General features: G+C 72.7%; 111 protein-coding genes, 2 tRNA genes and 2 pseudogenes (2 of these 115 running past the window's edge). 75 read left to right on the top strand and 40 right to left on the bottom strand.

Annotation, left to right across the window (positions count from 1 at the left end):
• The 3 genes from ilvC to serA all read left to right on the top strand — a co-directional run.
• On the top strand, positions 1-569 hold the 3' portion of the coding sequence (gene ilvC / locus V1634_RS08570; protein ID WP_331207196.1) for a ketol-acid reductoisomerase. The gene continues 445 nt to the left of window position 1, outside the view; the window shows 569 of its 1,014 coding nt (coding positions 446-1,014); the start codon falls outside the window, past its left edge; it ends in the stop codon at positions 567-569.
• Between the two features lie 204 nt (positions 570-773).
• A complete protein-coding gene (mpgS, locus tag V1634_RS08565) occupies positions 774-2,018 on the top strand; it encodes a mannosyl-3-phosphoglycerate synthase (RefSeq protein ID WP_331207195.1) in 1,245 nt (414 codons plus the stop codon).
• Between the two features lie 257 nt (positions 2,019-2,275).
• On the top strand, positions 2,276-3,877 hold the full coding sequence (gene serA, locus V1634_RS08560) for a phosphoglycerate dehydrogenase (protein ID WP_331207194.1): 1,602 nt from the start codon (positions 2,276-2,278) through the stop codon (positions 3,875-3,877).
• A gap of 59 nt (positions 3,878-3,936) precedes the next feature.
• On the opposite strand, the gene V1634_RS08555 is transcribed toward serA, so the two are convergent.
• Positions 3,937-4,290 carry a hypothetical protein gene (locus V1634_RS08555; protein ID WP_331207193.1) on the bottom strand — a complete coding sequence of 118 codons (354 nt, stop codon included), beginning with the start codon at positions 4,288-4,290 and terminating at the stop codon, positions 3,937-3,939.
• Between the two features lie 453 nt (positions 4,291-4,743).
• Positions 4,744-5,601, bottom strand: a complete 858-nt coding sequence (locus V1634_RS08550) for an FAD:protein FMN transferase (protein WP_407951738.1) — start codon at positions 5,599-5,601, stop codon at positions 4,744-4,746.
• 254 nt (positions 5,602-5,855) lie between these two features.
• Between V1634_RS08550 and V1634_RS08545 the strand changes: the two genes are divergently transcribed.
• Positions 5,856-6,887 (top strand): 3-isopropylmalate dehydrogenase, encoded by a 1,032-nt coding sequence (locus V1634_RS08545; RefSeq protein ID WP_331207365.1) that lies wholly within the window; start codon positions 5,856-5,858, stop codon positions 6,885-6,887.
• Between the two features lie 187 nt (positions 6,888-7,074).
• Complete coding sequence (locus tag V1634_RS08540) at positions 7,075-8,172, top strand: branched-chain amino acid aminotransferase (RefSeq protein WP_331207191.1); 1,098 nt, start codon at positions 7,075-7,077, stop codon at positions 8,170-8,172.
• 22 nt (positions 8,173-8,194) lie between these two features.
• On the opposite strand, the gene V1634_RS08535 is transcribed toward V1634_RS08540, so the two are convergent.
• Both V1634_RS08535 and V1634_RS08530 read right to left on the bottom strand, forming a co-directional pair.
• The gene (locus V1634_RS08535; RefSeq protein ID WP_331207190.1) at positions 8,195-8,932 is read right to left on the bottom strand and encodes a tyrosine-protein phosphatase; all 738 of its coding nucleotides are present in this window, start codon (positions 8,930-8,932) and stop codon (positions 8,195-8,197) included.
• Positions 8,933-9,101: 169 nt separating this feature from the next.
• Complete coding sequence (locus tag V1634_RS08530) at positions 9,102-9,575, bottom strand: PRC-barrel domain-containing protein (RefSeq protein WP_407951737.1); 474 nt, start codon at positions 9,573-9,575, stop codon at positions 9,102-9,104.
• Between the two features lie 322 nt (positions 9,576-9,897).
• Here V1634_RS08530 and cimA point away from each other — a divergent pair, with 322 nt between their 5' ends.
• Both cimA and V1634_RS08520 read left to right on the top strand, forming a co-directional pair.
• Positions 9,898-11,487 (top strand): citramalate synthase, encoded by a 1,590-nt coding sequence (gene cimA / locus V1634_RS08525; RefSeq protein ID WP_331207189.1) that lies wholly within the window; start codon positions 9,898-9,900, stop codon positions 11,485-11,487.
• A 531-nt stretch (positions 11,488-12,018) separates the two neighbouring features.
• Positions 12,019-12,534 (top strand): hypothetical protein, encoded by a 516-nt coding sequence (locus V1634_RS08520; protein ID WP_331207188.1) that lies wholly within the window; start codon positions 12,019-12,021, stop codon positions 12,532-12,534.
• 139 nt (positions 12,535-12,673) lie between these two features.
• On the opposite strand, the gene V1634_RS08515 is transcribed toward V1634_RS08520, so the two are convergent.
• Together V1634_RS08515 and V1634_RS08510 are read right to left on the bottom strand one after the other, a co-directional pair.
• The gene (locus V1634_RS08515) at positions 12,674-13,612 is read right to left on the bottom strand and encodes an endonuclease/exonuclease/phosphatase family protein (protein ID WP_331207363.1); all 939 of its coding nucleotides are present in this window, start codon (positions 13,610-13,612) and stop codon (positions 12,674-12,676) included.
• Between the two features lie 125 nt (positions 13,613-13,737).
• Positions 13,738-14,874 (bottom strand): hypothetical protein, encoded by a 1,137-nt coding sequence (locus tag V1634_RS08510; protein ID WP_331207187.1) that lies wholly within the window; start codon positions 14,872-14,874, stop codon positions 13,738-13,740.
• A 171-nt stretch (positions 14,875-15,045) separates the two neighbouring features.
• Between V1634_RS08510 and V1634_RS08505 the strand changes: the two genes are divergently transcribed.
• The 5 genes from V1634_RS08505 (at position 15,046) to arfB (ending at position 19,550) form a co-directional block, all read left to right on the top strand.
• Complete coding sequence (locus tag V1634_RS08505) at positions 15,046-16,095, top strand: AAA family ATPase (protein WP_331207186.1); 1,050 nt, start codon at positions 15,046-15,048, stop codon at positions 16,093-16,095.
• 107 nt (positions 16,096-16,202) lie between these two features.
• On the top strand, positions 16,203-17,192 hold the full coding sequence (locus V1634_RS08500) for a DUF58 domain-containing protein (protein ID WP_331207362.1): 990 nt from the start codon (positions 16,203-16,205) through the stop codon (positions 17,190-17,192).
• Positions 17,189-18,148 (top strand): VWA domain-containing protein, encoded by a 960-nt coding sequence (locus tag V1634_RS08495; protein ID WP_331207185.1) that lies wholly within the window; start codon positions 17,189-17,191, stop codon positions 18,146-18,148. Before V1634_RS08500 ends, V1634_RS08495 begins: the two co-directional genes overlap by 4 nt.
• A gap of 86 nt (positions 18,149-18,234) precedes the next feature.
• Positions 18,235-19,110, top strand: a complete 876-nt coding sequence (locus V1634_RS08490; RefSeq protein WP_331207184.1) for a S1C family serine protease — start codon at positions 18,235-18,237, stop codon at positions 19,108-19,110.
• A 17-nt stretch (positions 19,111-19,127) separates the two neighbouring features.
• Positions 19,128-19,550 (top strand): alternative ribosome rescue aminoacyl-tRNA hydrolase ArfB, encoded by a 423-nt coding sequence (gene arfB / locus V1634_RS08485; RefSeq protein ID WP_331207183.1) that lies wholly within the window; start codon positions 19,128-19,130, stop codon positions 19,548-19,550.
• Between the two features lie 59 nt (positions 19,551-19,609).
• Here arfB and V1634_RS08480 read toward each other — a convergent pair whose 3' ends face one another.
• On the bottom strand, positions 19,610-20,647 hold the full coding sequence (locus V1634_RS08480; RefSeq protein WP_331207182.1) for an aminotransferase class V-fold PLP-dependent enzyme: 1,038 nt from the start codon (positions 20,645-20,647) through the stop codon (positions 19,610-19,612).
• A 93-nt stretch (positions 20,648-20,740) separates the two neighbouring features.
• Between V1634_RS08480 and V1634_RS08475 the strand changes: the two genes are divergently transcribed.
• Positions 20,741-21,457 carry a TetR/AcrR family transcriptional regulator gene (locus V1634_RS08475; RefSeq protein ID WP_331207181.1) on the top strand — a complete coding sequence of 239 codons (717 nt, stop codon included), beginning with the start codon at positions 20,741-20,743 and terminating at the stop codon, positions 21,455-21,457.
• 61 nt (positions 21,458-21,518) lie between these two features.
• Positions 21,519-22,277, top strand: coding sequence for an SDR family oxidoreductase (locus tag V1634_RS08470; RefSeq protein WP_331207180.1), 759 nt, complete (start codon positions 21,519-21,521; stop codon positions 22,275-22,277).
• Positions 22,278-22,296: 19 nt separating this feature from the next.
• On the opposite strand, the gene V1634_RS08465 is transcribed toward V1634_RS08470, so the two are convergent.
• Together V1634_RS08465 and V1634_RS08460 are read right to left on the bottom strand one after the other, a co-directional pair.
• Positions 22,297-23,178 (bottom strand): 3-methyladenine DNA glycosylase, encoded by an 882-nt coding sequence (locus tag V1634_RS08465; protein WP_331207179.1) that lies wholly within the window; start codon positions 23,176-23,178, stop codon positions 22,297-22,299.
• Between the two features lie 81 nt (positions 23,179-23,259).
• Complete coding sequence (locus V1634_RS08460; RefSeq protein WP_331207178.1) at positions 23,260-25,128, bottom strand: hypothetical protein; 1,869 nt, start codon at positions 25,126-25,128, stop codon at positions 23,260-23,262.
• Positions 25,129-25,294: 166 nt separating this feature from the next.
• Here V1634_RS08460 and V1634_RS08455 point away from each other — a divergent pair, with 166 nt between their 5' ends.
• The 3 genes from V1634_RS08455 to V1634_RS08445 all read left to right on the top strand — a co-directional run bounded on the left by V1634_RS08455 (position 25,295) and on the right by V1634_RS08445 (position 26,426).
• On the top strand, positions 25,295-26,092 hold the full coding sequence (locus tag V1634_RS08455) for a fumarylacetoacetate hydrolase family protein (protein ID WP_331207177.1): 798 nt from the start codon (positions 25,295-25,297) through the stop codon (positions 26,090-26,092).
• Between the two features lie 103 nt (positions 26,093-26,195).
• Positions 26,196-26,270: transfer RNA gene (locus V1634_RS08450), tRNA-Gln, on the top strand.
• An 83-nt stretch (positions 26,271-26,353) separates the two neighbouring features.
• Positions 26,354-26,426, top strand: a tRNA-Glu gene (locus V1634_RS08445).
• 303 nt (positions 26,427-26,729) lie between these two features.
• Here the strand turns inward: V1634_RS08445 and V1634_RS08440 are convergent.
• Complete coding sequence (locus V1634_RS08440) at positions 26,730-27,416, bottom strand: IclR family transcriptional regulator (protein ID WP_101370253.1); 687 nt, start codon at positions 27,414-27,416, stop codon at positions 26,730-26,732.
• Between the two features lie 49 nt (positions 27,417-27,465).
• On the opposite strand from V1634_RS08440, the gene leuC reads away from it, so the two are divergent.
• The 3 genes from leuC to V1634_RS08425 all read left to right on the top strand — a co-directional run bounded on the left by leuC (position 27,466) and on the right by V1634_RS08425 (position 30,273).
• The gene (leuC, locus tag V1634_RS08435; RefSeq protein ID WP_331207176.1) at positions 27,466-28,920 is read left to right on the top strand and encodes a 3-isopropylmalate dehydratase large subunit; all 1,455 of its coding nucleotides are present in this window, start codon (positions 27,466-27,468) and stop codon (positions 28,918-28,920) included.
• A gap of 15 nt (positions 28,921-28,935) precedes the next feature.
• Positions 28,936-29,523, top strand: coding sequence for a 3-isopropylmalate dehydratase small subunit (gene leuD / locus V1634_RS08430; RefSeq protein ID WP_331207175.1), 588 nt, complete (start codon positions 28,936-28,938; stop codon positions 29,521-29,523).
• 174 nt (positions 29,524-29,697) lie between these two features.
• Positions 29,698-30,273, top strand: a complete 576-nt coding sequence (locus V1634_RS08425) for an HU family DNA-binding protein (RefSeq protein WP_331207174.1) — start codon at positions 29,698-29,700, stop codon at positions 30,271-30,273.
• 224 nt (positions 30,274-30,497) lie between these two features.
• Here the strand turns inward: V1634_RS08425 and V1634_RS08420 are convergent, their stop codons facing one another.
• From V1634_RS08420 to cofC, 5 genes are all read right to left on the bottom strand, one after another.
• Positions 30,498-31,457: a bifunctional NUDIX hydrolase/histidine phosphatase family protein gene (locus V1634_RS08420; RefSeq protein ID WP_331207173.1), complete on the bottom strand. Its 960-nt coding sequence runs from the start codon at positions 31,455-31,457 to the stop codon at positions 30,498-30,500.
• Complete coding sequence (locus V1634_RS08415; protein ID WP_331207172.1) at positions 31,445-32,974, bottom strand: CYTH and CHAD domain-containing protein; 1,530 nt, start codon at positions 32,972-32,974, stop codon at positions 31,445-31,447. The genes V1634_RS08420 and V1634_RS08415 overlap by 13 nt, the downstream gene beginning before the upstream one ends.
• A gap of 68 nt (positions 32,975-33,042) precedes the next feature.
• Positions 33,043-35,331, bottom strand: a complete 2,289-nt coding sequence (locus tag V1634_RS08410; RefSeq protein ID WP_331207361.1) for an RNA degradosome polyphosphate kinase — start codon at positions 35,329-35,331, stop codon at positions 33,043-33,045.
• Between the two features lie 192 nt (positions 35,332-35,523).
• Positions 35,524-35,721 (bottom strand): cold-shock protein, encoded by a 198-nt coding sequence (locus V1634_RS08405; RefSeq protein ID WP_331207171.1) that lies wholly within the window; start codon positions 35,719-35,721, stop codon positions 35,524-35,526.
• A gap of 79 nt (positions 35,722-35,800) precedes the next feature.
• Complete coding sequence (gene cofC, locus V1634_RS08400) at positions 35,801-36,445, bottom strand: 2-phospho-L-lactate guanylyltransferase (RefSeq protein ID WP_331207170.1); 645 nt, start codon at positions 36,443-36,445, stop codon at positions 35,801-35,803.
• A gap of 94 nt (positions 36,446-36,539) precedes the next feature.
• Here cofC and V1634_RS08395 point away from each other — a divergent pair, with 94 nt between their 5' ends.
• The 6 genes from V1634_RS08395 to V1634_RS08370 all read left to right on the top strand — a co-directional run bounded on the left by V1634_RS08395 (position 36,540) and on the right by V1634_RS08370 (position 41,546).
• The gene (locus V1634_RS08395) at positions 36,540-36,695 is read left to right on the top strand and encodes a hypothetical protein (protein WP_331207169.1); all 156 of its coding nucleotides are present in this window, start codon (positions 36,540-36,542) and stop codon (positions 36,693-36,695) included.
• Positions 36,692-37,414 (top strand): lysophospholipid acyltransferase family protein, encoded by a 723-nt coding sequence (locus V1634_RS08390; RefSeq protein ID WP_331207168.1) that lies wholly within the window; start codon positions 36,692-36,694, stop codon positions 37,412-37,414. The genes V1634_RS08395 and V1634_RS08390 overlap by 4 nt, the downstream gene beginning before the upstream one ends.
• A complete protein-coding gene (locus V1634_RS08385) occupies positions 37,411-38,406 on the top strand; it encodes an NAD(P)H-dependent glycerol-3-phosphate dehydrogenase (RefSeq protein ID WP_331207167.1) in 996 nt (331 codons plus the stop codon). Before V1634_RS08390 ends, V1634_RS08385 begins: the two co-directional genes overlap by 4 nt.
• Before the next feature lie 26 nt (positions 38,407-38,432).
• Entirely contained in the window at positions 38,433-39,560 is a 1,128-nt protein-coding gene (locus V1634_RS08380; RefSeq protein WP_331207166.1) for a cystathionine gamma-lyase, read from the top strand.
• 133 nt (positions 39,561-39,693) lie between these two features.
• Positions 39,694-40,740, top strand: coding sequence for an ROK family protein (locus V1634_RS08375; protein ID WP_331207165.1), 1,047 nt, complete (start codon positions 39,694-39,696; stop codon positions 40,738-40,740).
• A 143-nt stretch (positions 40,741-40,883) separates the two neighbouring features.
• Positions 40,884-41,546, top strand: a complete 663-nt coding sequence (locus tag V1634_RS08370) for a DUF998 domain-containing protein (RefSeq protein WP_331207164.1) — start codon at positions 40,884-40,886, stop codon at positions 41,544-41,546.
• A 27-nt stretch (positions 41,547-41,573) separates the two neighbouring features.
• Here the strand turns inward: V1634_RS08370 and V1634_RS08365 are convergent, their stop codons facing one another.
• The 5 genes from V1634_RS08365 to V1634_RS08345 form a co-directional block, all read right to left on the bottom strand.
• Complete coding sequence (locus tag V1634_RS08365; RefSeq protein WP_331207163.1) at positions 41,574-42,020, bottom strand: hypothetical protein; 447 nt, start codon at positions 42,018-42,020, stop codon at positions 41,574-41,576.
• A gap of 126 nt (positions 42,021-42,146) precedes the next feature.
• Positions 42,147-44,369, bottom strand: a complete 2,223-nt coding sequence (locus tag V1634_RS08360; RefSeq protein ID WP_331207162.1) for an MMPL family transporter — start codon at positions 44,367-44,369, stop codon at positions 42,147-42,149.
• Positions 44,370-44,588: 219 nt separating this feature from the next.
• Positions 44,589-45,176 (bottom strand): HD domain-containing protein, encoded by a 588-nt coding sequence (locus tag V1634_RS08355; protein WP_331207161.1) that lies wholly within the window; start codon positions 45,174-45,176, stop codon positions 44,589-44,591.
• Between the two features lie 143 nt (positions 45,177-45,319).
• Positions 45,320-45,544 (bottom strand): DUF397 domain-containing protein, encoded by a 225-nt coding sequence (locus V1634_RS08350; RefSeq protein WP_331207160.1) that lies wholly within the window; start codon positions 45,542-45,544, stop codon positions 45,320-45,322.
• 1 nt (position 45,545) lies between these two features.
• Positions 45,546-46,391, bottom strand: coding sequence for a helix-turn-helix domain-containing protein (locus tag V1634_RS08345; protein WP_331207159.1), 846 nt, complete (start codon positions 46,389-46,391; stop codon positions 45,546-45,548).
• Positions 46,392-46,617: 226 nt separating this feature from the next.
• Between V1634_RS08345 and V1634_RS08340 the strand changes: the two genes are divergently transcribed.
• Both V1634_RS08340 and V1634_RS08335 read left to right on the top strand, forming a co-directional pair.
• A complete protein-coding gene (locus tag V1634_RS08340) occupies positions 46,618-46,794 on the top strand; it encodes a hypothetical protein (RefSeq protein ID WP_331207158.1) in 177 nt (58 codons plus the stop codon).
• A 45-nt stretch (positions 46,795-46,839) separates the two neighbouring features.
• Positions 46,840-47,103, top strand: coding sequence for a hypothetical protein (locus V1634_RS08335; protein ID WP_331207157.1), 264 nt, complete (start codon positions 46,840-46,842; stop codon positions 47,101-47,103).
• A 19-nt stretch (positions 47,104-47,122) separates the two neighbouring features.
• On the opposite strand, the gene V1634_RS08330 is transcribed toward V1634_RS08335, so the two are convergent.
• Both V1634_RS08330 and V1634_RS08325 read right to left on the bottom strand, forming a co-directional pair.
• Positions 47,123-48,289: a tetratricopeptide repeat protein gene (locus tag V1634_RS08330; protein ID WP_331207156.1), complete on the bottom strand. Its 1,167-nt coding sequence runs from the start codon at positions 48,287-48,289 to the stop codon at positions 47,123-47,125.
• The gene (locus V1634_RS08325; RefSeq protein WP_331207155.1) at positions 48,289-49,644 is read right to left on the bottom strand and encodes an ATP-binding protein; all 1,356 of its coding nucleotides are present in this window, start codon (positions 49,642-49,644) and stop codon (positions 48,289-48,291) included. Before V1634_RS08325 ends, V1634_RS08330 begins: the two co-directional genes overlap by 1 nt.
• Before the next feature lie 439 nt (positions 49,645-50,083).
• Between V1634_RS08325 and V1634_RS08320 the strand changes: the two genes are divergently transcribed.
• Positions 50,084-51,178: a D-alanine--D-alanine ligase family protein gene (locus V1634_RS08320; protein ID WP_331207154.1), complete on the top strand. Its 1,095-nt coding sequence runs from the start codon at positions 50,084-50,086 to the stop codon at positions 51,176-51,178.
• 49 nt (positions 51,179-51,227) lie between these two features.
• On the opposite strand, the gene V1634_RS08315 is transcribed toward V1634_RS08320, so the two are convergent.
• Together V1634_RS08315 and V1634_RS08310 are read right to left on the bottom strand one after the other, a co-directional pair.
• A complete protein-coding gene (locus tag V1634_RS08315) occupies positions 51,228-51,866 on the bottom strand; it encodes a DUF3515 family protein (RefSeq protein ID WP_331207153.1) in 639 nt (212 codons plus the stop codon).
• On the bottom strand, positions 51,867-52,100 hold the full coding sequence (locus V1634_RS08310; RefSeq protein ID WP_101370271.1) for an Lrp/AsnC ligand binding domain-containing protein: 234 nt from the start codon (positions 52,098-52,100) through the stop codon (positions 51,867-51,869).
• Positions 52,101-52,315: 215 nt separating this feature from the next.
• Between V1634_RS08310 and V1634_RS08305 the strand changes: the two genes are divergently transcribed.
• Both V1634_RS08305 and V1634_RS08300 read left to right on the top strand, forming a co-directional pair.
• Positions 52,316-53,254: a thiamine-phosphate kinase gene (locus V1634_RS08305; protein WP_331207152.1), complete on the top strand. Its 939-nt coding sequence runs from the start codon at positions 52,316-52,318 to the stop codon at positions 53,252-53,254.
• Positions 53,255-53,407: 153 nt separating this feature from the next.
• Positions 53,408-53,821 carry a GNAT family N-acetyltransferase gene (locus V1634_RS08300; RefSeq protein ID WP_331207360.1) on the top strand — a complete coding sequence of 138 codons (414 nt, stop codon included), beginning with the start codon at positions 53,408-53,410 and terminating at the stop codon, positions 53,819-53,821.
• 154 nt (positions 53,822-53,975) lie between these two features.
• Here the strand turns inward: V1634_RS08300 and rpmB are convergent, their stop codons facing one another.
• Entirely contained in the window at positions 53,976-54,167 is a 192-nt protein-coding gene (rpmB, locus tag V1634_RS08295; protein ID WP_101370273.1) for a 50S ribosomal protein L28, read from the bottom strand.
• Positions 54,168-54,397: 230 nt separating this feature from the next.
• Here rpmB and V1634_RS08290 point away from each other — a divergent pair, with 230 nt between their 5' ends.
• Both V1634_RS08290 and recG read left to right on the top strand, forming a co-directional pair.
• Complete coding sequence (locus V1634_RS08290) at positions 54,398-56,032, top strand: DAK2 domain-containing protein (protein WP_331207151.1); 1,635 nt, start codon at positions 54,398-54,400, stop codon at positions 56,030-56,032.
• Positions 56,033-56,118: 86 nt separating this feature from the next.
• Positions 56,119-58,362 (top strand): ATP-dependent DNA helicase RecG, encoded by a 2,244-nt coding sequence (recG, locus tag V1634_RS08285; RefSeq protein WP_331207150.1) that lies wholly within the window; start codon positions 56,119-56,121, stop codon positions 58,360-58,362.
• Positions 58,363-58,482: 120 nt separating this feature from the next.
• On the opposite strand, the gene V1634_RS08280 is transcribed toward recG, so the two are convergent.
• A complete protein-coding gene (locus tag V1634_RS08280) occupies positions 58,483-58,674 on the bottom strand; it encodes a DUF397 domain-containing protein (RefSeq protein ID WP_331207149.1) in 192 nt (63 codons plus the stop codon).
• Positions 58,665-59,431 (bottom strand): annotated as a pseudogene (locus V1634_RS08275) (DUF5753 domain-containing protein). Before V1634_RS08275 ends, V1634_RS08280 begins: the two are co-directional and overlap by 10 nt.
• A 529-nt stretch (positions 59,432-59,960) precedes the next feature.
• On the opposite strand from V1634_RS08275, the gene V1634_RS08270 reads away from it, so the two are divergent.
• Positions 59,961-60,236, top strand: coding sequence for a flavin reductase (locus tag V1634_RS08270; protein WP_331207148.1), 276 nt, complete (start codon positions 59,961-59,963; stop codon positions 60,234-60,236).
• Between the two features lie 114 nt (positions 60,237-60,350).
• Here V1634_RS08270 and V1634_RS08265 read toward each other — a convergent pair whose 3' ends face one another.
• Positions 60,351-61,292 (bottom strand): cell wall anchor protein, encoded by a 942-nt coding sequence (locus V1634_RS08265; RefSeq protein WP_331207147.1) that lies wholly within the window; start codon positions 61,290-61,292, stop codon positions 60,351-60,353.
• A gap of 374 nt (positions 61,293-61,666) precedes the next feature.
• On the opposite strand from V1634_RS08265, the pseudogene rsmD reads away from it, so the two are divergent.
• The 9 genes and pseudogenes from rsmD to mutM all read left to right on the top strand — a co-directional run.
• Positions 61,667-62,251: pseudogene (gene rsmD, locus V1634_RS08260) on the top strand (16S rRNA (guanine(966)-N(2))-methyltransferase RsmD); the annotation flags it as partial.
• Complete coding sequence (coaD, locus tag V1634_RS08255; protein WP_331207146.1) at positions 62,248-62,733, top strand: pantetheine-phosphate adenylyltransferase; 486 nt, start codon at positions 62,248-62,250, stop codon at positions 62,731-62,733. The pseudogene rsmD and the gene coaD, both read left to right, overlap by 4 nt.
• Before the next feature lie 231 nt (positions 62,734-62,964).
• Positions 62,965-63,462, top strand: a complete 498-nt coding sequence (locus V1634_RS08250) for an ATP synthase subunit B family protein (protein ID WP_107258419.1) — start codon at positions 62,965-62,967, stop codon at positions 63,460-63,462.
• Between the two features lie 128 nt (positions 63,463-63,590).
• Positions 63,591-64,154 (top strand): YceD family protein, encoded by a 564-nt coding sequence (locus tag V1634_RS08245; RefSeq protein ID WP_331207145.1) that lies wholly within the window; start codon positions 63,591-63,593, stop codon positions 64,152-64,154.
• 9 nt (positions 64,155-64,163) lie between these two features.
• Positions 64,164-64,337 (top strand): 50S ribosomal protein L32, encoded by a 174-nt coding sequence (rpmF, locus tag V1634_RS08240; protein ID WP_089254967.1) that lies wholly within the window; start codon positions 64,164-64,166, stop codon positions 64,335-64,337.
• 117 nt (positions 64,338-64,454) lie between these two features.
• Positions 64,455-65,432 carry a phosphate acyltransferase PlsX gene (locus V1634_RS08235; RefSeq protein ID WP_331207144.1) on the top strand — a complete coding sequence of 326 codons (978 nt, stop codon included), beginning with the start codon at positions 64,455-64,457 and terminating at the stop codon, positions 65,430-65,432.
• Positions 65,429-65,605, top strand: coding sequence for a hypothetical protein (locus V1634_RS08230; RefSeq protein ID WP_331207143.1), 177 nt, complete (start codon positions 65,429-65,431; stop codon positions 65,603-65,605). Before V1634_RS08235 ends, V1634_RS08230 begins: the two co-directional genes overlap by 4 nt.
• On the top strand, positions 65,602-66,528 hold the full coding sequence (gene rnc, locus V1634_RS08225) for a ribonuclease III (protein WP_407951736.1): 927 nt from the start codon (positions 65,602-65,604) through the stop codon (positions 66,526-66,528). Before V1634_RS08230 ends, rnc begins: the two co-directional genes overlap by 4 nt.
• 11 nt (positions 66,529-66,539) lie before the next feature.
• Positions 66,540-67,403: a bifunctional DNA-formamidopyrimidine glycosylase/DNA-(apurinic or apyrimidinic site) lyase gene (gene mutM / locus V1634_RS08220; protein ID WP_331207142.1), complete on the top strand. Its 864-nt coding sequence runs from the start codon at positions 66,540-66,542 to the stop codon at positions 67,401-67,403.
• Positions 67,404-67,455: 52 nt separating this feature from the next.
• Here mutM and V1634_RS08215 read toward each other — a convergent pair whose 3' ends face one another.
• Both V1634_RS08215 and V1634_RS08210 read right to left on the bottom strand, forming a co-directional pair.
• Complete coding sequence (locus V1634_RS08215; protein ID WP_331207141.1) at positions 67,456-68,280, bottom strand: endo alpha-1,4 polygalactosaminidase; 825 nt, start codon at positions 68,278-68,280, stop codon at positions 67,456-67,458.
• A gap of 154 nt (positions 68,281-68,434) precedes the next feature.
• A complete protein-coding gene (locus V1634_RS08210; protein WP_331207140.1) occupies positions 68,435-69,733 on the bottom strand; it encodes a CAP domain-containing protein in 1,299 nt (432 codons plus the stop codon).
• A 417-nt stretch (positions 69,734-70,150) separates the two neighbouring features.
• Between V1634_RS08210 and V1634_RS08205 the strand changes: the two genes are divergently transcribed.
• The 3 genes from V1634_RS08205 (at position 70,151) to V1634_RS08195 (ending at position 74,907) form a co-directional block, all read left to right on the top strand.
• A complete protein-coding gene (locus tag V1634_RS08205; RefSeq protein WP_101370286.1) occupies positions 70,151-70,345 on the top strand; it encodes a hypothetical protein in 195 nt (64 codons plus the stop codon).
• A 363-nt stretch (positions 70,346-70,708) separates the two neighbouring features.
• Positions 70,709-74,287, top strand: coding sequence for a chromosome segregation protein SMC (gene smc, locus V1634_RS08200; protein WP_331207139.1), 3,579 nt, complete (start codon positions 70,709-70,711; stop codon positions 74,285-74,287).
• Complete coding sequence (locus V1634_RS08195) at positions 74,287-74,907, top strand: HAD-IA family hydrolase (protein ID WP_331207138.1); 621 nt, start codon at positions 74,287-74,289, stop codon at positions 74,905-74,907. Before smc ends, V1634_RS08195 begins: the two co-directional genes overlap by 1 nt.
• Positions 74,908-74,928: 21 nt before the next feature.
• On the opposite strand, the gene V1634_RS08190 is transcribed toward V1634_RS08195, so the two are convergent.
• Positions 74,929-75,447 carry a DinB family protein gene (locus V1634_RS08190; protein ID WP_331207137.1) on the bottom strand — a complete coding sequence of 173 codons (519 nt, stop codon included), beginning with the start codon at positions 75,445-75,447 and terminating at the stop codon, positions 74,929-74,931.
• A gap of 21 nt (positions 75,448-75,468) precedes the next feature.
• Positions 75,469-77,232: an alkaline phosphatase D family protein gene (locus tag V1634_RS08185; RefSeq protein WP_331207136.1), complete on the bottom strand. Its 1,764-nt coding sequence runs from the start codon at positions 77,230-77,232 to the stop codon at positions 75,469-75,471.
• A 152-nt stretch (positions 77,233-77,384) separates the two neighbouring features.
• On the opposite strand from V1634_RS08185, the gene ftsY reads away from it, so the two are divergent.
• The 14 genes from ftsY (at position 77,385) to V1634_RS08115 (ending at position 92,939) form a co-directional block, all read left to right on the top strand.
• A complete protein-coding gene (gene ftsY, locus V1634_RS08180) occupies positions 77,385-78,584 on the top strand; it encodes a signal recognition particle-docking protein FtsY (protein WP_331207135.1) in 1,200 nt (399 codons plus the stop codon).
• Positions 78,585-78,673: 89 nt separating this feature from the next.
• The gene (locus tag V1634_RS08175) at positions 78,674-79,462 is read left to right on the top strand and encodes an aminoglycoside phosphotransferase family protein (RefSeq protein ID WP_101370291.1); all 789 of its coding nucleotides are present in this window, start codon (positions 78,674-78,676) and stop codon (positions 79,460-79,462) included.
• Between the two features lie 230 nt (positions 79,463-79,692).
• Positions 79,693-81,093: an ammonium transporter gene (locus tag V1634_RS08170; protein WP_331207134.1), complete on the top strand. Its 1,401-nt coding sequence runs from the start codon at positions 79,693-79,695 to the stop codon at positions 81,091-81,093.
• Between the two features lie 25 nt (positions 81,094-81,118).
• Entirely contained in the window at positions 81,119-81,457 is a 339-nt protein-coding gene (locus V1634_RS08165) for a P-II family nitrogen regulator (protein WP_196205300.1), read from the top strand.
• A 9-nt stretch (positions 81,458-81,466) separates the two neighbouring features.
• Complete coding sequence (locus V1634_RS08160; protein ID WP_331207133.1) at positions 81,467-83,848, top strand: [protein-PII] uridylyltransferase; 2,382 nt, start codon at positions 81,467-81,469, stop codon at positions 83,846-83,848.
• Between the two features lie 89 nt (positions 83,849-83,937).
• A complete protein-coding gene (locus V1634_RS08155) occupies positions 83,938-84,870 on the top strand; it encodes an ABC transporter ATP-binding protein (RefSeq protein ID WP_331207132.1) in 933 nt (310 codons plus the stop codon).
• Positions 84,860-85,681 (top strand): ABC transporter permease, encoded by an 822-nt coding sequence (locus V1634_RS08150; protein ID WP_331207131.1) that lies wholly within the window; start codon positions 84,860-84,862, stop codon positions 85,679-85,681. Before V1634_RS08155 ends, V1634_RS08150 begins: the two co-directional genes overlap by 11 nt.
• A gap of 70 nt (positions 85,682-85,751) precedes the next feature.
• Positions 85,752-86,918 carry a sensor histidine kinase gene (locus V1634_RS08145; protein ID WP_331207130.1) on the top strand — a complete coding sequence of 389 codons (1,167 nt, stop codon included), beginning with the start codon at positions 85,752-85,754 and terminating at the stop codon, positions 86,916-86,918.
• Between the two features lie 13 nt (positions 86,919-86,931).
• On the top strand, positions 86,932-87,624 hold the full coding sequence (locus tag V1634_RS08140) for a response regulator transcription factor (RefSeq protein ID WP_331207129.1): 693 nt from the start codon (positions 86,932-86,934) through the stop codon (positions 87,622-87,624).
• A 238-nt stretch (positions 87,625-87,862) separates the two neighbouring features.
• Positions 87,863-89,404 (top strand): signal recognition particle protein, encoded by a 1,542-nt coding sequence (gene ffh, locus V1634_RS08135; RefSeq protein WP_331207128.1) that lies wholly within the window; start codon positions 87,863-87,865, stop codon positions 89,402-89,404.
• A 78-nt stretch (positions 89,405-89,482) separates the two neighbouring features.
• Positions 89,483-89,641: a hypothetical protein gene (locus V1634_RS08130; RefSeq protein WP_331207127.1), complete on the top strand. Its 159-nt coding sequence runs from the start codon at positions 89,483-89,485 to the stop codon at positions 89,639-89,641.
• A gap of 10 nt (positions 89,642-89,651) precedes the next feature.
• Positions 89,652-90,731 (top strand): amidohydrolase family protein, encoded by a 1,080-nt coding sequence (locus V1634_RS08125; protein ID WP_331207126.1) that lies wholly within the window; start codon positions 89,652-89,654, stop codon positions 90,729-90,731.
• Positions 90,732-90,867: 136 nt separating this feature from the next.
• Positions 90,868-92,274 carry a proline--tRNA ligase gene (gene proS / locus V1634_RS08120; protein WP_331207125.1) on the top strand — a complete coding sequence of 469 codons (1,407 nt, stop codon included), beginning with the start codon at positions 90,868-90,870 and terminating at the stop codon, positions 92,272-92,274.
• A 20-nt stretch (positions 92,275-92,294) separates the two neighbouring features.
• Positions 92,295-92,939 carry a DUF402 domain-containing protein gene (locus V1634_RS08115; protein ID WP_331207124.1) on the top strand — a complete coding sequence of 215 codons (645 nt, stop codon included), beginning with the start codon at positions 92,295-92,297 and terminating at the stop codon, positions 92,937-92,939.
• A gap of 34 nt (positions 92,940-92,973) precedes the next feature.
• Here the strand turns inward: V1634_RS08115 and V1634_RS08110 are convergent, their stop codons facing one another.
• Positions 92,974-94,032 (bottom strand): LacI family DNA-binding transcriptional regulator, encoded by a 1,059-nt coding sequence (locus V1634_RS08110; RefSeq protein WP_331207123.1) that lies wholly within the window; start codon positions 94,030-94,032, stop codon positions 92,974-92,976.
• A gap of 264 nt (positions 94,033-94,296) precedes the next feature.
• Between V1634_RS08110 and V1634_RS08105 the strand changes: the two genes are divergently transcribed.
• The 13 genes from V1634_RS08105 (at position 94,297) to V1634_RS08045 (ending at position 103,762) form a co-directional block, all read left to right on the top strand.
• Positions 94,297-95,481, top strand: coding sequence for an extracellular solute-binding protein (locus tag V1634_RS08105; RefSeq protein WP_331207122.1), 1,185 nt, complete (start codon positions 94,297-94,299; stop codon positions 95,479-95,481).
• Positions 95,478-96,479 (top strand): carbohydrate ABC transporter permease, encoded by a 1,002-nt coding sequence (locus tag V1634_RS08100; RefSeq protein WP_331207121.1) that lies wholly within the window; start codon positions 95,478-95,480, stop codon positions 96,477-96,479. Before V1634_RS08105 ends, V1634_RS08100 begins: the two co-directional genes overlap by 4 nt.
• Positions 96,476-97,342, top strand: coding sequence for a carbohydrate ABC transporter permease (locus V1634_RS08095; protein ID WP_331207359.1), 867 nt, complete (start codon positions 96,476-96,478; stop codon positions 97,340-97,342). Before V1634_RS08100 ends, V1634_RS08095 begins: the two co-directional genes overlap by 4 nt.
• 355 nt (positions 97,343-97,697) lie before the next feature.
• Complete coding sequence (rpsP, locus tag V1634_RS08090) at positions 97,698-98,207, top strand: 30S ribosomal protein S16 (protein ID WP_331207120.1); 510 nt, start codon at positions 97,698-97,700, stop codon at positions 98,205-98,207.
• A complete protein-coding gene (locus V1634_RS08085; RefSeq protein ID WP_199853371.1) occupies positions 98,182-98,442 on the top strand; it encodes an RNA-binding protein in 261 nt (86 codons plus the stop codon). Before rpsP ends, V1634_RS08085 begins: the two co-directional genes overlap by 26 nt.
• Before the next feature lie 13 nt (positions 98,443-98,455).
• Entirely contained in the window at positions 98,456-99,028 is a 573-nt protein-coding gene (gene rimM, locus V1634_RS08080; protein ID WP_331207119.1) for a ribosome maturation factor RimM, read from the top strand.
• A gap of 66 nt (positions 99,029-99,094) precedes the next feature.
• Positions 99,095-99,871, top strand: coding sequence for a tRNA (guanosine(37)-N1)-methyltransferase TrmD (gene trmD, locus V1634_RS08075; RefSeq protein WP_331207118.1), 777 nt, complete (start codon positions 99,095-99,097; stop codon positions 99,869-99,871).
• A 141-nt stretch (positions 99,872-100,012) separates the two neighbouring features.
• Positions 100,013-100,369: a 50S ribosomal protein L19 gene (gene rplS, locus V1634_RS08070; protein WP_331207117.1), complete on the top strand. Its 357-nt coding sequence runs from the start codon at positions 100,013-100,015 to the stop codon at positions 100,367-100,369.
• Positions 100,370-100,564: 195 nt separating this feature from the next.
• Complete coding sequence (lepB, locus tag V1634_RS08065; RefSeq protein ID WP_331207116.1) at positions 100,565-101,470, top strand: signal peptidase I; 906 nt, start codon at positions 100,565-100,567, stop codon at positions 101,468-101,470.
• Positions 101,467-102,114 (top strand): signal peptidase I, encoded by a 648-nt coding sequence (lepB, locus tag V1634_RS08060; RefSeq protein ID WP_331207115.1) that lies wholly within the window; start codon positions 101,467-101,469, stop codon positions 102,112-102,114. The genes lepB (V1634_RS08065) and lepB (V1634_RS08060) overlap by 4 nt, the downstream gene beginning before the upstream one ends.
• 54 nt (positions 102,115-102,168) lie before the next feature.
• Positions 102,169-102,627, top strand: coding sequence for an NUDIX hydrolase (locus V1634_RS08055; RefSeq protein WP_331207114.1), 459 nt, complete (start codon positions 102,169-102,171; stop codon positions 102,625-102,627).
• Between the two features lie 2 nt (positions 102,628-102,629).
• Positions 102,630-103,442, top strand: a complete 813-nt coding sequence (locus V1634_RS08050; RefSeq protein WP_331207113.1) for a ribonuclease HII — start codon at positions 102,630-102,632, stop codon at positions 103,440-103,442.
• Positions 103,439-103,762: a DUF2469 domain-containing protein gene (locus tag V1634_RS08045; RefSeq protein WP_007075222.1), complete on the top strand. Its 324-nt coding sequence runs from the start codon at positions 103,439-103,441 to the stop codon at positions 103,760-103,762. Before V1634_RS08050 ends, V1634_RS08045 begins: the two co-directional genes overlap by 4 nt.
• A 79-nt stretch (positions 103,763-103,841) precedes the next feature.
• Here the strand turns inward: V1634_RS08045 and V1634_RS08040 are convergent, their stop codons facing one another.
• Positions 103,842-105,026: a sulfite oxidase gene (locus tag V1634_RS08040; protein ID WP_331207109.1), complete on the bottom strand. Its 1,185-nt coding sequence runs from the start codon at positions 105,024-105,026 to the stop codon at positions 103,842-103,844.
• 375 nt (positions 105,027-105,401) lie between these two features.
• On the opposite strand from V1634_RS08040, the gene V1634_RS08035 reads away from it, so the two are divergent.
• A complete protein-coding gene (locus V1634_RS08035; RefSeq protein WP_331207108.1) occupies positions 105,402-105,974 on the top strand; it encodes a murein hydrolase activator EnvC family protein in 573 nt (190 codons plus the stop codon).
• A gap of 18 nt (positions 105,975-105,992) precedes the next feature.
• Here V1634_RS08035 and V1634_RS08030 read toward each other — a convergent pair whose 3' ends face one another.
• The 6 genes from V1634_RS08030 to V1634_RS08005 form a co-directional block, all read right to left on the bottom strand.
• Entirely contained in the window at positions 105,993-107,183 is a 1,191-nt protein-coding gene (locus tag V1634_RS08030) for an aminotransferase class V-fold PLP-dependent enzyme (RefSeq protein WP_331207107.1), read from the bottom strand.
• Positions 107,184-107,264: 81 nt separating this feature from the next.
• A complete protein-coding gene (locus V1634_RS08025) occupies positions 107,265-108,218 on the bottom strand; it encodes a tyrosine recombinase XerC (protein ID WP_331207106.1) in 954 nt (317 codons plus the stop codon).
• A gap of 117 nt (positions 108,219-108,335) precedes the next feature.
• On the bottom strand, positions 108,336-109,535 hold the full coding sequence (locus tag V1634_RS08020; RefSeq protein ID WP_331207105.1) for a DNA-processing protein DprA: 1,200 nt from the start codon (positions 109,533-109,535) through the stop codon (positions 108,336-108,338).
• 170 nt (positions 109,536-109,705) lie between these two features.
• Positions 109,706-111,226, bottom strand: coding sequence for a YifB family Mg chelatase-like AAA ATPase (locus V1634_RS08015; RefSeq protein WP_331207104.1), 1,521 nt, complete (start codon positions 111,224-111,226; stop codon positions 109,706-109,708).
• A gap of 221 nt (positions 111,227-111,447) precedes the next feature.
• A complete protein-coding gene (locus V1634_RS08010; protein WP_331207103.1) occupies positions 111,448-112,557 on the bottom strand; it encodes a threonine aldolase family protein in 1,110 nt (369 codons plus the stop codon).
• 52 nt (positions 112,558-112,609) lie between these two features.
• Entirely contained in the window at positions 112,610-112,969 is a 360-nt protein-coding gene (locus tag V1634_RS08005) for a YraN family protein (RefSeq protein WP_331207102.1), read from the bottom strand.
• Between the two features lie 287 nt (positions 112,970-113,256).
• Between V1634_RS08005 and V1634_RS08000 the strand changes: the two genes are divergently transcribed.
• A protein-coding gene (locus V1634_RS08000; protein WP_331207101.1) for a hypothetical protein crosses the window boundary here: on the top strand, positions 113,257-114,210 show its 5' portion. Its footprint extends 309 nt past the window's final position; 954 of the gene's 1,263 nt are visible here — the first part of the coding sequence; it begins with the start codon at positions 113,257-113,259; the stop codon falls past the right edge of the window.

Here is a 114,210-nt window from a genome sequence, read left to right as displayed (position 1 = left end):
CCTGCCTGGTCGCGGTGGAGCAGGACGCCACCGGCACCGCCTTCCCGCTCGCCCTCGCCTACACCAAGGCGATCGGCGGGACCCGGGCCGGTGCGATCCGCACCACCTTCAAGGAGGAGACCGAGACCGACCTCTTCGGCGAGCAGGCGGTGCTCTGCGGCGGCGCCACCGCGCTGGTGCAGACCGGTTTCGAGGTGCTCACCGAGGCCGGGTACGCGCCCGAGGTGGCGTACTTCGAGTGCCTGCACGAGCTGAAGCTGATCGTCGACCTGATGTACGAGGGCGGCATCGCCCGGATGCGTTACAGCGTCTCCGACACCGCCGAGTACGGCGACTACTCGCGCGGCCCGCGGGTGGTCGACGCCCGGGTCAAGGACGAGATGCGGAAGATCCTCTCCGAGATCCAGTCCGGCGAGTTCGCCCGGGAGTGGATCGCCGAGGACGACGCGGGCCGGCCCAACTTCACCAAGTGGCGGGCCGAGGGCGCGGCGCACCCGATCGAGGAGACCGGCAAGAAGCTGCGCGGCATGATGAGCTGGGTCGACCGGCCGATCACCGAGACCGCCTGACACGGCGATGGCCCCGGGCCGGTGCGCGTACCGGTCCGGGGCGGTGGCCACATCCGATGGAAGAGGCGTCCCGTTACCCGATCTTCCTCCGCCGAGTTTCCGGATCATTGCCAATAGACGTCCAATCGCCATCCGCAGCGGTGGCGTCAGGAAATGGCCGGCGGTTACGGGCGGTTAATGCGTCCGCTCGGGTACTGTCGCCGCATGCGTCTGGAGCAATCGCACCGCACCGAGCGTTTCGGCGCCGTCCGTATCCACGAACTCCAGCGTGTCATACAGCTGGACTCGGGAGACGCCACGGGGACCACCGGCGAGGGGATCGTCTCGCACGCGGCGATGCGCGCGATCGAGCGGCAGATGGTCATCGTTATTCCCTGCATGAACGAGACACGCAGAGTAATCGAGGGTGTGCTCTCGGGGATTCCACATGACTGTCTGATCGTGCTGGTCTCGAACAGCGCCCGGCATCCGGTCGATCGCTACGACATGGAGGCCCAGACGCTGGAGCAGTACTGCCGGGCGACCGAGCGGCCGGCGATCATGGTGCACCAGCGGGATCCGGGGCTGGCCGCCGCCTTCAAGGCCGCCGGCATGCCCGAGCTGATCGACGACGAGGGGCTGGTCCGGGCCGGCAAGGGCGAGGCGATGCTGATCGGCATGGCGGTCGCCGCGCTGACCGGCCGGAGGTACCTCGGCTACATCGACGCCGACAACTACGTACCGGGTGCCGTGCACGAGTACGTCAAGGTGTACGCCGCCGGCCTGCACCTCGCCGCCAATCCGTACGCGATGGTCCGGATCTCCTGGCACTCGAAGCCGAAACTGCGGGACGGCCGACTCTTCTTCAGCCGGCGCGGCCGGAGTTCCGAGATCACCAACGAGTTCCTGAACCGGCTGGTGGCCGAATATTCCGGCTTCGGCACCGAGGTGATCGCCACCGGCAATGCCGGCGAACACGCGCTCAGTCTCGACCTCGGGCTGCGGATGCGGCTGGCCGGCGGCTTCGCGGTGGAGCCGTTCGAGTTCGTGGAACTCTTCGAACAGTTCGGCGGGGTGCTCGACACCGCCCATCCCGAGGTGATGGCGAGTTCCGTCCCGGTACTCCAGATCGAGACCCGCAACCCGCACTTCCACGACAACAAGGGCGAGGACCACGTGCAGGGCATGCGGATGCAGGCGCTGAACGTGCTCTACCACTCGCCGGTCGCGCTGCCGCCGGTCCGCGAGGCGATCCTCGACTTCATGCTCGCCCAGCGGGCGGTCGCGCCGGGCGAGGAGCCGCCCCGGGAGCGGATCTACCCGCCGGTCGGCTCGCTCGACCTGGAACTGCTCCGCGACGTACTGGAAACCGAGGCGGGAACCTTCCGCCAGCTCGGTACCCGGTCACTGCTGACCTCGCTGCGGCCCCGCTCCGCACTGCCCGGACCCGAGGTCTTCACCTCGGCCTGAGCCGTCGGCACCGGGCAGGTCAGGCCCGTCCGGAGGGTGTCCCGTTCAGGCCGTCGAGGGTGGGGTGGAACACCCGGTCCGGGTGCTTGTGAGGGCACTCACGCGGTTCTGCGCCGCACCGTGCGCAGCAGGGCGCCTACGATCGGCAGACAGGTGCGTCCGCACCGCAGGGAAGCACCCGAATGGCCGGAAGCGCGGGACGCAGTGCGGCGCCCACGTGGCCGCAGACCTCGCCCGGACGACATATACGAGGACCAATGACTCCCGTCGTACTGATCGCTGAAGAGCTCGCCCCCGCCGCAATCGACGTACTCGCGCACGACTTCGACGTACGCCACGTCGACGGCACCGACCGCCCTGCCCTGCTCAGCGCGCTCGCCGAGGCGGACGCGGTCATCGTACGCAGCGCCACCCAGGTCGACGCCGAGGCGATCGCCGCCGCCCCCCGGCTCAAGGTCGTCGCCCGGGCCGGCGTCGGGCTGGACAACGTCGAGGTGCCGGCCGCGACCGCTCGGGGCGTGATGGTGGTCAACGCGCCGACCTCCAACATCGTCTCCGCCGCCGAGCAGGCGCTCGCGCTGCTGCTGGCCGTCGCCCGGAACACCGCGAGCGCCAGCGCCGCGCTGAAGGCGGGGGAGTGGAAGCGGTCCAAGTACACCGGCGTGGAGATCCAGGGCAAGACCGTGGGCGTGGTCGGGCTCGGCCGGATCGGTGTGCTCTTCGCGCAGCGCATCGCGGCGTTCGGCACCCGGCTGATCGCGTACGACCCGTACGTGCAGCCGGCCCGGGCGGCGCAGCTCGGCGTACGCCTGGTCGGGCTGGAGGAGCTGCTCCGGGAGAGCGACTTCATCTCGATCCACCTGCCGAAGACGCCGGAGACGGTCGGCCTGATCGGTGAGAAGGAACTCGCCCTCGTCAAGCCGGGTGTCCGGATCGTCAACGCGGCCCGGGGCGGGCTGATCGACGAGCAGGCGCTGGCCGATGCGATCGCCGAGGGGCGGGTCGGCGGCGCCGGCATCGACGTGTACTCCAAGGAGCCCTGCACCGCCTCGCCGCTGTTCGCCTTCGACAACGTGGTGGCCACCCCGCACCTGGGTGCCTCCACCGCCGAGGCGCAGGACAAGGCGGGCCTCGCGGTGGCTCGCAGCGTCAAGCTCGCCCTCCAGGGCGAGTTCGTGCCGGACGCGGTGAACGTCCAGGCCGGCGGTGTCGTCGCCGAGGACGTCCGGCCGCTGCTGCCGCTGGCCGAGAAGCTGGGCAAGGTCTTCACGGCGGTGGCCGGCGGGGTCGCCGCCAGCGTCACCGTGGAGGTGCGCGGCGAGATCGTCGCCAACGACGTCTCCGTGCTGAAGCTGGCCGCCACGAAGGGCATCTTCACCTCGATCGTCGAGGAGCAGGTGAGCTACGTCAACGCGCCGCTGCTCGCCGCCGACCGGGGCGTCACGGTGGCCCTGACCACGCACGCGGAGACCATCGACCACCCGAACCTGGTCACCGTGCACGGCGCGCTGCCGGACGGCCGGACCGTCTCGGTCTCCGGCACCGCGGTGCACACCGGCAACCGCGACGTGCTCAAGCTGACCGAAGTGGACGGCTTCGACCTGGAACTCGGCGTCGACGGCATCCTGCTCTTCTTCCGCTATGTCGACAAGCCCGGCGTGGTCGGCAGCATCGGCTCGATCCTCGGCGAGGCGGGCGTCAACATCGCGGCGATGCAGGTGGCCCGCCGGGAGGCCGGCGGCGAGGCGCTGATGACCCTGACCGTGGACTCGGCGACCGCGGCCGAGCTGCTCAGCTCGGCCGCCGACTCGATCGGCGCGGTCGCGGCGAGCGCCGCCGACCTGCGCGACGAGGTGTGACCGACGGCTGACACCTGCGGTCCGGACGGGGCGATCGGCGTACGGTCGCCCCGTCCGGGTCAGCCGGTCACCGGGGTCGGCGGCGGATAGACCGAGCCGTCCTGCGGGTCGAGCAGCATCAGCCCGTGCTGCGCGGCCAACCGTTCGATGTCGAGCAGCACCTGGTCGGCACAGGACTCGTCGAGCTTCATCTCGACGTGGTCGGCGGCGACGTGCAGCGGGGTCACCGCCCACGGCGTACCCGGCCCCGGCCGGTCGGGATAGCCCGCGGTGATCGCCCGGTAGAACGCCGAGATCCGCCGGTCCGGACTCCCCTCGGCATGGACACCCTGCCGGCACCGGCCGTGGGCCGCGCGTACGTCCTCGTCGGCGGCGCCGGCCCCGAGCGCCCATACGATCAGATCGAAGCTCACGCCGGGCTCCCGTGTCCCAAGAGTGTTGACAGATCAGAACTCACGGGGGTACAGGGTGCCACTGAGTCGCCGACCTTTTCTCGGATACCCCGCCGACACGCGGAAGGGCGACTCTTGCGGGGACTCGCGTCGGGTCTATAGCGTATTGACGCGGATACCCGGTGAGTTCCTAGGCGTGGGCTCGTCTTCGGGTGATGAGGCGTCGCGCCGGCCGGGTAGCCAGCACCCCCGTGTGCGCGAGCCACGCGCACTCGTCGCTGATCGGCCCCCGCGATCGTTGCCGAGATCGCGGGGGCCGATCGCGCTCACGCCCGCCCACCGTCGCGCCGCAGTCAGGTCACCCGAGTGCCCGAGGATCGCCCGAGTGCCCGAGGATCGCCTAGGTGCTCGTGGACTGCGGTGACCGGGGTTCGGCAAAGAGCTGCCGGGCGGAGTCAGGGCCGCCGGGCAGGGTCAGCGGGCGGTGGCGAAGAGGGCCCGGTAACCGTCCCGGGTGGGGAACCAGTCCAGGCCGGGGCGTCCGGCGGCGAAGAGGGCGGTGGCGTACCCGTCGGCGACCGCCAGGTCCGGGCCGGTGACCGTGGCCGCGACCAGCTTGGCGGCCGGCTGCCCGGTGTGCGGGTCGACCACGTGGTCGCGCCGGCCGGCGACGCCGGAGGTGCCGATCGCCCCGGAGGTCATCTCCAGCATCATCGGCGGTCGGCTGCCCTGCGTCGGGTGGTGCACCGCGACCCGCCACGGGCCGCCGTGCGGCGCGTGGCCGCGTACCACCAGGTCGGCACCGCTGATCACGGCGTAGTCCTCGATGCCGGCGGCCCGCAGCCGGGCGGCGGCCCGCTCCACCGCCCAGCCGACCAGCAGGCCGCCCGGGTCGAAGCCGCCGGGCACCGCCCAGGCGTCGAACCAGCCGTCGGTGGCGGCCCGCATCGCGGCGCACCGGGCGACGATGTCGGCCAGCGGCGGGTACGCGTCCGCGGAGATCTCGCCCCGGCGCAGCCGGGAGACCAGGCTCGCCGGCCGGGCCGGGCTGTAGGTGAGGTCGATCGCCCGCAGCTCGGCGACGGCGTCCCGCAGCGCGTCCCCGACGCCGCGCCAGCCGAGGGCACCCATGCCGTTCAGCACCAGGGTGTATTCGGCGATCGAGGTCTGCACGGTGTGCCGGGCCACCACCCGGTCGGTCAGGGTCGCGCCGGGCCGGACGTTGCGCCAGCCGGCGCCCAACCGCAGGTCCGGCCGTCCCCGGCCTACGGCGGGCACCGGCGGCAGGCTCCGGCTACGCTGTCCCCAACTCCGGCCGCCCGGGATTCGCATGTTCGCCCCCTGGATCCGCACGTTCGCCCCCTGGATCCGCGTCTTGCCTGCCGTTGCGGCCCGGTCACCGTCGCCAGCCCCGCGAGCCGTTCTTCGCGCTCACCCTAGGAAGCGAAGATGGCCAGAGCATGAGTACTGGCTGAGAAGCTCCTGTGCAGTTGACATTCCAGATGTTGGGAGCGGCGTACCGGGAGCCGGGACGGTCCCTTAACGTTCCCTAGATACGACGGAGGCAAGGGAGCTGGGACGTGGCGGTGGCGCGGATCGCGGTGGTGGCTGGCGACGGCATCGGCCCGGAGGTGGTCGCGCAGGCCCGCAAGGTGCTCGACGCCGTACTCCCCGGGGTCGAGGCCACCGAATACGATCTCGGGGCCGCCCGCTACCACCGGACCGGCGAGGTGCTGCCCGACTCCGTGCTCACCGAGCTGGCCGGGCACGACGCGATCCTGCTCGGCGCGGTCGGCGACCCCACCGTGCCGCCCGGTGTCCTGGAGCGCGGCCTGCTGCTCAAGCTCCGCTTCGAGTTCGACCAGTACGTCAACCTCCGGCCGTCCCGGCTCTGGCCGGGCACCACCGGCCCGCTGGCCAGCGTCAAGCCGAACGAGATCGACCTGGTGGTCGTCCGGGAGGGCACCGAGGGTCTCTACGCCGGGGCCGGCGGCAGCCTGCACCGGGACACCCCGGCCGAGATCGCCACCGAGGAGAGCCTGAACACCCGGCACGGGGTCGAGCGGGTGATCCGGGACGCGTTCGCCCGGGCGGGGCGCCGGGAGCGCCGCAAGGTCACCCTGGTGCACAAGACCAACGTGCTGACCCACGCCGGCTCGCTCTGGGCCCGGGCCTTCGCCTCGGTCGCCGCCGAGCACCCGGACATCGAGACCGAATACCAGCACGTCGACGCCGCCGCGATGTTCCTGGTCACCCAGCCGCAGCGCTACGACGTGGTGGTCACCGACAACCTCTTCGGGGACATCCTCACCGACATCGCCGCCGCCGTCACCGGCGGGATCGGGCTCGCCGCCAGCGGCAGCATCAACCCCGAGCGGGCGTACCCGTCGATGTTCGAGCCGGTGCACGGCTCGGCGCCGGACATCGCCGGCCAGGGCGTCGCCGACCCGGCCGCCGCGGTGCTCTCCACCGCACTGCTCCTCGACCACCTGGGCCACCCCGAGGCGGCCCGCCGAGTAACCGAGGCGGTCGCCGCCGAGCTGGCCTCCCGGGGCCCCGGCTCGCCGCGGCGCACCGCCGACATCGGAGACCGGCTCGCCGCCCACGCGGCCTCCTGAGCCGCCCGACCCACTCCGCCCGCAGGCCCGGCAGACCGCCGGATCTGCGCGAAGGCGCGGGTGGTGCGGTCCACCGGTCGCCCGGAGGGTCGAGCTTGAACGACCGTTCGGGTAAGTTTCAGGCACAACTCCCACGTTCCCGGCCGCCCGTCCCCGGGCGCCGGTCCACTCTCTGGAGGTCAGCACGATGAGCGGTGGTGACAAGCTCGACTTCGAGATCCGTCCGAATCCTCAGCCGGTAGCCGCCGCCGAGCGCGCGGCGCTGATGGCCAACCCGGGATTCGGTCGGGTCTTCACCGACCACATGGTCACGATCCGGTACGCCGAGGGCAAGGGCTGGTACGACGCCCGGGTGGAGGCCCGGGCGCCGATCCCGATGGACCCGGCGAGCGCGGTGCTGCACTACGCCCAGGAGATCTTCGAGGGGCTGAAGGCGTACTCGGCGGCGGACGGCTCGGTGACGATGTTCCGGCCGGACGCGAACGCCGCCCGGTTCAACGACTCGGCCCGGCGGATGGCCATGCCCGAGCTGCCGGAGGCGGCGTTCCTGGACTCGCTGCGGCACCTGATCGAGATCGACCGCGCCTGGCTGCCCACCACCGAGGAGGCCAGCCTCTACCTGCGGCCGTTCATGTTCGCCAACGAGGTCTTCCTCGGGGTGCGCCCGTCCAACGAATACCTGTTCGTGGTGATCGCCTCGCCGGTCGGCTCGTACTTCGCCCGGGGCGTGCAGCCGGTCGACGTCTGGGTCTCGCCCACCTACACCCGGGCCGCGCCCGGTGGCACCGGCGAGGCGAAGTTCGGCGGCAACTACGCCGCCTCGCTGGCGGCCCAGGCGGAGGCGATGGAGCACGGCTGCGACCAGGTGGTCTTCCTCGACGCCGTGCAGCGCCGCTACGTCGACGAACTCGGTGGCATGAACATCTTCTTCGTCTACGACGACGGGAGCATCGTCACCCCGCCGCTCGGCGGTACGATCCTGCGCGGCATCACCCGGGAGTCGCTGATCACGTTGATCGGGCAGTCCGGCGGTACGGTGCTGGAGCGGCCGGTGGCGTTCGACGAGTGGCGGGCCGACGCGGCCAGCGGCCGGCTGCGTGAGGTCTTCGCCTGCGGTACCGCCGCCGTGATCACCCCGATCGGCCAGGTCCGCTACCCGGACGGGGAGTTCCCGATCGCCGACGGCAGCCCCGGCGAGGTCACCATGCGACTGCGGCAGCAGCTCGTCGACATCCAGCGGGGCCGCACCGAGGACCGCAACGGCTGGATCCACCGCATCTCCTGAGCACCCCCACCCCCGGCGAGGCTCAGGTCAGCAGGTGGGTGCGGAGGGCGTCGATCCGGGACGGGGCCAGGCCGGCGCCGACCAGGTAGTCCGGTACCGAGCCGTGGCGGTCGCGCAACTCCGTCAGGAACAGGGCCATCGCCTCGGCCGGCGAGGCGAGGTACGGCGCCGGCAGCGGCGGCTCGTCCGGCATGGTGCTGGCCAGCCACTCGCTGAACCGGGCCGAGGCGGCGGTGCTCCGGGCGTAGTCCTCGGCGATGTCGGCGTCGGCGACCCCGAGCACCGACAGGGCCAGCGCGCAGACCACACCGGTCCGGTCCTTGCCGGCCACGCAGTGCACCAGTACCGGGGCGGCCTCGGCGTCGGCGATCACCTCCAGCGCCGCCACCAGGCCGGCCGAGCCGGTGCTGGCCAGGTCGTGGTAGCGGTCGGCCAGCCAGCGGGCCAGCCCGATCTCCTCGGCGTACGCCGACTCCTGCCAGAGCGCGTGCTCGGGGTGGATGTGCTGGTAGACCAGGCCGTCGTAGGCGGGCACCCGGCCGTGCCGGCGTACCTCGGCCGGCCGGCGCAGGTCGACCACGGTGCGGATGCCGAGTGCCTCGAACGCCTCCCGGTCGATGCCGTCGATCCGGTGCGGTGAGTCCGACCGGTACAACCGCTGCCGGCGTACCAGCCGGCCGTCGAGCCCGGTGACGCCGCCGACGTCCCGGAAGTTGAAGAGGGTTTCGAAGGTCGCCGTACGCGTCGGAGTTCCGTCCACCCGACCACCGTAGTGCCTGTGCGGGACCGCCCCGCCGGTGGTTTTCCGCTGCGGGAGGCGCGCCCGGGGCCGGGGAGTGCGGGCACCGGGAGGCCGGGAGCGCGGCCCCGGAGACGCCGCTGGCCGGCGGGGCCAAGGCCCCACCGGCCAGTCGACTGCGGGTCGCGTGTCACATGGCGCGGCCCGGCGGAACGGTCCAGCCCGACGGGCCGTACGTGCCGCCGTAGTAGCCACCGAGCTTGTCCCGGTAGGCCGGATCCTCGTGCGTGGCGCCGTCGAACTCCGGAGCGGCCTTGATCTGGTCCTTGCTCCGGTCGACGTACACCTTCTGGTCGTCGTGGTCGACGTGGTTCACCACGCCGGCCGGCAACATGACCTTCTTGCCGAAGATCCACGGGCCGGTGTCCACCACCAGGTAGCTGGCGTTGACCTCGTGACTGGCACTGTCGATCTTGCCAATGCTGCCGTCGGTCGCCTCCACCTTGTAGCCCACCAGGTCGGCACCGGTCACCCCGGCGTCGTCCCGGTAGCGCCACGGGTCGAAGTCGCCCGCGGGCGTGCCGCCCGCGAACGCGCCGCCGCCACCATGGATCAGGGGATCCGGCGCCTGCTGCGGGGTCGTCTGAGGATCGAGCCTGTCCACTGGCTATCACTCCTCTTCTCGACTGTCTCGACGTTCTCCGCTGTCCCGAAGACACCTACCCAGGGTGGTCGATCCCTACACCAGGAGAATTCGGTGACCCGTGAACCGGTGGCCAGTCCCGCGATGTGGATTTTCCCTCCCACGTCTGCGACGGCGTGGCAGAGTACGGTCCGTGACCTGCTCCGCACTCATTATTGGCAACTAGCGCGCCGGCATCCTTCCCGCCGAGCGCGCAGACCTCCCGCATCCGCGGGGGGTCATTTTGTTTGTCGGGCCAGGAAGACAGCGGAGCGGGGTGCGCGCCCGTCTCGAAGGAGATCACATGACGTACCAGGTGTTCGACACGACGTTGCGCGACGGCGCGCAGCGCGAGGGGATCAGCTACTCGGTCGTCGACAAGCTGGCCGTGGCCCGGCTGCTCGACGAGTTCGGCGTCGGATTCATCGAGGGGGGCTGGCCGGGGGCGATGCCGAAGGACACCGAGTTCTTCCGCCGGGCCCGGGCGGAGCTGGATCTCAAGCACGCCGTACTGGTCGCCTTCGGCGCGACCCGGAAGGCGGGCGTGGCCGTCGACGCCGACCCGCAGCTGCGTGCGCTGCTGGACGCCGAGACCCCGGCGGTCTGCCTGGTCGCCAAGTCCGACATCCGGCACGTGGAGCGGGCGCTGCGGACCACTCCGGCGGAGAACCTGGCGATGGTCCGGGACAGCGTCGGGCACCTGGTCGCGCAGGGGCGGCGGGCCTTCCTCGACTGCGAGCACTTCTTCGACGGCTTCCGGCACGACCCGGCGTACACCTCCTCGGTGGTCGAGACCGCCCTCGAAGCCGGCGCCGAGGTCGTGGTGATGTGCGACACCAACGGCGGGATGCTGCCCTCCCAGGTGACGGCCGCGATCGGCGAGCTGACCGAGCGGCTCGGGATCTCGCCGGCCCGGCTCGGTATCCACACCCAGAACGACACCGGCTGCGCGGTGGCGAACACCATCGCCGCCGTCGAGGCCGGGGTACGCCACTTCCAGGGCACCGCCAACGGCTACGGCGAGCGGCCGGGCAACGCCGACCTCTTCGCGGTGGTCGCCAACCTGCAACTCAAGCTCGGGCTACCGGTCCTACCGGACGGGTGCCTGGAGCAGATGGTGCGCGTCTCGCACGCCATCGCGGAGATCGCCAACATCGCCCCCGACACCCACCAGGCCTACGTCGGGGCCGCCGCCTTCGCCCACAAGGCGGGGCTGCACGCGAGTGCGATCAAGGTGGATCCGCTGCTCTACAACCATGTGGACCCCGCCGTGGTGGGGAACGACATGCGGATCCTGGTGACGGAGATGGCCGGCCGGGCCAGCATCGAGCTGAAGAGCCGCGAACTCGGTCTGGACCTGGCCGACCATCCCGACGCCGCCGCGCGGGTCACCAAGCGGGTCAAGGAGATGGAGGCCGGCGGCTGGTCCTTCGAAGCCGCCGACGCCTCGTTCGAGCTGCTGGTCCGCGCCGAGCTGCCCGGGATGAGCGCGCCCCGGCCGTTCGCGCTGGAGTCGTACCGGGTGCTGGTCGAGCACCGCGAGGACGGTGCGGTGGTTTCCGAGGCGACGGTGAAACTCCGGGTACGCGGCGAGCGCGTGATCGCCACCGCCGAGGGGAACGGTCCGATCAACGCCCTCGACGAGGCGCTGCGGGTGGCGCTGCTGCGGCACTACCCGGAGCTGCGCGGGTTCGAGCTGGCCGACTACAAGGTACGGATCCTGGAGGGGAGCCACGGCACCGGCGCGATCACCCGGGTACTGGTGGAGACCGCCGACAGCGGCGGCCGGGACTGGACCACGGTGGGCGTACACCCGAACGTGGTGGAGGCGAGCTGGCACGCGCTGGTCGACGCGCTGACGTACGGGGTGGCGCGTACCCCGGCCGAGGTCTGAGCCGACGACCCGACGCACGGCCCCGCCGCGGTGACGACCGCGAGCGGGGCCGTTCCGTTTCTCCGGTCCGCTCGCGGCCGTTTCGGGGAAAAGGCGAAAAATGAATGTGAGATCCGAGAGTCGCACGCATTCTCGAAAATCGCGCTCCGGATGACGGCCCGTTGTCGGCTGCCGAAGTGGACGGTCCCGGGCAGATGAAACCGCTATTGACCTGCTGCTTTGCCGAATGCTATGTTCGCTCATGGTTGTTGAGTGGCCACTCTAAGTAGTATCTGCTGCTGAGCGCGGGGCGACGATCGGTGTCGGTCGGGCGTTCAGCACGAGAAACAATCGTGCGTCAAGCACTGACGCAGCCCTCATTGTCCGGTGGCTCGTCGTTGAAAGCGCCCACGGCAATTGTCGGGCTGGCTATTTCGGTCGCGAGTCTGGACGGGCAAGGGGCATACCCGGAACAGCAGGTCGACAGTTCGGACCCATCTCCACCGTCGGAGAGACCATCACCATCCTGGGTAGAAAGAAAGAGATGACGTCATGGCCAGAATTTTTGGACGTAAGACGATCCTGCTAGCCGTCGGAGCACTCGCGCTGACCCTCGCCGGTGGCGGCATCGCCGTCGCCGGCCCGAGTCACCGCGCCGACCCCGACGCGGTACGGGTGAACGGCAAGGTGGTCCAGCAACCGGCGGTCACCCAGGCCGACATCGACCTGGCCAAGGCGGCGCTGCTCAAGGGCGACGCGGCCGTCCAGGCGTCGAGCGCGCAGCTCTTCGCCGTGGTCAGCGCCAACGGCGGTCTGATCCGGGGCAGTCAGGCCGTCTCGGCGACCTCGCTGGGACTCGGCCTCTACCAGGTGGTCTTCAACGTGCCGGTGGCCAGTGGGGCGTTCGTCGCCACGATCGGGTTGACCGGCAGCGTCGGCACCTCACCGTCCGGTCTCATCTCGGTGGTCGGCCGGACCAACCTGTCCCAGGGCGTCTTCGTGCAGACCTGGAACGCGGCCAACCAGCCGGCGAACCGCAGTTTCCACCTGGCGGTGTTCCTGCCCTGACCCCCGGTGCCCGCCGGCCTCCGTGTCCCCCCGAACGGACACGGAGGCCGGCGGCGTCTTGGTGGGGGCGCGCGGCGACGGGGCGGTGGTGCCCGGGGCCGCGCGGTCGCGGTCGGACCCGTACTCCGGCGCCTCGGCCTCAGCGCGCCGGCAGGGTCAGCTCGGCCAGTACCGGGCGGTGGTCGGAGCCGGGCAGCCGGAACACCGCCACCCGGCCGACCGCGATCCGCCGGTCCACCAGGACGTGGTCGATGGTCACCGGCGGGATCGGATCGCCGTCGTACGGGCCCCAGGTGCCGGTGAGCCCGGCCCCGACCGAGTCGGCGGCGTCGACGTACCCGGTGTCGAGCAGGTCGCGCAGCGGGGCGTGGTCGAGGGTGGCGTTGAAGTCCCCGGCCAGGATCCGCAGCGGCCCGTCCGGGGTGGCCGGTGGCTGGGCCCGCAGGTCCGCACGCCAGTCCGCCAGCCAGGCCAGCGTGGCGGGCGCCATCGGATGCGCCGACTCCACGAGTACCGCCGGGCCGTCCGGGGGCTGGACCGTCGCGTACGCCTGGGAGAAGCCGCCCCCGTTGCGCCGGGTACCGGCCTCGCGGAGCGGGTGGCGGGAATACAGTGCCGACCCGGTCGTGCCGACCTCCGGGTTGACCTGCCGGTGCGGCAGCAGCCCGGCCAGGCCGAGCCGGTCCAGTTCCGCCTCGGCCGCCGGGGTGAACTCCTGGGTGGCGAGTACGTCGACCCGTTCGGTCCGGACGAGCGTGACCAGCGCTTCCGGGTCGGCCGCCCCGGCGAGCAGGTTGGCGGTGAGCACCCGCAGCGCGGTACCGCCGGCGGCCGGCTGCCGGTCCGGCAGCGCGCGGGGGGCGACCAGCGCGACCAGGACCAGCGCGGCGACGGCCGCGGCGCCCGCCGCCCACCGGCGCCGGACGGCCAGGGCCAGCCCGAGGGGCACCGGCGCCCAGGCCGCCAGGTACGGCGTGAACGCCAGCAGTTGCACCAGCGGGCCCCGCTCCAGCCCGGTGAGGCGTACCGCCGCGACACCGAGCGCGGGCAGCACCAGCAGCCAGCAGAACCCGGTCAGCAGCCGTCGACGGGTCCGGTTCGGTGCGGCCGGGAGCGGCGGCTCCGGGGCGAGATCGACATCCACACCGGCACGCTAACCGTCGGTTGTGGAGAGCCGGTGAAGATCGTGTGCGGGGTGCGGAGCTAGTGCGGGCCGGGCCAGGTGTTGGTCAGCACCCCGGTCAGCGCGTCGTACTGGTAGACAGTGGTCCGGTGCGGCCGGGCCGACTGGTGCTCCTTCACCTGGGTGACCAGTACGCCGATCTTCACGTGGTCCCGGCTGACCACCGAGCGCCACGGTACGCCGTCCCGGGCGACGTCGACCTGGTGCGAGAAGTCCCCGTCCGGTGCGGTGACCGAGTAGCGCGGCCCGGCCGGCGGGTCGATGTCCAACCCACCGTCGGCCCGGATGGTGAGGGTGACGACCAGGTTGTTCTCGGGATCGTGGATCTGCGCCGGGTCCCCGGCGTAGAAGCGGCTGCGGCCCTGGCCCTGGATGTCCATCCCGTTGTAGTAGGTCCTGCCCTGTGCGTCGACCCAGAAGTGCGGCACGTGCGCCCCTGGCGCGCTGTAGGTGAGGCCGGGGTAGTAGGCGAGGTGCCAGTGTGGCGGGTTGTCCGGGTGTAGCACGTTGTTGGTCTCGAAGCCCATCAGCGAGAAGAAGTGTCCCTTGCGGCGGGCCTCGGCGACCAGGCCGGAGTCCTGGAGCACGGCCTCGGTGGCGATCATGTAGTTGATCACCGAGGCGGCCTGCGTCGCCGGCCAGGCGACGGTGGTCCACGGCCCGGCCACCCGGTCCGGGTCGTTGTGCTCGATCCGCCAGTGCAGCCCGCTCGACGTCTCCGGGCTGAGCATGCTCCAGACCTGCACGGTCGCCTGGTTGGCGTTCACCGACGACCAGGTCACCGGCAGGGTGAAGCTGATCCGGTACGGCGCACCCGCGTGCCGGTGGATCGCCAGCCGGGTGTCGGTGGCCACCACCGAGCCGACCCAGGTGCCCGGCCAGTCGACGGTGACCGTGACCGCCTCGCTGCGCGGGCCCCGGACGAAGGAGTAGTACTCGGCCCGGCTGGCCACCTGGGTCGAGGCGCCGGTGACGAGTTCGTAGCCGACCGGCAGGGTGATCCGCGGCGTGCCGGGCTCGCCGGGGATCGCCTTCACCAGCCGGAACCCCGCGTAGCTCGGCGGCGGAAGCGGATCGGGGGCCGCCGCCGCCGGTGCCGCGAGGACCAGCACCGAGGCCACCGCCAGCAGCATCGCTCCGCACCGTCGCAGCAACACCAGTGCCTCCTGCGTTTCGTCCCGTCCCGGCTCGGCTGACGGGTTTGGGTGCCGCCGATCCTATTGGTACACCGGAGGTTTTGTACGTCCTGAGGTGTGCCTGTGACGGAACTTGTCACGACCCCGCGGTGACCGCGGGTTTGCCGCCGACGAGGTCGGGAAGCCCGCACCGTGACGGACATGTCAGACACCGTGGCCACCCGCCCCAGGCCGGTCGAGACGGCTTCCGCCGGCCCCGAGCTGGAACAGGCCCTCTTCGAGGTCAAGCGGGTGATCGTCGGGCAGGACAGGCTCGTGGAGCGGCTCTTCACCGCGTTGCTGGCCGACGGGCACTGCCTGCTGGAGGGCGTACCGGGGGTGGCGAAGACCCTCGCCGCGCAGACCCTGGCCGTCGCCGTCGGCGGGACCTTCTCCCGGATCCAGTTCACCCCGGACCTGGTGCCGTCGGACATCGTCGGTACCCGGATCTACCGCGCCTCGTCCGAGAGCTTCGACGTGGAACTGGGCCCGGTGATGGCGAACCTGGTCCTCGCCGACGAGATCAACCGGGCGCCGGCCAAGGTGCAGTCGGCGCTGCTGGAGGCGATGGCCGAGCGGCAGGTCTCGATCGGCGGGCGCAGCTATCCCGTGCCGGAACCGTTCCTGGTCCTGGCCACCCAGAACCCGATCGAGTCCGAGGGCGTCTACCAGCTACCCGAGGCACAACGCGACCGGTTCCTGCTGAAGGTACTCGTCGACTACCCCACCGACGCCGACGAACTCGCCATCCTCTACCGGATGAGCGCGGAGCGGCCGACCGCACGGCCCGTACTCGACGCGGAGCGGTTGCGCGCGCTCCAGGACCGGGCCTCCCGGGTCTTCGTGCACCACGCACTCGCCGAATACGTCGTACGGCTGATCCTGGCCACCCGCGACCCGGCCCGGTTCGGGGTGCCGGAGGTGGCGCCGCTGCTCGCGTACGGGGCGAGTCCCCGGGCCACCCTCGGACTGGTCGCCGCCGCCCGGGCACAGGCGCTGCTGCGCGGCCGGGACTACGTGCTCCCGGATGACGTACGCGAACTCGCCTGCGACGTGATCGCGCACCGGCTGGTGCTCTCCTTCGACGCGATCGCCGACGGCGTACCGGCCGAGTCGGTGGTACGCCGGCTGGTCGAGGCGGTCCCGCCGCCCCGGATCGCGCCGAGCCGTGAGGAACAGCGGCGCGGCCTGGCGGTCGCGTGAGCCGGGTCAGCCGGATCGGTCGCCGGGTCAGCCGGATCGGTCGCCGGGTCGGCCGGATCGGTCGGGACAGCCCGCCGGGCCGGGATGCCCGGCCGGGCCGGGACGGCGTGCCTGCGGGCAGTGGCGACCCCACCCTGGCACAGCTCGCCCCCGAGCACCGGTTGCGCCGGCTGGAACTGCTGGTCACCCGGCGGCTCGACGGGCTGTTGCACGGCCAGCACCTCGGCCTGCTCCCCGGCCCCGGCAGCGAGTTCACCGGCGCCCGGGAATACCGGCCCGGCGAGGACGAGGTACGCCGGATGGACTGGGCGGTGACCGCCCGGACCACCCTGCCGCACGTACGCGAGGTGGACGCCGACCGGGAACTGACCACCTGGCTGCTGGTCGACTCGACGCCCAGTATGGACTTCGGCACCGCCGAGCTGGACAAGCGGGAACTCGCGGTGGCCGCGACGGCGGCGGTCGGCTTCCTCACCGCCGGGGTGGGCAACCGGCTCGGCGCCCACCTGCTCGACGGCACCGGGATCCGCCGCTTTCCGGCCCGGACCGGCCGGACCCACCTGCTGGGCCTGCTCAACATGCTGCTCGCGGCGCACCGGCGGGACACCTCCGGGACGGCCCCGTCGTTCGCCGACGCGGTGACCACACTGCACCGGGCCACCACCGGGCGGGGGCTGGCGGTGCTGGTCTCCGACTTCCTCGACGGGCTGCCCGAGACCGAGGGCGGCACGCCGGCCTGGGAGCGGGCCGTGCGGCGGCTCGGGGTACGCCACCAGGTGCTGGCGGTCGAGATCGTCGACCCGCGCGAACTGGAACTGCCGGACGTCGGGCTGGTCACGCTGGTCGACCCGGAGACGGGCCGGCGGCGCGACGTGTCCACCGCGGACCGTCGGCTCCGCCAGCGGTACGCCGACGCGGCGGCCGGCCAGCGCGAACTGGTCCGGCAGGCGTTGCGCCGCGCCGGTGCCGCGCACCTGTCGCTGCGTACCGACCGGGACTGGGTCGCGGACATCGTCCGGCACGTACACACCCAGCGGCGGCTGGCCGGCACGGCCCGGCCGCCCGTGGCACCACCGGTACGGGGAGGCGCGGCATGACGTGGCAGTCTCCGGAGCGGCTGTTGCTGCTGCTCGGTGTGCTCGGACTCGGCATCTGGTACGTGGTGCTGCAACGGCGCCGCAGCCGGTACGCCGTCCGCTTCACCAACCTGCGGCTGCTGGACCGGGTCGCGCCGGACCGGCCGTCCTGGCGCCGGCACCTGCCGGCCGGGTTGTTCCTGGCCATGATGGCGCTGCTGGTGGTCGGCTTCGCCCGGCCGGAGGCGGAGGTCAGGGTGCCCCGGGAGCGGGCCACCGTGATGGTGGCGGTGGACGTCTCGACCTCGATGCTCGCCACCGACGTCGAGCCGGACCGGCTGGCCGCGGCGAAGTCGGCGGCGCACCGGTTCGCCGAGACGCTGCCGGACGAGTTCAACGTCGGGCTGGTCGCCTTCGCCGGCAGCGCGGCGGTACTCGTGCCGCCCGGCACCGACCGTTCGGTGCTGCACTCCGGGATCAGGCGGCTCGCCGAGGGGAGTACCGGGGTGCAGGGCACCGCGATCGGCGAGGCGATCGGCACCTCGCTGGAGGCGATCAAGACCTTCGACACCCAGGCCGCGAAGAACCCGCCGCCGGCCCGGATCGTGTTGCTCTCCGACGGGGCGAACACCTCCGGACGGGACCCGATGGACGCGGCCGACGAGGCGGTGCAGGTGGGCGTACCGGTGCACACCATCTCGTTCGGCACCGCCTCCGGCTATGTCGCCCGGGGTGGCCGGCCGATCCGGGTACCGGTGGACGGTCAGACCCTGCGGGCGGTGGCCGAGCAGACCAAGGGCGGCTACCACGAGGCGGGCACCAGTGCCGAGTTGCGTGCCGTGTACGAGGACATCGGGACCTCGGTCGGCTACCGCACGGAGAAGCAGGACGTCTCCGCCCGGTTCATCGGCATCGGGCTGTTGCTGGCGCTGGCGGCGGCGGGTGGCTCGATGGCGTGGTTCTCCCGGCTGCCGTAGACCGGCCCGGCCCGGCTCGGCCCCGCCGAGGCGGAACCGGCACACCCGCCGGCCTGATCCGACGACGGACTGACGAGGAGTGAGCTATGGCAACGCAGACCGGACTCGGCGAACCCCGCGGTCCATGGTTCATCTCACCCGACCTGGAACCGGACGGGCGCGGTGTTCCGGGCGTACCCGGTGCGGCGCTGGCGGTCGACCGGGCGACCCGGCGGCGGCGGGCGCTGCTCGCCGCGCTGGCCGTGGTCGCGCTCTCCATCGGCTCCGGCGGCCTGGCCGGCGGCTGGGTGGCCAGCCAGGAGCCCTCGGGGCAGCCGGGCAGGGCGGCGCAGGCCGCGATTCCGGCCGACCTGGTGGCCGCCGCCGCGCAGGTGGTGCCCGGCGTCGTCTCGGTGATGGTGGCCGGGGGCGGCAAGTCGGCCAGCGGTTCCGGGTTCGCCATCGACGACCTGCAGCACATCGTCACCAACGACCACATCGTGGCTCGGGGCGGTGGCGGGGAGCCCGACGGCGCGGTGATGGTGGAAACGTCGGACGGCCGGCAGTTCCCGGCCCGGCTCGTCGGCCGGGACTCCAGTAGCGACATCGCGGTGCTCCGGGTGCCGCCGTCGGCCGGACTGACGGCGCTGCCACTGGCCAAGCCCGGGGCCACCCGGGTCGGTGAGCCGGTCCTCGCGGTCGGCTCCCCGCTCGGGCTCGCCGGCACGGTGACCGCCGGCATCGTCAGCGCGCTGGACCGGCAGGTGAAGCTCGGCGACAACCGGCACAGCGCGGTGCAGACCGACGCCTCCATCAATCCGGGCAACTCGGGTGGTCCGCTGGTCAACGCCCGGGGCGAGGTCGTCGGGGTGAACACCGCGATCGCCACCATCGACGGCAGCGGGTCGATCGGGATCGGCTTCGCCATCCCGATCGAGCAGGTGCAGCAGACGGCGGACACCATCATCGGCAAGGGCGGCTGAGCCGTACGGTTGACGTCATGGCACCCCTGACCATCCGACCGGGCCTCGTCATCCCGGAGGCGGAACTGAACTGGCGGTTCTCCCGGTCCAGCGGCCCGGGTGGACAGGGCGTGAACACCACCGACTCCCGGGCGGAACTCTCCTTCGACGTGGTGAACTCGACGGCGCTGCCGGAGCGGCTCAAGACTCGGGCGCTGGACCGGCTGGAGGGTCGGCTCGTCGACGGGGTACTGACGATCTCGGCGTCGGAACACCGGGCCCAGCTCCGCAACCGGGAGGCCGCACTGGCCCGGCTCGCCGCGCTGCTGGCGGACGCGGTCGCGCCGCCACCGCCGCCGAGGCGACCCACCAAACCGAGTCGCGGCGCCAAGGAGCGCCGGCTCGCCGAGAAGAAGCGCCGGGGCCAGATCAAGCAGCTACGCCGCCGCGACGGGGACTGACCTCCCGGCGGCTGCCACCCCCGCGACGTGACGTCAGGGCGGTCTGGACGTCAGCGGGGTCAGGAGGTCAGGGCGGCCAGGGCCAGGTCGACGTCGTGCTCGCTCGAGTAGAGGTGGAACGAGGCGCGTACCCGGCCGGCCCGGACCGCCGCCCGGACCCCCGCCGCCGCCAGCTTCTCCGCCGCACCGGGCACGTCGACGGTGACGATCGCGCTGTCCCGGGGCGGCTGGCCGAGCCCGGCCAGGAACCGGTTGGCCAACCTGACGTTGTGCTCCCGGATCGCCGGCAGGCCCACCTCGACGAGGAGTTCCAGGGCCGGAGCCGCGCCGACGAAGCAGAACCAGGCGGGGGAGAGGTCGAACCGGCGGGCGTCGTCGGCCAGCCGCAGCGGCGGCCCGTAGTAGGAGGCGTGCGGGTCGGAGCCGGCGTACCAGTTGGCGGCGAGCGGGGTGATCCGGTCCCGGATCCGGGGGGCCAGGTAGCCGAACGCGGCCCCGCGCGGCGCCATCAGCCACTTGTACGCGCCCACGGCGACCACGTCGGCCCGGCCGGCGTCGAACGGCAGCCAGCCGCAGCCCTGGGTGGCGTCGACCACCACCAGCGCGTCGTGCGCCTCGGCGGCGGCCAGGATCTCGTCGTAGCGGGCGACGGCGCCGTCCGCCGACTGGACCAGGCTGAACGCGACGAGGTCGGTGTCGGCGTCGACCGCCTCGGCGAGCCGGTCCGCCGGCACGGTGCGGACCCGTACGCCGCGCTCGGCCTGCACCAGCCAGGGGAAGAGGTTGGAGGTGAACTCCACCTCCGGCACCAGCACGGTGGCTCCGGCGGGCAGCGCGGCACCGACCGGGGCGAGCAGTTGGGAGACGGTCGCCCCGACGGTCACGTCCGCAACCGGTACGCCGACCAGCCGGGCGAAGGCGGCCCGGGACCGGGCGGTCGAGGAGTCCCAGCCCTCCCAGGAGGTATGCCCGGTGCGCCAGTCGGCGAGGGCGGCCTGGAGCGCCTCCCAGGCCGGCTCCGGGGGCAGCCCGTAGCTGGCGGTGTTCAGCCAGCCCGGCTCTGGTTTCCACAACTGTCGCGCCTCGGCCAGATCCACTCGGCCAGCGTAGTACGGCCGTGCCGGGTGGCTGTAACGACGATTACACGTCCACGGTAGCAGTGGTACGGCCACCGTGTTATCGTCGTTTACGTGGATACGAGAACGCGGATTCTGCGGGCTGCGGCCGACCTGCTGTCCCGCTCCCCGGAGGCGGACCTGCTCACCCGGGCGGTCTGCGAGGCAGCCGGGGTGGGCGCTCCGGTGCTCTACCGCCAGTTCGGTGACAAGGAGGGGCTGCTCGCCGCCGTGGTCGACTACGGCTACGAGCAGTACCTCTCCGACAAGCGGGCCGCCGTCCCGTCCGACGACCCGGTGCAGGATCTCCGCAACGGCTGGGACAACCACGTCTCGTTCGCGCTGGAGAACCCGAACTTCTACCGGCTGATGTACTCGCCGGGGCTCACCACCCCACCGGCCGCCGCGACCGAGGCGCACCAACTCCTGCTCGGCGTGCTCGAACGCTGCGCCGCGGCCGGCCGGCTCCGGATCAGTCCACAGACCGCCGCCCAGATGGTGATGCCGGCGACCGTGGGGGTGGCACTGCTGCTGATCACCCGCCCGACCATCTACACCGACGCCGCCCAGGTGTCGGCCCGGGTACGCGAGGCGATCGTCACCGCCATCGTCACCCCGGACCCTTCCGCCGGACCGCAGCGCAGCGCCGAACCGGGTGCCGAGGTCGCGGTGGCCGCCGCGAACCTCGGCGCGCTGCTGCCGGCGCTGCCGGACAGCCCGCTCTCGCCGGCCGAGACCGGCCTGCTGCTGGAGTGGCTGACCCGACTCGCCGACCGGCCCGTCGGCGGCTGACCCGCCCCCACCCCCGAAACGGCGCAGACAGCGAAACCGTACGAACAGCAAGGAGACTCCTGTGTCCATCCCGTCCGTCCCCGCCACCCCGAACGCTCGCACCGCCGTCGTCACCGGCGGCTCGCGCGGGATCGGCCGCCGGGTCGTCACCCGGCTCGCCGCCGACGGCTTCGCCGTCGTGGTCGGCTACGTCGGAAACCAGGCCGAGGCCGAGGCCGCGGTCAAGGAGGTCGAGGCGGCCGGTGGCCGGGCGATCGCCGTACGGGCCGACGTGGCCGACGAGCACGCCGTCGCCGGACTCTTCGACACCGCCGAGCGGACCTTCGGCGGCATCGACGTGGTCGTGCACGTGGCCGCCCGGATGCCGCTCGCCCCGCTCGCCGAACTCGACCTGGCCGACCTGGACAGTCTGCACCGGACCAACATCCGGGGCACCTTCGTCGTCGACCAGCAGGCGGTACGCCGGCTCCGCCCCGGCGGCGCGCTGGTCAACTTCTCCTCCTCGGTCGTCGGCCTCGCCTTCCCGAACTACAGCGCCTACGCCGCCAGCAAGGGCGCGGTCGAGGCGATGACCCTGGTGCTGGCCCGGGAGATGCGCGGCCGGGACATCACCGTCAACGTCGTCGCACCCGGGCCGACCGCCACCGACCTGTTCCTGGGGGCCAACAGCGAGGAGCGGATCGCCCAGCTGGCGGCCCAGCCACCGCTGGAGCGGCTCGGCACTCCCGACGACATCGCCGAGGTGGTGGCCTTCCTGGTCAGTCCGGCCGGGCACTGGGTCAACGGCCAGGTGCTGCGGGCCAACGGCGGCATCATCTGACCCGGGCGGCGCCCGGCCGTCAGTCGACGCCGGCCGCCGCCAGCGCGGTGAGCAGTCGGGCCCGGAGCGGGGCGGCCCGCTCGGCGAAACCGCGCTGGGCGGCGGCGTACTCGGCCCGGCCCTCGGGCGTCTCCACCCGGACCGGCGGGTAGCCGAGCGCGGCCAGGTCGTAGGGGCTGGCCCGCATGTCCAGGGCGCGGATCTCCCGGGCGAGCGCGAACGCGTCGGCGACCAGTTCGCTGGGCACCAGCGGGGAGAGCTTGTACGCCCACTTGTAGAGGTCCATGTTGGCGTGCAGGCAGCCCGGCTGCTCGTTGTCGGCTTGCGTCTCGCGGCTCGGGGCGAGCAGGTTCAGCGGCCGGGCCGGCGCGGTGAAGAACCGGTACGCGTCGAAGTGGCTGCACCGGATCCGGTTCTCCTCCACCACCCGGGCGGTCCGCTCGGGCGAGAGCCGCAGCGGCCAGGCGTTGTGCCGCACCTCCGTCTGGGTCTGCCGGTAGACCATTGCCCATTCGTGCATCCCGAAGCAGCCGAACTGGCCGGTCCGGCCGGCGGTCCGGGTCAGCAGGGTGCGGATCCAGCCGACGGAGTCGCCCCGGCGCCCGCGTACCGCCTCGGTGTCCAGGGTGAGGCCGGCGTCCCCGGCACGGTAGTCCCGGCCGAACTCGGCCGGGTCGGCGTCGCGGAGCGTTACTCCGGCGCCGGGATGCCACCGGCGCAACTGTGCCGGCCGGTGCGAGTAGTAGGTGAAGAGGAAGTCTTCCACCGGGTGCCGGGTGCCGCTGCCGCGCCGGGCCAGGTGCGGCGCCAGCCACTCGTCCACCCGCCGCTCGTGGGCCGCCCGCCGGGTGCGCCAGTCCGCCGCGTCGAGCACGACGGTACGGGCGAGAGCGGCGGTCACCGCTCCAGGGTACGGCGGGCCGGGACGCCCCTGGCCAGCGCGGCAGCTCGACGCGGTGTCGACCTCGTCCGGCCCGCCGACCTAGTGCGGCACGTCGATGCTGACCCCGGCGGAGAAGACGGCGCTGCGCAGCTCGATCCGGGTCGGTTCGACCGCACCGGTCGAGGCGAAGACGAGCGGCATGATCATGCGTCGACCGGCCGGTACCGGCTCGGCGAACGGGTCCTTTCCGGCGTTGGCGATCTGGGTCGCGGGTACGTCGGCGCCGACCCAGTCCCCGCTGGGCAGGTACGCCCGTTGCAGGGTGCCGTGCCACTGCTGGCTCTTGTCGGTCAGGTTGCGTACCCCGAGGATCGCCTGGCAGCCGCCGGGTGCCGGCGGGCAGACCAGCCGGTAGACGGTGAACTCGAAGGCGCTCTCCCGCAGGCTCGTACCGACCGGCCCGGCCACGGTCCTGCCCACCCACGCCCCGCTGGACGGCTGGCGGTTGGCGTTGATCGCGCTCACCTGGCTCGAGCCGGTCCAGGCGGTGAGCGCGGCCAGGGCCACCGCCAGCAGGGCGGCCGAGCCGACCGCGGCCCACGCCGGGGGCCTCGGACGCCGTCGGGGCGGCCGGTAGGTGGTGGCCGGGTGCGGTGCGGGGCGGGCCCGTCCGACCACCGGGGCGAGGTCCTCGGCGGTCGGCTCCGGCGGCTCCGGTACGGGGTCCTCGGCCGGCTCCCCGACGTCGATCGGCGCGGGCGTGCGGGGCGGTACCGGTGCCCGCCCGACGTAACGGGCGCCGCCGGCGATCCCGACCAGACCGCCCGGTTCGTCAGCACCGGGTTCGACCGGTCCCTCCGCCCTGGCCAGCCCGCCGTCCCGGAGCAGCCCGCCGCCGTCGGCCACGCTGTCGGCCAGCCCGGCGCCGTCGAGCGGGTTGCCGGTCATCGCGTCGTCGGCCGGTCGCCGCTGCTCCAGCGGTACGCCGCCGGTGGTCGCGCCCACGGTCTCGTCCCCGGTCCGGTGGGCGGTCGCACCGAGATCGCCAGCCGCCGCACGCTCCGCCGCACCGCCGATCCGGGGGTGGCCGGTGGCCCGCCGCACGCTCTCCGGTACCGGGATCTTGTGGTCTCCGCGTACCCGCGCCCGGGCCCGGGCGATCGGGTTGCCGGAACGGCGGATCCGCCGTTCCGCGGCGGCGGCCTGCCGCTCGGCGGCGCGCCGCTCCGCGGCCTCGCGCTTCGCGGCCCGGTTGGCGGCCCGCCGGTCCGCACCGGTCACGGGTGCCTTGTTGACCTGGCCGGCGGCGCGCCGCCGCCGCAGTCGCCGCCACCAGAGTGCGCCGCCGGCCGCGGCGAGCAGCGCCAGTACCGCGAGGGCGGTACCCAGCAGAGTGCCCCGGCGCCACCAGGGTGGGGCGGCGGCGGCTCCCTGGGCCTGTGCCGCGTCGTCCGGGCCGGGGCCGGCGGCGGCCGCCCGGGCCCGGTTCCAGGTCGCGGTCGCGCAGTCGTACGGCATGTTGCCGCCCGCGACGAAGGCGCAGGCCGGGGCGGTGACGTCGGCACCGCGCGCCGGCGGTACGAGGGTGGTGCTGAGCAGCGCGGTGCTGCGGCCGCCGAGCTGGACCTGCCAGACCACCTCGGTACCGAGCTGTCCCGGCATGGTGCCGGGCGCGCTGGCCGTACCGCCCTGGCTGATCATGGACGGGGTGGCGCCCGGTGGCAGTTCCTGCCGTACGGTCGTCTTCACCATGCCGTCGGTACCGTTGCGTACCCGGATCTCGTAGCGGGGCGCCGGATCGCCGGACGTGGCCATCGCGACGGTGATCAGCGGACTGGTCGGCGCGGGGGCGCCGGCCGCCTGGGCGGGGGCGCCGGCCGCCTGGGCGGGGGCGCCGGGCGCGGTGGCGAACAGCAGGCAACCCGCGATCACCGCCCCCACCGCACGTAGTCGGATCGATGCAGGCATCACGAAGTCTCCTCCCGTCCCGACGCTAAGCCGGACGGGTGGCCGGCCGGCGGGGAAGGATCGAACCCCGGTCGGCGGCCGGCCCGCTGCGGTATGGTGCCGCCCCGCCGCATGCCCACCGGCGCCGGCTCCCGGTGGAGGCTCCTGGTGGGGATAGATTGGCGGCGTGCGTATCGCTCGTTTCGCTCATGCAAAGGGAATGTCGTTCGGCGTGGTCGAGGGTGACCCGGAGGGCGGCCCCGAGGGCCTGACGGTGGCCGAGATCGACGGCCACCCGTTCGGCGAGATCCGGTTCACCACCGCCCGCTGGGCGCTGGCGGACGTCCGGCTGCTCTCGCCCATCCTGCCGAGCAAGGTGGTGTGTGTCGGACGCAACTACTCCGAGCACGCCGCCGAGCTGGGCAACGAGGTACCGGCCGAGCCGCTGCTCTTCCTCAAGCCGTCGACCTCGGTGATCGGGCCCCGGGACGCGATCCGGTTGCCGGCCCAGTCCAAGCAGGTCGAGCACGAGGCCGAGTTGGCCGTGGTGATCGGGCCGCCGGGGGCGCGTCGGGCGGACCGGGCCGCCGCCGCCCAGGCGATCTTCGGGTACACCTGCGCCAACGACGTCACCGCGCGGGACCTGCAACGCTCGGACGGCCAGTGGACCCGGGCGAAGGGCTTCGACTCGTTCTGCCCGCTCGGCCCGTGGATCTCGACCGGGATCGACGTCAGCGACGTCGAGGTCCGCTGCGAGGTGGGTGCCGACGAGATGGAGGTACGCCAGCTCGGCCGGACCAGGGACATGGTCTTCGACGCCGCGACCCTGGTGTCCTACATCTCCCACGTGATGACGCTGCTCCCGGGCGACGTGGTGCTGACCGGTACTCCGGCGGGGGTTAGTCCGATCGTGGACGGGGATACCGTCACGGTCCGCGTCGGCGGTATCGGCGAACTGTCGAACCCGGTGGTGACCCTCGACTGAGGTCCGGTGCGGGCGGCGGCGGCACGTCGCCGCCCGGTACCGACCCGATTTGGTCTCCACCACCGGGTCCGGTAAAGTTCGCTTTCGGTGCGACGAGCACCGATGGGGTATGGGGTAATTGGCAGCCCGACTGATTCTGGTTCAGTTAGTCTAGGTTCGAGTCCTGGTACCCCAGCCACCGAAGCCCGAAAGGGCAACGGTAGCTGGTCTCTGGTAGAGTTCAGCAGCGTTGATCGCAAGGTCAACAAAGGGAAAAGTCCTGGCCCCGTCGTCTAGCGGCCTAGGACGCCGCCCTCTCAAGGCGGTAGCGCCGGTTCGAATCCGGTCGGGGCTACGACCGACGGCCCGCGTCACCTCAGGTGGCGCGGGCCGTTTCCGTCGTTGCCGGCACGCACGCTACTCGGGGCCGTTCCGCGCTCGTCCGGCCGGACCGGGCCGGTCAGTTCCCGATGTCGAGCATGGCACACCAGCCCCGACCTGGTAACCGAAACGAACCACTTGCGGTCGGCGGACTCTCGGGCAGGCCGTCGGTTGCGCCTGCCCGACCGCTCGGACGACGCCCGCCTGCCACGCGCAGCTGTCGGGCCGGGTGCGCAGGCGGGGCGCCCTTGGGGCTGGGTGCGTCGACGGCGGCTGCCTACAGGCCGCTGAGGCGTTGGCCGGCCCGTACCACGGCCATCGCGTGCCGGTCGCCGGGACGCCGGCCGAGCCGCTCGATCGGCCCGGAGATGCTGATCGCCGCGATCACCCGTCCGGTGCGGTCCCGGATCGGCGAGGAGACGCTCGCCACTCCGGCCTCCCGTTCGGCGACGCTCTGCGCCCAGCCCCGGCGGCGTACCTCGGCCAGGGTGCGGCCGGTGAACTTGCAGCGGGGGAGGAGCGGCATGACCGCCTCCGGCGGCTCCCAGGCGAGCAGGATCTGCGCGGCGGAACCGGCCGTCATCGGCAGTACCGAGCCGACCGGCACGGTGTCGCGCAGCCCGCTGGCCCGCTCGGCGGCGGCGACGCAGATCCGCTCGTCGGCCCGGCGCAGATAGAGCTGGGCGCTCTCGCCCGTCGCGTCCCGGAGCGCCGACAGCAGCGGCTCGGCCGCGGTCAGCAGTACGTCGGGGGCGGCGTTCGCCAGCTCGCCCAGGCGCGGCCCGGGACGCCAGCGTCCCTGGGTGTCCCGGACCAGCATCCGGTGGATCTCCAGGGCCTGGGCCAGGCGGTGGGCCGTGGCCCGGGGCAGCTTGGTGCGATCGACGAGTTCGGCCAGGCTGGCGCCGTCGACGCAGGCGGCCAGGATGACCACCGCCTTGTCGAGAACGCCGACACCGCTCATACTGTGTCCCACAAGCCGAAACCTACCTCCCAGAATTTAGGATGTCCAGATGGTGGGAGTCACTCCAGAGCCGTCCTCGCCCAGGACCTTGGCCGAGAAGGTCTGGGATGCTCACGTGGTGCGATCCGCTGACGGTGAGCCGGATCTGCTCTATATCGACCTGCACCTGCTGCACGAGGTGACCAGCCCGCAGGCCTTCGACGGGCTGCGGATGGCGAACCGCAAGGTCCGCCGGCCCGACCTCACGCTCGCGACCGAGGACCACAACACCCCGACCGGGTACGACGATCCGTCCTTCCGGTCCCGGCGCGGTGACCTGCTCACCATCGCCGACCCGACCTCGCGGACCCAGATCGAGACGCTGCGCCGCAACTGCGCCGAGTTCGGCGTCAAGCTGCACCCGCTCGGCGACGACAACCAGGGCATCGTGCACGTGATCGGGCCGCAGCTCGGGCTGACCCAGCCGGGCCTGACCATCGTGTGCGGCGACTCACACACGGCCACCCACGGCGCGTTCGGCGCGCTGGCCTTCGGGATCGGGACCAGTGAGGTCGAACACGTCCTCGCGACCCAGACCCTGCCGCAGATCCGCCCCAGGACCATGGCGGTGACCGTGGTCGGCGAGCTGGCCCCCGGGGTCACCGCCAAGGACCTGGTGCTGGCGCTGATCGCCCAGGTCGGCACCGGCGGCGGTCGGGGCCACATCGTGGAATACCGGGGCGAGGCGATCAGCGGGCTCTCCATGGAGGGCCGGATGACCATCGCCAACATGTCCATCGAGTGGGGCGCCAAGGCCGGGATGATCGCCCCGGACGAGACCACCTTCGCGTACCTGAAGGGGCGGCCGAACGCCCCGCAGGGCGCGGACTGGGACGCGGCGCTGGAATACTGGCGCACCCTGCCGACCGACGAGGGCGCGACCTTCGACAGCGAGGTGGTGCTCGACGCCGGCCGGATCAGCCCGTTCGTCACCTGGGGCACCAACCCGGGCCAGGGCACCGCGCTGGACGCCGCCGTGCCCGACCCGGAGGACTTCGTCACCGACGCCGAGCAGACCGCCGCCCGGCGGGCCCTGGAATACATGGACCTCAGGCCCGGCACCCGGCTCCGGGACGTACCGGTGGACGTGGTCTTCGTCGGCTCCTGCACCAACGGCCGGCTGGAGGACCTCCGGGCCGCCGCCGACGTGCTGCGCGGGCACAAGGTCGCCGACGGGGTCCGGATGCTCGTCGTACCCGGGTCGGCAGCGGTCCGGGAGGCCGCCGAACACGAGGGGCTGGACAAGGTCTTCACCGAGGCCGGCGCCGAGTGGCGGTTCGCCGGCTGCTCGATGTGCCTCGGCATGAACCCGGACACCCTCAAGCCGGGCCAACGCTCGGCCTCGACCTCCAACCGTAACTTCGAGGGCCGGCAGGGCCGGGGCGGGCGTACCCACCTGGTCTCGCCACCGGTCGCCGCCGCCACCGCCGTGGTGGGCCGGCTGGCCGCGCCGGCCGACCTGTGAAGGGGCTGACCTGAGATGGAGAAGTTCACCGTGCACACCGGTACGGCGGTTCCGCTGCGCCGGTCCAACGTGGATACCGATCAGATCATCCCCGCCGTGTACCTCAAGCGGGTGACCCGGACGGGCTTCGCCGACGGCCTCTTCAGCGCCTGGCGGGAGGACCCGACATTCGTGCTCAACGATTCTTCATATTCCGGGGCGTCGATTCTCGTGGCCGGCCCCGAGTTCGGCACGGGCTCCTCACGGGAGCACGCCGTGTGGGCGCTGCGCGACTGGGGGTTCCGGTCCGTCATCGCCCCCCGCTTCGGGGACATCTTCCGGGGGAACGCGCTCAAGGAAGGGCTCCTGCCGGTCGAGCTTGAATTGAAGGCCGTCGAGGCTTTGTGGGAGTTGACGGAGTCCGACCCGACGGCCCGGATCACGGTCGACCTGACCGCCCGGGAGGTCCGGGCAGGGGAGGACACCTGGTCCTTCCCGATGGACGACTTCAGCCGGTGGCGGCTGATGGAGGGCTTGGACGACATTGGACTGACCCTCCGGCACGAGGCTGACATCACCGCGTACGAGGGCCGGCGATCCACCTTCCGGCCTGTGGTGGCATAGGCCGAACCGCCGACCGCACAGTCGTTTTCGCCCCCGCCGGTTCGTCCGGCGGGGGCGAATCCGTTGCGACACAATGGGTTTTTTCGAGCAGATGTTTGTGTCCCGGTGGCACAGGGCATACCGTGCGCGCAGAATGGCTCGCGTTGAGTCCAGTTGCACATTGGGAGGGAAGTCGTGAACAAGGCCGAGCTCATCGAGGCTCTCGCCGCTCGTCTGGGAGACCGGAAGACGGCGACGTCGGCGCTCGACGCGGTCCTCGCGGAGGTCCAGGCGGCGGTCACCAAGGGGGACCGGGTCGCCATCACCGGGTTCGGGGTGTTCGAAAAGCGCGTGCGCGGTGCTCGAACAGCCCGCAACCCCCGCACCGGTGAATCGGTGAAGGTGAAGAAGACATCGGTTCCGGCCTTCCGGCCGGGCGCCGGTTTCAAGGAGATGGTGGCCAGCGGCAAGGCCCCGAAGAACACCGTGGCGGCGAAGAAGTCCGCCACGGGGTCGACGGCCAAGTCGACCGTTGCCAAGAAGACGACGACCAAGAAGGCGGCGCCCGCCAAGACGACCGCCACCAAGGCGGCGGCGAAGAAGACGGCTCCGGCGAAGAAGGCCACCGGCGGCACCAAGGCCACCACGGCCAAGAAGACGACGGCGGCGAAGAAGTCGGCGGCGGCCAAGAGCACGTCCACCCGCGCCACGGCGAGCAAGAAGGCCAGCACGGCCAAGAAGGCCCCGGCCAAGAAAGCCGCCAAGCGCTGAGAATCGGGTACCGCCAGGGCGCCTCCGGCTCGTCCGGAGGCGCCCTTCACGTTGTCCCGCACGGAAATCCGGGCCGGGCGGGGGCGACCCTGCGGCGCCGACAGGGCGTTAGCGCCGCTCAGCGGCCCGTGGACGGCCCGAAACCCCGAGACCGGCCCCGCACAGTACCCGTGGAGGGATCGTTCCCGCAGAGCCCATGCTGGCCGGGCCGGGCGGCGGGCCGATCAGGGTGCGATGGCGGCGAGGCGCTCCGCGCCGTCCAGCCGGCTGGCGGCGACCAGCCGGTCACCGCTGAAGGCGAGCAGCCAGCCGGTGCCTTTCGGGGTCCGGAAGTCCCGCACCGAACCGGGCAGCACGCCGGCACCGGTCGGCCCGGTCGGGGCGGCCGATGCGGCGGCCAGCCACGCCAGCGCCTCCGGAATCACCTTCCCCTGGCTACAGACCACCGCCGGCTCGCCGGCCCGGGCCAGTTCGAGCAGGGCCCCGGCGGCGGCCAGGGCGTTCTCCTCGGCGTCCTGCCCCGGCTTCGGCTCGTCGTACGCGGAGTCCACCTCGATCGGCCGGTCGAGCAGCTCGGCCAGGGGTTGCAGCGTCTGCACACAGCGCCGGGGCGCCGCCGAACGCAGGCGTACCGGGCGGATCAGCGCGAGCAGTCCGGCCAGCTCCCGGGCCTGGGCCAGGCCGACGCCGTCCAGCGGCCGGCCGGTGTCCGGCCCGGACCAGGTGCCCCGCTTGCCCGCCGGGGCGTGCCGGACCAGCCCCAGCACCGCACTCACCGGCGGCAGGGCGGCGAAGTCCTCCAGCACCCGGACGTCGTGCGGATAGCTGACCAGCCGGAGGGCGTCGGACAGCGGCAGCCAGCGTACGTTGTCGACCTCGGTCTCCGGCTGGAAACCGCCGCTGCCGACGGCCCGCATCGACCAGAACTCGACAGTCTTCGGCGCGCCGTCGCGCATCCGGTAGTGCACCGGGGGCAGCCGCACCTCCGGCACCCCGCGCGCGTCGGCCTCCTCGGCGACCTCGCGTACCGCGGCGGTCAGCGGATGTTCCCCCGGGTCCAGCTTGCCCTTCGGCAGTGACCAGTCGTCGTAGCGGGGGCGGTGCACCACGCAGACCTGTACGCCGTCGTCGCGGTGGCGCCAGACCACGCCGCCCGCCGCCCGGACCGGGGTCACCTCAGCCATCCCGACCGCCGTTTACGGCTCGCCCGGCGCCACGCGTCGGGGAAGGCCGCCCGGGCGGCGCGGACGGCGGCCCGTTCCCGTTCCGCCAACCGGCCGGCGGTGACGGCGACGCCGTGGTCGCCCGGGTTCCGCTCGGCGATCGACAGCCAGGTCTGCGCGGCGACCGCCGCGTCCTGGTGCTCGCCGAGCAGGTTCTGCACCTTCGCCAACGCCCTGGCCAGCTTCGCCGCGTCGCCGCCGAGCACCCCGGCGACCGCGTCGACGGCGTACCTGGCCCGCTTGCCGTTGATGCGTACCGCATGCCAGCGCTCGTCCGGGGCGCCCGGGTCGAGGTCGGCGGCGCCGTCGACCTCGTCGTCGCCGTCGGTCAGCCGGTGCCAGGGCCGGGCGACCAGCCGGGGCAGCACCTCGGCGGCCGGTCCGTCGGCCCGGGCGGTCAGTTTCGGGCTTCGGGTGGCGTCGACCAGCGCCTCGACCAGGGCGTGGTAGCGCGCCGAGCCGAGCGCCTCGTCGACGGCGGCCAGCGCCTCGGCGTGCCGGTCGGCGAGTACCCGGTCCATCCGGGCCACCGCCGCCGGGTCGAGCGGGCTGAGCGGGTCGGCGGCGGCCGTACTGGTGAGCCGGGCCCGCAGCACCTCGGCGTCCCTGGCCTGTCCCAGCACTCCCGCCAGCCACTTCAGCTCGTCCCGGAGCGACGTGGCCCACGCCTTGCGGACCAGCGGCCCGAACGTCCGCAGGTCGCTGCGGAGCCGCCGGCAGCCGACCCGCATCTGGTGCACGGCGGTGTCGTCGTCGCCCACCGGCGCCCGCAACCGGACCAGCGGGTCGTGCGCGAGCACCCGGCCGGCGCCGCGACGGACCGCCGCGGCGACCACGTCACCGGCGCTGGGTCGCTCGGGCAGCTCGCCCGGCGGCACCAGGTCGGGCGGGGCCTCGGCCGCCGGGCCGAGCGCCCGGACGTGCTTCGGGGTGAAGTCACCGCGCCGGGCACCGGCGCCGGTCAGCGCCGGCTCCAGCACCTCGAGCAACTCCCGCCCGCCGTCCTTGCGTTCCACCTCGACCTCGCGGAACGTCGACCGGACCCGCTTGCCGTCCAGCACCCGCACCGAGTCGTCGGCGATCTCCACCAGTACCCGGTCGGTCTCGTCGCGCAGCTCGTACGCCCGGCGCACGGTGCGGACCACGGCGGCCGGCCGCAGTTCCGCGCCCCGGGAGTACGCGGTGACCAGTGCCAGCAGGTCGGCCGGTGCCCTCTTCGGCCGGCCCGCACGAGAGATCTCGTGGCGTACGCCGGGACTGTCGGCCGGAAGTTTGACCGTCCAGGGCAGCTCGTCACCCCTGCGGTGCCGCAGCGACACCCCGGCCCGGGCCAGCCGCAGGTCGGTGGTGTCGAGATAGGTCGCGGTCAGCGTCACCGGGGGCAGTTCCACCACCCGTACGCCGTCCGGGACGATTCCGGAGAGGTCAGGCAGGGTGAACCCCGGATCGACGTCGTACTTCCGTTCCTCCTCCAGCATCGGCCAAGCCTAGTCCGGAATGTCGGCTCGGCCGACCGTCCGCCGCTGCCGTCGAATCGGCCGGCCGGTCACTTGGCGGCTCCGGCGACCCGGCCCAGCAACGCCTCCTGGAGGTTCACCAGTGGTGCCTCGGGGCTGCCCTTGCGCCGGGTCCAGCAGCCATCCCCGGCCAGGTCGAACGCCTCGACCTCCGGGCTCATCGCGGCGGTCAGCAACTCGTCCAGCGCGGTCCGGGCGGCCCGATCGGTCACCTGCACCAGCGCCTCCACCCGGCGGTCCAGGTTGCGGTGCATCAGGTCGGCGGAGCCGATCCAGAACTCGACGGCGCCGTCCGAGCCGCCGGCCCCGGCGCCGCCGCTGCCGAACCGGAACACCCGGGAGTGTTCGAGGAAGCGGCCGAGGATCGAGCGGACCCGGATGTTCTCCGACAGTCCCGGTACGCCCGGCCGCAGCGTGCACATCCCCCGGATCAGCAGGTCGACGCGGACCCCGGCCCGGGATGCCCGGTAGAGCGCGTCCACGATCGCCTCGTCCACCAACGCGTTGACCTTGAACTGGACCAGGGCCTGCCGGCCCTGGCGGGCCCGGTCGATCTCACCCTCGATCCGCTCGATCAGACCGCGCCGGATCCCCTGCGGCGCCACCAGCAGCCGCCGGTACGACGTCTGCCGGCTGTACCCGGTCAGCACGTTGAACAGGTCGGTCAGGTCCGCCCCGATCTCCGGATCGGCGGTGAGCATCCCGAAGTCCTCGTAGAGCCGGGCGGTCTTCGGGTGGTAGTTGCCGGTGCCGATGTGGCAGTACCGGCGGATCTGGTTGCCCTCCTGCCGGACCACCAACGCGGTCTTGCAGTGCGTCTTGAGCCCGACCAGGCCGTAGACCACGTGACAGCCGGCCCGCTCCAGCACCCGGGCCCAGCCGATGTTCGCCACCTCGTCGAAGCGCGCCTTGATCTCCACCAGCACCACCACCTGCTTGCCGGCGGCGGCGGCGTCGATCAGCGCGTCGACGATCGGGGAGTCCCCGCTGGTGCGGTAGAGGGTCTGCTTGATGGCCAGCACGTTCGGGTCGGCGGCGGCCTGCTCGATGAAGCGCTGCACGCTGGTCGAGAAGGAATGGTAGGGGTGGTGCACCAGGATGTCGCCGTCGCGCAGGGTGGCGAAGACGCTGCGCGGCACCTCACCCTCGACGAGCCGGGGATGGGTGGCCGGCACGAACGGCGGGTCCTTCAGCTCCGGCCGGTTGGACTCGCCGTAGACCTGCCAGAGCGCGGTCAGGTCGAGCAGCCCCGGCACCCGGAGCACGTCCTGGCTGTCCATGTCGAGTTCCCGGACCAGCAGGTCGAGGACGTGGTCGGAGACGGAGGCGGCGACCTCCAGGCGTACCGGCGGTCCGAAGCGGCGCCGGGCGAGTTCCCGTTCCAGGGCTTGCAGCAGGTCCTCGTCCCGGTCCTCGTCGACCTCCACCTCGGCGTTGCGGGTGACCCGGAACAGGTGGCACTCCACCACCTGCATGCCGGAGAAGAGCTGGTCGAGGTGGGCCGCGATCAGGTCCTCCACCGGCAGGAACCGGTAACCGGGCACGTCCCGCTCGACCCGGACGAACCGGGGTACGTTGTTCGGCACCTTCACCCGGGCGAAGAGTTCCGAGCCGGCGTCGGAGTCGCGTACCACCACCGCCAGGTTGAGCGACCGGCTGGAGATGTACGGGAACGGGTGCGCCGGGTCGACGGCGAGCGGGGTGAGCACCGGGAAGATCTGCTCCCGGAAGTACGTCCGCAGCCGCTGCCGCTCCGCCACCGGCAGCTCGCCCCAGTGCAGTACCGCGATGTCCTCGGTGGCGAGCTTCGGCCGTACCTCGTCGACGAAGCACGCGGCGTGCCGGGCGACCAGTTCGGCGGCGTGCTGGGAGACCCGTTCGAGCTGGGTGCTCAGCGGCATCCGGTCGCCGCCCCGGACCGGCAGACCGGCCTGCAACCGTCGCTTCAGCCCGGCGACCCGGACCATGTAGAACTCGTCCAGGTTGTTGGCGAAGATGGCGAGGAACTTGGCCCGCTCCAGCAGCGGGGTGTCCGGGTCCTCGGCCAGGGCCAGCACCCGGGCGTTGAAATCCAGCCAGGAGAGTTCCCGGTTGAGGAAGCGGTCCGGCGGCAGCGGCTCCGCCGGTCCCCCGGCGGGTTCGGCGGCCGGCTCGGTGGCCTCGGGGCGGGCGGCCAGGCCGCTCTCCGGGACGGCGCTGCCAGGGCCGGTGGCCGGCACGCCGCGGCGGCCCTGTTCCGGGTTGCCGGCCAGACCGGTCGCCGGGCTCCGGTCCGGGCCGCCGGCCGAGGCGCGCGCCGAGTCGGCCGCCTGGTCCAGCGCCGCCGACCGGTCCGGTTCGGCGGCGGTGTCCGGTTCGACGGTGCCGTCCGGCTCGCCCGCCGGCTCGCGGTCGGTGTGCCCGGCGGCCCGCGTCTTGCGCTCGGGGCGGGGGCGTCGGGACGGTGGGGTGCTCACCACCCCATCATTCCCCGGCGGTGGTTAACCGAAAATGAACTTTGCCTGAGCGGCTCAGGGGAAGGTCGGCAGCGTGATCCGGACCAGCGTGCCGGTGTCGTCGTGCTCCAGCCGGACCCGTTGGCCCAACCGGAGCAGGCGCAGCCCGGAGGCGTCGAACGCGGCCGCCGGGAAGGTGACCCGGGAGCCGTCGTCGAGCAGCAGCGTGCCGGTCCGGGTCTGCGGGTCGTAGTCGGCCACCGTGCCCTGCATGCCCAGCACCGTACACCGGTCGGCCGGGCGGTGGGTCGGCCTCGGACGGCGGCACCGGCACCGCCGGTCGGACGGCACGTCAGCGCTGGGCGCCGGCCGGTGTCGCCCGCCGGGTCACCGCGGCGGTGTGCCGGCCGAGGCCGAGCGCGACCGCGGCCCGCAGGTCCGCCGGGGTGTCGACGTCGCGGCGCAGCGTCGGCCAGGCGGCGGTGAGCGGACGGGCCCCGGAGGCCGCGTGCGCCGCCGCCGAGTGCGGACCGAACCGGGGGTCCAGCGTCGTGCCGGGGGCGGCGGTGAGGAGCACGGTGCCGGTGCCGGGGGCGTCCGCGACGAAGCTGCGTACCCCGGGCGGTCCGGCGGCGGCCCGCAGCGCCTCGGCCAGCTCGGTCGGGCGCAGTGCCGGCAGGTCGGCGGTGAGCGCCGCGACCGGACCGCCGGAGGCGACCGCCGCACCCCGGGCGAACGCGGCGTTGAGCCCGGCGGTCGGCGGCTCCGGCACGATCCGGGCGCCGAGCCGACCCAGGGTACGGGTCACCTCCGGGTCGCCGGTCACCACGAGTACCTCCCGGACGGCCGGGCAGCCGAGTACCGCCTCGACGGTGTCCTGCGCCAGCGCCAGGGCGAGCAGTTCGTGCGGTACGCCGTCGAGCGCCCCGCGCAGCCGGCTCTTCGCCGACCCGAGGCGCTTGACCGGCACCACCACGGTCCAGTTCCGCTCTGCCACGCGACAATCCTGCCAGTTCGCCAGCGGCTGCCCGGCGTGTGGCCCAGCCCGCCGGCCGGACACCCCTGGCTGGCCGTACCCGGGGCGAACAGGCATGATTTCGCTGCGGGCGGCGGCACCCCGGGCCCGGGCCGGTGGCGGGCCGGACCGGGGTGGGCACGGGCGGTGCCACCTCGCCACCCGAGCCGGGGCGCCCGGGTGGCGCCCCGGCCGGGCCGCGCCAGGGTTGGACGACGAGGAGGCACAGTGACACGGCGCAGGCTCGGGTTCTGGCGACGGTTCGCCGTCTCGGTGGTCAAGCCGGTGCTGACCGTCTGGACGCGCCGCGACTGGCGCGGCATGGAGCACATGCCGTCGTCCGGTGGCCTGATCATCGTGGTGAACCACCTCTCCCACTTCGACCCGCTGGTCTCGGCCCACTTCATCTACGACTCCGGCCGCTGGCCCAGCTATCTGGGCAAGGCGAGCGTCTTCAAGGTGCCGGTGATCGGCAAGATTCTGCTGAAGTGCCGGCAGATCCCGGTGGAGCGGGGCACCGTCGACGCGGCCAGGTCGCTGGACGCGCTGGACCGGGCGGTCCGCTCCGGTGCCGCCGTCGTGATCTACCCGGAGGGGACCACCACCCGGGAGCCCGAGCTGTGGCCGATGCGCGGCAAGACCGGCGCCGCCCGGCTCGCCCTGGCCACCGGTGCCCCGGTGGTGCCGGTCGTGACCTGGGGACCGCAGCGGATCTTCGACCCGCGGACGAAGAAGGTCAGCTTCCGGCCGCGTACCCCGGTGACGGTGGTCGCCGGTCCGCCGGTGGACCTGAGCCGGTGGGCCGGCGCGGTGCCGAGCAAGCCGGTACTCGACGAGATGACCGACACCATCATGCTGCGGCTGCGCGACATGCTGGCCGAGATCCGTGCCGAGACACCGCCGCCGCTCTGGTCGGCGCAGGCGAACCGCCGTGCCGAGGACCGGGCATGAGCCACGTCGCCGTGCTCGGCGCCGGCTCCTGGGGTACCGCCTTCGCCAAGGTGCTCGCCGACGCCGGCCGGGACGTGGTCCTCTGGGCCCGCCGCCCGGCGGTGGCCGAGGCGGTCCGGACCACCCGGACCAACCCCGACTACCTGCCCGGACTGCGGCTGCCGGCGGCGGTACGCGGCACCGCCGACGCCACCGAGGCGATCACCGGCGCCGACCTGGTGGTGCTGGCGGTGCCGGCGCAGACACTGCGCGGCAACCTCGCCGAGTGGGCCCGGCACCTCGCACCCGACTCCACGCTGGTCTCCCTGATGAAGGGGATCGAACTCGGCACCACCAAGCGGATGAGCGAGGTGATCGTGGAGACCGCCGGGGTGGCGGCGGACCGGGTCGTCGTGGTCTCCGGCCCCAACCTGGCCGCCGAGATCGCCGCCGAGCAGCCGGCCGCGACCGTGGTCGCCTGCACCGACACCGACCGGGCGACCCTGGTGCAGGCGTCGGTCACCACGCCGTACCTGCGGCCGTACACCAACGACGACGTGATCGGCTGCGAGTTGGGCGGGGCGGTCAAGAACGTGATCGCGCTCGCCTACGGCATCACCACCGCGATGGGGCTGGGCGACAACACCCGGGCGACCCTGATCACCCGGGGGCTGGCCGAGACGGCTCGGCTCGGCGTGGCGCTCGGCGCCGACCCGCTCACCTTCGCCGGCCTGGCCGGCCTCGGTGACCTGGTCGCGACCTGCTCGTCGCCGCTGTCCCGGAACCGGACCTTCGGCGAGCACCTGGGCCGGGGCGAGACCCTGGAGCAGGCGCAGGCCGCGACCCGGCAGACCGCCGAAGGGGTGAAGAGCTGCCTGGCGATCCGGGACCTCTCCCGGGCGCACGGTGTGGAGATGCCGATCACCGAGCAGGTCGAGCGGGTCTGCCACGAGGGCGCCGACCCGCACACCGCGATGGCCGTACTGATGAGCCGGAAGCCGAGGCCCGAGTGACCGAGACCGATCCACGGGGGGACGCGATGCCCGACCAGCGGAACTACGGCGACGGCACCCGGAGCGTGCACGCCGGTCTGCCGGAGCCGGCGCCGGGGCAGCCGTTCCTGCCCGGGCCGGTCTTCGCCGCCCCCTACCACCTGGACCCGGCGGTCGGCCCGGAGGCGAGCCCGAACGGGTACGGCCGGCCGGACAACCCGACCCGGCGCCTGCTGGAGGCGGCCATCGGTGAGCTGGAGGGCGGGGAGTGTCTCGCCTTCTCCAGCGGGCAGGCCGCGATCACGGCGGTGCTGCTCTCGGTGCTGCGCCCCGGCGACACCGTGCTGCTCCCCACCGACGGGTACTTCCCGGTGCGGGCGTTCGCCGCCGAGACACTGCGCGGGATCGGGGTACGCGTCGACTTCGTGCCGACCGCCGGCCCGTACCCGTCGTTCGACGGCGTACGCCTGGTGCTGGTCGAGACGCCGGCCAACCCGGGCCTGGACGTCTGCGACATCGCCGAGCTGGCCGCCCGGGCACACGCCGCCGGTGCGCTGCTCGCGGTCGACAACACCACCGCGACACCGCTCGGCCAGCGACCGCTGGACCTGGGCGCCGACCTGGTGGTCGCCTCCGGCACCAAGGCGTTGACCGGGCACTCGGACCTGCTGCTCGGCTACGTGGCCAGCCGGACGGCCGGGCTGCTGGAGACGATCCTCGGCTGGCGGACCACCACCGGCTCGATCCCGGGTGCCTTCGACGCCTGGCTGGCGCACCGGTCACTGGCCACACTGGACCTGCGGCTGGCCCGGCAGAGCGCCAACGCGGCGGCGGTGGCGGCGGCTCTGCGGGCCCGCTCCGACGTGGCCGGCCTGCGCTGGCCGGGGCTCGGCGACGACCCCGCCTACCCGATCGCCAGCCGGCAGCTCCGGCGGGTGCCGGGGATCGTCGCCTTCGACCTCGGCGACGCCGACCGGGTGGCGCGGTTCCTGGCGGCGAGCCGGCTGGTCTTCGCGGCGACCTCCTTCGGCGGCCTGCACACCAGCGCCGACCGGCGGGCCCAGTGGGGCGACGACGTCTCCGCCGGATTCGTCCGGCTCTCCTGCGGGGTCGAGGACACCGCCGACCTGGTCGCCGACCTGACCGCCGCGCTGGACGCGGCCGGCGCCGCATAGCCCGCTCCGGTCACGAGTCGGGCGGCCGGGGGGTGCGGGACTGGTTCGGGTGCGGCAGGGTATGCACATCGGTCGGCTGGCGACGCCGGGATCGGGGTCCGGGGGGCCGGCCGGGGTACCCGGGAGGCGCACCATGACGAATTCCGAAGTACCGGTCGTGGTCGGGCTCGACAACGGCGGTAACAGCAACAACGCCACCGTGCTGGACGCGACCGGGCGGTTCCTGGTCGACGAGTTGGTCGAAACCCCCTGCCAGGTGCTGGAGGGGCCGGAGGCGGCGGTCGAGGCGCTGGCGGCGGCGATGGCACAGGTGCTGGCGCGCACCGGCACCCGGCCGGAGCGGGTCCGGGCCGTCGGGTTGGACACCCCGGGGCCGGCCAGCGCCACCGGGGTCATCTCGTCGAAGGGCTCGACGAACTTCTCCCAGCCGGCCTGGCGCGGCTACGACATCCGCGGCGCCCTCGAACGCCGGCTCGGCCTGCCGGTCGTCTACCACAACGACGGCAACGCGGCGGCGCTCTACGCCCACCACTCCTACTTCGGCGCCGACGCCGCGCAGCGGTCGTCGGTCTCCGCCATCGTGGGGACCGGACTCGGCGGCGGTGTGGTCGTACGCGGGCAGGTGCTGACCGGTACCGCCGGGATGGCCGGGGAACTCGGGCACGTGCACATCCCGATGTTCGGCCTGCTCGCCGAGGGGCAGCCGGTGCCGGCCTGCAACTGCGGGTTCGTCGGTGACGTGGAGAGCGTCGCCTCGCTGACCGGCATCCGGCGCAACCTGTTGCCGTACTGGCTGGGCCGGTTCGCCGGGCACCCGCTGGCCGAACTCGACCCGGTGAACGCCGCCAGGCAGGTCCGGTCGTACGGGGTGGACGGCGACCCGATGGCGCTGCGGATCTTCGAACAGCAGGCGATGGCCCTGGGCCGGCTCTTCACCATCGCCGCCAACTTCACCGACCCGGACGGGTACTTCGTCGGCGGCGGCGTGGTGGAGGCGACACCGGAGTTCCGGGACTGGTTCCTGGCCACCGTCCGGGAACACACCACGCTCCGGACCGAGCAGGCGGAACGGGCCCGGTTCGCGCTGGTGCCGGATCTCGACATGGCCGGGGCCCGGGGTGCCGCCATCGCCGCGCTGAAGCTGCTCGACGGTACGGCCGCCACCCCGCCCGTCCACTGACCGCCCTACGTTGTCGATGGTGCTGGGGGTAGTTCCGGAGGTAGGGGCAACCCGACCCTGATCGACTCAGGGTCGCGGAAGCCCGGGATCGGTCCGGGATCGCGCCGGATTCGGCGCCACGCTGGCGCGACGACGCTGGTCACATGATGTCCGGATCCCTACCGCAGCCATGGACCGCCCGACCGCTGACCCTGCTCGCGGCGCTTGGCATGTGCCTGACGGCGACCCTGGGCGTCGTGGCGCACCTCGCCCCCGACCCCGGGATGAGCCCGCTGTCGCTCACCATCAGCGACTACGCCGTGTCGAACAACGGCTGGCCGATGAACCTCGCCATCCTGATCCTCGGGGTCACCTCGCTGGCCGTACCGCTGGCGTTACGGGCCGCCCGGGTCAGGGTGGGACGCCTCGCCGAGGCGCTGCTGCTGGTCTGGTGCCTGGGGTTGATCACCTCGGCACTGGTTCCGACCGATCCGCTCGGAACGGTCGAGCTGACCACCCAGGGCTACGTGCACCGGTACGTCTCGGTCGCCGCCTTCGTCGCCCTGCCGCTCGCGGCGCTGCTGGCGATCCGCCGGCTCGCCGCCGACGTGCGCTGGCGGGACGCCGTACGCCGGTTGCGGGCGCTGGCCGTGACCAGCGTGCTCGCGCTGATCGCGCTCTACTACGTCGCGTTTCCCGGCGGCCGGGTGATGATGGGGCTGGTCGAGCGGATCCTGGTGGTGGTCGAGCTGGCCCTGCTCGCCGTGCTGGTGGCCCGGCTGCACCGGGTCGCCGGCAACCGGTCCCGGGCGGTCCCGGCCCGCTAGGAGCGCGCGTCGGGGTCCGTCCTGCTGCTAGTCGAACACCTCGAACCGGTCCAGGAGCACGCCGGTCTCGTCGGACAGGACGGCGGCCTGGAGTTCGAGCAGCGGTATCGCGTCGTTCCCGCCGCCACCCTGTTGGACGAACGGCCTGCCCACGTACGGGTTCCTGCTGGTGCCGGTGCGGTTGGGGTGGTAACGCCAGTGTGCGTCGCGGTGGCGCCGGGCGATCTCGCCGACGTACCAGATCGCTCCCTGGACGAAGTCGTCGTCCACCGGTTCGTGCAGGGCGTCCCTGGTCGGAATCCGGCGTCGTACGAGCTGCTCCAGTGTCAGCAGCGACTCCGGGCTGAAGTCCAGCTCGTCGGCCCGGCCGGTGGCGGCGGACCACTCGGGAAACCTTTCCGCACGGATGGTCAGCCAGTGCGTGAGCCAGGAGTTGGTCGGTTCGTCCAGCCTCGCTTCGGTCCGGTCCGGCACGGGGACCACCGTAGCAACACGGCGGTGCCGGACCCCTGCCGAACGGTCAGGCCCGGCAGGGGTGGTTTCGGAGCAACCGCATCGGGAGCCGGCCGCGCCATGCGGCTGGCGCGGCCGGCGGTTGGATCAGCGTCGTGGCCCGATCACCGTCAGCTCCATCGTCGGTACCTCCGCCGGGCCGACCGGCGGCCGCCGGTTCCCCCGCAGCCAGCGCGGTGCCCACCAGTTCGCCTCGCCGAGCAGCCGCATCAGGGCGGGGAGCACGAGTCCGCGGATGACGGTGGCGTCGATCAGGATTGCGGCGGCGAGGCCGACCCCGAGCTGCTTGTACTCCAGGATCGACAGGGTCGCGAAGACCGCGAAGACCGCCACCATGATGATCGCGGCGCTGCTCACCACGCCGGCGGACGAGACGATTCCGCGTTCGATGGCGTACCGGGTCGGCACGCCGTGCAGTACCGCCTCGCGGATCCGGCTGACCACGAAGACGTGGTAGTCCATCGAGAGTCCGAAGAGGATGACGAAGAGCATCAGCGGCAGCCAGGAGACGACCGCGCCGTTGCTCTGGAAGCCGAGCAGGCCCTCCGCCCAGGAGTGCTGGAACACCAGCACCAGCAGCCCGTACGACGCGGCGACGGAGAGGGCGTTGAGCAGGATCGAGGTCAGCGCCACCGGTACGGACCGGAAGCTGCCGAGCATGACCAGGAAGGTGACGGCGAGGACGAAGCCGAGGACCGACGGCAGCGAGTCCGACATCTGGTCCAGGAAGTCCTGGCTGCTGGCGGTGCGGCCGGCGACCGCGTACTCGGTGCCGGGGACCTGACCGACGGTGGCCGGCAACAGCTCGGCCCGGAGCCGGCGCAGCGTCTGGACCGCGTCGCCGCTGCCGGCTGGACCGGCCACGTACACCGAGACGAGCCGGACCAGGCCGTCGGCGGACCGCCGTACCGTGGGCTGCCGGTCGTGGGCGAAGCCGGCGGCGTCGCCCAGCCGGGCGCCGAGTTCGGTCAGCGCCCGGTCCAGTTCGGCGCCGTGCCCGGCGGCGGTGCGGATCGCGACGGTGTGGCTGGTGCCGAGATCGTTGCTGGGGAAGGCCGCCGCCAGCCGGTCGTAGCCACGGAGGATCGGGATGGAACGCGGCAGGTCCGCGGAGGTCGGCCGGGCGAGCCGCATGTCCAGGGCCGGGACGGCGAGGGCCAGCAACGCGAGTACGGCGACCAGCAGCGTCGGTGCCGGCCAGCGCAGCGCCGGCCGGAGTACCGCCGACCAGAACCGGCTCCGGCCGGCCCGTTCGATCCTGCGGCCGAGGAACGGCACCCGGGGACGGTCCACCCACCGCCCCAGCGTGACCAGTACGGCCGGCAGCACGGTCAGCGAGCCGAGCATCGCGACCCCGACCACCAGGATCGAGCCGGTCGCCATCGAGCTGAAGGTGTTGTCACCGACCAGGTAGAGCCCGGCCATCGCCACCATCACCGCCAGCCCGGAGACGAGTACCGCGTGCCCGGAGGTGGCGGCGGCGATCTCGACCGCACTGCGATGGTCCCGCCCCCGGGCCCGCTCCTCGCGCTCCCGTCGCAGGTAGAACAGGGAGTAGTCGACCCCGACCGCCATGCCGATCAGCAGGATGATGCTGTTCACCAGTTCTCCGGCGGGGAAGACGTGCGACGCGAAGGCGGCCAGCCCGAACGCGGCGGCGACCGCCGAGAGCGCCAGCAGCACGGGTACCCCCGCCGCGATCAGCGCGCCGAAGCTGACCACCAGGATGCCCAGCGCCACCGGCACGCTGATCAGTTCGGCCCGCAGGAAGTCCGCGCCCAGCGTCTCGGTCAGGGCCTTGCCGAGCGAGGCGGTCCCGATCTGCTCGATCCGCAGGTCCGGAAACTCCCGCTGGATCTCGGCGGTGCTGGCCAGCAGCGCCGGCACCTGCCGTTCGGCGGCGTCCGCCTCCCCGTCGGGCGGGTCGGCGAGCACCACCTCGACCAGCACTGCGGTGCGGTCCGGCGCGTGCAGCGGCGCCCGCACCTCCGCGACCTCCGGCAGGGTACGCATCCGGGCGCCGACCTCGGCCGCCGCCGCATCGGCCCGGTCCCGGTCGAGCGGACCGGTCAACGGCGTGATCAGGACGTTCTCCGTCACGGGCGGCTCGGCGAACTGGCCGGCCCGCTCGATCCGGTCGGCCCGGGCCAGTTCACCGTGCAGGCTGTTCGCCCCGGTTGCCGGTACGGTGCCGACGGCGGATCCTCCGACGACACAGGCGGCGACGAAGAGCAGCCAGCCGAGGATGGCGAGCCGCGGGCGGGTGGCGCTCCACCGGCCGATCCGCACGCTCAGGGGAATACGTTTCACAGGCCGGAGTCCTCAATGCTGTCGGGTGATCCAGGACCCGTCTCGGGTCTGCTCCGACGTTAGGAATCCGGCCCGGGGGCCACCATGAGGCGCACCATCCGCCCCGGGACGGCCGGCCGCAGTCCGGCAACTGCGGCAGACCACACCCTGCCGGTCGGCGGTCTGTTCCGTGCTGACGAACGAGGCGGTTCGGCCGAGCGCGGGCCGATCGTCGCTCCGTCAGTCGACGGGGTAGCGGGCCTGGAAGTCGAGGCGCGCGTCGGCGTCCTCGGCGATCCGGCTCAGTACGTCGTCGAGGGCCAGGAACGCGGCCCAGCGCTGCTGGCCACCGACGGCGGTCAGCCGGTCCACGACCCGGTCTTCGAGGTCGGCTTCGCGTCGACCCTTCCAGACCTTGTCGGCGAGGCTGACCAGCAACTCCTCGGTCGTCGTCCCGGGGGAGTCCCAGCGGGCGTGGCTGGCGGCGAACCGGGCCAGGGCCGGCTGGACTCCGTACCCGATCAGGAGTTCGCGCCCGGCGGGCTCGTGTCGCGACCCGGGCCCGGAGAGTTCCTCGGGATGGCGGGTCTTGCCGATGTCGTGGGTGGCCGCGCCGAAGCGCACCTCCCGGTGCTCGACGGTGAGGTCGGGATATTCCTGGCCGAGCCAGTCGAGCAACTGGGCCGCGACGTCGTGCACCGCGCGCAGGTGCGCGGCCAGTCGGGCCGGGGCGTTCGACGTGATCAGCAGCTCGACGGCCTCCGGCGGGAGCGGCCGCAGCGGCGGCGGGCCGGGGTCGGCGAGGGCGCGGTGCAGGGCGGCGGTCACGACGGTCAAGGGTAACCAGCTGACCGCCACGCCCCCTGACCGCCGACCCGGACCGGCGGAGCAGGGGGCGTGGGGCACCGGAGCTGGGCGGGCCGAGCTTTGCCGGGGGGACGCAGCTCGGTGACCGCCGACCTCCCCCCAGGTCAGGGGAGAACGGGGGAGGCGTGCAGCGCGGTGGTGAATGCGGTCCAGGCGGTCGGTGCGAAGATCAGCACCGGCCCGGTGGTGTCCTTGGAGTCGCGGACGGCCACGACGTCGTCGGCGGCCCCGGCGAGCAGGGCGAACTCGACACAGGCGCCCTGGTCTCCGCTGTGGCTGCTCTTGCGCCAGGGTGCCCTGCCGAGCAGGTCGGTCGTCTCCGGTGACATGTCACAGTCCTTTCAGGAGGCGGTTGATGGTGTCGCGGCTTTCCGCGGGACTCAGTGCGACGGCCCGCAGGTGTTCCATGATCTTCGTGCAGGTGCGCAGCTCGTGCGGCCGGTCGAGGATCAGCTGCCCGGCGACGGTCTCCACCGAGGCGAGGATCGGATCCTCCGGGTCGGCGAACTCGAGCAGGTGCAGCGAGCCACGGGTACCCCGGTGGTAGCCCGCCCTGAGCGGGATGACCTGGACGGTCACGTTCGGCAGCTCGGACATCTTGAGCAGGCTCTTGAGCTGGGCTGCCATCACGGCCTCCCCGCCGACCGGGCGGAGCAGGGCGCCCTCGTCGACGATGGCCTCGTAGATCGGGGGGTCGCTCTCCTTCAGCCTCTCCTGCCGGCCGATCCGGATCTGCACCCGCTGCTCCACCTCCTCGTCGCCGAGGGTGTGCGGGCCGCCGCGCATGATCGCCCGGATGTACTCCGTGGTCTGGAGCAGTCCCGGCACGACCGATGGCTCGAAGTTCGCGATCGCGGTGGCCTCGGCCTCGACCGCTATGAAGTCGATGGTGCGGCGGTCCAGGATGTAGGAGTACGGAACCCACCAACCCTGCTTCCTGGCCTCCTTGGCGAGCGCCACCATGTCCTCCAGTTCGCTCTCCGGCCGCTTGTAGAGGGTGAGCAGGGCGCGTACCGAGGCCGGGCTGACCATCGTCTGCGCGTTCTCGTACCGCGAGAGCGTGCTGCGGGTGCTGTTGATCTCGTCGGCGGCCTGTTCGAGGGTGAGCCCGGCTGCCTCGCGGGCGTGGCGCAGGGCGATGCCGAGGCGGCGGGCGCGGAACGACTTCGGAGCCATGCATCGATCCTGTCACATGGAACCGGGAATGCGTGCATGAGAGAAGGTACGTGAGAGTTGCATTCACGCGTTCACAACTGGCAATCTGTCATCACGTCCTCACCGCCGGTGGTCGTGTCGACGGTGGCTGTGGGTGACCGAAGGGGAATGAGGCGCACGGCGATCGGACCTTCCCGTACCCGATCGCCGTGTCCCTCCCGCCAGCAAGCGGACCTGGAGGTGACAGATGACCGCGACCCCGTGCTGGCCTCGGGTCTCCCGATGCCGCTGGTGTGCGCGACCAGTGTTGCGGGACAACGAGGGCGCGTGGATCCACGCCGACCTGGCCTACGTGTGCCGGGACCGGTGGGGTGGGCTGGCCGGCACGACGGCCGAGCCGGAGGCGGCTCGTCGTGGCCTCTGACCGGCACGGACTTCGGCGTGGCCGCGGGCAGCGCAGCCAACCGCGATGGTGGCGCAGCCATCCGCGATGGTGGCCGGGGCGGTCACGGTGACCCGGTTCCTCGTGGTGCTCACCGACGTGCGGCCGCTGACCAAGGAGGGCCGGGACGAGCGGATCGAGCCGGAGCGGCGCCGCCAGGTCGTCGGCGCCACCAGCAGGGAGGCCGCGGACCGGATCGCCGCCGCCTTCGCGGCACTGGGCATGGTGCGGGCGGGCCGGCAGCGGGTCAAGGTACTCGCGGTCGGCCGACGGCGATCACTGGCCGGCTGAGCCACCGACCGACCGCCGGTCAGGTGCCGGAGGTGCGGCGGCGGAGCCGGAACCAGTAGCGGCGGACCAGCAGACCCACCTCGACGGCGGCCCGGCTGCGCCACCGGATGATCAGTGTCACCAGCGGCACGACCAGCGCCGCCCCGCCGACGACCTCGACCGCGGTCGGCGGATACGGGCCGAGCGTGATCAGCAGCATCCCGAGCAGCACGGCGACGAGTCGCAGCGGTGCGGTGACGAAGGAGATCCGGTAGCGGTTCGCCAGGACCAGCGCGCGGATCGGCGCGGCGAGCCGGCCGAACCGCCAGCGCAGCAGCGCGAAGACGCCAGCCGCACCGGCCAGCGCCACCAGTACCCCGCTGGCCGCTGCCACCGGTCGGGGGTCGATCACATCCTGCAAGGTCCCCACCAGGAGGGTGACGAGCAGGAGTACGACACAGCCGAGATCGGTCAGGAGCCAGAGCGCCCGGCGCGCGTTCCGGGTGGCGGCCTGGATCGCGACCGGATCGGTGGGTACCGTCTGGAGCATCCCGGCCATCACCGGCGCGGCGCGCACCGCCCGGCCCCGATCGCTGTCCAGTGTGGCCAGCGCGTGCAGGGCCTGCGGGTCGTCGGGGGCGAGCCGCAGCGCCTCCAGGTACGCCGCCCGGGCCCGCCCGAACTCGGCCATCCGGCGCTGGACCCTGCCCTCGGTGACGTGTGCCCAGACACTCTGCGGGTCGAGTTCCCTGGCCCGTCTGGTCGCGGCCAGCGCGGCGAGCACCGTGCGGGTACCGCGACCGCGCAGCAGTGCCTCGGCCCGGGCGAGTTCGCTGCGGGCGTCGTCCGGATCGAGGGTACGGGCCAGCTCGGCGGCGGTGAGCGCCTCGGGAATCCGGCCCAGCTGGCGCAGCGCCAGCGAGCGGTTGCGCTGCACCTGCGGACTGGCCGGGAGGAGCCGGGCCGCCATGTCGAGCACGGTCAGCATGTCCCCCCAGCGGCCCTCCCGCTGGTAGCAGTAGCCGAGCACCTGTAGCGCGTAGCTGTCGGCCGGGTCAACCCGGAGCGCCTCCGCGATCAGCGGGTACGCCGCCCTGACCCGGCCGATCTGGGCGAGGTGCAACGCCCGCTCCAGCACCGACGTCCCGGGGCCGGCACCCGGGCCGGCTCCGGCCGCACCCTCCCCGGTGTCGACCCCGGCGGTCATCAGAGCAGCTTCCGCCGCTTCAGATAGCCGACGAGGTCGTCGTACATGCCGCCCTCGTTGGCGAACATCGCCACGTTGCGGGCGGTGGCGAACCACGGCTTGGTGGAGGGGCGGATGTCCTTGAGCGCCCGGTCGAAGTCGCGCTGCTCGATCATCCGTACCTCGCCGCGCCGGATCGAGTCGGCCATCGCGTACTCGGCGGCGGACTCGCACAGGTGCGCCAGGTCGGCGCCGGAGAAGTCGTCGGTGGCGGCGACGATCCGGCGTACGTCGATGTTGGCGATCGGCCGTTCCCGCAGGTGGTACTCGAGGATCGAGGTCCGGGCCGGCGCGTCCGGCGGGAGTACCAGGACCACCCGGTCGAGGCGCCCGGGGCGGCGCAGCGCCGGGTCCACGTCCCACGGTGTGTTGGTGGCGGCCAGCACGAAGACGCCCTCGTTGTTGCCCTCCACGCCGTCGAGTTCGGCGAGCAGCTGGTTGCCGATCGTCCGCATCCCGCTGGAGGTGACCTTGGAGCGCTTGTGCCCGAGCGCGTCGACCTCGTCGAGGAAGAGTACGCAGGGCGCGCTGCGCCGGGCCGTCTGGAACAGCTCGTGCAGGTTGCGTTCGGAGTTGCCGATCCACATGTCCAGGACGTCCACGATGGAGAGCGAGATGAACTTGGCACCCATCTCGCCCGCGATCGCCTTGGCCAGGAACGTCTTGCCGCAACCGGGCGGGCCGTACAGCATCAGGCCGCCGCGCAGGCTCTTGCCGTACAGCTTGCGCAGTTCCGGGTTGCGCAGCGGGCCGAGGAAGGCCAGCTCCAACCGCTCCTTGACCTCGTTCATCCCGCCCACGTCACCGAGCCGGATCGTGGAGACCTCGACGTCGAACATCCGGTCGGCGTCCCCGGTCACCGGCTCGGGCTCGTCTCCGGCCGGTGAGAAGCGCGGCGGCACGACGTCGGCGAGTTCCCGTTCGTAGGCAGCGAGCGGATCGTCGCCCGACTGGCCCGGTGTGCCCGGCCGGCCGGGGTGCGGCGGATCGGCTGCCGGCCCGGTGCCGCCCACCGCTCCGGCGGCGGCGTCCGGACCGGCCGCCGCCCCCGGCGAGGCCGTATCGGAGACGGGCGTACCGGAGACCGGCCTGCCGGCGGCGGGCGCGGGTGCGCCGCCGCCCAGGGCCCGCTGCATCAGCGCCTGTGCCTGGGGATCGGCGGGGTTACGGGCGAGGGCCTGCCCGACGTGCGCGATCGCCTCGGCGGGACGTCCGGCGTCGAGGAGCAGCCCGGCGAGGTGCAGCCGCAGCGGGACGTCGTCCGGGCTCGCCCCGACCGCCGCGCTCAGGCTGTCGATAACCGAATCGGAAGTCACAAGACGAGCAGCCTAGACGGCGCCCGTCATCGCGGCGACACACCCGCAACTCCGGTCCCTGCCAACCCGCACGGGTCGGTACGCCACCAGTTACCCGTTGTGCTCGGCACGTTCACCCCGGTGAAGGTTTCCCGGCGGTGAAAAGGGGTGTGGACCCGGGAGTTGGCCACGCAGAGTAGGGTCACCCGGTGAGCGCACGAGGAGCGACGGCAGCACCGTTGGGTCTCCCACCGGGCGGGCACCGTCGGTCAGGATGGAATGCTGTCACGGTTCGACCGGAGTCGAGTCGGTCCGTGGCCCCCTCGGGCGGCGACCGCGACCAGCGATGACAGCGATCAGCGGTGACGTGAGCGCCAGCGGTGACGCGAACGCCAGCGGTGACGTGAGCGACAGCGGTGACGGGAAACGACAGCGGTGACGCGAACGAAAGGTGACCGGAGTGACCACCCCAGGCAAGACCCGTGTGGCCCTCGTCTTCGGCGGCCGCAGCACGGAACACGCCATCTCCTGCGTCAGCGCCGGCAGCATCCTCGCCGCCCTCGACCCGGACGAATTCGACGTGGTCCCGGTGGGCATCACCCGGGCCGGTCAATGGGTGCTGACCGACGGTGATCCGACCCAGTTCGCCATCACCGACCGGCGACTGCCGGAGATCACCGCCGCCGCCGGATCGACCGTGGTGTTGCCGGCCGACCCGACCGGCGACGGCCTGATGGTGCTGGACCCGGCCCAGGGGCCCCAGGCACTAGCCGGGGTCGACGTGGTCTTCCCGGCGCTGCACGGCGCGTACGGCGAGGACGGCACCATCCAGGGACTGCTGGAGATGGCCGGCATCCCGTACGTCGGCGCCAACGTCTTCGCCTCGGCGGCGGCGATGGACAAGGAGTTCACCAAGAAGCTGGCGATCGCCGAGGGCATTCCGGTGGGGCCGTACGTGGTGCTGCGCAGCGGGGTCAGCCTGACCGAGGAGGACAAGGAGCGGCTCGGGCTGCCCGTCTTCGTCAAGCCGTCCCGGGCGGGTTCGTCGGTCGGGATCAGCAAGGTCTCCGACTGGGCCGACCTCGACGAAGCCGTCGCGCTGGCTCGGCAGGTCGACCCGAAGGTGCTGGTCGAGGCCGCGATCGTCGGCCGGGAGATCGAGTGCGGGGTGCTGGAGGCCGAGGCCGGTGGCGGCCCGGAGGCGTCACTGCTGGCCGAGATCCGGGTGGCCGAGCACGACTTCTACGACTTCGAGGCAAAATACCTCGACGCCAGCGACTACGACATCCCGGCCGAGCTGCCGGACCGGGTGACCCGGCAGGTGCAGGAGTACGCCTGCCGTACGTTCAGCGCGCTGGACTGCGCCGGTCTGGCCCGGGTCGACTTCTTCGTCACACCGGAACTGGACGTCTACCTCAACGAGATCAACACCATGCCGGGGTTCACCCCCACCTCGATGTTCCCGCAGATGTGGGCGGCGACCGGGCTGGAGTACCCCAAGCTGGTGAACCGGCTGATCCGGACCGCGTTGCGTCGAGGCACCGGTCTGCATTGACCAGCGTCTGTTCGCCGCCCGGCCCGGGGCGGCCGGATCGTGGCGGTGGTCAGCCCCCGGTGCAGCCGCTGGGAATCTGCGGCAGCGACGGCACGGAGGCGACCAGGGACTCCGACACCGGTGCCGCCCACTGCACCGTCTGCTCCTGCCCCGCCGGCACGCTGAGCCGGACCGGCACCTCACGGTCCACAGTGGTCAGCACCAGGCCGCCGTCGCGGTGTTCGGTGAGCCAGCAGACGTTGTTGACCATCCACAGGTCGGGTACGTCCGGAACGGCCGGGGCGGCGACGCCGCAGGCGAGGGTGATGGCCGGGTCGCCGTACGCGGCGTTCTGCTCCGGGCCGGCGGTGACCGGTCGCTGGCCGAGGCTGCGGAGGGTGGCCGGCAGCCGCGACAACAGGGCCCGGCAGACCGTCGCCGGCCGCTCGGCCAGGACCGGGGCGGCCATCTGCACCGGCGTGGTCGCCTGCGGTGCCGCCGAGGTCGGCGTCGGCGCGGGCTTCGCGACCGGATCCGGGCTGAGCTGGCCGAAGACCAGCACCGCGACGAGGGCGGTCAGCGGCAGGGCGACCACTGTCGCCCAGAGCGCCGCCTGCCGGGTGGTCCGGTCGCGTCCGGCCTCGGCCGGCCGGTCCGCCGTCCCGCTGGTCGCCGCCTCCGGCTCGCTGGGTTTGGTGCTCGGTGCCATCTACAACCGGACCACGGAGCAGGTCAGCGTGCGGGTGATGCCGGGCACCAACTGCACCTTGCTGACGATCATTTTGCCCAGCTCGTCGACGGTGTGTGCCTCGGTGAGCACGACCACGTCGTACGGGCCGGTGACGGCGTCGACGCGGACGACTCCGGGAATATCCGAGATGTGCGCGGCCACGTCACGTGCCCTTCCGACCTCAGTCTGGATGAGGATGTACGCCTGGACCACGACCCGCCTCCCGTCCGCCGCCGAGCGGCTAGACCGTGAAAATACCGTACGGAGCAGGTCGGATCCCGATCGGTGGTCGGAGGAGACACGATGAGCGATCGAATCGGCCGGCTGGGTGTGGGCGCGGCACCGGCTCCGGGGGTACCCGCAGACCGGTGGCCGCGACCGGCGACGGGCCCGGCCGGTCCGGCTGCCGAGCGTGCCCGGAGGTCGGTGTGAGCGTCGCGCGGGCCGGCGAGTTCGGCCTGATCGCCCGGGTCACCGCCCGGCTGGGCAGCGGGCACGCCACGCTGCTCGGCCCCGGCGACGACGCGGCGGTGGTGCACGCACCCGACGGCCGGGTGGTCGCCTCCACGGACGTACTCGTCGAGGGTCGGCACTTCCGCCGGGATTGGGCGAGCGCGGTGGACATCGGGCATCGGGCCGCCGCGGCGAACCTGGCCGACGTGGCGGCGATGGGCGCGGTGCCGACCGCGCTGCTCGTCGCGCTCTGCATGCCGCCCGACCTGGAGGCGCGGTGGGCGGAGGAACTCGCCGACGGTCTGGCGGCGGAGGCGGCCCGGGTCGGGGCGAGCGTGGTCGGCGGGGACATGTCGGCCAGCCCCACCCTGACCATCGCGGTGACCGCCCTCGGCGACCTGGGCGGGCAGGCCCCGGTGGTGCGCAGCGGGGCGCGGGCCGGCGACGTCGTCGCGCTCGCCGGCCGGCTCGGCTACGCCGCCGCCGGCTACACCGTGCTGTCGCGCGGATTCCGCACCCCGAAGGTACTGGTCGAGGCGTACCGGCGGCCCGAGGTGCCGTACGCGGCGGGGCCGTCGGCGGCCCGGTTCGGCGCCACGGCCATGATCGACGTCTCGGACGGGCTGCTGGCCGACCTCGGCCACGTGGCGACGGCCAGCCGGGTCGGCATCGACCTGCTCGGCGGCGCGTTCGAGGTGCCGGAGCAGATGCGGGACGCCGCGCACGCGCTCGGGGTGGATCCGCTGGCCTGGGTTCTCGGCGGTGGCGACGACCACGCGCTGGTGGCGACGTTTCCGGAGGACCTGCCGCTGCCGGGCGGTTTCCGGCTGATCGGGCACGTCGTGCACGGCGCCGGGGTGACCGTGGACGGGCGGGCCTACAAGGGATCGGGTGGCTGGGACCACTTCCGCTGACCGGCTCCGATCGCGCCGCCCGGTGCGCCGACGCCTGTGTCGGTGATCACGCCAGGGGCCGATCGGTAAGGGGCGGGCGCGGGTCGTACCCTTCACCGGGTGAGTGAGCTGGACATCCGCGTCGTTCCCTACGACTCCCCGGTCGCCCGAGAGATGATCGACGCCGCGCTGGCCGACCTGGCGCAGCGGTACGGCGGCGGGGGCGACGAGACCCCCGTGGCGGCGACCGAGTTCGAGCCGCCCGCCGGGGCGTTCCTGGTGGCGTACCTGGGCGAGGTGCCGGTCGGCTGCGCCGGTTGGCGTACCCACGGCGGCACCGGCGACGTCGCCGAACTCAAGCGGATGTACGTCTCTCCGGCGGCTCGCGGTCGCGGCGTGGCCCGCCGGGTGCTGTCGGCGGTCGAGGGCTCCGCCCGGGAGTACGGGCGGAGCCGGCTGATCCTGGAGTGCGGCGACCGGCAACCCGAGGCGATCGCCCTCTACCAGGGCAGCGGCTACCAGCGGATTCCGGACTTCGGCTACTACCGGAACGAACCGGGAGTCCTCTCGTTCGGCCGCCCGCTCTGATCGCTCGGTCACCCGCTCTGATCGTTCGGTCGCCCGCTCTGATCGTTCGGTGGCGCGCCGTGACCTCGCACGGCAGCGGCCGGTACACACAGCGACAGCCGCCGGAGCGCTGCTCCGGCGGCTGTCTGTGCTTCAGGGTCTGCCCAGGATCGGGTCAGGCGCGGGCGACCTTGCCGGCCTTGATGCACGAGGTGCAGACCTTGAGCTTGCGGGTCGTGCCGCCACCCGCCGGGGTACGCACCGACTGGATGTTGGGGTTCCAGCGACGGTTGGTCCGCCGGTGCGAGTGGGACACGTTGTGGCCGAAGCCAGGCCCCTTGCCACAGATGTCGCACACGCTAGCCACGGGATACTCCTGGGATTGATCGTCGTCAGGTTGCCGGCAGGGTGCTGCCCGGGCAACCTGGCCAGGGTACCCGATACGTCGGTCGCCGTGCGAATCGGCTCCACCGGTCCCGACCGGCCGCCGCGCGCCGCCCCGGAGGCGCCGGGAATCGCGGCCGGGCCGCTGCCCGGTGCCCGCGGCGGTGCGGCGGTGCCAGCGAGGCGTCAGGGTACGCCAGTAGGCTTCTGGCCGTGCTGGAGACCCTCGACGCCGCGGCCCTGCGCCGATGGTGTGCGGGCGGGTTGGCCGCGCTCAGGCGGCACCAGGACGAGATCAACCAGCTCAACGTCTATCCGGTTCCCGACGGCGACACCGGCACCAACCTGGTGCTCACGATGACCTCCGCCGAGCAGGCGCTGCGGATGGCGCGGGACGATCCGGGCGTTCAGGGACAGCCGGCGCACGTCCGGGTGCTGCGGCTGCTGGCCCGGGGCGCGCTGCTGGGCGCCCGGGGCAACTCGGGAGTGATCGTCTCGCAGATCCTGCGCGGTCTGGCCGACGCCCTCGCCGGCACCCCGGAGGTCCGCGGCCGGGCGCTCGCGGCAGCGCTGCGGGCGGCCAGCACGGCGGCGTACGGCGCGGTCGCCGAGCCGGTCGAGGGGACGCTGCTCACCGTCGCGGCCGCCGCCGCGACCGCCGCCGAGCGGGCCGGCACCGACGATCTCGCGGCGGTGACCCGGGCCGCCGCGACCGCCGCCGACGAGGCGCTGGCGCGTACCCCGGAGCAGTTGCCGGCGCTGGCCCGGGCCGGTGTCGTGGACGCGGGCGGACGCGGCTTCTGCGTCCTGCTGGACGCACTGGTCGAGGTGGTCACCGGTGCCGCACCGGAGCGGCCGGAGTCCGCACCGGCACCGCCGCGCCGGCCGCTGGCGGCCGCCCGGGAGACCGGCTCGACCGAGTACGCCTACGAGGTGCAGTTCCTGCTCGACGCCGACCTTCCGGCCGTACGCCGGCTGCGGGCCGAACTCGCCCGGCTGGGCGACTCGCTGGTGGTCGTCGGGGACGAGGCGGATCCCACCGGCACCTCGACCTGGAACGTGCACGTACACGTCAACGACGTCGGGGCGGCGATCGAGGCCGGCGTGGTGGCCGGCCGGCCGTACCAGATCTCGGTCACCCGGTTCGAGGACCAGCTCCCGGAGCCGGCCCCGGCGGAGCCCTCCGGGCCGGACGCACCGGAACGGGCGGCGGTGGTGGTGGCGTCCGGTCCCGGCCTGGCCGCGATCTTCGCGGCCGAGGGTGCGACCGTGGTGGACGGCAACCCGTCCGCCGGAGAGCTGCTCGCGGCGGTCCGGTCGACCGGCGCGTCCCGGGTGGTGGTGCTGCCGAACGACCCGAACGCCCAGGCGGTGGCCCGGGTGGCGGCGGAGGAGGCGCAGCAGTTCGGGATATCGGTGAGCGTGGTGCCGACCCGCTCCCCGGTGCAGGCGCTGGCCGCGCTCGCGGTCCGGGATCCGGCCCGCCGGTTCGCCGACGACGTGATCGCGATGGCCGAGGCGGCCGGCGCCTGCCGGTACGCCGAGGTCTGCCACGCCTCCCGGGAGGCGCTGACGGTGGCCGGCCGCTGCCAGCCGGGCGACGTGCTCGGGCTGGTGGACGGCGAGGTGCACCTGATCGGCGGCGAGCTGGTGCAGACCTGCGCGGCGCTGCTCGACCGGCTGCTCGGCGGCGGCGGTGAGCTGGTCACCCTGCTGCTCGGCGCCGACGCCCCGGAGGGTCTGGCCGAGGTCCTCCGGGCCCACCTGGCCCGGCGCTGGCCCTTCGTCGAGGTGCACCACTACTCCGGCGGCCAGCCGTTCTATCCCTTGCTGGTGGGAGTCGAATGACGCTGCCGGGGAAGCCGGACGAGCGTGCCGGGAGGATCGGGTGACGGCGGTGGTGGGGGCAGGATGAGAGTGCTCGTGGGGGACCGATGACAGCGAACCGACCGACCCCGGCCGGCGCGGAAGCGACCTCGGCCGACCTGGAGACGCCGCTGCGCAAGCTGGTCGGCGAGAAGACCGCGAAGGCGCTCGCCAGCCATCTCGACCTGCACACGGCCGGCGATCTGCTCTACCACTTCCCGCGCCGCTACGACGAGCGGGGCGAGCACACCGACATCCGCTCCCTGGAGGTGGGGGAGCAGGTCACCGTGCTCGGCCAGGTGCAGCGTACGGCGGTCCGGCCGATGCGCCAGCGCCGGGGAAACCTGCTGGAGGTGACCGTCGGGGACGGCTCCGGCGGAGTACTCACGCTCACCTTCTTCGGCAACCAGGCGTGGCGGGAGCGGGACCTCAAACCCGGCCGCTGGGGCATGTTCGCCGGCAAGGTCACCGAGTTCCGGGGCAAGCGCCAGCTCAACGGCCCGGAATACGTCCTGCTCGGCGACGGCAGCGGCGGCGCCGAACCCGGCACCGGCGAGGTGGGCGAGGAGATCGAGGAGTTCGCCGGTGCGCTGATCCCGGTCTACCCGGCCGCGGCGGCGGTGCCGACCTGGGTGATCGCCCGCTGCGTCCGGGTGGTGCTGGACACCGTCACCCCGCCGGAGGACCCGCTGCCGGCGACGCTGCGGGCCACCCGCAACCTGGTCGGGCTCGGCACCGCGCTGCGCGAGATCCACCGGCCGGCGAGCAAGGAGGAGCTGTACCGGGCCCGGCACCGGTTGAAGTGGGACGAGGCGTTCGCGCTGCAACTGACCCTGGTGCAGCGCAAGCACCGGGCGGCTGCCTGGCCGGCCAGGCCCCGGCCGCGCCGCGAGGGCGGGCTGCTGACCGCCTTCGACGCCCGGCTGCCGTACGAGCTGACCGCCGGGCAACGCGCGGTCGGCGAGGAGGTCGCGGCCGACCTCGGCACCGCGCATCCGATGCACCGGCTGCTCCAGGGCGAGGTCGGCTCCGGCAAGACCGTCTGCGCACTGCGCGCGATGCTCCAGGTGGTCGACGCGGGTGGCCAGGCCGCGCTGCTGGCCCCGACCGAGGTACTCGCGGCGCAGCACTACCGGGGCATGCTCGACCTGCTCGGCCCGCTCGGTCGACGTGGCGAGCTGGACGGTGACCCGGACGGCACCCGGCTGGCCCTGGTCACCGGCTCGCTCGGCGCGGCGGCCCGGCGGCGTGCCCTGGAGACCGTCGCCGCCGGGGAGGCCGGAATCGTGGTCGGCACCCACGCCCTGCTCTACGAGGGCGTCGACTTCGCCGACCTCGGGCTGGTGGTGGTGGACGAGCAGCACCGGTTCGGTGTCGAGCAGCGGGACGCGCTGCGGGCCAAGGCCGAGCAGCCGCCGCACGTGCTGGTGATGACGGCGACACCGATCCCGCGCACCGTGGCGATGACCGTCTACGGCGACCTGGAGATCTCCACCCTCTCCCAGTTGCCGCGCGGCCGGTCGCCGATCGCCTCGCACGTCGTACCGGCGGCGGAGAAGCCGGCCTATCTGGACCGGGCCTGGCGCCGGCTGCGCGAGGAGGTCGCCGCCGGCCACCAGGCGTACGTCGTCTGCCCGCGCATCGGCGACCAGGCGGCGACCGCCGAGGAGGTCGGTGCGGTCGGCGAGGACGGCCGGCGTCCCCCGCTGGCGGTGGCCGAGGTGGCCCCACTGCTCGCCGAGGGCCCGCTGCACGGGCTGCGGATCGGCGTACTGCACGGCCGGCTGCCGGCCGACGAGAAGGACACGGTGATGCGGACCTTCGCGGCCGGCGACCTGGACGTACTGGTGGCGACGACGGTGATCGAGGTCGGGGTCGACGTGCCGAACGCGACCGTGATGATCGTGCTCGACGCGGACCGGTTCGGGGTCTCCCAACTGCACCAGTTGCGGGGGCGGGTGGGCCGGGGTTCGGCGGCCGGGCTCTGCCTGCTGGTCACCGAGGCCGTCGAGGAGTCGCCGGCCCGGGAGCGGCTGGACGCGGTCGCCTCCACCACCGACGGGTTCCGGCTGGCCGAACTCGACCTGGAACAGCGGCGGGAGGGGGACGTGCTCGGGGCGACCCAGTCGGGCCGGCGCTCGCACCTGCGGCTGCTCTCGCTGCTGCGGGACGCCGAACTGATCCGGGACGCCCGGGTCGAGGCGATCGCCCTGGTCGAGGAGGATCCGGAGCTGGACCGGCATCCGGCGTTGGCTGCCTCGGTCGCCGCCCTGGTCGACGAGGAACGCGCCGAGTACCTGGAGAAGGGCTGACGGTCAGCCGCTCGCGATCCGTCTGGGGGACCGATGCCGGCCGACGCGTACGGCGAGACGCACCCCGCCGCGCCGTGTGGTCGGTGTCGCTAGATCCCTGTTGCCCTCTCGGTGGTGACCCTACGGCCGCCGAGCCAGCTCGCTGACAAAGGCGCGCCAGGCGGTCGGTCCAAAGGTGAGGGTGCCGCCGTCACGGTCCTTGGTGTCGCGGACCAGGACGACGCCGGGCAGGTTGTCGGCGACTTCGACGCAGGAACCGCCGTTGTTGCCGCTGCGCGTGCTCTTCCGCCACTGAGCCCCGGTCACGTCCATGACTGTGCCACTTCCCTAAGGAGGTCCAGGGACTGCTCCTCCGAGAGGGCCTTCCCCCGGATGCGTTCCCATCGTCGGGCAAGCGTAGCAATGTCGGCGGTCCCGTCCACGATCTGCGCACGGACCTGACTGTCGACGTGCGCCGCGCGCAGGCCGTCGGGAAGGTCCGCGAGGATGAACGGCCCGCCGAGCCGGGATACCTGCCGACGCCGGCCGGCACGATGTGCACCTGGACGGCGGGGAGATCTGCGCAGGCGATAATCCGTTCCACCTGCTCGCGCATCAAGGCTTTGTTGCCGTTCACGTGCCGGTGCAGGACCGATTCGTCCATCACCGCGACGAAGAGCGGTGGCCGGTCGCGCTGGAGGATTGCCTGCCGGCCGATCCGGGAGGAGACGAGCCGATCGGTCTCGTCGGCGGTCAGTGACTCGCCCGCCAGGGTCGCCCGCGCGTACGCCTCGGTCTGGAGTAGGCCGGGAACCCACGCCAGTTCGTACCACCGCAGTGCGGTCGCCTCGCGCTCCCATTCGATCCAGCCGCGCAACCATACGGGTTCCCGCCTCTTCAAGACGTCCGGCCAAAGGTCCATTACGTCCCGGCCGACCAGTTCGGCGAACTTGGACCGGTGCCGGGTCTGCGGTATCCGTCCGTGCGTCACCCATCGCGCTGCCGTCTTCGGGTCTACACCGATTTTTCCTGCTGACGATTCAGCGGTTTGGCCGCTCTCGACCATCGCTCGCTGGAACTCGCGGTTCATACCGCCTCCAAAGCGGACGTGCCAAAGGTCAGAAGTACGAATCGAAGCGCGGTGTGATTATCCAGTGACAGCGCGCACGCTCACAAGCAGGCGCTCCCGCCCCGATCACCACAGTTCGGGGAGGACGGCAGAGGCCGCTCACGAGCGTCGTTCGACGACGACGAGTCACCACGTCGCCCATTCCACTCAAGGGAGGCAACATGATCTTTTCCCGTAGGCCGCGCGCCACCCACCGCAGGGATTGGCGGCGACTTTGGCGGTACTGCCGTCGCGGCTATCGCTGGCGCTGTCCCGACTCCACAGTGCTGGTCCCGATGCCGTACGCACCGACGGTCCCGCCGCTTACCACTGCGCAGTATCGGGTTGCCGCTCGTGCTCAGGCTGCTGTCGCGGTGTCCCCGGCTGGTCCGCACCCGTCGAGTCGTCCCCGGGTTCGGGACAGTCGCCAGTGGCTTCCGAGATCGCTGCCCGGCAGGAAACAGGTTGGCGGGTTGGGTAGGCCGGATTCAGTCCAGGAGCGCCGTGCCGGGTGCCCCGAGCGCGTCGTTCGGGGATAGCGGTGATCGGCCCGGAGGAACGCTGGCGCGTGCACACCCCCGTACGCCGCTCCTACCGCTGCCGAGCCTGCGGCTGCAACTGGCCCTGTCAGCCAGCCCGGTTGGCGCTGCTGACCTCGTTCCGAGGTGACCGGCTGGGGTTGATGGTCTATCTCGGCGCCCACCTGGCCCGCGCCATGCAGGAGCTTCCCGACGTGCATCCGGCGCTGCTGGCAGGTCAGCTCCTGTACTGGGTACCTCGACGTTGACGGCCCCATCCGGCAACCCCTGTCCGAGTACCCGGAAAGACGCTGAGGGCGCGCCGACCGTTTCCGGTCGACGCGCCCTCAGGCGGTTGGTTCAGTTGGTGCGGTCGCTACCGATCAGGCGGTGAAGGTCACCCGACGGCGGCGGGCCACGATGTAGAGCACCACACCGGCGGCGAGCAGCAGCACCGCGCCACCCGCGATGCCACCGGCAGCGGCACCGGTCAGCGGCAGCTCGCCACCACCGCCGCCACCGCAGTCCTCGGGCTGCTCGTAGACGATCGGCTCGCCCTCAAGGCCCTCACCACTGGGGGTGACGGTCAGGCCCTCTTCGGCCGGGAACTTCACGCTGCCGGTCTCGCCAGGGGCCACGGTCAGGGTCTTGGCCTCGCCCTTGTTGGGGGTGAGGACGACGCTGATCTCCGCGTCGGTGGTGTTCTCGAGCGTGATGATCAGCTCGTCACAGGTGGACTCGTAGGTGCCCACCGGCTCGACCGGCTCCGGGGTGACCGTCGGGGTCGGCTCCGGGGTGGGGGTGGTCGACGGGGTCGGCTCCGGGGTCGGCGTCGCGGACGGCGTCGGCTCCGGGGTCGGGGTGGCCGGCGGAGTCGTCGGCGGGGTGGTCGGCGGCGTGGTGGGCGGGGTCTTGCACTTGCCCATGTCCTGGGCGTCGACCTTGCGGTGCTCCTTGAGAACGCGGTCGGGGCGCTTCCACTTGGCCTCGACGAGCAGGCTCTTGTCGAGCTTTCCGTTCGACCGGGTACGGGTCTCGGTGCCGGTGAGTGGTGCGCCACCCTTCGGGTTCATCTCGGCGCCGACCTTGATGTCACCGACCGGGCCGGGCTCAACCCGGATGACCTCACCCTTGATGTTCTCGCTGTTGCCGACCGTCCACTGGAACTCGTAGTTGTTGCTCCCCTCGACCTTGCAGTACTTGCCGTAGATCTCGGGGTGGTGGGCGCTGGCCGGTGCCGCAATCGCGACTGCCGCGCCGAGGCCGAGGAAGGCGGCCCCGAGGACGGCAGCCGATCGCCGGAGCGACAGCTTAGGACGGATCACGCGTACTCCTGAGAGATGAGGGCGTCATGGTACGACGCGGGTGGGAGGCGAGCGGGGGCGCCATGGGGTGGCGCTCGACCTGCGAGAACCGCCTCCCCGACGTCGTAGGCACCGGCAAGACGCAGCCGGCACAGCGCACGACCTTAGCGATTGGCGTGGTACAGAAACAGCCTTCAGGGTCCTCTAACGATGATGTTGTCAATTCGAGATTATTGATCCACGGGCGGTAGTGAACCTATTTCACTCGGTGTGCGCGCCGTGCCTGTTTGTCCGTTGCCGTTCATCAGGAAGGGTGTTGTCACCGCCCGAACCGGCACGACCGGCCGGTCGCGTAGCGTCGCTGTCATGCACGAGAGGTCCATGCCGGAGGCGTCGGGATGACCCGGATCGTGGCCGGCGTACTCGGCGGGCGCCGCATCTCCGCCCCGCCCGGCGGGCGGACCCGGCCGACCAGCGACCGGGTCCGGGAGGCGTTGTTCAGCGCCATCGAGGCGACCACCGAGCTGGCCGGCGCGCGCTTCGCCGACCTCTACGCCGGGTCGGGCGCGGTGGGCCTGGAGGCGCTCTCCCGGGGCGCCGCCCAGGTGCTGCTGGTCGAGTCCGATCCCCGGGCCGCCCGGACCATCCGGGAGAACCTGGCCGCGCTGCGCCCGACCCCGGCGAGCCCGGTGGCCGGCGCCGCCCGGCTGGTGACCGGCAAGGTCGCCCAGGTGCTCGGTACCCCGCCCGAGGGCGGCCCCTACGACGTCGTCTTCGCCGACCCGCCCTACGCCGTACCCGACGCGGAGCTGGCGGTGGTGCAGACCGCGCTGCGCGACCAGGGTTGGCTGGCCCCGGACGCCCTGCTGGTGATCGAACGGTCCAGCCGGACCGGCGAGGTCGACTGGGTGCAGGGAATCACTGCGCAGCGCAGCCGCCGTTACGGCGAGACCACTCTTTGGTACGGTCGCCGATCGTGAGACGTGCGGTCTGTCCCGGCTCCTTCGACCCGGTCACCAACGGTCACCTCGACATCATCGGCCGGGCCAGCCGGCTCTTCGACGAGGTGATCGTCGGCGTGCTGATCAACGAGTCCAAGCGGGGGCTGTTCACCGTCGAAGAGCGGATCGAGATGCTCCGCGAGGTGACCGGCTCCTACGGCAACGTCCGGGTGGCGTCGTTCCAGGGGCTGCTGGTCGACTTCTGCCGGGCCCAGCAGGCCGGCGTCGTGGTGCGCGGACTGCGTGCGGTCAGCGACTTCGACTACGAGTTGCAGATGGCCCAGATGAACATCGGGCTGGCCGGCGTCGAGACCCTCTTCATGCCCACCAGCCCGCTGTACTCGTTCCTGTCGTCGAGCCTGGTCAAGGACGTGGCCAAGTGGGGCGGCGACGTCTCGCCGCACGTACCGGACGTGGTCCGCGAGCGGCTGCGGGAGCGGCTGGTCCGCCCCGGCTCCTGACCGACCGGCGTCACAGCGGCCGCGCCCGCCCGGGTGCCGGCCGACAGCGGCCCCGCCGGTGGAAAACCGGCGACGACCGCGCTCCGGCCCAGCTCCGCAGGCCTGCGACGCGCCGGTCCCGGGTCGATCGCCGATCGGGTACGGAGCGCACCGCATCATTGGTTGAGCAGTAATCCGGTCCGACGCCCCATCATGTATGTCGACCGAAGTAACGACGGGAGTGAGGTACCGGTGGACCCGCTCGATCGCATAGACGAGATCATCGGCATGGTGGAGACGGCGCGATCCGTCCCGATGTCCCGCAACAACGCCATGGTCGACCGCGCCGAGATGATCGGCGCCCTTGAGGAACTGCGTGTCGAGCTGCCTGTCGAACTGCGCCGGGCGGCGGCGCTGCTGGAAGAGCGCGACAAGATCATGGACGCCGGCAAGCGTGAGGCGGACCGGATCATCAGCGAGGGCGAGGCGGAGCACGCCCGGCTGGTCTCGGTCAACGAGATCACCGTCTCCGCCGAGCACGAGGGCGCCCGGATCATCGCCGAGGCCAGGGCCGAGGCACAGCGGCTGCGCGAGGAGGTCGACGACTACGTCGACACCGCGCTGGCCAACTTCGAGCAGTTCCTGACCCGGGCACTCGCCTCGATCGAGCGCGGGCGGGACAAGATGCACGCGCTGCGCGAGATCGGCACGTTCGTGGGGGAGGAGAACGAGCGCCCCCTGCCGTTCTGAGCGTACTGTCCGGATCGTCGGGGCGGGCTGCCGTGCCCTCGCGGGCCGGCCGGCTCGCCCCGGTTCGACGCTAAGCCCCCTGCTCAGGTAACCTGTTTCGTCGGCCCCGCACAGGCCGGAGTCTGATTATGCCCAAACATCTGCCGACCCATCTCAACCCCAGGTCGCCGCTGGTCCTCGACACGAGGGAACTGCCGCGCCGACCTGGAGTGTTGCGTGCGGTCAGTCGGACGGTGGCGGCACCGGCGGACCTCGGCGTGGAGCTGATCGGCGTGCCGGAGGGCGCGGACCTGAGCCTCGATCTGAGGCTCGAGTCGGTGTCCGAGGGCGTGCTCGTCTCGGGGACCGTCACCGGTCCGATCAAGGGCGAGTGCGGCCGTTGCCTGCGCCCGATCACGGACTCGCTGGTCGTCACGATCCAGGAGCTGTACGCCTACGCGCACAGCACCACGGACGAGACGACCGACGAGGACGAGGTCGGCCGGATGCAGGGCGACCTGATCGACCTGGAACCGGCACTGCGGGACGCGGTGGTGCTCGCACTGCCGACCAACCCGGTGTGCCGGGAGGACTGCCCAGGACTGTGCCCCGAGTGCGGGGTGCAGTGGGACGAGCTGCCGGCTGAGCACAGCCACCAGCAGGTCGACCCGCGCTGGGCGGGCCTGTCGCAACTGACCCGTCAAGAGGAGTAGGAAAGAACCGTGGCCGTCCCCAAGCGCAAGATGTCGCGCAGCAACACCCGGTCCCGCCGGGCGCAGTGGAAGACCACGGCGGTCGCGACCGTGGCCTGCCCGCAGTGCAAGTCGCCGAAGCTGCCGCACGCGGCCTGCAGCGTCTGCGGCACCTACAACGGCCGCCAGGTCATCGAGGTCTGACCTCCTGGACACCGAGTGACGCCACCGACCTCCGGTCGGACGGCGCACCCGCCCTGGCGACTGCCCGGTGCACCGGCTCCCGCCGACGCCGACCGAAAATGGACGGCCGGCGTTCCCGTGGAGCCGGGCACCGTGCGGATCGCCGTCGACCTCCTCGGCGGGGACGAAGCTCCCGCCGTCGTGGTTGACGGCGCTCTGCGGGCGTTCCGCGCTGATCCGGACCTGTGTCTCCTGCTCGTCGGCCCCGTGGAGGTGGCCGACGAGCTGATCGCCGTGCTCGGCCCGGCCGACCGGGACCGGGTCGCCGTCCGCCCGGTCCGCGACGCTGTCGCGGTGAACGAGGACGTCACCGCGATCGTCCGCTCGGACAACACCATCAAGGCCGCCGTGGCGGCCGTGGTCGAGGGTGCGGCCGACGCCGTCGTCTCGGCCGGTGCGACCGGTGCGACCGTCACCGCCGCCGTGCTCGGCTTCGGCCGCTGGCCCGGCGTGCGCCGGCCGGCGCTGGTCGCCACCCTGCCCGCCCTGGACGGGCCGGTGGTGCTGCTCGACGTCGGCGGCTCCCTGGAGGCCCGGGCGGCCACCCTGGCCCGGCACGCCGTACTCGGCGCGGCCTACGCGGCGGTCACCCACGGGGTAGCGGAGCCCCGGGTGGGACTGCTCTCGATCGGTACCGAGCCGGGCAAGGGCGACCGGATCCGCCGGGCGGCCGACCCGGCCCTGGCCGAGCAGGACCTGCCGGCCGGCGCCCGCTACGTCGGGCTGGTCGAGGGGTACGACGTGGCGCTCGGCAACCGCGCCGACGTCGTCGTCACCGACGGGTTCACCGGAAACATCCTGCTCAAGGGCATCGAAGGCGCGTACGCGATGGCCGGCGGCCCGCCCGCCAACGGTGGACCGCCCCGGGCGGCCACCCTGCTCGGGGTCACCGGCGCCGTGGTGGTCTGCCACGGCGCCGCCCGGGACGACGACATCGCCTCGGGCATCGCGCTCGCCGCCCACCTGCACCGCCGCCGGACCATCCCGGCGGTCTCCGCGCTGCTGGCCGAGTCCACCGCGACCGGTCGGGTCACCGACACCGAGGTGACGGCATGAGCGCACACCTCAGCCAGCGCGCATCCATCAGCCAGCGCACCGCCGGGCCCCGGCACGTCGACCGGCGGGGCGGGGGAGACGGCGTGGGCGAGCAGAACGAGCGCAACGAGCGAATCAGCCAGCCCAGCCGCCCGGGTCGTGGCGGCGGCGGGCGAACCGAGGAGACGGCATGACCAAGGACAAGCGGCGGCGGCCACCGATCACGCATCTGGAGGCGGCGTTCGGGGTGGCCCTGGACCCGGAGCTGCTGGAGCGGGCCCTCACCCACCGGTCGTTCGCCTACGAGAACGGTGGCCTGCCGACCAACGAGCGGCTGGAGTTCCTCGGCGACTCGGTGCTCGGCGTGGTCATCACCACGGCGCTGTTCCACAACCATCCGGACCTGCCCGAGGGGCAGTTGGCGAAGCTGCGGGCCAGCGTGGTCAACATGCGGGCGCTGGCCGACGTCGCCCGGCGGCTCGGTCCGGGCGGTCTGGGGCCGTACCTGCTGCTGGGCAAGGGCGAGGAGAGCACCGGGGGGCGGGACAAGGCGAGCATCCTCGCCGACACCCTGGAGGCGCTGCTCGGCGCGATCTACCTCCAGTACGGCCTGGACACGGTCGCCATCGTCATCCACCGGCTCTTCGACCCGCTGATGGCGGAGTCGGCCGGCCGGGGCGCCGCGCTGGACTGGAAGACCAGCCTCCAGGAGCTGACCGCCGCGCTCGGGCTGGGCGTTCCGGAATACCGGATCGACGAGGCCGGGCCCGATCACGCCAAGACCTTCACCGCCTGGGTCGTGGTGGCCGGCCGCAAGTACGGCGGGGCCGACGGCCGCAGCAAGAAGGAGGCCGAGCAGCGGGCCGCCGAGGCCGCCTGGCGGACCCTCTCCGAGCAGCAGGACGAACCCTCGGCTCCCACCGCTCCCGCGATCTCCACGGTCGATCCGGTCTCCGACGGGGCCGGGCCGGTCTCCGACCTGGTCGGGCCGACCTCCGACGGGGCCGGGCCGGTCGACCGGGCCGACGCCAATCGGTCGGTCGTCGCGGCCTCCGGCGGGCCGGCCGACACCGACCGAGGCAACCCGGGTACGGCCGGCGACGCCGTCCCGAACTGAAGGGGTGGTACATGCCTGAGCTGCCCGAGGTGGAGACGGTCCGGGAGGGGCTGTCCCGCTGGGTGACCGGTCGGCGGATCGCGGCCGTCGAGGTACGCCATCCGCGCGCCGTACGCCGGCACCTGCCCGGCGCCGAGCACTTCGCCGCGGTACTCGCCGGACGGACGATCCTGGACGCTCGTCGTCGCGGCAAATACCTGTGGCTGCCGCTGGACAGCGGTGACGCGGTGGTGGGACACCTCGGGATGTCCGGGCAACTGCTGGTCCGGCCCACCGAGGCGGCCGACGAGATCCACCTGCGGATCCGGTTCACCTTCGACGACGGCGGCACCGACCTGCGCTTCGTCGACCAGCGCACCTTCGGCGGGCTGGCGGTCTCGGAGGGTGGTGCGACCCTGCCGGCCGAGATCGCGCACATCGCCCGGGACCCGATGGATCCGGAGTTCTCCGACACCGACTTCGTGGCCGCGCTGCGGCGACGGCGTACCGAGGTGAAGCGGGCGCTGCTCGACCAGACCCTGATCTCCGGTGTCGGCAACATCTACGCCGACGAGGCGCTGTGGCGAGCCGGCCTGCACGGCGCCCGGCCGACGGAGACGCTCACCGGACCGGCGGTCACCCGGCTGCTCGGCCACGTCCGGGACGTGCTCGGCGAGGCGATCAAAGAGGGCGGCACCAGCTTCGACGCGCTCTACGTCAACGTCAACGGCGAGAGTGGCTACTTCGACCGCGAACTGAACGTGTACGGCCGGGAGGGCCTGCCCTGCCGTCGCTGTGGCACGCCGATCCGCCGCGAGGCGTTCATGAACCGGTCGTCGTTCAGTTGCCCCCGCTGCCAGACCCGGCCCCGGACGGCGGCGCGGCCGGCCCGCTGAGACCCGGCCGGTCTGGTGCCGGGCCCGGTGCCACAGCCGGGCCGGCTCCGGGTCAGGGCGGGCAGACGTCCCGGCGTACCCCGAGGTCGCGGTCCTTGCGGATCGAGCTGAGGCCGTAGCCGACCGAGGTGGTGCAGAAGTCCGCAATCGACCCCTGGTACTCGACGTGGAACACCGGCTTACCGGCCTCGGTGAACGGCACCAGCCGGGCACACTCGCCACGCCGGACGCACTCCTCGTTGACCGCGAAGTCGAAGTACGGCTCCAGCGCGAGTACCTGGTCGATGTCGCCTGCGAGCCCCGGGGCGAGGTGTGCCCGCCGGGCCAGCTCGGCGACGCGCCGGTTGAAGCCGAGCTGGTCGTCGAAGGTCAGCGGGAAGCCGGACCGGTGTGCGTAGCCGTCCATCCCGACCGGCAGTACGCCGACGAAGCCCTTGCCCCGGCAGAGCCGGAACCGGTCGGCGAGTACCGGTTCCAGGGCCGACCACTGCCGGATGTCCAGCCAGCGGCCGCGCGGGGCACCGGTGGGCTGGCCGGGCAGCCGGGCCGGCGCACCGAGCAGGGTGGCCGGAAACCTTCCCGCGTCGGGCCGGGATTCCTGGTAGATCCCGACCTCGACGTGGCAGACCAGGCGCCGCCCCTCGGCCCGCAGCCGTCGGGTGGTCTCCAGCGACATCCGGAAGCCGTCGAGCACGTACACCTGGGCGTCGACGGTGGGATCGAGCTGACCGCTGACCTGCCACTGCCAGCTCGGGGTGGGGCCACCCGGCCACGGTGGCACCGGGGCGGACCGGTCCGGCGGGAGGCGACAGCCCTGTACCGGCGTCAGCAGCGTGACCGCGAGGACCAGGCCGGCGAGCCGGCGTACCCCGGGCACCTCATCGAGCAGCGCGGAACACGGCTGCGCACCCCCTCGTACCGGCCAACGAGCCAGCCGGCAGGTCGGGCACGGCGGCCGGGGGGTGTCGTCCGGAGCCGTCGGCTCAGGCAGCCGGGCGCGGCAGAGCCCCCGCCCGCCCGGGGCGGACGGCTCAGGCGACCGCGCCGAACACCTGGGTCCAGTAGAGCCGCCCGTCGGCCCCGGTGGCCACCCCGACCCCCATTGCCTTCGCGTCGCAGTTGAGGATGTTCGCCCGGTGCCCGGAGCTGTTCATCCAGCCGTCCATCACGGCGGCGGCGGTCTGGTAACCCATGGCGACGTTCTCACCGATCGGCCGGTCGTAGCCGGCCCGGCGGGCACGTTCGACGAAGTCGCTGCCGTCGCTGCCGGTGTGCGACATGTTGGTGTGCTCGCCCTGGTCCTGGCTGTGCAGCCGGGCCGCCTCGGCCAGGTCGCTGTTGATCACCACCGCGCCGCAGCCGTTGGCGGAGCGCTCCTGGTTGACGATCGCGAGTACCTGTGCCTCCTGGCTGCTGCCGGCGGCGCCGGCCCCGGATCCCGACCGGGCCGGCGTACGCCGCGCGGCCGGGCTGGTCGTCCGGGACGGCTTCGGTTTGGTCGTGGTGGCCCTGGGCTTCGGAGCCGGCCGGGTGGCGGTCGCGGTCGGCTCCGGTGCGGCGGTCTGCTCGGCGGTCCCGGTCGGATCCGGTGTCCCCGGATCCGCGGTCTCCTCGGGGCCGGCGGCCTCGACCGCCGGCTGGCCGCCCCGGTTGCCGGCCGGTGCGTCGGCGAGGCTTGGCGGGAGCAGGGCCGCGCCGACACCGAAGACGCCGAGCAGCGCGGTCACCGCGACGCCCAGGCCGATCGGGCCACGCAGCGGGGTCGGCCGGCGGTGTCGCCCGGAGCTGCCCCGGTCGGAGTCGTCCCGGTCGGCGTTGCCCCGGTCGGAAAGTCCGCCGCCGGGCTGGTGGTCGCCGGAGCGTACCCGCCGGTCCGGGACCGCCCTGGCGTTCCGGCCCAGCTCGAACGCGCCGAGGTCCGCCGGCTCGTCAGCCCAGCGCGCAGCGGCCTGCTGTCGCCGCCCGGTCGGTTCGTCCACCCGGTCGAGCCCGGCCCGTCGCCAGCGTTCGGTGACCCCGTCCACCCAGCCCGCTTCGCCGGGATCCGGGCCCCGGGCCGGCTCCTCGCTCCAGCCGGTGTCGCGGGCCGGCTCCTCGCTCCAGCCGGCTGCGGTGGAGGGCGGGAGATCGTCCGGTTCGTCGGCCCAGCGGGCGTCGCCGTGCTGCTCGTCCGGCTCGTCGATCCGGCCTGCTCCGGTGGGGTGCCAGGACGACCGGGACCGGTCATCCGGATGACCGGCGCGGACGGCCGGGTAGGCAGCACCGTTGTCGGGCCGGCCGGGCCAGTCGCCGCCGTCCTCCCAGTCGGTCTGCTCGTTCCACCCCTGCACGCTGCGCCTCCGTTGCTTCCGGAATCCGGTTATCGCCTGGTCGCTGACCGTGCGGACGCTACGCGGGCCCGCCAGCGGGGGGCAACGTGGCTAAGGAAGATATAAGGGGGGACCCGCCGGTGGGATCGTGCGGTTGGCCAGGGCCGACGTCCGCCGGGACATCGACGAGAGATAGACTGCCGTCGTCCGGACAGCGACCTGGTTCGCGCCTGCGCGGCAAGCCCTCGCCCGAGCGAGTGGTTGACAGCACAGCTGCCGTGTGCCCGGGGAAACTTGACTCAGCCGGGACATCGGCACACTATGTAAGTGTCGCCAGTCGCGCCCGACCATGCCTGCGTTTTCCTGCGGGCAGGAAGTCGCGTACGAGTTGGGCGCGCGTTGGCCGGCCTTTCCGGCAGCGCATTACAAGGAGACGATATGGCGAAGGCCCTCTACGGCCACGTTGGTGCGGCGCCTGACCGGCGCCTCCTCGACGAGGTCACCCGACTGCGTGCCAGGGTTCAGGCACTGGAGTTCGAGACGACGCGGTTGCGTGCCGAGAACGATCGGCTCGCTGCGGCGGTCGCCGAGGCAGACGACCTGCTGCGGCTGGCCGAGCCCGCGCTGACGTGAGCTCCGGGCGTCGGGCAACCGGCGCCCTGCCTGACAACTGAATCGCACAGAAAAAGCGCGCCGACACATCCGTGGCGGCGCGCAGTTCTGTTTCCGGGTACGCCGCTGCGCCCGCTGCCCGGCAGGCGGGCTCGGGTGATCCGATACGCTGGTCGGCGCGTGCCGCGTCGCGCAGGACGACCGCCTCCGGGTTACCCTGCGGGTTGACCAGGCTCCCACCGCCGGGGGCAAGCAGTCTCCGCTCGAGTCCGGGGCGCGGCCGAGCGGCCGACGACCCGGTCGCCGGCGGTGCCGGACCGGGAGCGGGACGGACCGGGAAGCGCTGAGTCTGCCCGGCGGTCGCGCCGGACGAGGATCGGAAACGTGTATCTCAAAAGCCTGACGGTGAAGGGCTTCAAGTCCTTCGCCTCCAGCACGACCTTCAAGCTGGAGCCGGGGATCACCTGCGTGGTGGGCCCGAACGGCTCGGGCAAGTCGAACGTCGTCGACGCGATCGCCTGGGTGCTCGGCGAGCACAGCGCGAAGGCGCTGCGCGGCGGCAAGATGGAGGACGTGATCTTCGCCGGTACGGCCGGCCGGGCGCCGCTGGGACGGGCCGAGGTCACCCTGACGATCGACAACACCGACGGGGCGCTGCCGATCGACTACACGGAGGTGTCGATCACCCGCCGGATGTTCCGGTCCGGCGAGAGCGAATACGAGATCAACGGCGACTCCTGCCGGCTCCTCGACATCCAGGAACTCCTCTCCGACTCCGGTATCGGCCGGGAGATGCACGTCATCGTCGGGCAGGGCCAGCTCGACGCCGTACTGCACGCGAAGCCGGAGGACCGGCGGGCCTTCATCGAGGAGGCGGCCGGGGTACTCAAGCATCGCAAGCGCAAGGAGAAGGCCCTGCGCAAGCTCGACGCGATGCAGGTCAACCTGAACCGGCTGACCGACCTCACCGCCGAGCTGCGCCGCCAGCTCAAGCCGTTGGGCCGCCAGGCCGAGGTGGCCCGGCGGGCGCAGGGGATCCAGGCCGACCTGCGGGACGCCCGGCTCCGGCTGCTCGCCGACGACCTGGCCACGCTCCGCTCGACCCTGGACAAGGAGATCGCCGACGAGGCGGCCCTGCGGCAGCGGCGCGAGCAGGTCGAGGCGGAGCACGCCGAGGTGCAGTCCCGGCTCGCCGAGCTGGAGGAGGCGCTCGCCGAGGACGCGCCGCTGCTCGCCCGGGCCCAGGAGACCTGGTACAAGCTCTCCGCGCTCACCGAGCGGTTCCGCTCCACCGAGCAGTTGGCCCGGGAGCGGCTGCGGCACCTGAGCACCACCCCGGACGACGAGCGCCCCGGCCGCGACCCCGACCGCCTCGAAGCCGAGGCCGAGGAGGTCCGCGCGCACGAGGAGGAGCTGCGCGCCGCCCTCACCGAGGACCAGATCCGGCTGGCCGAGGCGGTGGAGAGCCGCCAGCAGCTCGAACGCCAGCTCGCCGAGGCGGAACGCGCACTCGTGGCGGCGGCGAAGGCGATCGCGGACCGGCGGGAGGGGCTGGCCAAGCTGACCGGGCAGGTCAACTCGGCGCGGGCGCGTACCGGGTCGGCGGCCGAGGAGATCGAACGGCTCGCCGCCGCGCACGCCGACGCGCAACTGCGGGCGGAGCAGACCCAGAACGAGCTGGACGCCGTCGCCGAGCAGTCCTCGGAGGCGGACCGGGACAACGCCGAGCTGGACGCCCGGCACGCCGAGGCGGTCGCCGCCCAGGAGGAGGCGGCGGCCCGGGTGCGTACCCTCTCCGACGCCGAACGGGCGGCGGAGAAGGACGCGGCGAGCTGGAAGGCCCGGGAAGAGGCGCTGGCGATGGGGCTGCGCCGCAAGGACGGCGCCGGAGCGCTGCTGGCCCGCGCCGACCAGGTCCCGGGGCTGCTGGGCAGCCTGGCCGGGCTGCTGACCGTCGCGCCCGGACACGAGGCCGCGCTCGCCGCCGCGCTCGGCTCGCTCGCCGACGCGGTCGCGGTGGCCGGGGTCGACGAGGCGGCCGAGGCGATGCGGTGGCTGAAGATCCAGGACGCCGGCCGGGCCGAGCTGCTGGTCGGCGGCCACGCCGGGCCGGGCATGATCGGCTCACCGGACGCGCTCCGCCCCGCCCTGCCGGCCGGTGCGCAATGGGCGCCGGACCTGGTCGGCTGCCCCGACGGGGTACGCCCGGCGGTGCACCGGGCGCTGCGCGACGTGGTACTCGTCGACACGCTGGAAACCGCGACCAAGCTGGTGGCCGGCAACCCGGAACTGCGCGCGGTGACCGCCGACGGCGACGTGGTCGGCGGCTACGCGGCGGCCGGCGGCTCGGCCAAGGCACCGAGCTTCCTGGAGGTGCAGGCCGCGGTCGAGGAGGCCCGGGCGAACCGGGTCGCCGCCGAGCAGGCCATCGCCGAGCTGCGTGAACAGCTCGGCGAGGCCCGCGAGGAGGTGGCGGAGCGCAAGCAGGTGGTGGCCGCCGCCGCGGCGGTGAAACGGGACGCGGAGGGGCAGCGCAACGCCGCCGCCCGCCGGCTGGCCGAGCTGGGCGCCGCCGCACGGTCGGCCAAGGCCGAGATGGACCGGCTCGCCGAGTCGCGGGGCCGCGCCGAGCAGGCCCGGGAACGGGACCTCGCCGGCCTGGCCGAGCTGGAGGAACGGCTCCGGCTCGCCGAGGCGACCCCGATCGACGCCGACCCGTCCACCGAGGAACGGGACGAGCTGGCCGCGTACCTGCCGCAGGCCCGGCAGAACGAGATGGAGGTCCGGCTCGCGGTGCGTACCGCCGAGGAGCGGGTCGCCTCGATCGCAGGCCGGGCCGACTCGCTGGCCCGGCAGGCCGCCGCCGAACGGGCCGCCCGGGAGCGGGCCGCCGCCCGGCGGGCCGCCCGGGCCCGAGGCGCCGGCATCGCCCGCGCCGTCGAGTTCGGCGCCCGGGAGGCGCTGACCCGGCTCGCCGTCTCGCTGGCCACGGCCGAGCAGACCCGGGACGAGGTCGCGGCGGCCCGGTCCGCGCGGGAGGCCGAACTCCAGGAGGTACGCGGCGCGGCCAAGCGGCTCGGCGCCGACCTGGAGCGGCTGACCAGCGCGGTGCACCGGGACGAGGTGGCCCGGGCCGAGCAGCGGCTGCGGATCGAGCAGTTGGAGGCGAAGGCGGCCGAGGACTTCGGGCTGGACGTGGAGACGCTGGTCGCCGAGTACGGCCCGCAGCAGCCGGTCCCGCCCAGCCAGGCCGAGATCGCCGCCGCCGAACGGGACGACCGGCCGGTGCCGGAGCCGGTGCCGTTCGAACGGCCGGTGCAGGAGAAGCGGGCCGCCAAGGCGGAACGCGAGCTGGCCCTGCTCGGCAAGGTCAACCCACTGGCACTGGAGGAGTTCGCCGCCCTGGAGGAGCGCTACAAGTTCCTCTCCGAGCAGCTCGAGGACCTCAAGGCGACCCGCAGGGACCTGCTGACCGTGGTCAAGGACGTGGACGACCGGATCCTGGAGGTCTTCGCCAGCGCCTACCACGACACCGCCCGGGAGTTCGAGCAGGTCTTCACGGTGCTCTTCCCCGGCGGCGAGGGGCGGTTGGTGCTCACCGACCCGGAGGACCTGCTCACCACCGGCGTCGAGGTCGAGGCGCGTCCGCCCGGCAAGAAGATCAAGCGGCTGTCGCTGCTCTCCGGCGGCGAGCGGTCGCTGACCGCCGTCGCGATGCTGGTGGCGATCTTCCGGGCCCGGCCCAGCCCGTTCTACATCATGGACGAGGTCGAGGCGGCGCTGGACGACGTCAACCTGGGCCGGCTGATCACCCTGATGGCGCAGTTGCGGGAGAAGAGCCAGCTCATCGTCATCACCCACCAGAAGCGGACGATGGAGGTGGCCGACGCCTTGTACGGCGTGACCATGCGCAGCGGCGTGACCCAGGTGATCAGCCAGCGGCTCAGCAACGAGGAGGACTGATGCCCCGGGAACGGGCGACCGCCCTGCTGGTGGACCTCGACGGGGTGCTGCGGCGGTGGGATCCGGAGAGCACCGCCGCCGTCGAGCGCCGGTACGGGCTGCCGGCCGGCGCGCTCTACGACACCGCGATGCGCTGGTCACTGCTGCAACCGGCGGTGACCGGGCAGCTCAGTCACGCCGACTGGCTGGCCGCGATCGTCGACGCGCTCGCCGAGCCGGCCGGTGGGCCGGACCGGGCGCGGGCCGCGGTGGAGGAGTGGCAGGCCGACCGGGGCACGGTGGACCAGGACGTCCTCGACTTCGTCCGCCAGGTGCGGGCCGCCGGGATCCGCGTCGGGCTGGCCACCAACGCCACCGACCTGCTCGACGCGGACCTGGCGCTGCTCGGCCTGACCGACGAGGTGGACGTGGTGGTCAACTCCTCGAAGCTGGGCGTACCCAAGCCGGCCAAGGAGTACTTCCACGAGGCGTGCCGGGCCATCGGCGCCCCGCCGGCCCAGGTGCTCTTCGTCGACGACTCGGACCGGTCGGTGCGGGGGGCCCGGGCGGCCGGGTTGTCGGCGTACCGGTGGAACGGGGCGGCGGATCTGCGCTACCTGCGCGCCGCGTTGGCGTACTGACCGCCGGCCGGCGGAGCCGCGCTATTCGCCGGTGGTGCCGTCGAGGCGTTCCCGGATCAGGTCGGCGTGGCCGTTGTGCCGGGCGTACTCCTCGATCATGTGCAGGTAGACCCAGCGCAGGTTGATGTCGTTGCCGCGCGAGCTGACGAAGGTCTCGTCCAGGGCACGGCCGGCGACGGTCTGGCGGGCGAGTTCGATCTCCTCCCGCAGGGTGTCGAGTTCGGTCGCCGGGTCCGCGTCGGCGACGCCGTCGAGGTCGCGGTCCGGCTGTTCCGGGGTGTAGTACAGCCACGGCACGTCGAGCCTGGCGAACTGCTGGCGGAACCAGTACCGCTCGTTGTCGGCACAGTGCCGGACCAGGCCGAGCAGGGTCAGCCCGGAGGGTTCGACGCTGGCGGTGCGGAGCTGCTCGGCGGTCAGCCCGGCGCACTTGGTCAGCAGGGTCTGCCGGTGGAAGTCGAGCCAGCCGTCGAGCATGGTGCGCTCGTCCGCGACCAGTGGTGCCTGCTGCCGGTCAACGTGGGGTGCGGTCCAGGTCATCGGCCCATGATCGCATGACGGTCACCGGGTGAGGGAACGCCGGGCCACCGTGCGCAGGGTGCCGTCCGGCGCGGTGCCCTCGATGGTCACCTCGGCGGAGCGGCCCTCGTGCCGCAGCGTGCTGACCGCGTTGCCGAAGTACGGGCCGTCGAGCTTGCGCCAGCGCACCGGCGGGCGCCGGACCCCGGCCGTCCGGGCCAGCGCCCGGGCCGCCACCGACGGGCCGCGCCACCAGCCGAGCCGGAGCAGCGGCCGCATCGGCCCGGGGATCTGGTTGTGGATCGGCGAGCAGGTCAACTGGTGCACCGGGGTGGTGGTCGGGCCGCCCGGGAACCGGGCCCGGGCGACGTAGGAGTGGTGCACGTCGCCGGAGAGGACGCTGATCGACGCCGGTGGCGGGTACGCCGGTCCGGCACCCACCCGGTCGCCCGGCTGCCCGGCCGGCCCACTGCCGAGCCAGACGAAGACCTGGGCGAGCGCGTCGAACGACCGCCGGAACGCCGCCCAGTGCTCCAGGTCGAGCGCCCGGCGCAGCCGTTCGGCGAACGCGGCCACCCGGGGTCGGTCCGAGTCGGCCAGCCGCTCGTTCCAGGACTCCAGGTGGTGGATGCCGGGCGGCAGCAGCCAGGGCAGCGACGAGCCGACCACCAGGTGGTCGTACTCGCCGTGCACCTGGTCGGTGAACCAGGACCACTCGGTCGGCGGCAGCATCGCCCGGTGTGTCGGGTCGAGTACCCGGCTGCACCGGTTGTCCAGCACCACGAGTCGGGTGCGGCCGACGTCGAGGGAGTAGCTCCACTGGTAGCGGCCGGGCGGGGCGGCCTGGGCCGGGGTCTCGCCCCGGCCCAGCGCGGTGTCGTAGCCGGTCGCCTCCGCGTTGACCCGGGCGCCGAACTCGCGCAGTACCGAGGTCGCGTCCTCGGCGGCGACGACCTTGGCGTAGACGGGGTCGGCCGCGATCTCGTCCGGTTCGAGGTTGCCGAGGTGCTGGTAGACCCAGTACGACGCGAGCCCGCTGGAGATCCGCTCCGACCACCAGGGCTCCTGGTGCGTCTCGGTCCGCCACGGGTTCGAGGTGTTCCAGTCGTCGATGATCTCGTGGTCGTCGAAGATCATCACGCTCGGCACGGTGGAGAAGAGCCAGCGGATCTCCGGATCCCGCCACGACTCCAGATAGAGCTTGGTGTACTCGTCGAAGCTGACCACCTGGTCGGCCGGGGCGCCGGCACTGCGGTCGCGGCGGCGGCGCAGCAGCTTGCGTACCGTCGGGGAGGTCTGGTCGGCGTAGACCTGGTCGCCGAGGAGCACCAGCAGGTCCGGCCAGCCGTCGGCCGCGTCCGCGGGCCCGCTCCGCTCGCCCGACCGCCCGGCCGCGACCGACGCCATCAACCGCCGGGCGTACGCGTCGAGCGCGTCCGGCGGCAGCTTCCGCGCCGTGGAGTGCTGGGTGGTCTCCCGGCACGAGCCGAAGACCAGCCGTGCCCCGAGGTCGTCGGCCGGCCGGGTCCGGATCACACTCGGCGGGAACTTCCCCCCGGGCTCCGGCCAGACCTGCTCGCCGTCCAGGGAGACCTGGTAGGGCGTGCTCCGCCCCGGCTCCAGCCCCTCCACCACGACCAGTGCGTAGTGGTGGTCGAACGCGCTGAAGGTGACCGCCTCGCCGGCCGCGCCGTCCGGGGTGTGGACCCGGACCAGGGCCGGAGCGCTGGTCTCCACCCAGACGGTGGCCCTGGAGCCGACGACCCGGCGCAGGACCGGGCCGATCAGGAGCCGGGCGGTGGGCATGCGACGACCTCCGAGCGAGGGTTAGGGGGTGGTGGACACCCGGTTGCCCGCGGTGCTTACCGGAGCTTCGCGGCGAGCCTACTCGGGTGTAACACCCGGGCACAGGTGCGGCGGCCGCGCCAACCCGTCCGGCGTCTGACAGGATCCCCCGTATGGACAACCTCGTCGTCATGCTGGTCGTGGCCGGCGTGCTGGTGCTCCTCGCGGTGGGCCTGACGATCGGTCTGGTGGTGACCCGCCGGGGTGGCCGGGCCGCCCCGCCGCTGCCGCCGATCCCGCCCGCCCCACCGGTGCCACCGGTGCCACCCAGCCCCACGGCGGCACCGCCGACAGACGTGCTGACCCCACCCGCCCCGGCGCCGCCGGCACCGACCGAGGTCGAGGCGCCGGTGGTGGTGGAGCGGCCGGAGCCGACCGCCGGGCGGATGGTCCGGTTGCGGGCCCGGCTCTCCCGGTCGCAGAACGTCTTCGGCAAGGGCCTGCTCAGCCTGCTCGCCCGGGACCACCTGGACGAGGAGGTCTGGGAGGAGATCGAGGACAGCCTGATCGGCGCCGACGTCGGGGTGGAGGCGACCCGGGAGATCGTCGACCGGCTGCGGGAGCGGACCGCCGTACTCGGCACCCGCAGCGCGACCGAGCTGCGGGCGCTGCTCGCCGCCGAGCTGGTGGGGGTACTGGACCCGACGCTGGACCGGTCGCTGCGGGCGACCCGGGACGGTGCCACCCCGGCGGTGCTGCTGGTGGTCGGGGTGAACGGCGCGGGCAAGACCACCACCTGCGGCAAGGTGGCCCGGGTGCTGATCGCCGACGGCCGTACGGTGCTGCTCGGTGCCGCCGACACGTTCCGGGCGGCCGCCGCCGAGCAGCTCACCACCTGGGCCGGCCGGGTCGGCGCCGAGGTGGTCAGGGGCCCGGAGGGGGCGGACCCGGCCAGCGTCGCCTTCGACGCGGTGCAGCGCGGCATCGAGGCGTCCGTCGACACCGTGCTGATCGACACCGCCGGCCGGTTGCAGAACAAGGTCGGCCTGATGGACGAACTGGGCAAGATCAAGCGGGTGGTCTCCCGGCACGGTCCGGTGGACGAGACCCTGCTGGTGCTGGACGCCACCACCGGGCAGAACGGCCTGGAGCAGGCCCGGGTCTTCACCGAGGTGGTGGACGTCACCGGCGTCGTGCTGACCAAGCTCGACGGCACCGCCAAGGGCGGCATCGTGATCGCGGTACAGCGCAAGCTCGGCATCCCGGTGAAGCTGGTGGGGCTCGGCGAAGGCCCCGACGATCTTGCGCCGTTCGATCCGGCGCAGTTCGTCGACGCGCTCCTCGGCACCGAGCCACTTGGCGTGGACGCGTAATCTCGGGGGACTGATCGCAAACCCCGCCCCGCTCCCGGGCGCGGGCCTGGTGACGCTGTTCCAGCGCCGCTCCTTCAGGAGAGACGTACGTGACTTCGCAGGAGATCCCGCTGCACGGCGGGAACGTCAGCACCGTCGTGCGGGTGGGCGACACGGTCCGGCGCAACGCCGGGCCGTGGACCCCGTCGGTGCACGCCCTGCTCCGGCACCTGGAATACGTCGGCTTCACCGGCTCGCCCCGGGCCCTCGGGATGGACTCGCGCAACCGCGAGGTGCTCTCCTACCTGGAGGGGGAGTGCGGGGAGTACCCGCTCGCCCCGCACTGGGTCACCGACGAGGCACTGGTCACCGTCGCCACCATGCTGCGGATGTTCCACGACGCGCAATACGGTTTCCAGCCGCCGCCGAACGCGGTCTGGCGGTCGTTCGGGCCGCCGCCCCCGGACACCGAGGTGATCTGCCACCACGACGCCGCCCCGCACAACGTGATCTGGCGGCCGGACGGCACCCTCGCCCTGATCGACTTCGACCTCGCCTCGCCGGGTGCCCGGATCTACGACGTGGCGTACGCGGCCTGGACCTGGGTGCCGCTCTTCTCCGACCGGGACTCCTACACCCTCGGCTGGCAGCGGCCCAACCGGCCGCGCCGGCTGCGGCTCTTCGCCGACGCGTACGGGCTGATCCCCCGGGACCGGCACCGGCTGGTCCGGACCATCCGGAAGCGGATCGTGGACCACGTCGAGGGGATCCGCCGGATGGCGGCGGCCGGTGACCCGGCGTTCGTCCGGATCGTGCACAAGGGTCACCTCCGGCGCCCGATGCGCGATCTCCGGCTGCTCGACTACGAACGGCACACCCTGGAGTACGCGCTCCGGTAGCCACTGTCGCTGTCCGTACATCGACGGCGGGCTATTCGGCTGATATGCCCCTGTCCGTTCCATCGATAGTGCGAGCTTCTTCACACGTTGGAAACAACCCGTGACGCCGTGGAAACCGGGCGGGCACCACGCGTGAAACCTCCAGCCAGGAAGCTTCCGCGCAACCGGCGTACGGGCGATGCTGCCTTTCGTGGGCCGGGAAGGAGGGTAACCAACTTTAGGAGGCCAGCGTGCCTGAAGCACCGACGATCGACTCCGGCAACACCGTGTGGCTGCTGGTGTCGACGGCGCTCGTGTTGCTCATGACGCCCGGTCTGGCGCTGTTCTACGGCGGCCTGAACCGGTCCAAGGGCGTGCTCAACATGATGATGATGAGCTTCTCCGCGATCGGGCTCATCTCTGTTCTGTGGTGGTTCTACGGTTTCAGCGTGGCGTTCGGGACGGACGTGAACGGCTTCTGGGGCGACCCGGCGCAGTATTTCGGCACCAAGACCTTCCTGGCCGAGACGGACCTGTGGGGTGCGACGGCCGAGAACCCCAGCGGCATCGGCGTCCCGCTCTACGTCTTCATGGCGTTCCAGATGGTCTTCGCGGTGATCACCGTCGCGCTGATCAGCGGCGCCATCTCCGACCGGGCCAGGTTCGCCGGCTGGCTGCTCTTCGCGTTCGGCTGGGCGACCCTGGTCTACTTCCCGGTCGCGCACTGGGTCTGGGGCGGCGGGTTCATCGGCGCCGACATCCACGCGCTCGACTTCGCCGGCGGTACGGCGGTGCACATCAACGCCGGTGCCGCCGCGCTCGGTCTGGTGCTGGTGCTCGGCAAGCGGCTCGGCTGGCCCCGGGAGGTCATGAAGCCGCACAACATCCCGCTGGTGGCCCTCGGCGCCGGCCTGCTCTGGTTCGGCTGGTTCGGCTTCAACGCCGGCTCGGAGCTGACCGTCGACTCCGTCGCCGGCCTGGCCTTCATCAACACCCAGCTCGCCACCGCCGCCGCCGTACTCGGCTGGATCATCGTCGAGTGGATCAAGGGCGGCAAGCCGACCCTGGTCGGTGCCTCCTCCGGCGCCATCGCCGGCCTGGTGGCGATCACCCCGGCCTGTGGCTTCGTCGCGCCCTGGGCGGCGGTGCTGCTCGGCCTGGTCGCCGGTGCGGTCTGCGCGCTCGCGGTCAGCCTGAAGTACAAGCTCGGCTACGACGACTCGCTCGACGTGGTCGGGGTGCACTTCGTCGGCGGCTGGATCGGCTCGCTCTGGCTCGGCCTCTTCGCCACCAACAGCGTCAACGGGGCGATCACCGACGTGGTGGGTGCCTCCGACGGCCTCTTCTACGGCGGCGGGGTGACCCAGCTCGGCCGACAGGCGCTGGCCGGCCTGATCGTCACCGTCTGGTCCTTCGCCGTCGCCGCGCTGCTGGCCTTCGTGATCCAGAAGACCATCGGCTTCCGGATCTCCCAGGAGGCCGAGGTCGGCAGCATCGACATCGCGGAGCACGCGGAGAGCGGGTACGACCTCTCCACGGCTTCCGGCAGTGGCAGCGGCAGCGCGTTCGCCATGGCCGGAATCGGCACGCCGAACAGCAGCACCCCGGCGGCCGAGCCCGCCGCCCCGGTCAGCGAGAAGGTCGCCGGCTAACGTTTCTGCGATGGAGGGGTTGGATATGAAGCTGGTGACCGCGGTCATCAAGCCGTACCAGCTGGACGCGGTGAAGGAGGCGCTGCACGCCCTGGGCGTGGCCGGCCTGACCGTCAGCGAGGTCCAGGGGTACGGACGGCAGAAGGGCCACACGGAGGTGTACCGGGGTGCCGAGTACACCGTCGAGTTCCTGCCCAAGATCAGGGTCGAGGTGCTGACCGACGAGATCGACGTCGACAAGGTGGTCGACGCGGTGGTCACCGCCGCCCGGACCGGCAAGATCGGTGACGGGAAGGTCTGGGTGACCGGCGTCGAGGACGTCATCCGGGTCCGTACCGGCGAGCGCGGCCTCGACGCGCTCTAGGCGCCGGGGGTGTGGCCCCGGGCCCCCGCGCCGACCCCCCCGGGCCCGGCCGCCCCGGGCCCCGGGGGCGCCCCCGGCATCGGCGCCGCCGCCCGCGAGCCGGGGGCGGCGGCGCTGGACACCTGGCTGACCGGGCTGCTCGCCGCCGGGCTACGGGAGAGCGCCGGCCGGGGCGGCGCGGACCCGACCTCCGTCGAGGGGGTCGCCCTGGTCGCGGTCGGTGGACTCGGCCGCCGGCAGTGCGCACCCTGCGGCGACCTGGACCTGGTCCTGCTGCACTCCGGGGTGCCCGGGATGGACGAGTTGGCCGCCGCGCTCTGGTATCCGATCTGGGACGCCCGGCTCGGCCTCGACCACTCGGTACGGACCATCCCCGAGGCGCTCTCCGTCGCACACGACGACGTCAAGGTCGCGCTCGGCCTGCTCGACGCCCGGCACGTGGCCGGGGAGCGGGCACTCTCCGCCCGGCTGGTCGAGGCCGCCGCCGACCAGTGGCGGCGGACCGCCGTACGCGCACTGCCGGCGCTGCGCGAGGTCACCGCGACCCGCTGGCAGGCGCACGGCGAGCTGGCGTTCCTGCTGGAGGGCGACCTGAAGGAGGCGGCCGGCGGCCTGCGGGACGTCGCGCTGCTCCGGGCCATCGCCTTCGCCGGGATCAGCGACACGCTCCGCCCGGCGGTCCGGGCCGCGCACCTGCGGATGCTGGACACCCGGGACGCCCTGCACACCTCGGTCGGCCGCCGCGTCGACCGGCTGCTCGCCCAGGAACGGGCCGCCGTGGCCGGCCTGCTCGGGCTCCGTCAACTCCGGCGCGGCAGCGTCGGCCCCACCCCTCGACAGCTTCCGCCGGACGCCGACGGACCGGCCGACGGCGCCGCCGAGCCGGGCGACGCGCTGCTGCGCCAGGTCGCCGGGGACGCCCGTACCATCAGCCACGCCCTGGACGACGCCTGGCGGGCCGCCGACCGGCTCCGCTCCGGGCGGCGCCGGGGCGCCGACGGCCGGCCGCTGCGCCGCCCGGTCGCCCGGGACGTGGTGGAACAGGACGGCGAACTGGTCCTCGCCCGGACCGCCATCGGGGCCCGCCCCGACCCGAGCCTGTCGCTGCGGGTGGCCGCCGCCGCGGCCAGCGCCCGACTGCCGATCGCCCGGGCCACCTGCGAATGGCTCGCCGCGTACTGCCCGCCGCTGCCGACGCCCTGGCCGCCGGCCGCCCGGACGGCACTGATCACCCTGCTCGGCGCCGGCCCCGGACTGGTCGGCACCTGGGAGACCTGTGACCGGTACGGCCTGGTCGACGGCTGGCTGCCGGAGTGGCCCCGGATGCGCAGCCTGCCGCAGCACAACCCGGTACACCGCTACACGCTCGACCGGCACCTCGTGCAGGCCGCCGCCGAGGCGACCGGCTACGCCCGCGAGGTGGGCCGGCCCGACCTGCTGCTGCTCGCCGCCTTCCTGCACGACGTCGGCAAAGGGCTGGGCGGTGACCACAGCCTCGTCGGGGCGCCGATCGCGGCCCGGATCGCCGCCCGGATCGGACTGCCGCCGGCCGAGGTCGACCTGATCGAGCGGCTCGTCCGGCTGCACCTGCTGCTGCCCGAGGTGGCGACCCGGCGGGACCTCGCCGATCCGGTCACCATCGCAGGCGTGGCCGAGGCGGTGCGGGACACCGGCACGCTGAGCCTGCTGCACGCGCTGGCCCGGGCCGACGCACACGCCACCGGGCCGGCCGCCTGGTCGGACTGGAAGGCCCGGCTGATCGCCGAACTGGTCCGCCGGGTGCACACCAGGCTCGACACCGGCCGGCTTCCCGAGCCGCCGACCCCGGACCCGGCGCTGGTGGCGGGGCCGCTGCCGGCCGTACACCTGGAGGGGGACCGGGTGGCGGTGGCCGCGGCGGACCGGCGGGGCCTGCTCACCGCGGTCGCCGGCTGCCTGGCCCTGCACCGGCTGGAGGTGCTCGCCGCCGACGCCAGCATGGTCGGCGAGACCGCCCTGGTCGAGTTCCTGGTCCAGCCGCGCTACGGCACCCCGCCGGACCCGGTCGCGCTCGCCGCCGACCTGCGCCGGGCGGTCACCGGCGACGTCTCGGTGACCCAGCGGCTGCGCGGGCGCGCCCTGGCGGCCCGGGGCGGCGGGTCGCCACCCCGGGTGGTCTGGCACCGGGCCGCCGCCACCGACGCCGTGGTGCTGGAGTTGCGGGCCGCGGACGCCGGCGGGCTGCTCTACCGGGTCAGCAGTGCGCTCGACGAGGCCGGCGCCCAGGTGCGGGCGGCCCGGATCTCCACCCTCGGCGGCGACGTCGTCGACGCCTTCTACCTGGTAGGGAGCTGGCCCGACCAGGCCGAGCGGGACCGGGTCGAGGCCGCGGTGCTCGCCGCCGCCGGCTGAACCGGCGCCGCCGACTACGTCAGCGGACGTAGCCGGAAGGCCGCCCGCCGGGCGACGCCGCCGAACCCACCGGGCGGGATCGTCGGAGCATGACGGAAACGCCACCCAGCCCGGCCGGGCCGCCGCATCCGGTGCAGACCAGCGGCCTGACCAAGCGGTACGGCGACCTCGTCGCCGTCGACGCGCTCGACCTCACCGTACGGACCGGCGAGGTGTACGGGTTCCTCGGCCCGAACGGCGCCGGCAAGACCAGTACCCTGCGGATGCTGCTCGGCCTCGTCCGGCCCACCGCCGGCACGGTCCGGCTGTTCGGCCGGCCGCCCGGCGCCCCCGGTCAACTCGCCCGGGTCGGTGCCCTGATCGAGGGGCCGGCCTGCTACCCCCACCTCTCCGGCCGGGACAACCTGCGGGTGCTGGCCAGGCTCACCGGCACCCCGCCGGTCCGGATCCGGACCGTGCTGGAACTGGTCGACCTGGCCGACCGGGCCGGCGACCGGTACGCCAGCTACTCGCTCGGGATGAAGCAGCGGCTCGGTGTCGCCGCCGCGCTGCTGAAGGATCCCCGGCTGCTGATCCTGGACGAGCCGACGAACGGGCTCGACCCGGCCGGGATGGCGGACATGCGGGCACTGATCCGCCGGCTGGCGGCGGCCGGCTGCACCGTGCTGCTCTCCAGTCACCTGCTCGGCGAGGTGCAGCAGGTCTGCGACCGGGTCGGGGTGGTGTCCCGGGGCCGGCTGGTCGCCGAGAGCACGGTCGCGCAGCTGCGCGGTACGGCCGGCCTGCGGGTCCTGGCCGAGCCGCTGGGCGGCGCCGAGGAGCGGGTACGCGCCCTGCTCGGCCCCGACCGGGTGCGGGTGGTCGACGGTGGGCTGGACCTGTCGGTCGACCCGGACCGGGCCGCCTGGCTCAACACCGAGCTGGTCGGCGCCGGAGTGGCGGTACGCGAACTGCGGCCGCTGGAACGTGACCTGGAGCAGGTGTTCTTCGAGCTGACCGGAGGGGCGGACCATGTGGGCTAGCTGTGCGGCGGAGGCGACCAAGATGCTCCGCCGACCGGGGACCTGGCTGCTGCTCGCCGTCGCGGTCGTACTCAGCCTGGTCTTCACCTATCTCGTCCCGTACGCCGCCTACGCCGACGGTTCCGCCGGGGTGCGGAGCGACCGGGCGCTGGACGCGCTGCTGCCGGCCCAACTGGTCGGCAACTCGATCGGCGGACTGCCGGTCTTCCTCGGCGCGATCTGTCTGATCCTGGCGGTGCTCACCGTCGGCAGCGAGTACGCCTGGGGGACCTGGAAGACGCTGCTCATCCAGGGGCCGTCCCGGCTGTCGGTCTATCTGGGCAAGCTGCTGGTGCTGGCCGCCGCCACCCTGGTGCTGGTGCTGACCCTCTTCGCGGTCGGCGCGCTGACCAGCCTGCTGATCGCGGTGGCGCAGGCGCAGCCGGTGCACTGGCCGGCGGTCGGTGACCTCGCGCTCGGGATCGGCGCCGGCTGGCTGATCAGCATGGTCTGGGCCGGCTTCGGCGTGATGCTGGCGGTGCTGTTGCGCGGGGTGGCGCTGCCGATCGGTCTCGGCCTGGTCTGGCTGCTCGCCGTGCAGAACCTGCTGGCGGCCGTCGCCGCGCCGATCCTGGCCTGGGTGGCGGAACTCCAGAAGGGGCTGCCCGGCCCGAACGCGGGGGCGTTGGCGGCGGCGCTCGGTGCCGGCCCGGAGAAGCCGGGCGTCGCCGCCGTCGTCGGCGGTGGCCAGGCGGCGGTCGTGCTCGCCGGGTACCTGCTCGGCTTCGTCCTGCTGGCCGGGGCGTACCTGCACCGCCGGGACATCCTCTGAGCATTCGACGGGCGCGTCGACGGGTGCACGGCCGCCAGACAGGGGTACCGGCATGACATCCTCGGCACGGATGGCGACGCGGGAACGGGAGGCGGACGGCGGGCTGCGCCGGGCTGACGGGCGGTGGCGCAGCCTGCTGGCCGACGCCGCGCTCGCGCTGGTGCTGCTGCTCTTCGGTTATGTCGGCACCCGCGGCGCGGCGCAGAACTTCCCGGACGCCGCACCGATCGACGGTACGGCCGACCTGCTGGTCACGGTGGCGGCGCTGGCGCTGGTGGTACGCCGCCGCTGGCCGCTGGTCACGCTGGCGTTCGGCACCGTGGCCGCCTCGGCGTACCTGGTGGCCGGCTATCCGTACGGGCCGATCCTGGTCTCGTTCTTCGTCGCGGTCTACACGGTCGCCCGCCACCTGCCGATCCGCCGGGCGGTGCTGGGCTGCGTCCCGGCCCTGGCGGCGATGCTGGTGCACGTCTTCGTCTCCCTGCACGAACCGGTGGGGCTGCCCGGTCTGCTGCCGGGCGCGGCGTGGATCGTCGTACCGTTCGCGGTCGGGGTCACCGTGCGCAACAACCGGGAGGCCGCCGCCCGGGACCGGATCGAGCAGGCCCGCCGGCTCGCCGACGACGAGCGGCTGCGGATCGCCCAGGAGGTGCACGACGTGGTCGGGCACGGGTTGGCCGCGATCAACATGCAGGCCGAGATCGCCCTGCACCTGTTGGCGAAGCGCCCGGAGCAGGCGGAGACGGCGCTGACCGCGATCAGCCGGACCAGCCGGGAGGCGCTGGACGAGCTCCGGGTCACCCTCTCGGTGGTCCGCCGGGACGCCGCCGTCGACCGCGCTCCGGTGCCCGGACTGGACCAGGTGGCGGCGTTGACCGCCCGGCTGCGCCAGACCGGGCTGACGGTCACCCTGGAGTGCGACGGCGACCGCCGGCCGCTGCCGGTGGCGGTCGACCTGGCCGCGTACCGGGTGGTGCAGGAGTCGCTGACCAACGTGTTGCGGCACGCCGGCACCGCCGCCGCGACGGTCCGGGTCGGGTACCTGCCGGACGAGGTGACGGTGGAGGTGGTCGACACCGGGCACGGCGGTTCGGGGGCGGCCGGTCCGGGTGACGGGCACGGGTTGACCGGGATGCGGGAGCGGATCGACGCGCTCGGCGGGGTGCTGGAGGTCGGACCGCGTCCCGGCGGCGGGTTCCGGGTCTTCGCCCGGCTGCCCGCGCGGGCGCGGGACTGACGGGGGAGCGGGGATGACCGAGGAGGGCGGGATGACCGGGCGGAGCGCGCCGATCGGGGTACTGATCGCGGACGACCAGGACCTGGTCCGGCTGGGGCTGCGCGCCCTGGTGGAGAGCGAGTCCGACCTGCGGGTGGTCGGCGAGGCGGCCGACGGGTTGGACGCGCTGGCGGTGGCCCGGCGGGAGCGTCCCGACGTGGTGCTGATGGACGTCCGGATGCCCGGGATCGACGGCATCGAGGCGACCCGGCGGATCGTCGCCGACCCGGAGCTGGCCGGTACCCGGGTGGTGGTGCTGACCACCTTCGAACTCGACTCGTACGTCTTCGAGGCGCTCCGGCACGGTGCCAGCGGCTTCCTGACCAAGGACACCAAACCGGTCGAGCTGCTCCGGGCGATCCGGCTGGTCGCCAGCGGCGAGGCGCTGCTCTCCCCGTCGGTGACCCGGCGGGTGGTCCGGGAGTTCGCCACCCGGCCGTCCCGGGTGCTCCGGCCGCATCCCCGGCTGGACATGCTGACCGAGCGGGAGCGGCAGGTGGTCGGGCTGGTCGGCGAGGGGTTGAGCAACGACGAGATCGGCAGCCGGCTGCTGGTCAGTCCGGCGACCGCGCGTACCCACGTCAGCCGGGCCATGGTCAAGCTCGGCGCCCGGGACCGGGCCCAGTTGGTGGTGTACGCCTACCAGTCCGGCCTGGTCGAGCCCTGACCGCCGGAGCGTGTGGCCCGGCGGCCGGGCGGGTGCTTGGCCCGGCGAGACTGTCGAGCTGCCCCGCCGGTGCGTTCAGCGCCCGGCTCGGCCCGGCCGGCCCGGTTCGGCCCGCCCTGGCCCGGCTCGGGCGGGGTCGAGGCGGCGGGAGATGCGGGCGGCTACCCTTGCGGTGGCCGGGCACCCGTGCCTCGGCCATGCCATGCTCGGGTAAATACGACAAACGGGATGCTGCGCCGTGTTTGACACTTTGAGTGACCGCCTGTCCGGGATCTTCACCAAGCTGCGTGGCAAGGGTCGTCTCACCGACGCCGACATCGACGCCACCGCCCGGGAGATCCGGCTGGCGCTGCTGGAGGCGGACGTCGCCCTGCCCGTGGTCAAGTCCTTCATCGCCAGCATGAAGGAGCGGGCCCGGGGCGCCGAGGTCTCCCAGGCGCTCAACCCGGCCCAGCAGGTAATCAAGATCGTCCACGAGGAACTCGTCGCGGTGCTCGGCGGCGAGGGCCGCCGGTTGCAGTTCGCCAAGCAGCCCCCGACAGTGATCATGCTGGCCGGTCTCCAGGGCTCCGGTAAGACGACCCTGGCCGGCAAGCTGGCCGGCTGGCTGAAGGGGCAGGGGCACCAGCCGCTGCTGGTCGCCGCCGACCTCCAGCGGCCCAACGCGGTCAACCAGTTGCAGGTGCTCGGCGGCAGGGCCGGGGTCGAGGTCTTCGCGCCGGAGCCCGGCAACGGGGTCGGCGACCCGGTCCAGGTCGCCAAGGCGTCGCTCGAGCACGCCCGGCGGGCCGCCCGGGACATCGTCATCGTCGACACCGCCGGCCGGCTCGGTATCGACGCCGAGATGATGGCGCAGGCCGCCGCGATCCGGGACGCGGTCGACCCGGACGAGGTCATCTTCGTGATCGACGCGATGGTCGGTCAGGACGCGGTACGCACCGCCGAGGCGTTCCGGGACGGCGTCGGGATCACCGGCGTGGTCCTCTCCAAGCTCGACGGTGACGCGCGCGGCGGTGCCGCGCTCTCCGTACGGCAGGTCACCGGTCAGCCGATCCTCTTCGCCTCCACCGGCGAGAAGCTGACCGACTTCGACGTCTTCCACCCGGACCGGATGGCGAGCCGGATCCTCGGCATGGGTGACGTGCTCACGCTGATCGAGCAGGCCGAGCAGGCCTTCGACGCCGATCAGAAAGAGAAGATGACCGCCAAGCTGATGGGCGGCGAGCAGTTCACCCTGGAGGACTTCCTCGACCAGCTCATCGCGGTACGCCGGATGGGACCGATCGCCAACGTCCTGGCCATGATGCCCGGGATGGGGCAGATGAAGGACCAGCTGGCCGAGGTCGACGACAAGCACTTCGACAAGGTCACCGCGATCATCCGGTCGATGACCCCCGGCGAGCGGACCAACCCGAAGATCATCAACGGCTCGCGGCGGGCCCGGATCGCGAACGGTTCCGGCGTCACCGTGATGGACGTGAACCAGCTGCTCAACCGCTTCTCCGAGGCGCAGAAGATGATGAAGCAGATGGGCGGCATGATGGGCCTGCCCGGCGGCCGGCGCAAGGCGACCAAGTCGCCGAAGAACAAGCGCAAGGGCACCAAGGGCGGCGGCCGGCCCCGGGTCGGCGGCCCGGCCGGCGGCTTCCCGGGCGGCATGCCGCAGTTGCCGCCGGGGCTGGACCCGAACGCGTTGCAGGGCGGTCAGGGCCTGCCGCCCGGCTTCAAGCTGCCGAAGATCGACTTCAACAAGCTCGGCAAGCGCCCGAACGAGAAGTGACCGGGGACGGACGGGATATTCGTCGCCAGGCACAGCGGGCCATAGCCTGACCGCAAAGGGTGACGGCGACGTCGGCAGGTGCCGACCTACCGGGTGGTCGACCCGCTGCCCGGGCGGATGACGCTCACCGAGTTCGTGCTCGGGCCGTCCGGCGAGTACGAGCCGGCCGTGCACACCGACGACCTCGTCGGCGGGGCACGCCGGGGCGCGGCGGTGCACCGGGGCCGCATCAGGTAGGAATGTGCGCATGGCGCTGCACGTACGAGGGGTCGTGCTCCCGGACGACGAGGTCCGCGACCTGTGGCTGGTCGGTGACCGGGTCACCTTCACCCCGGTGCCGGACGCGGTGACGGTGGCCGATCGCGGCTTCGTGCTGCCCGGTCTGGTCGACGCGCACTGTCACCCGGGCATCGCACCCGGCGCGGTGCCGATCACCTCGCTCGACCAGGCTCGCGAGCTGGCCCGGATCGACCGGGACGCCGGGGTACTGGCGATCCGGGACGCCGGCTCGCCGTTCCCGTACCCGGAGTTGGAGGACGAGCCGGACCTGCCCCGACTGGCCCGCGCCGGGCGGCACGTCGCGCCGCCGAAGCGGTACCTGCGGGGCATCGCGGTGGAGGTCGAGGCCGCCGACGTGCCGGCGGCAGTGGCCGAGCAGGCCCGGGCCGGCAACGGCTGGGTCAAGCTGGTCGGCGACTGGATCGACCGGAACGTCGGCGACCTGGCGCCGTCCTGGGATCCGCAGACCGTGGCCGCGGCGGTGGCCGCCGCGCACGCGGCCGGAGCGCGGGCCGCGGTGCACACCTTCTCGGAGTCGGCGGTCGAGGTGATGGTCCGGGCCGGGGTCGACTCGGTCGAGCACGGCACCGGGGTCAGCCTCGACCTCGTGGACGAGATGGCCCGGCGCGGCACGGCCCTGGTGCCGACGATGATCAACATTGCCACCTTCGGCGAGATCGCCGAGCGGGCCGCCGCGAAGTTCCCCGGGTACGCCAAGCACATGCTCGCGCTCCGCGACAACTTTCCCACCGTGGTCGGCGCGGCGTACGAGGCCGGGGTGCCGATCTACGTCGGCACCGACGCGGGCGGCGGGATCGACCACGGGCTGGCCGCCGAGGAGATGCTGCTGCTGCACGAGCGGGCCGGCATGTCCAGCGTCGACGTGCTCGCCGCCGCCTCCTGGCGGGCCCGGGACTGGCTCGGCTTCCCCGGCCTGGTCGAGGGGGGCCTCGCCGACCTGGTGGTGTACCCCACCGACCCCCGGACCGACCTGCGGGTCGTACGCGCACCGGAGCGCATCGTGCTGCGCGGCCGGGTGGTGCGCTGATCCGGCCCGTACCGGCCGCGCCGCCCCGGAAGGTGTTAGGCGGGGGCCCTGCTACGACAGAAAGCGATAACGCGGGGCCCTTCCTTCGCAGGGCCGGGCGCGTCGGCTCCGGTGTCGGCGCATAGGATGTGCCCTCATGGCACGCGTGCTCACTCCCCGTGCGGAGGACTTTCCCCGCTGGTACCAGGACCTGATCGCCAAGGCGCAGCTCGCCGACAACGGGCCGGTGCGGGGGACCATGGTCATCCGACCGGCCGGCTACGCCATCTGGGAGCGCATGCAGGCCGAGATGGACGCCCGGATCAAGCTGGCCGGCGCCGAGAACGCGTACTTCCCGCTCTTCATCCCGGAGAGCTACCTGCGCCGCGAGGCACAGCACGTCGAGGGCTTCTCGCCCGAACTGGCGGTGGTCACCCACGGTGGCGGCAAGCAGCTCGCCGAGCCGGTCGTGGTCCGGCCGACCAGCGAGACGGTGATCGGCGAGTTCATGGCGAAGTGGGTCGACTCCTACCGGGACCTGCCGCTGCTGCTCAACCAGTGGGCCAACGTGGTGCGCTGGGAGCTGCGGCCGCGGATCTTCCTGCGGACCAGCGAGTTCCTCTGGCAGGAGGGGCACACCGCGCACGCCGACGAGGCCGACGCGCGGGCGTACGCCCGGAAGATCCTGCACGAGGTCTACGAGGACTTCATGGTCGGGGTGCTCGGCATCCCGGTGCTGGTCGGGCTGAAGACCGCCCGGGAACGCTTCGCCGGTGCCACCCGCACCTACACCCTCGAAGGCATGATGGGCGACGGCAAGGCGCTCCAGATGGGCACCTCGCACGAGCTGGGGCAGAATTTCGCCCGCGCCTTCGACATCACCTACACCTCGGCCGAGCGCAGCGTCGAGCACGCCTGGACCACCTCCTGGGGCAGCTCCACCCGGATGCTCGGCGGGCTGATCATGTGCCACGGCGACGACAACGGGCTGCGGGTGCCGCCGAAGCTGGCGCCGGTGCAGGCGTACGTGATGGTGGTGAAGGCCGGCGACGGCGTCGCCGAGGCCGCCGCGAAGCTCTGCGACGCGCTGCGCGACGCCGGGGTCCGGGTGGCCCTCGACGACCGGGTGGACACCCCGTTCGGCCGCCGGGCCGTCGACGCCGAGCTCAAGGGCTATCCGGTACGCATCGAGCTCGGTCCCCGCGACCTGGCCGCCGGCAACGCGGTGCTGGTCCGCCGGACCACCGGTGCCAAGACTCCGGTTCCGGTGCCGGACGTGGTGGCGGGGGTGCTCGCCGCGCTCGACGCCGACCAGAAGGCGCTCTACGACGAGGCGCTGGCCCGGCGCGAGTCGCACACCGTCTCGGTGGACTCGCTGGCCGAGGCGATCGAGGCGGCCGGCACCGGCTTCGCCCGGGTGCCGTGGTCGGTCGTCGGTGCCCAGGGGGAGGCGGAGGCGAACGCCCAGGGTGTGACCGTCCGCTGCCTGCGCCGGGCCGACGGCTCGGTGCCGGACTCGGAGGACGAGCCGGAGCTGACCGCCATCCTCGCCCGCTCCTACTGACCGGCCGGACCGGGATCAGGATGCGCTTCGCACCGGGCCGCGTCATCGTGCACCGCAACGTGCGGCGGGGCCGGATCGGTTGGGTCCGTCCGGCCCGGGTGGTCGGCGACGACGACCGTGGTCTGCTGCTCTGGGTCGCCCGGGGCACCCGGGTGGCCAGCGAGGTCACCGCGGACGGCCGGGGCATGCGGGCGCTGCCGTTCCGCGAGTGGGTCACCTCGGACCACCGGCTGCACGTCGGGACCTGGAACGGCCCGCCGGTGCTGAAGTTCCTGCCGGCCGGCGCGGACCACTCGGTCTGGTTCTTCCGGGACGCCTCGGACCGCTTCGCCAGCTGGTACGTCAACCTGGAGGAGCACGGCGTCCGCTGGGACGACGGCGACCTGGCCGGGGTCGACATGGTGGACCAGGACCTCGACGTGGTGGTCTGGCCGGACCATACCTGGGAGTGGAAGGACGAGGAGGAGTTCGCCGAGCGGCTCGCCCTCCCGGAGCACTACTGGGTGCCGGACGCGGCGGCGGTACGGGCCGAGGGGGAGCGGGTGATCAAGATTGCCGAGGCGGCGCAGTTCCCGTTCGACGGCACCTGGTGCGACTTCGTCCCCGACCCGGCCTGGACCGCGCCGGAGCTGCCACCCGGCTGGGACCGCCCGCCGGTGCGCTGACCCGGCGGCGAGCTGAGGTGCGCCCGCGCCGGGGTCAGCCGGCGGTCGGGGTGACGCTGGCGGGCAGCGGAACCTGCGGCAGCCGGTCGGCGGCGTAGGGGCGACAGGACGCCCGCACGACCAGCTCGGTGGGTAGCCGGATGTGCGTGTCGCGTTCGACGCCGCCGATCAGGTCGATGAGCAGGCGCAACGCCTCGGCGCCCATCCGCTGGAGCGGTTGCATGATCGTCGTCAGCGGCGGGTTGACCAGTGCCGACTCCGGTACGTTGTCGAACCCGATCACCGAGAGGTCCTCGGGCACCCGCAGGCCCATGCTCTGGGCGACGTCGAGGGTGGAGATCGCGGAGAGGTCGTTCCCGGCGAAGACCGCGGTCGGCCGGTCGGGGAGGGCGAGCAGCTCCGCGGCCGTACCGGCGGCGCTCTCGATCCGGAATCCGCCGACCCGCACCAACCGCTCGTCGACCGGGACGTCGGCGTCGGCCATCGCCTTGCGGAACCCGGCCTCGCGCAGCCGGGCGGACTCGAGGTCGTAGCGTCCGCTGATGTGCCCGATCCGGCGGTGACCGAGCGAGAGCAGGTAGTTGGTCGCGAGTACGGCGCCGGCGAAGTTGTCGGAGTCGACGGTGGGTAGGCCGGAGGGGCCGGTGTGCGGGTCGACGGCCACGACGTGGAAGCCCTGGTTGGTCTCGACCACGGTCGGGGTGACGATCACGGCGCCGTCGATGAGCGTTCCGGAGAGCCGGGCCAGCGACCGCCGCTCCCAGCCGATGGCCGTGTGGTCGCCGTCGCCGCCGGAGTAGGCCAGCAGTTGGTAGCCGGTGCCGGCGACCTCCCGGGACGCCCCCTTGAGCAGCTCGGTCGAGAACGGCTCGAACTCGGCGACCAGGATGCCCAGCACGTTGGTGCGGTGACTGCGCAGGCTCTGTGCACCGAGGCTGGCTTCGTACCCGAGCTGGCGGATGACCTGCTGGACGCGTTCCACGGTCGCCTGCGCCACGCCGTACCTGCCATTGACCACCTTGGAAACCGTCGCGACGGAGACGCCGGCCGTACGGGCCACGTCCGACATCTTGACGCGCTGCGGAAACGCCACGCCGACGATGATAGAGGGCTGCCAGCGCCCCATGACAGGGGAGTCGAAAACGTTATCGACAACGGTTGACACCGCGTTACGCGGCTGTAAAACTCCCCGTTCAGGTTGAGTACCGCGACTGACTAGTCGAGGAGACATTCGATGGCGATGAAAGGCCGCGCGGGCACCGTCCTGGCGCTGCTTACGACCAGCGCACTCCTTGCTGCCGGATGTAGCGGCGGCGAGAGCGAAGCGCCCGCTGAAGAGGAACTTTACAAGAACCCCGTGACCCTGACCTGGTGGCACAACGCCTCCCAGGACGGTCCCGGCAAGACTTACTGGGAGAAGGTCGCCAAGGACTTCTCCGCGCTCCACCCGACCGTCACGATCGAGATCGAGGCGATCGAGACCAACCAGCTCCAGCGGACCCGGCTCCCCGCCGCCCTGCTGACCGCCGACCCGCCGGACATCTTCAACGCGTGGGGCGGCGGCGAGATGCGCGAGCAGGTGGAGGCCGACTACCTCAAGGACATCACCGAGTCGGCCAAGGCCGAGATCGAGAACATCGGCAGCGCGGCCGAGATCTGGGCCGTGGAGGGCAAGCAGTACGGCCTGCCGTACCGGATGGGCGTCGAGGGCATCTGGTACAACAAGGACATGTTCGAGCGGGCGGGCATCTCCGCCCCGCCGACCACGTTCGACGAGCTCAACGACGCCGTCACCAAGCTCAAGGCGATCAACGTCGTCCCGATCGCCCTCGGTGCCGGTGACAAGTGGCCCGCCGCGCACTGGTGGTACAACTTCGCGCTGCGCGCCTGCTCGGTCGACACCCTGAAGAAGGCCTCGAAGGAGGCCGTCTTCGACGACCCGTGCTTCGTGAAGGCCGGCGCGGACCTGAAGACCTTCATCGGCACCAACCCGTTCCAGCCCAACTTCATCGCCACCCCGGGCCAGAACGACCCGACCAGCGCCAACGGTCTGCTCGCCAACGGCAAGGCCGCGATGGAACTCATGGGTGACTGGAACAAGGGCACCCTGGAGACCGTCGCGGAGGACAAGGCGGCGCTGGCAAAGTTCCTCGGCTGGTTCCCGGTACCGGCGATCACCGGTTCGGCGGGTGACCCGAAGGCGGCCCTCGGCGGTGGTGACGGCTTCGCCTGCGCGAAGAACGCTCCGGCCGAGTGCGTCGAGTTCCTCAAGTACATCCTCAGCCCCGAGGTGCAGAAGGGCTACGCCGAGACCGGCGTCGGCCTGCCCGTCGCCAAGGGCGCCGAGGGTGGCGTCACGGACCCCGCCCTGAAGTCCCTCCACGAAGCCACCACCAGCGCGACCTACGTACAGCTCTGGCTGGACACGGCCTTCGGCAGCACCGTCGGCAACGCGATGAACAACGCGATCGTCGCCATCTTCGCCGGCAGCGGCACCCCCGAGCAGGTCGTCGAAGCTATGAAGGCGGCCGCACGAAAGTGACCTCCACCAACTCAACCCTGAACCCCGCCGGTGGCGCCTCCGCGCCACCGGCGGGTGTCCGGCCTGCCCGGAGGCGGTCGTCCTCGCGCGGGGCCGAGAAGCGACGCAAGTGGTACGAGATCATCGGGCTGACCACGCCGGCGGTCATCGTCTACGTGATGTTCGTGCTGGTGCCGATGGGATTCGCGGTCTACTACAGCCTCTTCCGCTGGCGCGGGGTAGGACCGCCCACCGACTTCGTCGGCTTCGACAACTACCTCCTCGCCTTCGAGGACCCGATCTTCCTCGACGCGCTGCGCAACAACGCGATCATCGTGGTCGGGTCGCTGCTGATCCAGGGCCCCATCGCGCTCGGCGTGGCGCTGCTGCTCAACCGGCGCTTCCGCGGCCGTACCATCTTCCGCCTGCTGGTCTTCGTCCCCTACGTGCTCGCCGAGGTCACCGTCGGCATCATGTGGAAGCTGATCCTCACCGACGGCGGGACGGTCGACGCGCTGCTGCGGTCGCTGGGACTGGGCAGCCTGGTGCAGGCGTGGCTCGCCGACCTCGACATCGTGATCTGGACGCTGCTCTTCGTCCTCACCTGGAAGTACGTCGGCTTCGCCATCATCCTGCTGCTCGCCGGCCTGTCGAACGTGCCGCACGAGCTGACCGAGGCCGCCGCGATCGACGGTGCGAGCTGGTGGCAGGTGCAGCGCCACATCACGCTTCCGCTGCTCGGCCCGACGATCCGGATCTGGATGTTCCTGTCGATGATCGGCTCCCTGCAGGTCTTCGACGTGATCTGGGTGACCTCGGTTTCCTCGGTGCGGTCGCTCGGCGCGTCCGCCACCATGGCGACCTACATGGTCGACAACGGCTTCTTCGCCCGGCTCTGGGGTTACGGCAACGCGGTGGCCGTGATCCTCTTCGTCATCTCCTTCGTCGCGGCGCTGCTGTTCCAGCGTTTCCTCCTGCGCCGTGACATCCAGGGCGCCATCACCAGAAGGGTGAACTGACCGTGGCCGCGAACGCTGTCCTGCCCCCACCGTCCAAGCGCCGACCGGTGTCCTGGGGCAACCCGCTCACCTACGCGCTGGCGCTCGCGGTCGCGGCCGTGTCGATCGCCCCGGTCGTCTACGTGGTCGTCGGCGGTTTCCGTACCACCCCGCAGATCGTCGCGAACCCGGCCGGACTGCCCGACCCGTGGGTCTTCGACAACTACGCCAGGGTGCTGACCCAGAGCGACTTCTGGGGCCAGGCCTTCAACAGCGCGGTGATCGCCCTGGGTACGACCCTCGGTGTCGTGGTGTTCGGCGTCTGCGCCGCGTTCGTGCTGGCCCGGTACACCTTCCGCGGGCGCGAGGCGCTCTACACCTTCTTCACCCTCGGCCTGCTCTTCCCGGCCGGGGCGGCGATCCTGCCGCTCTACCTGATGCTGCGCGACCTGAACCTGATCAACTCCTACTACGCGGTGATGCTTCCGCAGATCGCCTTCGCGCTGCCGCTCACGATCGTGATCCTGCGTCCCTTCCTCGCCGCCATCCCGCGCGAGCTGGAGGACGCCGCCGCGATCGACGGTACGGGCCGGCTCGGCTTCCTCTGGCTGATCGTGCTGCCGCTGTCGCGGCCCGCGCTGGTCACGGTCGGGATCCTCGCGTTCGTGGCGAGCTGGAACGCGTTCCTGCTGCCACTGCTCGTACTCGGCGATGCCAATCTGCACACCCTGCCCCTCGGCGTGCAGAACTTCTCAAGCCAGTACACCTCCGACACGGCGGGAATTCTCGCCTTCACCTCGCTGGCGATGCTGCCGGCACTGCTCTTCTTCACCTTCGCCGAGAAGCAGATCGTCGGCGGTCTCCAGGGTGCGATCAAGGGCTGAGCGGCGGGGTACGGGCACCAGAAGGAGAGGCACGACGGTGATCGAGGTCCGCTAGGCGCGCCCCGGGCGGGCGAGGAGGGCCACCATCCCTGACCGGGGCCGTGGGCCGCCATGGTCGCCCGGAGCGGGCCCCGTCGGCGAGGCTGTCGGCGAGTTCGCCGGCCGGTGTGAGGTTCCCGGGCCGGGTCTGGCAGAATGGGTCGCTGGTATCCGGCGCGCGTCCGGCGCCCTCTAACCCGGGCGTGTCGCCAGTCCATCGAGCAGTCCCCGGCTCAACCCCACTGTGCCGGTCGGCTCTCACCCGCGCACCGCCCGTGTCCGGGACGGTGAGAATCGCAACAGGAGCGAACACACTGTGGCCGTAAAGATCCGGCTCCTGCGGATGGGTAAGATCCGCAACCCGCAATACCGCATCGTCGTCGCCGACTCGCGTACCAAGCGTGACGGTCGGGCGATCGAGTTCGTCGGGATCTACCAGCCGAAGGAGCACCCTTCGGTGATCGAGGTCAAGTCGGACCGGGTGCAGTACTGGCTCTCTGTCGGCGCCCAGCCGAGTGAGGCCGTCCAGCGCCTGCTGGAGAAGACCGGCGACTGGCAGAAGTTCAAGGGCCTGCCGGCCCCGCCGCCGCTGCTGGTGGCGCCGGAGCGGGCCGACCGCACGGCGGCCTACGAGGCCGAGGCGAAGGCGGCGGCCGGGCTGACCGAGTCGGCCAAGCCGGCGAAGAAGGCGGCCAAGGCGGCGCCCGCCGAGGCGAAGGCGGCACCGGCCGAGGCGAAGGCGGCGCCCGCCGAGGCCAAGGCGGCACCCGCCGAGGCCCCCAAGACCGAGGAGCAGGCCGGTGCGGACTCCGGCGAGCAGGCCTGACGTGGCGCTCCGGCCGGCGCTCGAACACCTGGTCAAGGGCATCGTCGACCACCCGGACGACGTACGGGTCCGGATGGTCGACTCCCGGCGCGGCAAGCGCCTGGAGGTGCGGGTGCACCCTGAGGACCTGGGTACGGTGATCGGTCGCTCCGGCCGTACCGCCAAGGCGCTGCGCCAGGTGATCGGGTCGATCGGCGGCCGTGGCGTACGCGTCGACATCGTCGACTCGTACTGACCCGCGGATCCCGATGCTCCTGATCGTCGGCCGGATCGGCCGTCCGCACGGCATCCGCGGTGAGGTGACCGTGGAGGTGCGGACCGACGATCCAGAGGCACGGTTCGCCGCCGGGGCGGTGTTGCGCACCGACCCGGCGGCGGCTTCCGGCAGCGGCCCGGCGGCGCCGCCCCCGGTCACCGAGCACGGGGAGTTGGTCCGGGTGCCGGAGCAGCTCACCGTCGAGGCCACCCGCTGGCACCAGGGCAAGCTGCTGGTCAGCTTCGACGGCGTCTACGACCGAGACGTCGCCGAGGCGCTGCGCGGCACCCTGCTCTGGGTCGACACCGCCGACCTGCCGGACCCGGCCGACCCGGACGAGTTCAACGATCACCAGTTGGTCGGTCTGGCGGTGGTCACCCCGACCGGTGAGCCGCTCGGCGAGGTGGCCCGGATCGACCATGCCCCCGCCTCGGAGCTGCTGGTGCTGCGCCGCCCCGAGGGGCGGACCGCGCTGATCCCGTTCGTCAAGGCGATCGTTCCCGAGGTGGACCTGGCCGCCGGCCGGGTGGTGGTGGACGCGCCGCCGGGCCTGCTGGATCTCTGAGCGGGGAGTTCTGATAGGAAGGGCCCCTTCCTATACAGAATGCGATAAGAGGGGGCCCTTCCTTACATGCACGTCGACGTGGTGTCGATCTTTCCCGAGTACCTGGCCCCGCTGGGGCTCTCCCTGATCGGGCGGGCCCGGGCGGCCGGAGTACTCGACGTCGCCGTGCACGACCTGCGGACCTGGACCCACGACGTGCACCGTACGGTCGACGACACCCCGTACGGCGGCGGGCCCGGGATGGTGATGCGCCCCGAGCCCTGGGGAGAGGCGCTGGATGCCCTGGTGCCGGCCGGCGACGAGTCCGGGACCCGGCTGGTGGTGCCCACCCCGGCCGGTGCCCGGTTCAGTCAGGCGGTGGCGCACGAGCTGGCGGCCGAGTCGCACCTCGTCTTCGCCTGCGGCCGCTACGAGGGGATCGACCAGCGGGTCCTCGAACACGCCGCCACCCGGATGCCGGTGACCGAGATATCGCTCGGCGACTACGTGCTCTTCGGGGGCGAGGTCGCGGTTCTGGTGATCATGGAGGCGGTGACCCGCCTGCTCCCCGGGGTACTCGGCAACGCCGACTCGCTCGCCGAGGAGTCGCACGCGCACGGTCTGCTGGAGGCGCCGGTCTACACCAAGCCGCCGACCTGGCGCGGGCAGGACGTACCGGAGATCCTGCGCTCGGGTGACCACGGCCGGATCGCCCGGTGGCGGCGCGACCAGGCGCTGGTCCGGACGGCCGCGCGCCGGCCGGACATGCTCGCCGCGCTGCCGGCGGAGCAGTTGGACAAGCGGGATGTCGCCGCCCTGACCGGGGCCGGATTTCAGCCCCCGGCCGACGATATGGCAAAGTAGGGGGGTTGCCGCAGTCGCCCGTGCCACGGACGGCTGCGAGGATCTCCGCCGGGGTTGCCCTGCCGGGCCCCGCCGTGGAGATCAGAATCACCCATCCGCGCGCCGACGCCCGGTGCGCCGTGAGTCCTCAAGGATGCAGCGATGAACACCCTGGACGCCCTCGACGCCCAGTCGCAGCGGACCGACGTGCCCGACTTCCGGGCCGGTGACACCGTCAAGGTGCACGCCCGAGTCATCGAGGGCAGCCGGTCCCGGGTCCAGATCTTCGAGGGTGTCGTCATCCGGCGCCACGGAGCGGGCCTGCGGGAGACCTTCACCGTACGCAAGATCAGCTTCGGGGTCGGGGTGGAGCGGACGTACCCGATCAACAGCCCGGGTATCGACCGGATCGAGGTCATGGTCCGTGGTGACGTACGCCGGGCCAAGCTCTACTACCTCCGTGAGCTGCGCGGCAAGAAGGCCAAGATCAAGGAGAAGCGCGAGAAGCGGGTCGGCTGACCTCCCGCTGACCGCGAGCGACGCCGATCGCGGGGTGCCGAGCCGGCCAACGCCGACTACGCTGGCCGCACGGGCAGACGCGAGACGCGGCGACCCCGGCGACTGCCGGGGTCGCTCGTTCGCCCCGCGCTTCGGCTCGCGGTGCCCGTCACCAACCAGTGGTGATGGCGCTGTATCTCGGGACCGGGGAGTTGCGTGGTGCGTAGGGTGGACGACGAGGACGATGTCGAACCGTGGCGTCGTCGGCCCCGACGATCCCGCCGTACGCGTAAGCAGATGCCACTGTGGCAGGAGCTTCCACTACTGCTGATCGTGGCGTTCTGCCTCGCGGTCCTGATCCGGACCTTCCTGCTCCAGGCGTTCTTCATCCCCTCGGGGTCCATGGAGGACACCCTGCTGATCGGCGACCGGGTCCTGGTCAACAAAATCGTCTACGACGTGCGCGACCCGGCCCGTGGCGAGATCGTGGTGTTCCGGGGTACGGCGGCCTGGGCGCCCGAGGTCCGCGAGGAGGCCGATCCGGGGTTCGTGGCCAAGCTCGGCCGCACGATCGGAGACCTGGTCGGAGTGAGCCGGCCCGGCGAGAAGGACTTCATCAAGCGCGTGGTGGGGCTGCCCGGCGACCGGGTGCAGTGCTGCGACGACCAGGGTCGGGTGACCGTCAACGGTGCCCCGATCGACGAGCCGTACGTGCTGGAGAACTCTCCACTGGACGTCCCGCCCAACCGTCAGGAATGCCGGTCGCGGCGGTTCGACGAGGTGGTGGTCCCGGCGGGCCAGATTTTCGTGATGGGCGACCACCGACTGGTGTCGCAGGACGCGCGCTGCCAGGGTCCGGTACCGATCGAGAACGTGATCGGCCGGGCCTTCGTGGTCGTCTGGCCGTTCGGACACTGGAGTTCGTTGCCGGTGCCGGACGGCTTCGACAAACTGCCGAAACCGGCGGCGGCATCCGCCCCCGGGGAAGCGCCCGTCGACAGTCCGCAAAACAGCGCAGACACGGGAGAAATAGCAATTGCTATGCCAATCTTGGGCTCTCTGCTCGTTACCGCGCGTTCCCGGCGCTTTCGCGGGACTCGGCATCGTAGGCTCCACCCGTGATTGACGAGCAGACCGACAAGTCCAAGCCCCGCAGTTCGTTCTGGCGGGAGTTGCCCATCCTGGTGGGCGTGGCCATCCTGGTCGCGGTGCTGGTCCGGGCGTTCGTGCTGCAGACCTTCTACATCCCGTCGCCGTCGATGGAGCACACTCTCGACATCTACGACCGGGTGCTCGTCAACAAGCTGGTCTACGACTTCCGGTCACCGCACCGGGGCGAGATCATCGTATTCAAGGCGCCCACCCAGTGGACCGGCAATCCGAAGGGTGAGGATTTCATCAAGCGGGTGATCGGGGTCGGCGGTGACCGGGTGGTCTGCTGCGACCCGCAGGACCGCCTGATGATCAATGGCCAGTCGCTGGACGAGCCGTACATCTTCACCGAGAACGGGGTGCGGGATCCGGCGGCCGACGAGGAGTTCGACATCACCGTCCCGGAGGGGCGACTCTGGGTGATGGGTGACCACCGCTCCGCCTCGGGCGACTCGCTGGAGCACTGGCAGCAGAGCCGCAAGGACATCCAGGTGGCGACGATTCCGGAGAAGTCGGTGGTGGGGCGGGCCTTCACCGTCTTCTGGCCGGTCGGCCGGGCCACCTGGCTCTCCGTACCCGATTCCTACGGCGCGATTCCGGATCCGCAGGGCTGACCGACGCCGCGCGGCCGGCGGCGAGCCGGACGCGGACGAGGCTAGGCTGACCGGGTGACCGTGTTCAGCCCCCGCCAGGCCGCCCGGGTGCTCCTGGTCGACGCCGACGGTCGGGTGCTGCTGTTCCACGGTTGGGATCCGGCCCGCCCCGAACACTGCTACTGGTTCACCCCTGGCGGCGGCCTGGATCCGGACGAGACGCCGGCGGCCGGCGCCGCCCGCGAGCTGGCCGAGGAGACCGGTCTGCGGCTGGGCCCGGCCGAGTTCGGGGAGCCGGTCTGGCAGGAGACGACCGAGTTCAGTTTCGGTGGCCAGTGGTTCCGCCAGGAACAGCACTTCTTCCTCGTCCGGGTCGCGGCCTGGGCGGTGGACACGACCGGGTTCGACGCGGTCGAGCAGGAGACGATCGACACCCACCGCTGGTGGTCGATCGAGGAGTTGGAGCGGACGACGGAACGGTTCTATCCGACCGACCTGCCCGAGCTGTTGCTCCGGGCGCTGGAGAGCGAGTAGCGGTGCTGACCCCACCCCGTACCGTGATCCGCCGCGAGGGCGGCATCTACGCCATGGAGCGCGCGCTGCGGCGACGCGGCTTCCCGCAGGTCGCCGGGGCCGACGAGGCCGGCCGGGGAGCCTGTGCCGGCCCGCTGGTGGCCGCCGCGGCGGTGCTGCCGGAGGGCCGGCGCGGCGAGATCGAGGGGCTGGCCGACTCCAAGCTGCTCACCCCGGCCACCCGAGAGCGGATCTACGCCGAGGTGGTGGCCCGGGCGCTGGCGTACGCCGTGGTGGTCATCCCGGCGGCGGAGGTGGACGCCCGGGGGTTGCACGTGTGCAACCTGGCGGCGATGCGCCGGGCGCTGGCCTCCCTCGCCGTGGTTCCGGACTACGTGCTGACCGACGGTTTCGGGGTGGACGGGCTGGGCGTGCCGGGGCTGGCGGTCTGGAAGGGCGACCAGGTTGCCGCCTGCGTGGCGGCGGCGAGCGTGCTGGCCAAGGTCACCCGAGACCGGATCATGGTGGAGTTGCACGACCAGTACCCGGGGTACGGCTTCGCCGAGCACAAGGGATACATCACCGCCGAGCACAGCGCCGCGCTGGAACGTCACGGTCCGTGTCCGGAACATCGCTTCTCGTACGTCAACGTCGCGACCGTCTCCGGCCGGGTCGGCCGGCCGCCGCGTTCCCGGCGTCCGGCGCAGCTGGGTGGGATCGAGTCGATGGCGCACGGGGGCCGGGCAGGGGGTACCGTCGGCGTGGCGTTGGGCGAGCGGCTTCGGCCGTCAACGTTGGTGGGGGAAGATGTGGCCATGGAAGGCGGAGTGGGATGAGCGCGGAAGATCTCGAGAAGTACGAGACCGAGATGGAGCTGCAGCTCTATCGGGAGTACCGCGACATCGTTCGCCAGTTCTCCTACGTGGTGGAGACCGAGCGGCGGTTCTATCTGGCGAACCAGGTTGATCTACACGTCCGCAACTCCGACGGCGAGGTCTACTTCGAGGTGGAAATGCACGACGCCTGGGTCTGGGATATGTACAGGCCGGCGCGCTTCGTGAAAAATGTCCGAGTAATGACCTTCAAGGATGTCAACGTCGAAGAACTCGAAAAGCCGGACATCTCCCTTCCCGCTGATTCTGGATTCGGCGGTTGATGATCACCTGCCTTTCGGCGGGCCGATCAGCGCTGGCCGCACCGGCAGCTCGCGCCGGAGTACCGGCGGAGCCGACGGCCTAGTCGTCCTCGGTGACCACGACCTCCACCCGCTGCACCAGGTTGTTCGCGAACCCACCCCGGTTCCACGGCTGCTCGATCGGCTGGGTACGCCCCGACGCGTCGGTGGCCCGGGCGCCGAGCGTGTACCGGCCCGGGGTCGCCGGCCACTCGTACCGCCAGCGGCGCCACGCCCAGCGCTCGTCGACCGGTCCGCGCGCGGCCGGCTCCCGCTGCCCCGCCGGCACCGGGTCTGCCTCGTAGCCCAGCCCCTCGGCCCCGGCGGCCGGATCGAGGGTGGCGGGCGCCCAGCTGAGACCACCGTCGGTGGTCACCTCGACGGCGGTCACCGGAGCGTGCCCGGACCAGGCCCGGCCCTGCACCGTGCACGATCCGGGGCGTACCACCCGGGTCCGCGACATGAAGTCCGGAAAGCCGGGCGGCTGGACCAGGGCCCGGGGCTCGATCCGGGTGACCGGGACGCCCGGGTCGTCGGCGGAGCTGCGCAGCCGGTAGGCCACCGCGTTCTGGTAGCCGTCGAACTCCCGGTCCAGCACCGTGATCCGGGTCAGCCACTTGACGTGTGCCATGCCGTACCAGCCGGGCACCACCAGGCGTAGCGGCGCGCCGTGCTGGGGGAGCAGCGGGAGGCCGTTCATCTCGTACGCCAGCAGCACCTCCTCGCGCAACGCCTCGGCCACCGGCAGGCCGCGCTGGTAGTCCTGCTCGACGCCGCGTTCCACCCCGTGGTCGGCGCCGGTGAACACCACGTCGACGGCGTCCGTGGCGAGCCCCGCCTCCCGGAGCAGCGGAGCGAGTGGCGTCCCGGTCCATTCGGCGGTGCCGACCGCCTCGGAGAGCCACGGCTGGCTGACCGGTCGGGGTGTCAACAGCGCCCGACCGTTACCGGCGCACTCCAGGGTGACCCGCCGGGTGACCGTGGGCCGCTCCCGTAGGGCGGCGAGATCGAGGGCCAGCGGGCGGTCGACCCGGCCGTCGATGGTCAGCGCGTGCCGACCCGGGTCCAGGTCCGGGATGTCGTAGTGGATGAGCAGGTAGTGCAGGCCCACCGGGGTGACGTCGTAGCGGAGCGCTTCCAGCGGCAGCGCGTGGTTGCGCGCGGCGAGTCCCAGTTCCTCGATGCTGATGCCCTCGTCGGGATCGGCCAACCGGGAAGGCCGGCTCACGTCGTCCACTGTGGTCATCGCCGCTCCTCCGTCGTTCCGGGCGGCGGGTGCGGCCCGCCTCCGGCCGTCCAGCCTAGGCGAGCCGGCTGAACGGGGACGGAGCCGCCCAGCTCACGGGCGGACGACACGGTCTCGGCGGGGGTGGCTGGGGGCGCCGGATGTCCGGTTCGGCACCCACCACGGAGTTTCCGCTCGTCCCGACGCTCGGCACAGCGGCAGCCGCTGCCGTTCGGGTTCCAGAAATCCTCGGCCGTCGCGGCGCCGAGACGGTCGCCGGGCTGGGCATAGCAGATCATCGGGGGTCGCGGGCGTTTTCCACAGGTGTGCTGGTTGTGCACAGGCTGCGGTTCGGGGTGTTGCGAGGGGGCACGCGTGGCGCGACGCTGCACGACCATGACGAGGAGATGGCACGGCGCGGGACCGGCGATCCTGCTCTCGGTGTTGCTGCTGGCGCTGGCACCGCCACCGGCGGCCGAGACCGACCCGACCGGCAGGTCTGTCCGGGACGTCGGCAGCCCGGCAAGGTTCCGCTGGCCGCTCGACGGCGTGCCCCCGGTCGTCCGCCGGTTCGACCCGCCGCCGCGACCGTGGGCGGCCGGCCACCGGGGCGTCGACCTGGCCGCGCCGCCCGGCGCCACCGTGCGGGCCGCCGGGCCGGGCGTGGTGTTCTTCGCCGGGACGGTGGCCGACCGCCCGCTGGTCAGCGTCGCCCACGCCAACGGACTACGCACCACCTACGAGCCGGTGCGGTCCGGGCTGGCGGCCGGCGACGCGGTCCGGGCCGGAGATCCACTCGGTGTGCTCCAGTCGGGCCACCGAGGCTGCACGGCCGCCGGAGCGGCGTGCCTGCACTGGGGCCTGCGGCGCGGCGACGAGTACCTCGATCCCCTGCTGCTCCTCGGCCTCGGCCGGGTCCGCCTGCTACCGGTCTCGGCACAGCCTCCGGCCGGTGCCGCCGGTCGATGACACCGTCCGGACCGGCGGTCAGGAGAGCGTGCCGAGCAGGCCAGGGAGGCGCTCGGCGAGCCGGTCGTACTCCTCCGCCCGGTTGTAGATCTGGCCGGACAACCGCAGCCAACCCCGGTCGCGCCAGGGGTTGACGTTCACCTCCGCGCCCAGTTCGTCGCTGATCCGCTGCCGCAGCGCTACCGCGTCGGGAAAGGTGGTCGCGACGCCGGCCGGCAGGGGGAGGATCCGCATGGATACCGTCGGCCCGCCGGGGTCGACCAGGTCGGCCGGCGCGACCCCGAGAGCTGCCCCGACCACCCGCTGCCCGTACGCGGCCAGTTCCGCGTTGTGCGCCCGGACCCGCTCCAACCCGAGCGTACGAAGCGTGAACACGCCCACCGGCGCGGCGAGCCAGGCGGTGTAGTCGAGCGTCGCCTGCCATTCGACCCGGCTGGGGAAGCCGGTCTCCTGCTCCCAGGAGACGGCCAACGGCTCGATCCGGTTGCGCCAGCGGGGCGCGACCACCAGTGCGGCGGTACCCCGAGGGGCGTACCCCCACTTGTGCAGGTTGCCGATCCAGAAGTCGGCGCCGATGCTCCGCACCGGAGTCGGCAGCATGCCGGGCGCGTGCGCACCGTCGACCAGTACCGGGATGTCGCGTTCCCGGGCCACTGCCGCGATCGCCGCCGCCGGGAACAGCCGGGCGGTGGAGGAGGTGAGCTGGTCGACGATGAGTAGTTTGGTGCGGCCGGGCCGAATGCCGGCTCGGACGATCTCGACGACCTCCTCGTCCGTGGCGGTCAGCGGTACGGCCAGGGTGCGCCGGACGGCACCGGTCCGGCGTGCCTCCCGCTCGATGGAGAGGGCGAAGGAGCCGTACCCGTGATCGGTGTCGACCACCTCGTCGCCGGGTTCCAGCCGCAGCGACTGGAGCACGACGGCAGCGCCGAGGGTGACGTTGCCGACCAGAGCCGTCCCGTCCGGGTCGGCACCGAGAAAGCCGGCCAGGTGTCGACGAGCGTGCGTGATCCGGTCGACGAGTCCCCGGTTGAAGAACCGCATCGGGTTGGCTTCGGTCTCGTCGCGCAGCCGCTGCTGAGCGCGCTGCACGCCGATCGGCACCGCCCCGTACGACCCGTGGTTGAGGTGGGCGACGCCGGGATCCAGCGAGAACAGCAGTCGGGCGCCGGGGATCGGCACGGGCGGCTGCGGCCCCGCAGTGCTCATTCGGTGATCGTAGCCCGGCATCGATCGGGTACCGACCTGGAACGCGTGATCCGGCGGTGGCCGCCGCATCGTCGCCGGACGTCAGGTCGGGGAGTCGGCCCGAGGATGTGCCTGGCGGTAGGCAGCTCGCAGCCGCTCCACGGAGACATGGGTGTAGATCTGTGTGCTCGACAACGTGGCGTGGCCAAGAAGCTCCTGCACCGTACGCAGGTCGGCACCGCCCTCCAGCAGATGGGTGGCCGCCGAGTGCCGCAGCCCGTGTGGGCTGATCCGGGGCAGACCCGTGACACGGGCGTAGTCTGCGACGATCCGGCGTACCACTGTGGGCTGCAGCCGCCCGCCGCGTACCCCGAGCAGCAGGGCCGTACCGCTCTCCGGCCCGGCCAGATGTGGCCGGCCGATCCGGAGCCAGTCGTCGAGGGCCCGCTGCGCCGGCAGCCCGTAGGGCACCGTGCGTTCCTTGGCCCCCTTGCCCAGGACCCGGAGCACCCGCCGGGCCTGGTCGACGTCACCGAGATCCAGACCGCACAGCTCGCCGACCCGGATGCCGGTGGCGTAGAGGAGTTCGAGCACCACCCGGTCCCGTGACGATTCCGGGGAAGCGGCCCCGCCGGGCGCGTCCACCAGCTCGCTGGCCTGGTCGGGCCGGAGCACAGCAGGCAGTTCCCGATGTGCCCTGGGGCTGGCGAGTTGCGCACCAATGTCGGCGTCCAGCAGCCCGGCCCGGTGCGCCCAGCCGGTGAAGGTACGCGCGGACGCGGCGCGGCGGGCCAGCGAAGCGCGGGCGGCCCCCAGGGTACGCAGTTTCGCCAGCCAGCTCCGCAACACGGTGATGTCCAGCTCTCGCGGCTCGGTGCAACCCATCCGGCCGGCATGGTCGAGCAGCGACACCACGTCCGCGACGTACGCCCGGACGGTGTGCGTCGACCGGTTCTCGACCGATGCGAGGTGCTGGGCGAAATCGTCGACGCTCTCCCGGAAGGCCGGTGTCAGGGCCTCGTGCCGGGCACGGGTGCTGCGACTGGGCTCGCTCATCACCTGCGACGGTGGGCCCCGAACCTGGGGTACGTCAAGCCGGCCCGCCGCAGATCTGCCCGTCACCGGTATTGCGGTCGAGGTCGACGGCTCGCCTCGGGCACGTCGCGGCCATGGTCATCGGGCTGGCCCGGCAGATGCCGCGCGGCCGGCTCGGGTCGCCGCCGGAGCGAGGAGGTACCCGTCATCGCGGCGGAGCACCAGGTCGAGCTGTTCCAGCAGGGAGAGCTTGCGCAGGGTGGTACGCAGGTCGAGCCCGGTCCGCGCGGCGAGGACGTCCGGGCCGACCGGGCCGCGTCGCGGAACCGACTCCAGGATCAGCGCGGAGTCGTCATCGAGCCCGTCCTGTGGCCTCTGTGGACCACGAACCGGCGGTGCGAGGTCGGCACCGATCCTCCCTACCTCCTCGAGCACGTGTGGCACGCCGGTGACCAGTCGCGTCTCGGGATATTCGCGGAGAAGTTCGTGCGCCCCGACCGACATGGCGGAGGTGACCGGCCCGGGAACCACCATCGCGGGCCGCTTCAGCGCGATCGCCCGCCGCAGCGTCTGGGTCGCACCGCTGCGGGCCGCCGCCTCGACCACCAGGGTGCCGGCGGTCGCGGCGGCGATCACCCGGTTGCGAATCAGGAACCGGGGCCGCAGCGGCTCCGCCCCGGGCGCCCATTCGCTGACCAGCAGGCCGACGTCGGCGATCCGGTCGAAGAGGGCGGTGTTTCCCACCGGATAGGGCCGGTCGACACCGCAGGCGAGTACCGCCACGGTCAGGCCACCGGCATTCAGGGCGCCCCGGTGCGCCGCCGCGTCGATGCCGAACGCACCGCCGGAGACGACGGTCCAGTCCCGCTCCGCCAGGCCGAAAGCGATCTCGGTGGCGACGTGCAGCCCGTACGGGGTGGCGGCCCGGGACCCGACCACTGCCACCGATCGTTGCAACGCCTCCCCGAGCGGCCAGGCACCGCGCACCCAGAAGCAGAGCGGCGGCGCCGTCTCCTGGTCGACCCTGCGATCGGTACCGGGCAGGTTCAGCCGGTCCAGGCCCCGCAGCCGGGCCGGCCACTCGGGGTCGCTGGGTGTCACCACACGCGCACCGAGCCGTTCGGTCTGCTCGGCGGCGTCGAGGGCGACCTGCCACGGGTCCCCGGCGGCCAGCCGGGACTCGACCGTTGCCCGCAGCCGGTGGTCCGAGACCTTGCCGGCGAGCAGACGGCGCAGCGCGCCGACCGCCCCGAACTGCTGTACCAGGCGGAACACCGCTCGGGTGCCGGGCTCGAAGAGCCAGGTGAGAGCGATGCGTGCCAGCCTCTCCTCGTCCATCGCCACCGGCTCCTCCAGCCCGGGAATCGGGTCGGTCGACGGCAGGACGCGGCCGGTGTCGGGCTGGCTGGAAGCCTCCGCCGTCGAATGGGGGAGCGGTGGTCGTGTCGGAGTGGCCGGTGATGCGGAGTCACGACTCGGGGTGGCCGGAGCGGGGCGGACGGGTCTGGTCATGCGAGGCTCCCGGTGCGGAGTTGGGTCGCTTCGTCCACGTCTCCGGCGTCGGGGCGCTGCCTACCGTCGAGGTCGGCGATGCTCCAGGCCAGCCGGATCACCCGGTCGAAGCCACGGGCGGAGAGGACGCCGCTGTCGAGCAGCCGGCGCAGCGCGTGGGTGTCGTCCGCCGGCAACCGCCACCGGGGATGGCGCAGCTGCGGACCCGGTACCTCGGCGTTGACCCGCCAACCGCCGGCAGCCCACCGGGCAGCGGCGGCGGCCCGCGCCTTGCCGACCCGTTCGGCGACCACGGCGGACGACTCGACGCTCTGCTCGGCGGCCATCAGTTCCGCCGCCCGCAGCGGGCTCACCCTGACCTGCACGTCCAGCCGGTCCAGCAGGGGCCCGGAGAGCCGGCCGAGATAGCGGCGACGTGCCAGCGGGGTGCACTCACACGAGACGTCGCCGGAGGGTTTCGCGCACGGGCACGGATTCGCCGCCACGACCAGTTGCACCCTGGCCGGATATTCGGTGCCGCCACGGGAACGGGCCAGCACGATCCGGCCGCTCTCCAACGGCTGGCGCAGTGCCTCCAGCGCACCCCGGACAAATTCCGGGGCCTCGTCGAGGAAGAGCACCCCGCGATGCGCCAACGACACCGCACCGGGCCGGGCCAGCCCCGATCCGCCTCCGACCAGCGAGGCGATCGTCGCCGTATGGTGCGGGGCCTGGAACGGCGGTCGGCGCAGCAGTTGCCCGTCCGGAGGCAGCAGACCGGCGATCGAGTGCAGCGCGGTCACCTCCAGGGCGCCCTCGTCGTCCAGTTCGGGCAGGATCGAGGGGAGACGCTCGGCCAGCATCGTCTTGCCGGCTCCCGGGGGCCCGAACAGGGCCAGATGGTGACCGCCGGCGGCGGCCACCTCCAGGGCGCGCCGACCGAGCCCCTGCCCGGCGACATCGGCGAGGTCGGGTCCGGGGCGGGGCGACGTCGCCGGTGGGGACGGCGGATCGAGCAGCGGCGCACCGTCCCGGATGAAGGCAACCAGCCGGTGCAGGGTGTCGACCGCCCGGACCCGTACGCCGGGTACGACCGACGCCTCGGCGGCGTTGTCGAGTGGTACGACCACCCGGGTGATGCCGGCCCGGGCCGCCGCCACGACCATCGGCAGTACGCCCCGGACCGGTCGGACCGTCCCGTCGAGGCCCAACTCGCCGAGGACGGCGACCCGGTCCAGCGGAGCGAGCGGCATCTCGCCCGAGCCGCCGAGTAACGCCGCCGCGATGGCGAGGTCGAAGGCCGATCCGTGCTTCGGCAGCGTCGCCGGCAGCAGGTTGACGGTGATCCGGCGGTTCGGCCAGCGCTGACCGGAGTTGACGATCGCGGCACGCACCCGATCCCGGGCCTCGTTGAGGGCGGTGTCGGGAAGTCCGGACAGTACGACGGTGGGCAGGCCGGTGGCCAGATCGGCCTCGACCTCGACGACGTGCCCGGTGACCCCGACCAGTCCCACGCAGAGCACTTTGGCGTAACTCATCGGCGGGGTCCGGCAAAGCTGTCTCGCGGCATCGGCATGCTCCCGACCGTGCCCGGAACGGCTTCGACGCAACGGCCCGAGACCCTCACCTGTGGACAACCAGGGGCCCTGTGGACGGCCGGACGATCAAGGGATGACTGTGCTATGTGCCGCGACTGCCCGGCCATGTCGACGGAGTCGGCTTTCCGGACCGGGGCCGGTCCACGGGTTCAGCGCCGGGGTTACCCGCGCCCGACCGCCCGACCGAGTAGTTCGTGCAGGAGCGCGACCACCTCGTCCGGGGAGAACGCCATTGCCTGCTCGCCCACCGTGACCTCGAAGCGGCATCTCGTCGGGTCCGGCCCGGAGAGCACCCGTGGAAACAGCTGTACGCCATGTTCGGCGATCATCTCAGCGCCGGCCCGTTCGACATCCTGTCCCGACGCGGGCAGGTGGACGTGGAAGATCGGCGTCTGGGGCGGATCGGGCCAGGCCAGCGCGACACCGTCGCTGTTGATCGCGTTGGCGATCGCGATCGCGTGCTCCCGGAACGCCGGCATCTGCGGCAGCAGCCGGTTCAGGCCGACGAGGCCGGCCAGCGCCAGCGGCCAGGCATCGTGGATCGCTCCGCCCAGCCGGCTCCGCCACACCGCCGCCTCGGCGATGGTCGCGGCGTCGGCGGCGAGGAGGGCACCCCGGATGCCGAGCAGAGCCTTGTAGAGCGAGGTGTAGACCGTGTCGAACAGCCCGGCGATCTCCGCGAACGGGCGGCGATAGTAGGTCTGCGCCTCCCAGATCCGGGCGCCGTCGAGGTGCGCCGCCGCGCCTCGGTCCCGGACGGCCGTGACCTGCTCGCGCAGCTCGTCCCACTCGGGAAGCTGCCCGCCGATGTCCCGCTGCGGCAACTCCCAGACCACTGCGGCCAGCGGTTCCCCGATCGCCGCCAGCGCGGCGCCGGTCATCAGCCCGTGGCGGTCCCCGGCGGGGTGGAACCGCAGCCCGTGCACGACGTGGTAGCCCCGCTGCTCCCAGACGTCCAGGTGGCTCTGCGGATGTGCGGCGAACGCCTGCCGGCCCCGGCGCTCGGCATGGATCCGCAACGCCACCTGCTGCGCCATCGTGCCGGTCGGGAAGAAGAGCGCCGACTCCGTACCGAACAGGTCGGCGATCCGCCGCTCCAGTTGGGCGACCGGGGCCTCGGGGCCGCCCGGCGGGGTGTCGTCGTCGACCTGGTCGAGCATCTGCCGCAGGACCGCCCGGGGCATCCGGTGGATCGGTGCGTGCAGGAACAGGGAGCGGCGGATCGACGAGCCGGTGGCGGCCGCATGGGTGCGGAACTCGGGCGAGGGCATGGAAGGAGTCTGGTCTTCTTGCCAATCTGTGGCAACAAGACCGGGGACGTACTCAGAATGCCGCTCGCAGGTGCTCGACGCGGGCCGGGCCGCTGCGCGCCGGGTACACCTCGACGACGTCGAACCGGATCTGCTCCGGATGCACCCCGCTGGTCCGCAACCATTCGGCGGCCAACTGGCGCAACCGGCCCGCCTTGCGGCCCACCACCGCCTCGGCCGGGGTGCCGAACGCGTCGCTCCGCCGGGTCTTGACCTCGCAGAAGGCGAGGACGTTCCCCTCCCACGCGATGATGTCGATCTCGCCGTGGGCACATCGCCAGTTCCGCACCACGACTCGCAGTCCCGCCTCGACCAGGTGCCGTACGGCACACCGCTCCCCGTACGCGCCGACCGCCTGTCTCGCCGCTGTCATGGCTGGACCCTGGTCCCGGCCGACGCCCGGGACAACTCCCGAATGGCACGGTTGTGGATATCGGGGGGTGCTGTGGACGACCGGACGATCAAGCCCTTCGGCTGCTATGCGAGCCGCTCCGGCCATAGGCGCGGCGAGGCGGTGCGGGCCACGGCGGCGACGACGGTCGGGTCCCGCCGACACATCGCCCGGCACCTCCGGGCGGTCCGCTGCCGGGCACCCCCGCCGACCGGTGGCGACGCGCTCAACTGGCGGGTACCCGGGCAGGTCACATACGGTGCGTGGCCGTGGAGCAGCAACGCAACTTCCCGGAAGAGCAGGGTTCCGGCTGGCGGGCCGACGACCGTGGCTACCCCGACCAGCGCTGGCACGGCGCCGGCGAAGACCGCTACCCCGGTACGGAGCAGCCGGCGGCACCGGCCCAGTACGGTGGCCCGGCGCCCGACGGCCCGTACGGCCAGCCCGTCGACGCCGGCACCGGGCGGTACGCCGATCCGACCCGGTTCGGCGTGCCGGAGCGTTCCGCCGGACCGGTCCAGTACCCGCCCGGCGGGACCCCGCCGGCCGGCGGATACCCGGGTTTCGTACCGGCGGGTGCTCCTGATCCGGCCCCGCCCTCCCTGGAGGTCCCGTTGCCGAGCTTCGGCGGCGCCGCGCCGACCGGCACCGGGGCCGGGTATCCGCCGAGCGGGTGGGCGGTGGACCCCACCGCACAGGACGGCGCCACGGCGACGGGCCCCGCCGACGTCACCGGTTCGGTCCAGGGCTGGGGTACGGGCCGACACAGCGTCCCGGCGGCCGAACCTGGACAGCCGGCTGCCACGGTCACCGACTCCGGGCGCCCGGCCATGTCCGTCGACCCGGGGCGGTCGCCGCTGTCCGGGTACCCGATCGTCCAGCCGGCGCGTATCGGGGCCGCACATGCGGGCGAGGCCGTCCAGCCGGCACCTGGCGACGAGGCGGGACGCGGTGGCGAGGCCGTCCCGCCGGGGCGTGGTGGCGAGGCCGGGCAGCCGGGACACGGCACCGACCGGGGCGGCGTGCTGGACCAGCCGACCAACCTGGTGCCACAGGTCGATCCGCGCGCCGGCACGGGTGGCGTAGCGGTCGGGATGGATCCGTCGGGGCAGCCCGGCGAGTCGATCGATCGGACGGCGGCGCGACCGCCGACCCCCGCTACGCCGCCCGGACAGCCGGGGTCAGATCCAGCGGGGCTGCCCGGGGGATTCGGCCTGCCGGCC

This window comes from Plantactinospora veratri (genome assembly GCF_036421995.1).
In the GTDB taxonomy this organism is placed as follows: Bacteria; Actinomycetota; Actinomycetes; order Mycobacteriales; family Micromonosporaceae; genus Plantactinospora; species Plantactinospora veratri.
This window is presented reverse-complemented; position numbering and strand designations above follow the sequence as displayed.

Bases quoted from the DNA above. Each gene is read 5' to 3' on its own strand.
- proS (WP_331207125.1), top strand. From the start codon at position 90,868: ATGGCACGCGTGCTCACTCCCCGTGCGGAGGACTTTCCCCGCTGGTAC.
- V1634_RS08440 (WP_101370253.1), bottom strand. From the start codon at position 27,416: ATGAGCGGTGTCGGCGTTCTCGACAAGGCGGTGGTCATCCTGGCCGCC.
- V1634_RS08375 (WP_331207165.1), top strand. From the start codon at position 39,694: ATGACGAATTCCGAAGTACCGGTCGTGGTCGGGCTCGACAACGGCGGT.
- V1634_RS08145 (WP_331207130.1), top strand. From the start codon at position 85,752: ATGGCGACGCGGGAACGGGAGGCGGACGGCGGGCTGCGCCGGGCTGAC.
- ftsY (WP_331207135.1), top strand. From the start codon at position 77,385: ATGGACAACCTCGTCGTCATGCTGGTCGTGGCCGGCGTGCTGGTGCTC.
- arfB (WP_331207183.1), top strand. From the start codon at position 19,128: ATGGCACCCCTGACCATCCGACCGGGCCTCGTCATCCCGGAGGCGGAA.
- V1634_RS08385 (WP_331207167.1), top strand. From the start codon at position 37,411: ATGAGCCACGTCGCCGTGCTCGGCGCCGGCTCCTGGGGTACCGCCTTC.
- V1634_RS08025 (WP_331207106.1), bottom strand. From the start codon at position 108,218: ATGAGCGAGCCCAGTCGCAGCACCCGTGCCCGGCACGAGGCCCTGACA.
- V1634_RS08245 (WP_331207145.1), top strand. From the start codon at position 63,591: ATGCCCAAACATCTGCCGACCCATCTCAACCCCAGGTCGCCGCTGGTC.
- V1634_RS08010 (WP_331207103.1), bottom strand. From the start codon at position 112,557: ATGCCCTCGCCCGAGTTCCGCACCCATGCGGCCGCCACCGGCTCGTCG.
- recG (WP_331207150.1), top strand. From the start codon at position 56,119: ATGACAGCGAACCGACCGACCCCGGCCGGCGCGGAAGCGACCTCGGCC.
- V1634_RS08205 (WP_101370286.1), top strand. From the start codon at position 70,151: ATGGCGAAGGCCCTCTACGGCCACGTTGGTGCGGCGCCTGACCGGCGC.
- V1634_RS08155 (WP_331207132.1), top strand. From the start codon at position 83,938: ATGACGGAAACGCCACCCAGCCCGGCCGGGCCGCCGCATCCGGTGCAG.
- V1634_RS08335 (WP_331207157.1), top strand. From the start codon at position 46,840: ATGGTGGCGCAGCCATCCGCGATGGTGGCCGGGGCGGTCACGGTGACC.
- V1634_RS08150 (WP_331207131.1), top strand. From the start codon at position 84,860: ATGTGGGCTAGCTGTGCGGCGGAGGCGACCAAGATGCTCCGCCGACCG.
- V1634_RS08040 (WP_331207109.1), bottom strand. From the start codon at position 105,026: ATGACCACAGTGGACGACGTGAGCCGGCCTTCCCGGTTGGCCGATCCC.
- V1634_RS08020 (WP_331207105.1), bottom strand. From the start codon at position 109,535: ATGGACGAGGAGAGGCTGGCACGCATCGCTCTCACCTGGCTCTTCGAG.
- V1634_RS08045 (WP_007075222.1), top strand. From the start codon at position 103,439: ATGAGCGCGGAAGATCTCGAGAAGTACGAGACCGAGATGGAGCTGCAG.
- V1634_RS08350 (WP_331207160.1), bottom strand. From the start codon at position 45,544: ATGTCACCGGAGACGACCGACCTGCTCGGCAGGGCACCCTGGCGCAAG.
- V1634_RS08140 (WP_331207129.1), top strand. From the start codon at position 86,932: ATGACCGAGGAGGGCGGGATGACCGGGCGGAGCGCGCCGATCGGGGTA.
- V1634_RS08280 (WP_331207149.1), bottom strand. From the start codon at position 58,674: ATGGACGTGACCGGGGCTCAGTGGCGGAAGAGCACGCGCAGCGGCAAC.
- rimM (WP_331207119.1), top strand. From the start codon at position 98,456: ATGCTCCTGATCGTCGGCCGGATCGGCCGTCCGCACGGCATCCGCGGT.
- V1634_RS08165 (WP_196205300.1), top strand. From the start codon at position 81,119: ATGAAGCTGGTGACCGCGGTCATCAAGCCGTACCAGCTGGACGCGGTG.
- leuD (WP_331207175.1), top strand. From the start codon at position 28,936: ATGGAGAAGTTCACCGTGCACACCGGTACGGCGGTTCCGCTGCGCCGG.
- V1634_RS08230 (WP_331207143.1), top strand. From the start codon at position 65,429: ATGAGCGCACACCTCAGCCAGCGCGCATCCATCAGCCAGCGCACCGCC.
- rnc (WP_407951736.1), top strand. From the start codon at position 65,602: ATGACCAAGGACAAGCGGCGGCGGCCACCGATCACGCATCTGGAGGCG.
- V1634_RS08520 (WP_331207188.1), top strand. From the start codon at position 12,019: ATGGCCAGAATTTTTGGACGTAAGACGATCCTGCTAGCCGTCGGAGCA.
- V1634_RS08380 (WP_331207166.1), top strand. From the start codon at position 38,433: ATGCCCGACCAGCGGAACTACGGCGACGGCACCCGGAGCGTGCACGCC.
- V1634_RS08035 (WP_331207108.1), top strand. From the start codon at position 105,402: ATGACGAGGAGATGGCACGGCGCGGGACCGGCGATCCTGCTCTCGGTG.
- V1634_RS08495 (WP_331207185.1), top strand. From the start codon at position 17,189: ATGACGTGGCAGTCTCCGGAGCGGCTGTTGCTGCTGCTCGGTGTGCTC.
- V1634_RS08115 (WP_331207124.1), top strand. From the start codon at position 92,295: ATGCGCTTCGCACCGGGCCGCGTCATCGTGCACCGCAACGTGCGGCGG.
- V1634_RS08300 (WP_331207360.1), top strand. From the start codon at position 53,408: ATGATCGACGCCGCGCTGGCCGACCTGGCGCAGCGGTACGGCGGCGGG.
- V1634_RS08345 (WP_331207159.1), bottom strand. From the start codon at position 46,391: ATGGCTCCGAAGTCGTTCCGCGCCCGCCGCCTCGGCATCGCCCTGCGC.
- serA (WP_331207194.1), top strand. From the start codon at position 2,276: ATGACTCCCGTCGTACTGATCGCTGAAGAGCTCGCCCCCGCCGCAATC.
- V1634_RS08125 (WP_331207126.1), top strand. From the start codon at position 89,652: ATGGCGCTGCACGTACGAGGGGTCGTGCTCCCGGACGACGAGGTCCGC.
- V1634_RS08415 (WP_331207172.1), bottom strand. From the start codon at position 32,974: ATGCTGGAGGAGGAACGGAAGTACGACGTCGATCCGGGGTTCACCCTG.
- V1634_RS08015 (WP_331207104.1), bottom strand. From the start codon at position 111,226: ATGAGTTACGCCAAAGTGCTCTGCGTGGGACTGGTCGGGGTCACCGGG.
- V1634_RS08340 (WP_331207158.1), top strand. From the start codon at position 46,618: ATGACCGCGACCCCGTGCTGGCCTCGGGTCTCCCGATGCCGCTGGTGT.
- V1634_RS08315 (WP_331207153.1), bottom strand. From the start codon at position 51,866: ATGGCACCGAGCACCAAACCCAGCGAGCCGGAGGCGGCGACCAGCGGG.
- V1634_RS08370 (WP_331207164.1), top strand. From the start codon at position 40,884: ATGATGTCCGGATCCCTACCGCAGCCATGGACCGCCCGACCGCTGACC.
- V1634_RS08550 (WP_407951738.1), bottom strand. From the start codon at position 5,601: ATGCGAATCCCGGGCGGCCGGAGTTGGGGACAGCGTAGCCGGAGCCTG.
- V1634_RS08540 (WP_331207191.1), top strand. From the start codon at position 7,075: ATGAGCGGTGGTGACAAGCTCGACTTCGAGATCCGTCCGAATCCTCAG.
- V1634_RS08030 (WP_331207107.1), bottom strand. From the start codon at position 107,183: ATGAGCACTGCGGGGCCGCAGCCGCCCGTGCCGATCCCCGGCGCCCGA.
- V1634_RS08460 (WP_331207178.1), bottom strand. From the start codon at position 25,128: ATGCCTGCATCGATCCGACTACGTGCGGTGGGGGCGGTGATCGCGGGT.
- V1634_RS08330 (WP_331207156.1), bottom strand. From the start codon at position 48,289: ATGACCGCCGGGGTCGACACCGGGGAGGGTGCGGCCGGAGCCGGCCCG.
- V1634_RS08190 (WP_331207137.1), bottom strand. From the start codon at position 75,447: ATGACCTGGACCGCACCCCACGTTGACCGGCAGCAGGCACCACTGGTC.
- leuC (WP_331207176.1), top strand. From the start codon at position 27,466: ATGGTGGGAGTCACTCCAGAGCCGTCCTCGCCCAGGACCTTGGCCGAG.
- V1634_RS08490 (WP_331207184.1), top strand. From the start codon at position 18,235: ATGGCAACGCAGACCGGACTCGGCGAACCCCGCGGTCCATGGTTCATC.
- trmD (WP_331207118.1), top strand. From the start codon at position 99,095: ATGCACGTCGACGTGGTGTCGATCTTTCCCGAGTACCTGGCCCCGCTG.
- V1634_RS08195 (WP_331207138.1), top strand. From the start codon at position 74,287: ATGCCCCGGGAACGGGCGACCGCCCTGCTGGTGGACCTCGACGGGGTG.
- mpgS (WP_331207195.1), top strand. From the start codon at position 774: ATGCGTCTGGAGCAATCGCACCGCACCGAGCGTTTCGGCGCCGTCCGT.
- V1634_RS08420 (WP_331207173.1), bottom strand. From the start codon at position 31,457: ATGGCTGAGGTGACCCCGGTCCGGGCGGCGGGCGGCGTGGTCTGGCGC.
- V1634_RS08005 (WP_331207102.1), bottom strand. From the start codon at position 112,969: ATGACAGCGGCGAGACAGGCGGTCGGCGCGTACGGGGAGCGGTGTGCC.
- cimA (WP_331207189.1), top strand. From the start codon at position 9,898: ATGACGTACCAGGTGTTCGACACGACGTTGCGCGACGGCGCGCAGCGC.
- mutM (WP_331207142.1), top strand. From the start codon at position 66,540: ATGCCTGAGCTGCCCGAGGTGGAGACGGTCCGGGAGGGGCTGTCCCGC.
- V1634_RS08395 (WP_331207169.1), top strand. From the start codon at position 36,540: ATGATTTCGCTGCGGGCGGCGGCACCCCGGGCCCGGGCCGGTGGCGGG.
- V1634_RS08405 (WP_331207171.1), bottom strand. From the start codon at position 35,721: ATGCAGGGCACGGTGGCCGACTACGACCCGCAGACCCGGACCGGCACG.
- V1634_RS08185 (WP_331207136.1), bottom strand. From the start codon at position 77,232: ATGCCCACCGCCCGGCTCCTGATCGGCCCGGTCCTGCGCCGGGTCGTC.
- rplS (WP_331207117.1), top strand. From the start codon at position 100,013: ATGAACACCCTGGACGCCCTCGACGCCCAGTCGCAGCGGACCGACGTG.